The organism is Streptomyces sp. NPDC007971, from assembly GCF_042958635.1.
In the GTDB taxonomy this organism is placed as follows: Bacteria; Actinomycetota; Actinomycetes; order Streptomycetales; family Streptomycetaceae; genus Streptomyces.
Genome location: NZ_JBIBJK010000012.1, coordinates 115,344 through 226,151, shown reverse-complemented (window position 1 = coordinate 226,151; position 110,808 = coordinate 115,344). Strand labels below are relative to the sequence as shown.

107 protein-coding genes, 3 tRNA genes and 1 riboswitch (1 of these 111 cut by a window edge) are annotated in these 110,808 nt (G+C 70.2%); of the genes, 44 read left to right on the top strand and 66 right to left on the bottom strand.

Translation table 11 applies throughout. The features are described from left to right. Positions 1-762, top strand: the 3' portion of a protein-coding gene (locus ACFZCP_RS25940) for an amidase (RefSeq protein ID WP_391430559.1). It extends 615 nt beyond the left edge of the window; the window shows 762 of its 1,377 coding nt (coding positions 616-1,377); the start codon falls outside the window, past its left edge; the stop codon is at positions 760-762. Positions 763-983: 221 nt separating this feature from the next. Here ACFZCP_RS25940 and ACFZCP_RS25935 read toward each other — a convergent pair whose 3' ends face one another. Continuing rightward, positions 984-1,478, bottom strand: a complete 495-nt coding sequence (locus ACFZCP_RS25935; RefSeq protein ID WP_391430555.1) for a DUF3830 family protein — start codon at positions 1,476-1,478, stop codon at positions 984-986. Between the two features lie 46 nt (positions 1,479-1,524). Between ACFZCP_RS25935 and ehuB the strand changes: the two genes are divergently transcribed. From ehuB to ACFZCP_RS25905, 6 genes are all read left to right on the top strand, one after another. Next, positions 1,525-2,451: an ectoine/hydroxyectoine ABC transporter substrate-binding protein EhuB gene (gene ehuB, locus ACFZCP_RS25930; RefSeq protein ID WP_391430550.1), complete on the top strand. Its 927-nt coding sequence runs from the start codon at positions 1,525-1,527 to the stop codon at positions 2,449-2,451. Further along, positions 2,448-3,170 carry an ectoine/hydroxyectoine ABC transporter permease subunit EhuC gene (ehuC, locus tag ACFZCP_RS25925; RefSeq protein WP_391430545.1) on the top strand — a complete coding sequence of 241 codons (723 nt, stop codon included), beginning with the start codon at positions 2,448-2,450 and terminating at the stop codon, positions 3,168-3,170. The genes ehuB and ehuC overlap by 4 nt, the downstream gene beginning before the upstream one ends. Beyond that, a complete protein-coding gene (gene ehuD, locus ACFZCP_RS25920) occupies positions 3,167-3,817 on the top strand; it encodes an ectoine/hydroxyectoine ABC transporter permease subunit EhuD (RefSeq protein WP_391430542.1) in 651 nt (216 codons plus the stop codon). The genes ehuC and ehuD overlap by 4 nt, the downstream gene beginning before the upstream one ends. Beyond that, positions 3,807-4,589, top strand: coding sequence for an ectoine/hydroxyectoine ABC transporter ATP-binding protein EhuA (ehuA, locus tag ACFZCP_RS25915; RefSeq protein ID WP_391430539.1), 783 nt, complete (start codon positions 3,807-3,809; stop codon positions 4,587-4,589). Before ehuD ends, ehuA begins: the two co-directional genes overlap by 11 nt. Positions 4,590-4,889: 300 nt before the next feature. After that, on the top strand, positions 4,890-5,642 hold the full coding sequence (locus tag ACFZCP_RS25910) for an IclR family transcriptional regulator C-terminal domain-containing protein (RefSeq protein ID WP_391430536.1): 753 nt from the start codon (positions 4,890-4,892) through the stop codon (positions 5,640-5,642). An 87-nt stretch (positions 5,643-5,729) separates the two neighbouring features. Next, positions 5,730-5,803, top strand: a tRNA-Lys gene (locus tag ACFZCP_RS25905). Positions 5,804-5,857: 54 nt separating this feature from the next. Here the strand turns inward: ACFZCP_RS25905 and ACFZCP_RS25900 are convergent. The 6 genes from ACFZCP_RS25900 to ACFZCP_RS25875 form a co-directional block, all read right to left on the bottom strand. Further along, a complete protein-coding gene (locus ACFZCP_RS25900) occupies positions 5,858-7,564 on the bottom strand; it encodes an AMP-binding protein (RefSeq protein WP_391430534.1) in 1,707 nt (568 codons plus the stop codon). 84 nt (positions 7,565-7,648) lie between these two features. Next, positions 7,649-8,113 carry a DUF3592 domain-containing protein gene (locus tag ACFZCP_RS25895; RefSeq protein WP_391430529.1) on the bottom strand — a complete coding sequence of 155 codons (465 nt, stop codon included), beginning with the start codon at positions 8,111-8,113 and terminating at the stop codon, positions 7,649-7,651. A 91-nt stretch (positions 8,114-8,204) separates the two neighbouring features. Beyond that, positions 8,205-8,636, bottom strand: coding sequence for a hypothetical protein (locus ACFZCP_RS25890; protein ID WP_391430526.1), 432 nt, complete (start codon positions 8,634-8,636; stop codon positions 8,205-8,207). Positions 8,637-8,738: 102 nt separating this feature from the next. Then, entirely contained in the window at positions 8,739-9,353 is a 615-nt protein-coding gene (locus tag ACFZCP_RS25885; protein ID WP_391430523.1) for a lytic polysaccharide monooxygenase, read from the bottom strand. A 153-nt stretch (positions 9,354-9,506) separates the two neighbouring features. Next, the gene (locus ACFZCP_RS25880; protein ID WP_391430518.1) at positions 9,507-10,742 is read right to left on the bottom strand and encodes an SPFH domain-containing protein; all 1,236 of its coding nucleotides are present in this window, start codon (positions 10,740-10,742) and stop codon (positions 9,507-9,509) included. A gap of 115 nt (positions 10,743-10,857) precedes the next feature. Next, positions 10,858-11,976, bottom strand: coding sequence for a peptidoglycan-binding protein (locus ACFZCP_RS25875; protein WP_391430515.1), 1,119 nt, complete (start codon positions 11,974-11,976; stop codon positions 10,858-10,860). Between the two features lie 186 nt (positions 11,977-12,162). Here ACFZCP_RS25875 and ACFZCP_RS25870 point away from each other — a divergent pair. The 4 genes from ACFZCP_RS25870 (at position 12,163) to ACFZCP_RS25855 (ending at position 17,423) form a co-directional block, all read left to right on the top strand. Then, positions 12,163-12,236 (top strand) — tRNA-Lys (locus ACFZCP_RS25870). Between the two features lie 174 nt (positions 12,237-12,410). Continuing rightward, complete coding sequence (locus ACFZCP_RS25865) at positions 12,411-13,133, top strand: FCD domain-containing protein (protein WP_391430512.1); 723 nt, start codon at positions 12,411-12,413, stop codon at positions 13,131-13,133. 313 nt (positions 13,134-13,446) lie between these two features. Further along, positions 13,447-15,489, top strand: coding sequence for a glycosyltransferase family 2 protein (locus tag ACFZCP_RS25860; protein ID WP_391430508.1), 2,043 nt, complete (start codon positions 13,447-13,449; stop codon positions 15,487-15,489). Then, the gene (locus tag ACFZCP_RS25855; RefSeq protein WP_391430505.1) at positions 15,486-17,423 is read left to right on the top strand and encodes a galactose oxidase-like domain-containing protein; all 1,938 of its coding nucleotides are present in this window, start codon (positions 15,486-15,488) and stop codon (positions 17,421-17,423) included. Before ACFZCP_RS25860 ends, ACFZCP_RS25855 begins: the two co-directional genes overlap by 4 nt. Positions 17,424-17,488: 65 nt before the next feature. On the opposite strand, the gene ACFZCP_RS25850 is transcribed toward ACFZCP_RS25855, so the two are convergent. From ACFZCP_RS25850 to ACFZCP_RS25780, 15 genes are all read right to left on the bottom strand, one after another. Further along, positions 17,489-18,517 carry a glycoside hydrolase family 6 protein gene (locus ACFZCP_RS25850; protein WP_391430500.1) on the bottom strand — a complete coding sequence of 343 codons (1,029 nt, stop codon included), beginning with the start codon at positions 18,515-18,517 and terminating at the stop codon, positions 17,489-17,491. 79 nt (positions 18,518-18,596) lie between these two features. After that, complete coding sequence (locus ACFZCP_RS25845; RefSeq protein ID WP_391430497.1) at positions 18,597-19,259, bottom strand: class F sortase; 663 nt, start codon at positions 19,257-19,259, stop codon at positions 18,597-18,599. A gap of 14 nt (positions 19,260-19,273) precedes the next feature. Then, positions 19,274-19,861, bottom strand: a complete 588-nt coding sequence (locus ACFZCP_RS25840; RefSeq protein WP_391430494.1) for a hypothetical protein — start codon at positions 19,859-19,861, stop codon at positions 19,274-19,276. A 139-nt stretch (positions 19,862-20,000) separates the two neighbouring features. Beyond that, complete coding sequence (locus tag ACFZCP_RS25835) at positions 20,001-20,780, bottom strand: HAD-IIA family hydrolase (RefSeq protein ID WP_391430491.1); 780 nt, start codon at positions 20,778-20,780, stop codon at positions 20,001-20,003. Positions 20,781-20,896: 116 nt separating this feature from the next. Further along, positions 20,897-22,384: an alkaline phosphatase family protein gene (locus ACFZCP_RS25830; protein ID WP_391430488.1), complete on the bottom strand. Its 1,488-nt coding sequence runs from the start codon at positions 22,382-22,384 to the stop codon at positions 20,897-20,899. 196 nt (positions 22,385-22,580) lie between these two features. After that, a complete protein-coding gene (locus ACFZCP_RS25825; protein ID WP_391430483.1) occupies positions 22,581-23,636 on the bottom strand; it encodes a 2-aminoethylphosphonate ABC transporter substrate-binding protein in 1,056 nt (351 codons plus the stop codon). A 78-nt stretch (positions 23,637-23,714) separates the two neighbouring features. Next, on the bottom strand, positions 23,715-24,512 hold the full coding sequence (locus ACFZCP_RS25820) for an ABC transporter permease subunit (RefSeq protein ID WP_391430478.1): 798 nt from the start codon (positions 24,510-24,512) through the stop codon (positions 23,715-23,717). Next, on the bottom strand, positions 24,499-25,395 hold the full coding sequence (locus ACFZCP_RS25815; RefSeq protein ID WP_391430475.1) for a 2-aminoethylphosphonate ABC transporter permease subunit: 897 nt from the start codon (positions 25,393-25,395) through the stop codon (positions 24,499-24,501). Before ACFZCP_RS25815 ends, ACFZCP_RS25820 begins: the two co-directional genes overlap by 14 nt. Beyond that, complete coding sequence (locus ACFZCP_RS25810) at positions 25,388-26,434, bottom strand: ATP-binding cassette domain-containing protein (protein WP_391430472.1); 1,047 nt, start codon at positions 26,432-26,434, stop codon at positions 25,388-25,390. Before ACFZCP_RS25810 ends, ACFZCP_RS25815 begins: the two co-directional genes overlap by 8 nt. A 1-nt stretch (position 26,435) precedes the next feature. After that, positions 26,436-27,182: an HAD family hydrolase gene (locus ACFZCP_RS25805; protein WP_391430468.1), complete on the bottom strand. Its 747-nt coding sequence runs from the start codon at positions 27,180-27,182 to the stop codon at positions 26,436-26,438. A 17-nt stretch (positions 27,183-27,199) separates the two neighbouring features. Beyond that, positions 27,200-28,324, bottom strand: coding sequence for a TIGR03364 family FAD-dependent oxidoreductase (locus ACFZCP_RS25800; RefSeq protein WP_391430465.1), 1,125 nt, complete (start codon positions 28,322-28,324; stop codon positions 27,200-27,202). A gap of 208 nt (positions 28,325-28,532) precedes the next feature. Further along, complete coding sequence (locus ACFZCP_RS25795) at positions 28,533-29,288, bottom strand: UTRA domain-containing protein (RefSeq protein ID WP_391430462.1); 756 nt, start codon at positions 29,286-29,288, stop codon at positions 28,533-28,535. 49 nt (positions 29,289-29,337) lie between these two features. Continuing rightward, positions 29,338-30,249 carry a hypothetical protein gene (locus tag ACFZCP_RS25790; RefSeq protein WP_391430458.1) on the bottom strand — a complete coding sequence of 304 codons (912 nt, stop codon included), beginning with the start codon at positions 30,247-30,249 and terminating at the stop codon, positions 29,338-29,340. A 159-nt stretch (positions 30,250-30,408) separates the two neighbouring features. Beyond that, entirely contained in the window at positions 30,409-30,750 is a 342-nt protein-coding gene (locus tag ACFZCP_RS25785) for a hypothetical protein (RefSeq protein WP_391430455.1), read from the bottom strand. Positions 30,751-31,175: 425 nt separating this feature from the next. Further along, a complete protein-coding gene (locus ACFZCP_RS25780) occupies positions 31,176-32,318 on the bottom strand; it encodes an ROK family protein (protein ID WP_391430452.1) in 1,143 nt (380 codons plus the stop codon). 48 nt (positions 32,319-32,366) lie between these two features. On the opposite strand from ACFZCP_RS25780, the gene ACFZCP_RS25775 reads away from it, so the two are divergent. From ACFZCP_RS25775 to ACFZCP_RS25765, 3 genes are all read left to right on the top strand, one after another. Then, complete coding sequence (locus ACFZCP_RS25775; RefSeq protein WP_391430449.1) at positions 32,367-33,434, top strand: Gfo/Idh/MocA family oxidoreductase; 1,068 nt, start codon at positions 32,367-32,369, stop codon at positions 33,432-33,434. Continuing rightward, positions 33,434-33,934: a heme-degrading domain-containing protein gene (locus ACFZCP_RS25770; protein WP_391430446.1), complete on the top strand. Its 501-nt coding sequence runs from the start codon at positions 33,434-33,436 to the stop codon at positions 33,932-33,934. The genes ACFZCP_RS25775 and ACFZCP_RS25770 overlap by 1 nt, the downstream gene beginning before the upstream one ends. An 84-nt stretch (positions 33,935-34,018) precedes the next feature. Beyond that, a complete protein-coding gene (locus tag ACFZCP_RS25765) occupies positions 34,019-34,897 on the top strand; it encodes a TIGR03620 family F420-dependent LLM class oxidoreductase (protein ID WP_391430443.1) in 879 nt (292 codons plus the stop codon). Positions 34,898-35,022: 125 nt separating this feature from the next. Here the strand turns inward: ACFZCP_RS25765 and ACFZCP_RS25760 are convergent, their stop codons facing one another. The 4 genes from ACFZCP_RS25760 to ACFZCP_RS25745 all read right to left on the bottom strand — a co-directional run bounded on the left by ACFZCP_RS25760 (position 35,023) and on the right by ACFZCP_RS25745 (position 37,788). After that, positions 35,023-35,880, bottom strand: a complete 858-nt coding sequence (locus ACFZCP_RS25760) for a fumarylacetoacetate hydrolase family protein (RefSeq protein ID WP_391430440.1) — start codon at positions 35,878-35,880, stop codon at positions 35,023-35,025. Positions 35,881-36,021: 141 nt separating this feature from the next. Next, positions 36,022-36,738, bottom strand: coding sequence for a membrane protein insertase YidC (locus ACFZCP_RS25755; protein WP_391430435.1), 717 nt, complete (start codon positions 36,736-36,738; stop codon positions 36,022-36,024). 128 nt (positions 36,739-36,866) lie between these two features. Next, positions 36,867-37,193, bottom strand: coding sequence for a DUF6412 domain-containing protein (locus tag ACFZCP_RS25750; protein WP_362693431.1), 327 nt, complete (start codon positions 37,191-37,193; stop codon positions 36,867-36,869). Between the two features lie 67 nt (positions 37,194-37,260). Continuing rightward, complete coding sequence (locus ACFZCP_RS25745; RefSeq protein ID WP_391430431.1) at positions 37,261-37,788, bottom strand: winged helix-turn-helix transcriptional regulator; 528 nt, start codon at positions 37,786-37,788, stop codon at positions 37,261-37,263. A 68-nt stretch (positions 37,789-37,856) separates the two neighbouring features. On the opposite strand from ACFZCP_RS25745, the gene ACFZCP_RS25740 reads away from it, so the two are divergent. Next, entirely contained in the window at positions 37,857-39,263 is a 1,407-nt protein-coding gene (locus ACFZCP_RS25740; protein ID WP_391430427.1) for an MFS transporter, read from the top strand. An 82-nt stretch (positions 39,264-39,345) separates the two neighbouring features. Here ACFZCP_RS25740 and ACFZCP_RS25735 read toward each other — a convergent pair whose 3' ends face one another. From ACFZCP_RS25735 to ACFZCP_RS25715, 5 genes are all read right to left on the bottom strand, one after another. Beyond that, complete coding sequence (locus ACFZCP_RS25735; RefSeq protein WP_391430422.1) at positions 39,346-39,753, bottom strand: Imm50 family immunity protein; 408 nt, start codon at positions 39,751-39,753, stop codon at positions 39,346-39,348. Continuing rightward, entirely contained in the window at positions 39,743-40,246 is a 504-nt protein-coding gene (locus ACFZCP_RS25730; RefSeq protein ID WP_391430419.1) for an Imm50 family immunity protein, read from the bottom strand. The genes ACFZCP_RS25735 and ACFZCP_RS25730 overlap by 11 nt, the downstream gene beginning before the upstream one ends. 94 nt (positions 40,247-40,340) lie before the next feature. Further along, complete coding sequence (locus ACFZCP_RS25725; protein ID WP_391430416.1) at positions 40,341-41,141, bottom strand: class E sortase; 801 nt, start codon at positions 41,139-41,141, stop codon at positions 40,341-40,343. A gap of 212 nt (positions 41,142-41,353) precedes the next feature. Beyond that, positions 41,354-42,169 (bottom strand): TIGR03943 family putative permease subunit, encoded by an 816-nt coding sequence (locus ACFZCP_RS25720; protein WP_391430412.1) that lies wholly within the window; start codon positions 42,167-42,169, stop codon positions 41,354-41,356. Continuing rightward, positions 42,166-43,392, bottom strand: a complete 1,227-nt coding sequence (locus ACFZCP_RS25715) for a permease (RefSeq protein ID WP_391430407.1) — start codon at positions 43,390-43,392, stop codon at positions 42,166-42,168. Before ACFZCP_RS25715 ends, ACFZCP_RS25720 begins: the two co-directional genes overlap by 4 nt. Positions 43,393-43,576: 184 nt before the next feature. Here ACFZCP_RS25715 and ACFZCP_RS25710 point away from each other — a divergent pair, with 184 nt between their 5' ends. The 5 genes from ACFZCP_RS25710 (at position 43,577) to ACFZCP_RS25690 (ending at position 49,271) form a co-directional block, all read left to right on the top strand. Beyond that, complete coding sequence (locus ACFZCP_RS25710; RefSeq protein WP_391430404.1) at positions 43,577-44,587, top strand: hypothetical protein; 1,011 nt, start codon at positions 43,577-43,579, stop codon at positions 44,585-44,587. 80 nt (positions 44,588-44,667) lie between these two features. Continuing rightward, positions 44,668-45,060, top strand: a complete 393-nt coding sequence (locus ACFZCP_RS25705; protein WP_391430401.1) for a DNA mismatch endonuclease Vsr — start codon at positions 44,668-44,670, stop codon at positions 45,058-45,060. 157 nt (positions 45,061-45,217) lie between these two features. Beyond that, positions 45,218-47,332 carry a helix-turn-helix domain-containing protein gene (locus ACFZCP_RS25700; protein ID WP_391430397.1) on the top strand — a complete coding sequence of 705 codons (2,115 nt, stop codon included), beginning with the start codon at positions 45,218-45,220 and terminating at the stop codon, positions 47,330-47,332. A 50-nt stretch (positions 47,333-47,382) separates the two neighbouring features. Next, positions 47,383-48,306, top strand: a complete 924-nt coding sequence (locus ACFZCP_RS25695) for a hypothetical protein (protein ID WP_391430394.1) — start codon at positions 47,383-47,385, stop codon at positions 48,304-48,306. Beyond that, complete coding sequence (locus tag ACFZCP_RS25690) at positions 48,306-49,271, top strand: DUF6339 family protein (protein ID WP_391430391.1); 966 nt, start codon at positions 48,306-48,308, stop codon at positions 49,269-49,271. Before ACFZCP_RS25695 ends, ACFZCP_RS25690 begins: the two co-directional genes overlap by 1 nt. A gap of 19 nt (positions 49,272-49,290) precedes the next feature. On the opposite strand, the gene ACFZCP_RS25685 is transcribed toward ACFZCP_RS25690, so the two are convergent. The 5 genes from ACFZCP_RS25685 to ACFZCP_RS25665 form a co-directional block, all read right to left on the bottom strand. Beyond that, positions 49,291-50,502 (bottom strand): DNA cytosine methyltransferase, encoded by a 1,212-nt coding sequence (locus tag ACFZCP_RS25685; protein ID WP_391430387.1) that lies wholly within the window; start codon positions 50,500-50,502, stop codon positions 49,291-49,293. A gap of 44 nt (positions 50,503-50,546) precedes the next feature. Then, a complete protein-coding gene (locus tag ACFZCP_RS25680) occupies positions 50,547-51,578 on the bottom strand; it encodes a DNA cytosine methyltransferase (protein ID WP_391430384.1) in 1,032 nt (343 codons plus the stop codon). Positions 51,579-51,729: 151 nt separating this feature from the next. Further along, positions 51,730-54,708 carry a Z1 domain-containing protein gene (locus ACFZCP_RS25675; protein ID WP_391430380.1) on the bottom strand — a complete coding sequence of 993 codons (2,979 nt, stop codon included), beginning with the start codon at positions 54,706-54,708 and terminating at the stop codon, positions 51,730-51,732. A 54-nt stretch (positions 54,709-54,762) separates the two neighbouring features. Further along, positions 54,763-55,701, bottom strand: coding sequence for a PD-(D/E)XK motif protein (locus tag ACFZCP_RS25670; RefSeq protein WP_391430377.1), 939 nt, complete (start codon positions 55,699-55,701; stop codon positions 54,763-54,765). 89 nt (positions 55,702-55,790) lie between these two features. After that, positions 55,791-57,320, bottom strand: coding sequence for an ATP-binding protein (locus ACFZCP_RS25665; protein ID WP_391430374.1), 1,530 nt, complete (start codon positions 57,318-57,320; stop codon positions 55,791-55,793). A 307-nt stretch (positions 57,321-57,627) separates the two neighbouring features. Between ACFZCP_RS25665 and ACFZCP_RS25660 the strand changes: the two genes are divergently transcribed. Beyond that, positions 57,628-58,290: an HAD-IA family hydrolase gene (locus ACFZCP_RS25660; RefSeq protein WP_391430370.1), complete on the top strand. Its 663-nt coding sequence runs from the start codon at positions 57,628-57,630 to the stop codon at positions 58,288-58,290. Here ACFZCP_RS25660 and ACFZCP_RS25655 read toward each other — a convergent pair. Next, positions 58,271-59,548, bottom strand: a complete 1,278-nt coding sequence (locus ACFZCP_RS25655; protein WP_391430367.1) for a transcriptional regulator — start codon at positions 59,546-59,548, stop codon at positions 58,271-58,273. The two genes, ACFZCP_RS25660 and ACFZCP_RS25655, sit on opposite strands and share 20 nt — an antisense overlap. A gap of 190 nt (positions 59,549-59,738) precedes the next feature. Between ACFZCP_RS25655 and ACFZCP_RS25650 the strand changes: the two genes are divergently transcribed. After that, positions 59,739-60,230: a hypothetical protein gene (locus tag ACFZCP_RS25650; RefSeq protein WP_391430364.1), complete on the top strand. Its 492-nt coding sequence runs from the start codon at positions 59,739-59,741 to the stop codon at positions 60,228-60,230. A gap of 203 nt (positions 60,231-60,433) precedes the next feature. Here ACFZCP_RS25650 and ACFZCP_RS25645 read toward each other — a convergent pair whose 3' ends face one another. Next, on the bottom strand, positions 60,434-61,837 hold the full coding sequence (locus tag ACFZCP_RS25645; RefSeq protein WP_391430360.1) for an alpha/beta fold hydrolase: 1,404 nt from the start codon (positions 61,835-61,837) through the stop codon (positions 60,434-60,436). 428 nt (positions 61,838-62,265) lie between these two features. Here ACFZCP_RS25645 and ACFZCP_RS25640 point away from each other — a divergent pair, with 428 nt between their 5' ends. Beyond that, positions 62,266-62,502, top strand: a complete 237-nt coding sequence (locus tag ACFZCP_RS25640; RefSeq protein WP_362693389.1) for a hypothetical protein — start codon at positions 62,266-62,268, stop codon at positions 62,500-62,502. Between the two features lie 75 nt (positions 62,503-62,577). On the opposite strand, the gene ACFZCP_RS25635 is transcribed toward ACFZCP_RS25640, so the two are convergent. Further along, entirely contained in the window at positions 62,578-62,829 is a 252-nt protein-coding gene (locus ACFZCP_RS25635) for a chaplin family protein (protein WP_391430355.1), read from the bottom strand. Between the two features lie 198 nt (positions 62,830-63,027). Here ACFZCP_RS25635 and ACFZCP_RS25630 point away from each other — a divergent pair, with 198 nt between their 5' ends. Next, complete coding sequence (locus ACFZCP_RS25630; protein WP_362693386.1) at positions 63,028-63,486, top strand: TIGR03618 family F420-dependent PPOX class oxidoreductase; 459 nt, start codon at positions 63,028-63,030, stop codon at positions 63,484-63,486. A 51-nt stretch (positions 63,487-63,537) separates the two neighbouring features. Here ACFZCP_RS25630 and ACFZCP_RS25625 read toward each other — a convergent pair whose 3' ends face one another. Continuing rightward, entirely contained in the window at positions 63,538-64,368 is an 831-nt protein-coding gene (locus ACFZCP_RS25625; protein ID WP_391430350.1) for an inositol monophosphatase family protein, read from the bottom strand. A 6-nt stretch (positions 64,369-64,374) separates the two neighbouring features. Next, the gene (locus ACFZCP_RS25620; RefSeq protein WP_391430348.1) at positions 64,375-64,947 is read right to left on the bottom strand and encodes a GNAT family N-acetyltransferase; all 573 of its coding nucleotides are present in this window, start codon (positions 64,945-64,947) and stop codon (positions 64,375-64,377) included. A 253-nt stretch (positions 64,948-65,200) separates the two neighbouring features. On the opposite strand from ACFZCP_RS25620, the gene ACFZCP_RS25615 reads away from it, so the two are divergent. After that, positions 65,201-65,503, top strand: coding sequence for a hypothetical protein (locus ACFZCP_RS25615; RefSeq protein WP_362693383.1), 303 nt, complete (start codon positions 65,201-65,203; stop codon positions 65,501-65,503). A 168-nt stretch (positions 65,504-65,671) separates the two neighbouring features. Here the strand turns inward: ACFZCP_RS25615 and ACFZCP_RS25610 are convergent, their stop codons facing one another. Continuing rightward, the gene (locus ACFZCP_RS25610) at positions 65,672-66,646 is read right to left on the bottom strand and encodes a helix-turn-helix domain-containing protein (RefSeq protein WP_391430343.1); all 975 of its coding nucleotides are present in this window, start codon (positions 66,644-66,646) and stop codon (positions 65,672-65,674) included. 367 nt (positions 66,647-67,013) lie between these two features. On the opposite strand from ACFZCP_RS25610, the gene ACFZCP_RS25605 reads away from it, so the two are divergent. Beyond that, positions 67,014-67,463 carry a hypothetical protein gene (locus ACFZCP_RS25605; protein WP_391430339.1) on the top strand — a complete coding sequence of 150 codons (450 nt, stop codon included), beginning with the start codon at positions 67,014-67,016 and terminating at the stop codon, positions 67,461-67,463. A 136-nt stretch (positions 67,464-67,599) separates the two neighbouring features. Here the strand turns inward: ACFZCP_RS25605 and ACFZCP_RS25600 are convergent, their stop codons facing one another. Further along, positions 67,600-68,985 carry a GDSL-type esterase/lipase family protein gene (locus ACFZCP_RS25600; protein WP_391430336.1) on the bottom strand — a complete coding sequence of 462 codons (1,386 nt, stop codon included), beginning with the start codon at positions 68,983-68,985 and terminating at the stop codon, positions 67,600-67,602. A gap of 195 nt (positions 68,986-69,180) precedes the next feature. On the opposite strand from ACFZCP_RS25600, the gene ACFZCP_RS25595 reads away from it, so the two are divergent. The 3 genes from ACFZCP_RS25595 to rdgB all read left to right on the top strand — a co-directional run bounded on the left by ACFZCP_RS25595 (position 69,181) and on the right by rdgB (position 72,706). Continuing rightward, positions 69,181-70,494 carry a DUF445 family protein gene (locus ACFZCP_RS25595; RefSeq protein ID WP_391430333.1) on the top strand — a complete coding sequence of 438 codons (1,314 nt, stop codon included), beginning with the start codon at positions 69,181-69,183 and terminating at the stop codon, positions 70,492-70,494. A gap of 96 nt (positions 70,495-70,590) precedes the next feature. Beyond that, positions 70,591-72,057, top strand: coding sequence for an MFS transporter (locus ACFZCP_RS25590; protein ID WP_391430330.1), 1,467 nt, complete (start codon positions 70,591-70,593; stop codon positions 72,055-72,057). Positions 72,058-72,103: 46 nt separating this feature from the next. Then, entirely contained in the window at positions 72,104-72,706 is a 603-nt protein-coding gene (gene rdgB, locus ACFZCP_RS25585) for an RdgB/HAM1 family non-canonical purine NTP pyrophosphatase (RefSeq protein ID WP_391430327.1), read from the top strand. A 43-nt stretch (positions 72,707-72,749) separates the two neighbouring features. Here rdgB and ACFZCP_RS25580 read toward each other — a convergent pair. The 3 genes from ACFZCP_RS25580 to bcp all read right to left on the bottom strand — a co-directional run bounded on the left by ACFZCP_RS25580 (position 72,750) and on the right by bcp (position 74,559). Next, positions 72,750-72,834 (bottom strand) — tRNA-Leu (locus ACFZCP_RS25580). A 53-nt stretch (positions 72,835-72,887) separates the two neighbouring features. Next, on the bottom strand, positions 72,888-73,898 hold the full coding sequence (locus ACFZCP_RS25575) for an HNH endonuclease (RefSeq protein WP_391430324.1): 1,011 nt from the start codon (positions 73,896-73,898) through the stop codon (positions 72,888-72,890). A 193-nt stretch (positions 73,899-74,091) separates the two neighbouring features. Further along, positions 74,092-74,559, bottom strand: a complete 468-nt coding sequence (gene bcp, locus ACFZCP_RS25570) for a thioredoxin-dependent thiol peroxidase (RefSeq protein WP_391430319.1) — start codon at positions 74,557-74,559, stop codon at positions 74,092-74,094. Between the two features lie 92 nt (positions 74,560-74,651). On the opposite strand from bcp, the gene ACFZCP_RS25565 reads away from it, so the two are divergent. From ACFZCP_RS25565 to ACFZCP_RS25555, 3 genes are all read left to right on the top strand, one after another. Further along, positions 74,652-74,981, top strand: a complete 330-nt coding sequence (locus ACFZCP_RS25565) for a DUF3618 domain-containing protein (RefSeq protein ID WP_391430315.1) — start codon at positions 74,652-74,654, stop codon at positions 74,979-74,981. Between the two features lie 74 nt (positions 74,982-75,055). Further along, complete coding sequence (locus tag ACFZCP_RS25560; RefSeq protein ID WP_362693356.1) at positions 75,056-75,415, top strand: co-chaperone GroES; 360 nt, start codon at positions 75,056-75,058, stop codon at positions 75,413-75,415. A gap of 89 nt (positions 75,416-75,504) precedes the next feature. Beyond that, positions 75,505-75,576: riboswitch (guanidine-III (ykkC-III) riboswitch) on the top strand. Positions 75,577-75,613: 37 nt separating this feature from the next. Next, complete coding sequence (locus tag ACFZCP_RS25555) at positions 75,614-75,934, top strand: SMR family transporter (protein ID WP_362693353.1); 321 nt, start codon at positions 75,614-75,616, stop codon at positions 75,932-75,934. Between the two features lie 21 nt (positions 75,935-75,955). Here ACFZCP_RS25555 and ACFZCP_RS25550 read toward each other — a convergent pair whose 3' ends face one another. After that, positions 75,956-78,673: a transglycosylase domain-containing protein gene (locus ACFZCP_RS25550; RefSeq protein WP_391430827.1), complete on the bottom strand. Its 2,718-nt coding sequence runs from the start codon at positions 78,671-78,673 to the stop codon at positions 75,956-75,958. A 999-nt stretch (positions 78,674-79,672) separates the two neighbouring features. Between ACFZCP_RS25550 and ACFZCP_RS25545 the strand changes: the two genes are divergently transcribed. From ACFZCP_RS25545 to ACFZCP_RS25530, 4 genes are read left to right on the top strand one after another with little or no spacing between them, the layout of a single operon-like run. Then, positions 79,673-80,473, top strand: coding sequence for an ABC-2 family transporter protein (locus ACFZCP_RS25545; protein ID WP_391430310.1), 801 nt, complete (start codon positions 79,673-79,675; stop codon positions 80,471-80,473). A 37-nt stretch (positions 80,474-80,510) separates the two neighbouring features. Next, positions 80,511-81,287: an ABC-2 family transporter protein gene (locus tag ACFZCP_RS25540; RefSeq protein ID WP_391430824.1), complete on the top strand. Its 777-nt coding sequence runs from the start codon at positions 80,511-80,513 to the stop codon at positions 81,285-81,287. A 4-nt stretch (positions 81,288-81,291) separates the two neighbouring features. Next, the gene (locus ACFZCP_RS25535; RefSeq protein WP_362693668.1) at positions 81,292-82,260 is read left to right on the top strand and encodes an ATP-binding cassette domain-containing protein; all 969 of its coding nucleotides are present in this window, start codon (positions 81,292-81,294) and stop codon (positions 82,258-82,260) included. 10 nt (positions 82,261-82,270) lie between these two features. Continuing rightward, a complete protein-coding gene (locus ACFZCP_RS25530) occupies positions 82,271-83,029 on the top strand; it encodes a DUF1707 domain-containing protein (protein ID WP_391430305.1) in 759 nt (252 codons plus the stop codon). 36 nt (positions 83,030-83,065) lie between these two features. Here the strand turns inward: ACFZCP_RS25530 and ACFZCP_RS25525 are convergent, their stop codons facing one another. From ACFZCP_RS25525 to ACFZCP_RS25515, 3 genes are all read right to left on the bottom strand, one after another. Beyond that, complete coding sequence (locus ACFZCP_RS25525) at positions 83,066-83,467, bottom strand: hypothetical protein (RefSeq protein ID WP_391430302.1); 402 nt, start codon at positions 83,465-83,467, stop codon at positions 83,066-83,068. 150 nt (positions 83,468-83,617) lie between these two features. Next, complete coding sequence (rph, locus tag ACFZCP_RS25520) at positions 83,618-84,355, bottom strand: ribonuclease PH (protein WP_362693341.1); 738 nt, start codon at positions 84,353-84,355, stop codon at positions 83,618-83,620. A gap of 87 nt (positions 84,356-84,442) precedes the next feature. Beyond that, positions 84,443-84,676: a glucose PTS transporter subunit EIIB gene (locus ACFZCP_RS25515; RefSeq protein WP_014672981.1), complete on the bottom strand. Its 234-nt coding sequence runs from the start codon at positions 84,674-84,676 to the stop codon at positions 84,443-84,445. Between the two features lie 185 nt (positions 84,677-84,861). On the opposite strand from ACFZCP_RS25515, the gene ACFZCP_RS25510 reads away from it, so the two are divergent. Continuing rightward, positions 84,862-86,154: a PTS transporter subunit EIIC gene (locus tag ACFZCP_RS25510; RefSeq protein ID WP_391430297.1), complete on the top strand. Its 1,293-nt coding sequence runs from the start codon at positions 84,862-84,864 to the stop codon at positions 86,152-86,154. A 429-nt stretch (positions 86,155-86,583) separates the two neighbouring features. Continuing rightward, entirely contained in the window at positions 86,584-87,849 is a 1,266-nt protein-coding gene (locus ACFZCP_RS25505; RefSeq protein WP_391430293.1) for a PTS transporter subunit EIIC, read from the top strand. A gap of 91 nt (positions 87,850-87,940) precedes the next feature. Here ACFZCP_RS25505 and ACFZCP_RS25500 read toward each other — a convergent pair whose 3' ends face one another. Beyond that, a complete protein-coding gene (locus tag ACFZCP_RS25500; protein ID WP_362693331.1) occupies positions 87,941-88,693 on the bottom strand; it encodes an MBL fold metallo-hydrolase in 753 nt (250 codons plus the stop codon). A 240-nt stretch (positions 88,694-88,933) separates the two neighbouring features. Here ACFZCP_RS25500 and ACFZCP_RS25495 point away from each other — a divergent pair, with 240 nt between their 5' ends. After that, positions 88,934-89,395 (top strand): type II toxin-antitoxin system PemK/MazF family toxin, encoded by a 462-nt coding sequence (locus ACFZCP_RS25495; protein WP_362693328.1) that lies wholly within the window; start codon positions 88,934-88,936, stop codon positions 89,393-89,395. A 140-nt stretch (positions 89,396-89,535) separates the two neighbouring features. On the opposite strand, the gene ACFZCP_RS25490 is transcribed toward ACFZCP_RS25495, so the two are convergent. From ACFZCP_RS25490 to clpS, 9 genes are all read right to left on the bottom strand, one after another. Continuing rightward, positions 89,536-90,030, bottom strand: coding sequence for a hypothetical protein (locus tag ACFZCP_RS25490; protein WP_362693325.1), 495 nt, complete (start codon positions 90,028-90,030; stop codon positions 89,536-89,538). 157 nt (positions 90,031-90,187) lie between these two features. After that, positions 90,188-92,254: a putative Ig domain-containing protein gene (locus ACFZCP_RS25485; RefSeq protein WP_391430285.1), complete on the bottom strand. Its 2,067-nt coding sequence runs from the start codon at positions 92,252-92,254 to the stop codon at positions 90,188-90,190. Positions 92,255-92,520: 266 nt separating this feature from the next. Continuing rightward, the gene (locus ACFZCP_RS25480; protein WP_391430282.1) at positions 92,521-93,471 is read right to left on the bottom strand and encodes a cysteine synthase; all 951 of its coding nucleotides are present in this window, start codon (positions 93,469-93,471) and stop codon (positions 92,521-92,523) included. A gap of 17 nt (positions 93,472-93,488) precedes the next feature. Continuing rightward, the gene (locus ACFZCP_RS25475; RefSeq protein ID WP_362693315.1) at positions 93,489-93,767 is read right to left on the bottom strand and encodes a MoaD/ThiS family protein; all 279 of its coding nucleotides are present in this window, start codon (positions 93,765-93,767) and stop codon (positions 93,489-93,491) included. A gap of 116 nt (positions 93,768-93,883) precedes the next feature. Further along, positions 93,884-93,979, bottom strand: a complete 96-nt coding sequence (locus tag ACFZCP_RS25470; protein ID WP_335743766.1) for a putative leader peptide — start codon at positions 93,977-93,979, stop codon at positions 93,884-93,886. A gap of 79 nt (positions 93,980-94,058) precedes the next feature. After that, on the bottom strand, positions 94,059-94,481 hold the full coding sequence (locus ACFZCP_RS25465) for a Mov34/MPN/PAD-1 family protein (protein WP_391430278.1): 423 nt from the start codon (positions 94,479-94,481) through the stop codon (positions 94,059-94,061). 141 nt (positions 94,482-94,622) lie between these two features. Beyond that, positions 94,623-96,041 (bottom strand): amino acid permease, encoded by a 1,419-nt coding sequence (locus tag ACFZCP_RS25460; protein ID WP_362693308.1) that lies wholly within the window; start codon positions 96,039-96,041, stop codon positions 94,623-94,625. A gap of 340 nt (positions 96,042-96,381) precedes the next feature. Continuing rightward, on the bottom strand, positions 96,382-96,987 hold the full coding sequence (locus ACFZCP_RS25455) for a DUF2017 family protein (protein ID WP_391430272.1): 606 nt from the start codon (positions 96,985-96,987) through the stop codon (positions 96,382-96,384). A 13-nt stretch (positions 96,988-97,000) separates the two neighbouring features. Next, a complete protein-coding gene (gene clpS, locus ACFZCP_RS25450) occupies positions 97,001-97,318 on the bottom strand; it encodes an ATP-dependent Clp protease adapter ClpS (protein ID WP_361118760.1) in 318 nt (105 codons plus the stop codon). 137 nt (positions 97,319-97,455) lie between these two features. Here clpS and ACFZCP_RS25445 point away from each other — a divergent pair, with 137 nt between their 5' ends. Both ACFZCP_RS25445 and ACFZCP_RS25440 read left to right on the top strand, forming a co-directional pair. Beyond that, complete coding sequence (locus tag ACFZCP_RS25445; RefSeq protein WP_391430269.1) at positions 97,456-98,784, top strand: nicotinate phosphoribosyltransferase; 1,329 nt, start codon at positions 97,456-97,458, stop codon at positions 98,782-98,784. 131 nt (positions 98,785-98,915) lie between these two features. Further along, the gene (locus ACFZCP_RS25440; protein ID WP_391430262.1) at positions 98,916-99,509 is read left to right on the top strand and encodes an isochorismatase family protein; all 594 of its coding nucleotides are present in this window, start codon (positions 98,916-98,918) and stop codon (positions 99,507-99,509) included. Between the two features lie 212 nt (positions 99,510-99,721). Here ACFZCP_RS25440 and ACFZCP_RS25435 read toward each other — a convergent pair whose 3' ends face one another. Both ACFZCP_RS25435 and ACFZCP_RS25430 read right to left on the bottom strand, forming a co-directional pair. Beyond that, positions 99,722-100,057 carry a hypothetical protein gene (locus tag ACFZCP_RS25435; RefSeq protein WP_391430257.1) on the bottom strand — a complete coding sequence of 112 codons (336 nt, stop codon included), beginning with the start codon at positions 100,055-100,057 and terminating at the stop codon, positions 99,722-99,724. A gap of 120 nt (positions 100,058-100,177) precedes the next feature. Continuing rightward, positions 100,178-102,532 carry an immune inhibitor A domain-containing protein gene (locus tag ACFZCP_RS25430; RefSeq protein ID WP_391430253.1) on the bottom strand — a complete coding sequence of 785 codons (2,355 nt, stop codon included), beginning with the start codon at positions 102,530-102,532 and terminating at the stop codon, positions 100,178-100,180. Positions 102,533-102,898: 366 nt separating this feature from the next. Between ACFZCP_RS25430 and ACFZCP_RS25425 the strand changes: the two genes are divergently transcribed. Then, on the top strand, positions 102,899-103,135 hold the full coding sequence (locus ACFZCP_RS25425) for a hypothetical protein (RefSeq protein ID WP_362693291.1): 237 nt from the start codon (positions 102,899-102,901) through the stop codon (positions 103,133-103,135). Positions 103,136-103,234: 99 nt separating this feature from the next. Here the strand turns inward: ACFZCP_RS25425 and ACFZCP_RS25420 are convergent, their stop codons facing one another. Both ACFZCP_RS25420 and ACFZCP_RS25415 read right to left on the bottom strand, forming a co-directional pair. Then, on the bottom strand, positions 103,235-104,020 hold the full coding sequence (locus tag ACFZCP_RS25420; protein WP_391430248.1) for an RDD family protein: 786 nt from the start codon (positions 104,018-104,020) through the stop codon (positions 103,235-103,237). Between the two features lie 74 nt (positions 104,021-104,094). Further along, positions 104,095-105,606, bottom strand: a complete 1,512-nt coding sequence (locus ACFZCP_RS25415) for an RDD family protein (RefSeq protein WP_391430244.1) — start codon at positions 105,604-105,606, stop codon at positions 104,095-104,097. Between the two features lie 234 nt (positions 105,607-105,840). Here ACFZCP_RS25415 and ACFZCP_RS25410 point away from each other — a divergent pair, with 234 nt between their 5' ends. Further along, positions 105,841-106,254, top strand: a complete 414-nt coding sequence (locus ACFZCP_RS25410; RefSeq protein ID WP_391430241.1) for an SsgA family sporulation/cell division regulator — start codon at positions 105,841-105,843, stop codon at positions 106,252-106,254. Positions 106,255-106,340: 86 nt separating this feature from the next. Here ACFZCP_RS25410 and ACFZCP_RS25405 read toward each other — a convergent pair whose 3' ends face one another. Continuing rightward, positions 106,341-107,747 (bottom strand): FAD-linked oxidase C-terminal domain-containing protein, encoded by a 1,407-nt coding sequence (locus tag ACFZCP_RS25405; RefSeq protein ID WP_391430238.1) that lies wholly within the window; start codon positions 107,745-107,747, stop codon positions 106,341-106,343. A gap of 92 nt (positions 107,748-107,839) precedes the next feature. Between ACFZCP_RS25405 and ACFZCP_RS25400 the strand changes: the two genes are divergently transcribed. Beyond that, positions 107,840-109,330 (top strand): tetratricopeptide repeat protein, encoded by a 1,491-nt coding sequence (locus ACFZCP_RS25400; protein WP_391430235.1) that lies wholly within the window; start codon positions 107,840-107,842, stop codon positions 109,328-109,330. A 216-nt stretch (positions 109,331-109,546) separates the two neighbouring features. Here ACFZCP_RS25400 and hppD read toward each other — a convergent pair whose 3' ends face one another. Further along, positions 109,547-110,695, bottom strand: a complete 1,149-nt coding sequence (hppD, locus tag ACFZCP_RS25395) for a 4-hydroxyphenylpyruvate dioxygenase (RefSeq protein ID WP_391430232.1) — start codon at positions 110,693-110,695, stop codon at positions 109,547-109,549. Between the last annotated feature and the right edge of the window lie 113 nt (positions 110,696-110,808).

Below are 110,808 nucleotides of genomic sequence, written 5' to 3'. Positions count from 1 at the left end.
CCCTTCGGCACGCTGTCGCACGTGGGCCCGATGACCCGCGACGCGGCGGACGCGGCGCTGCTGATGGATGTCATCGCGGCGCCCGACGCCCGCGACTGGTCGGCGCTGCCCCCGGCGCCCGAACCGTTCACGGCGGTGCTGGCCAGGGGCGTGCGGGGGCTGCGGGTGGCGTACTCGCCGTCCCTGGGCGGGCAGGTGGCGGTGCGCCCGGCGGTCGCGGCGGCCGTGCGGCGGGCGGTGGCCTCGCTCGCGGACCTCGGCGCCTACGTCGAGGAGGCCGACCCGGACTTCTGCGACCCGGTGGAGGCCTTCCACGCCCTGTGGTTCAGCGGCGCGGCGCGGCTCACCCAGAGCTTCTCGCCGCACCGGCGGCAGCTGCTCGACCCCGGCCTGCGAGAGATCTGCGCCCGGGGCGCGAGGTCGAGCGCGCTGGACCATCTGGCCGCCGTGGACGTGCGCATGGACCTCGGCCGCCGGATGGGGCGCTTCCACGAGCGGTACGACCTGCTGGTGACGCCCACGCTGCCACTGACGGCGTTCGAGGCGGGCGAGGAGGTGCCCAGGGGGTCCGGCCTGCGGCGCTGGACCGGCTGGACACCGTTCACCTATCCCTTCAACCTCACCCAGCAGCCCGCGGCGTCGGTCCCCGTGGGCACCGACGGCGACGGGTTGCCGGTGGGCCTGCAGATCGTCGCGGCCCGGCACCGGGACGATCTCGTGCTGCGCGCGGCGCATGCGCTGTACGGGGCCGAGGTGGCCTAGGCACAGGCGGCGGGGCGGCTGTTCCAGCGTCCTGGTGAAGCCGGACGGGCTGTTCGGAACCCTCTGCATGGCCGCGATCAAGCCCTTCCGGTACCTCGGGGTGCATCCCGCGCTGATGCGCTCCATCGGCCGCCAGTGGCAGGCGAACGCCGCCGGACGGAGCGCGCATTGACGGGATGCCGGCGAGTGCGGCGGCCCGGCCTCCCCGCCCCCGAGGTCGCTCACGCCCTCCGGAAGACGAGTCTCTCCCCCGCGGCCCCGCTGCGCCACAGGTCGTTGCAGGCCTCGGCCATCGGCTCCAGACCGGACACGACCTGGCCCCAGACGATCCCGGGCACCCAGCCCACGTCCCCGTTGAGCAGCAGGTTGTTGCGTTCGTAGAACAGGGCCAGGTCGACCACGGTGGTGCCGGGGCGCACCTCGTGGTCGTAGCCGTAGGCCTTCGTGCCCAGTTCGGCGCCGGCGAAGGAGAAGTAGCACAGGTCGCCGGGGATCGGGGTGACCGTCGGGTTTTCCAGTGGGGGTTCCGTGGAGGCGAAGGGCGGGAAGAGGGCGTAGATCTCGTTGCGCGCGTACTTGGCGTGGAAGACGTCCCCCGTGAGCGGCAGTGCCTCCCACACCGCCGTGCAGGTCAGGGGCGCGCGGTCGTCCAGCAGTCGTGCCGTGCAGTGCACGTCCCGCTTGTCGAGCGAGACGGTGACGAATCGATCGGCCATGAACCAAGGGTGCATACGACGGGTGCGCTTGGGTAGCCGCGCGGCCATGGCTCCACCACTTGGGAACGACGTAGACACAATACGGTCGGAACACAGACACAGCAGACGCTCGGTGCTCGCGGGAGTCGCGGCACTCGGGGCGGTGGGCGCGCTGGGTGCCACGGGCTGTACCCGGGTGGCCTCGGCGTCCGGCGTCAAGGGCGGCGACCTGCTCGAACGGCTGCGCGCACAGGGTGTCGTACGACTGGGGATCGCCGGTGAGATCCCCTTCGGGTACATCGACAAGGACGGGCACCTCACCGGGGAGGCGCCGGAGCTTGCGAAGGCCGTCTTCAAGCGGCTCGGCGTGCACCGGGTGCAGCCGGTGCCGACCGAGTTCGGCTCGCTGATACCCGGGCTGAACTCCCAGCAGTTCGATGTCGTCGCCGCCGGGATGTACGTCAATCCCGAGCGCTGCGAGCAGGTGATCTTCGCGGATCCGGACTACCAGATGCTCGACTCCTTCATCGTCCGCAAGGGCAATCCGAAGGGGCTGCACTCCTACCGGGACGTCGTGGAGAAGAAGGCGAAGTTCGCCACCGGCACCGGCTATGCCGAGATCCAGTACGCGGTGGAGGCCGGGTACAAGGAGAGCGACATCCTGATCGTCCCGGACCAGGTGGCCGGCCTGAACGCCGTCGAGGCCGGGCGCGTCGACGTCTTCGCCGGTACGGCGCTGACCACCCGCGAGGTGGTGAAGAAGTCCGCCGAGGCGGAGGCCACCAGGCCGTTCGCGCCGCTGGTCAAGGGCAGACCGCACGTCGACGGCGGTGCGTTCGCGTTCCGGTCGGCCGAGACGAGGCTGCGGGACGCCTTCAACGTGGAGCTGCGCAAGCTGAGGAAGAGCGGCGAGCTGTTCCGGATCCTGAGGCCCTTCGGCTTCACGAAGGCCGAGATGACCGGACTCACCGCGAAGGAGCTGTGCGGCGGATGACCCCGGGACTGTGGGAACTCGTACTGAAGGGCGTCTGGACCACCGTCCAGCTTCTGGTGTTCAGCGCGCTGCTGGCCACTGCGGTGTCCTTCGTCGTCGGTGTCGCGCGCACCCACCGGCTGTGGATCGTGCGCTTCGTCGCCGGCTTCTACACCGAGGTGTTCCGCGGCACCTCGGCACTGGTGATGATCTTCTGGGTGTTCTTCGTGCTGCCCATCGCCTTCGGCTGGCAGCTGGTGCCGATGTGGGCGGGCACGCTGGCGCTCGGGCTGACGTACGGCGCCTACGGCTCGGAGATCGTGCGCGGCGCCCTGAACGCGGTGGACCCGGCGCAGAAGGAGGGCGGTGTCGCGCTCAGCTTCACGCCCTGGCAGCGGCTGAGGCTGATCGTGCTGCCGCAGGCGGTGCCGGAGATGATCCCGTCCTTCTGCAACCTGCTGATCGAGCTGCTCAAGGGCACCGCGCTGGTGTCGGTCATGGGCATGGGCGATCTGACGTTCAGCGCCAACCTGGTGCGGCTGGCCCTGCAGCAGAGCGCGGAGATCTACACGTACGTGCTGCTGATCTACTTCGCGATCGCCTTCGTGCTCACGCGGCTGATGCGCGCTCTGGAGAAGCGGATGAAGGCCGGGGTCGGCAAGGAGGCCGGCACGTTCTCGGCGGCGCGTGAGCTCAAGCGCGCACAGACGACCGGCGTCGGCGGGGGTGGTATCGGATGAAGTGGGACTGGAACGCCGTGAGCGACTTCATGCCGGAGTTCTGGCGCGGGCTGCTGGTCACCCTGCAGATCCTGGCTCTCGGCTCCCTGCTGTCGTTCACGCTCGGCCTGGTGTGGACGCTGCTGATGCGGACGCCGAGCCGGCTGGTGCGCTGGCCCGTCGGGGTGGTCACGGAGTTCGTGCGCAACACTCCGCTGCTGGTCCAGCTGTTCTTCCTGTTCTATGTGCTGCCCGAGTGGGGTCTGACCTTCTCGGCGCTGGCCACCGGCGTCTTCGCGATCGGCCTGCACTACTCGACGTACACGATGCAGGTCTACCGGGCCGGCATCGAGGCGGTTCCCGTCGGCCAGTGGGAGGCGGCGACGGCGCTGAACCTGCCCCGGCGGCGGACCTGGACCGCGGTGATCCTGCCGCAGGCGATCCGCCGGGTGATCCCCGCCCTCGGCAACTACGTGATCTCGATGCTGAAGGACACGCCGATGCTGATGGTGATCACCGTGCTGGAGATGCTCGGGCGGGCCCGGCTCTTCTCCCAGCAGCACTTCCAGTTCACCGAGCCCCTGACCGTGATCGGGGTGGCCTTCATCCTCATCTCCTACCTGGCCTCCCTTCTCCTGCGAGCCCTGGAGCGACGCCTTGTCCGTTGAGACCCGTACGAAGTCGTCCGTCACCGACGCCCGGCCGGACGAGCTGATCCGGCTGGCCGGCGTCACCAAGCGCTTCGGCGCGAACACCGTCCTCGACCACCTGGACTTCTCCGTGGAGCCCGGCAAGCACGTGACCCTGATCGGGCCGTCCGGCTCCGGCAAGACCACGATCCTCAGACTGCTGATGACGCTCGCCGAGCCGGACGAGGGCACGATCACCGTCGACGGCGAGCCCCTCTTCCCCGCGTCGCAGAAGCAGGTCCGGGAGGTCCGCAAGAAGATCGGGATGGTGTTCCAGCAGTTCAACCTGTTCCCGAACATGAGCGTGCTGCGCAACATCACCGAAGCGCCGGTGCAGGTGCTCGGCCTGTCCGGGGACGAGGCCGAGGCGCGCGCCCGGGAGCTGCTGGAGCTGGTGGGGCTCTCCGACAAGTGCGACGCGCGGCCCACGCAGCTCTCCGGCGGCCAGCAGCAGCGGGTGGCGATCGCCCGGGCGCTGGCGATGCGGCCGCGCGTGCTGCTGCTGGACGAGGTGACCTCCGCGCTCGACCCCGAGCTGGTCGCGGGCGTCCTCGATCTGCTCCGGGACATCGCGCGCAGCACCGACATCACGATGCTGTGCGTGACCCACGAGATGGGTTTCGCCCGGGACATCTCCGACCAGGTGCTGATGTTCGACTCCGGGCGGATCATCGAGTCGGGACCGCCGGAGAAGATCTTCGGCGAGCCGGAGCAGGACCGCACCCGGGAGTTCCTCGGCGCGGTGCTGTGACGACGGGACACGAGGACGGGAAGAGCCGAGGTCCAGGCGGTGGGTGATGACCATGGCGTATGCCAGAGGGTCTGCACCGCAGTTGGGGAGGGCGCTGCGGGCACCACAATCTCGCCAACCCCCTCTCCCCTACGGGCCTTTGCCCGCTATCGTGATAGGGATCCACGACCGGATCTCGCGGCCGCACACAGGCGAGCGCAGGGGGGAAACCGTGGCGCTGCTGTGCTCTCCCGGGGGACACCCCCCGGACCCCGGGCCGCGCTTGCTCGAACCCGAGGCTTCGAGGCGAGGGGGACTGTCATGAGGATCGAGCCGACCACCCCGTACCACTCCGCCCAGGACGCGCTGCGCATACTGGAGACCGTGGCCCGTCACCCCGCCGGCGTCACGGACACCCAGCTGAGCCGGCGCACCGGCCTGCTCCCCGAGCGGCTGACCACGCTGCTGCGCATGCTGCGCCGCGAGGGATACGTCGAGCAGATCACCGACGGTGCGTACGTCACCGGGGACACCCTGCGCCGCCTCACCTCGGCGCACGACCACGAGCGCGCCCTGAGCGACAAGCTCCAGCACACGCTGGACCGCCTGCGGGACTCGGTCGGCGCCGCCGTCTACATGAGCCGGTACGTGGACGGCGAGGTCAAGGTCACCCAGTACGCCGCCGGACCGGGCACCCCCGCGGTCAACGAATGGGTCGACTTCCGCTGCTCCGCCCACGCCACCGCCGTGGGCAAGAGCCTGCTGACCCAGCTGGACCACAACGGCCGCCGCGACCACCTGTCCCGGCACAAGATGGCCCGCCTCACCTCGCGCACCATCACCAGCGACAAGCTGCTGCTCTCCCGTCTGGAGTCCCAGCCGCCGACGGTGCCCGTCCTGGACCTCCAGGAGTACGCCATCGGCACGGTCTGCGCGGCCGTCCCGATCACCGCGGGCTCCTCGGTCGGCTGTCTGGCCCTGTCCCTCCCGGTGGAGCACGCCCACCGGCTCCGCCAGGCCGCGGACACCCTCAACCGCAGCGCGGCACCGGTGCTGCTGTCCCTGACGATCTAGGCGCCGCCGGGGTGGTCACGAGCACCACCGCGGACCAGGTAGTATTTTCTTCGTCGCCGGCCGCGAAGAGCGGAAGGCGAGAGTCATGCGCCGCTAGCTCAGTTGGTTAGAGCAGCTGACTCTTAATCAGCGGGTCCGGGGTTCGAGTCCCTGGCGGCGCACAACGAGGATGGCGAGCCACGTCCGCACCAAGCGGATCCGGCTCGCCATCTCTGTTATTGCGCGGCTGTGCCGCGCGCGGTGGGGGCTCCGCCACCCGCACCGCCTGCCGAGGGGCCCGTCGCGGATGCGAGGGGCCCCTCGATGTCCTCCGCGGTCAGCCTCCGGTAGGCGTCCTCCCCCGGCGGCCGCCACCACACCGGATCGGCGCACGAAAATCCCTCCCGGCGCAGCAGCGCCCGATGGATCTTGTTCGTCGCGGTCACCGGCATCCGCTCCGCCACCCGCACGAAACGGGGCGCCATCTTCGTCCCGAGGTCGGGCTGCGCCCGCAGGAACGCCGCGAAGCCCTCCGGCTCGAACCGCCCGGCGACGGTCGCCATCACCTGGTCCCCGGTGACCGGATCCGGCACTCCGTACACGGCGACGGCCACCGCGCCCTCGTAGCGGGCGACGATGTTCTCGATCATCGCGGCGGCCAGGTTCTCCCCGTCGACCCGGATGCGGTCGCCGGCCCGGCCCGCGAAGTACAGATACCCCTCGGTGTCCCGGTAGAAGAGATCCCCGGTCCAGTACGCCCCTGCCCGCCGCCGCTCGGCGTCGGCCGCCGGATTGCGCCAGTAGCCCTCGAAGGGGCTCGGCCCCCGGTTCACCAGCTCGCCTATGGCCTGCTCCCCGTTGAGCAGCCGTCCGGACGCGTCGAGGACGGCCGCCGGGCACTCCCGTTCCGTGGCGGGATCCAGCACCACCAGACCGGGCCCCGCCGGCCCTACCGCGCCCGCCGGAGTCCCCGGCGCCCACTGGACGGCCGCCCCGCCCTCGGACGAGCCGTACCCCTCCACCAGCCGCACCCCGAACCGCCGCTCGAAGGCCGCCGCGTCCACCGCCCCGGCCTCCGTCCCGAAGCCCGTCCGCAGCGGGTTGTCCCGGTCGTCGGGCCGTTCCTCGGTGGCGAGGACGTACTGGATCGCCCGCCCGACATAGGTGAAGTACGTCGCCCCGTACCGGCGCACGTCCGCGAGGAACCCGGACGCCGAGAACCGGCGGCGCAACGCCACCCCGGCCCCGGCGGCCAGTGCGGGCGCCCAGTCGGCGATCACCGCGTTGCCGTGGAACATCGGCATGCAGACGTAGTGCACATCCTCCGCCCGCACCCCGAACTGCCCCACCAGCGCATGCCCGGCGGCGGCCAGGCGGCCCTGGGAGCAGATCGCGGCCTTGGGCGCGCCGGTGGAACCGGAGGTGAAGTAGAGCAGCATCCGGTCGCCCGGGGCGGCGTGGGAAGGATCGGGCACGGCGCCGGCGTAGGGGGCGAGGAGGGCGCCGTACTCCGGGGTGTCCGTGACGAGGATCCGCACTCCGCCGCGCCCGGCCCCGCCCGCGCCGGGGGACACCCGGGGCAGCTCCAGCCCGGCCAGCAGCGGCAGATGCGCCCGCTCGGTGACGAGCACACGGCACTCGGTGTGCAGGATGTCCCGGGCCAGTTCGGCGCCCCGGCGCGTGGGGTTGATCCCGGCGACGGCCGCCCCGGCGAGCGCGGCCGCGCCGAGCCACAGCGGGAACTCCTCGGTGTTGTCGAGCAGCACGCCGACGTGCGGGGCGGCACCCGCGGGCAGCAGGTCGCCCAGCAGCGCCGCCCGGGCCGCCGCCCCCGCGGCCACCTCGTGCTGGGTCAGCACCCGCTCCTCGCACCACAGCCCCGGCCGGTGATCCCCCCACCGCGCCGCGACCAGCTCGGCGATCGTGCGCATCGTGGACTCCATGGCGGAGCACCATAATTGACGGACCATCAGAAGTGGAGGGCCCGCGGCTCACCGGTTCGCCCGCGAGCCGCCCCGTCCAGGGAGCTACGGCAGCGGGCTCGTGAACTCGGTGAACATCGCGTGGGCCACGATCATGAAGCCGATGCAGAAGGAGGTGGCCACACCGAGGAAGGCCAGGCCGCACCCCGTGCCGAGCGCGAGCTTGCCGCGGGACGGCGGCAGGGCGGTGGCCCGCTGGGGGCACTCCGGCAGGTAGCGCACGGTCACGAAGTCGCCCTCCAGGACCGTCGCGGGGCCGTTCTCCTCGTCGAAGCGGACCGTACGGCCCTCGCGGGTCGTGAACTCGTAGACGTGGTGGAGCGTGGTGTACACGGACGAGTCCCCGCCGCCCCCACGGGTCGTCGTGTACGCCCGCAGGCAGCGCGCCTGTGCCGTCAGACCCTGCTGCCACGTCCTGCTGATCCGCCGGGCCCTGCGGACCAGCAGGAAGGCGGCGAACCCGAACAAGGTGATCATGAGGAGCGGTACGGCGTAGAAGAGCAGTTCCATGAGGTCCCCCCCGAGGTCGTCGCACCGGCCCCGATCGACCGGTGTGGCGGGAACCTACCCTCGCCATGGGGCGGTTGACCTCAAGCGAAGCTCAGAACCCGGGCAGCGTCGCCCACTCGTAGAGCAGGAAGACCGCCAGCGACGCGAGGATGACCAGCCAGACGGCCGTGCCCGCCGTGTCCCGGCCGGGCTGTGGTGCGGATGCGGTGGCCTTGTCGGGCTCGTGGAGGGCGTAGTGGACGAGGACCGTGTCGCCGGTGACGCGCTCCCGCGGTCCGCCGCTCTCCCGGAAGCGGGCGGCCCGGCCGTCCCGGGTGGTGTAGTCGTACTCGTGCCACTGTGTACGCCGGGCCACGTTGTCGACCATCTGGGTGGTGACCCAGGCGCGCACCGCGCGCGCCTCGGCGGTCAGCCCGCTCGCCCAGGCCGCGCGCCGCTGCTGCGTACGGCGGACCAGCCCCACGGCGCTCAGAACGATGATGGCGAGCATCACCAGCATGCATATGTCGAAGAAGGCGCCCATGGCGCGCGTACCCCCGTGCGTCGGCCTGTCAGGACTCGCGTGCGCCCGAGGCCCGTCCGGAAGCGGTCGCACCGGCGCACGCGGACCCTACCCGAGGGGGGATCAGAAGGTGACGTCCGAGCAGGCGTAGAACGCGTTGCCCGTGTCGGCGATGGTCCACACCGCGAGGATGACGTGGTGACCGCTCAGGCCGGACGGCAGGGTGCCGCTGTGGCTGAGGGTGGCCGGCGGACGCTGGCCGTTGTAGGGCACCGTCAGGAACGGGGTGAGGTTGAGGTCGGCGCGCGTCAGGGCGTGGTTCTGGTTCCAGCCCTGCCTGGTGACGTAGTACTTGAAGTCCGTCGTGGCGTGCATGGCGGTGAACTGCCAGCGGAACGTGTACGACTGACCGCCGGTCACCCTGGTGGTCGGCCAGGCCGCGCCGGACGGTGTGGTGGGCGAGCTGAGCTGGGCGAACCTGCTCAGGCCGCCGTTGCAGATCTGGCCGTCGGCGGGCCCGGCGGCCGGGAAGCCCTTCGGGCCCTCGACGCTCTGCGGCTCCCACTGGATGTCGCCGCAGTTCGCCACGGTGCCGTTCTGGCAGAGCTTCTGCCTGCTGATGGGGAGGTCGGTGTAGCCGTGCCCGCTGGCGCCGCCGGTGGAGAGCACGAAGGCTCCGGCGGTCACCACACCCAGCACGGATGCGGACAACGCGGACAGTCTGGTCTTGGTGCGCATGCTGCCGCTCCTGGAGAACGTGGGGGAGGTTCACTGAGCCGAGCTGTGCGGTAGGTCTAGACCAAGTTCCAGATTATGAGCGTTAGTTGAACATGTCCATACCAATCGCGAGCAGTCCTCACGGGTCCTCGCGCAAGCCGCCCCCCGGGGGGCTCACACGGGCTCCCCGCGCCCCGAGCAGAACGCCACCGTCAGATCCCGGACGAGCACCTTGCGCTCGTAGTCGTCCAGTTCGACAAGACCGCGCATGGTCAGCCGGGTCACCGTGTCCTCCACCGAGTCCACGACCGAGTTGAGCATGCTGGACCGCTGCCGGGCGTCCAGCGCGGCGATCCGGCGCTTGTGCATCGCGGCCGCGACCTCGGGGGCGTACTCCACCCGGACCGGCTGCACCGAGAACACCTCCAGGCCGATCGGCCCCGCGTCCGCTGCGACCAGCCGGGTCAGCGTCTCCCCGGCCGCCGCCCCGCCCCGCGTCCCGCCCGGCGGTTCCACCGGAACGCGGGCCAGCGCCGCCTCCACGCACTCCCGCAGATAGGTCTCGTGGTCTTCGATGCCCAGCACGGCCCGCGCGGTGTCCCGCACCCGCCACACCACCAGCATCACCACCCGCAGCGGCACCCCGCTCGCGTCCGCCGCCGGGATCGCCTCGCTGCGCCAGTGCCGCAGCCGTACGTCGACCCGGCGCCGGCGCAGCAGCGGGTTCACCCACATCAGACCGGTGCGCCGGACGGTCCCCCGGTAGCGCCCGAACAGCCCGAGCAGCCGAGCCTGCCCGGTGCGCCCCCGGGCCAGGCCGCCGAATCCGGTCAGGCCCAGCGCCCCGGCCCCGGCGAACGCCGCCCAGTGCGCGGGCCCGAGACCCGCGCCCGTGCCCGCCGGCAGGCGCAGCGACTCCATCGCCAGGGGCGGCAGCACGCCCGCCCACCACGAGGTGGCCAGGCACCCCACGAAGCCGGCCGTCCCGGCCAGCACCCCGGCCACGCCGGGCAGCACCCCGGCCGGCCGCTCCACCAGTTCCGGGTCGATCTGCGGCAGCGCCCGGCCGCGGGACGGGGCCGGGCGGGTGAGGCGCGGCTGTTCGCCGGTGCCCTGGCGGCGGCCCACCACGGCGGGCTTCAGCGGTACCGGCACCGGCTCCGGTTCGTCGCGGAAGAGCAGGTGGACGGGGATCTCGGTGGTCACCTCGTTCTGGATCAGCCGGCCCGGACGGACGGCCGTGCCCCCGGGGCCCGCCGGGCCCCCGTAAGCCCCGGGGCCCGCCAGACCCGCGGAAACCCCGGAGCCCGCCAGGCCGGCGGAAACCCCGGGGCCGAGCGGGGCCGCCGTGGCCGTCGGCCCGTCGGGCTGTTCCTCGGACTCGGGAGTGTGTGACGTGGTCGTACTCATGCGTGCCTCCAGCCTCCGCGCCAGATGCGTCATGACAGGGGTACCGACAGTGGGAGTGGGATCAGGGGGTCCGGCTGCGCGCGGCGGGGACGGGCCGCGCGCAGCACGGATGCGGCTAGGCGAACAGACGGCGCCAGGTCTCCGGGCCCGGGTAGCCGTCCGCCGCGCCGCCGCGCCAGCCCTGGCTGCGCTGGAAGGCCGCCACGGCCCGCCGGTCCGCTTCGCCCCAGCGCGGACCGGGCCCGGTGGCGTAGAAGCCGCTGAATCCTTTCTCCATCAGCCGCCTGCCCAGCTCGGTGATGTACTCGTTCTCCTGGCCCGGACGGAAGAAGTTCCGGCCGGGATAGCCGGGCACGCCGTGCGAGGCGGGCGTCCGGGACGGGCCGGCCGGCCGCGGTGCCGTGCCCCTGCCGTGCAGGAAGGGACCGGCGTGCACGGCGCCCGCGGAACGCGTCGGCGGCTTGTCGTCGGCGGTGGCCGGCCTCTTGCCCACGGCGCCGGCGGGCACGCCCTTGTAGCGGTAGGGCACGTATTTGTCGGCGTGGGTCCAGTAGGGGTAGGGGGTTGCCTGACTGCGGGTCTGCGGGGGCGTCTGCTCGTAGACCGTGTAGTACGTGTGGGTGTAGTCGGTCCAGCCTCCGAAGATCACGACGTGGGAGCCGTTCTCGGGGTTGTCCGGGTTGTGGAAGAGCAGCATGTCACCGGGCTGGAGTTCCTCCTTGGTGATCTTGACACCGAACTGGTCGAGGCTGCCCGTCCACTCGTTGGTGCCGAGGCCCCAGGCCATGGAGACATAGCCCGAGCAGTCCTGCCGGTAACCGTCGGTCCAGTAGGCGCTCATGCTGTACGGCACCTTCGCGGCGACCCAGACCTTGGCCCGGTTGATGATGTCGGTCCGGGTGGTGGCGGGAGTCGGCACGGCCGGAGGCCTGACCGGTCCGGCCGCGTCCGGGCCGAACAGCGGGGACCTCTTGCCCTGCGGGGTGGCGGGGTCGCCGTCCGCGACAGGGGCGCCGGGACGGTGCGAGGAGTAGGGGGAGGCGAGGGCGGCGGCCGGAAGGGCCGAGCCGAGGGCTGCGGACGCGGCGGCGGCCACGATCACGACTCCTCGGGCCGCCGGACGGCCGCCGAAGCGGGCGGGCAGCGGGCCGGGGCCCGTGCGCCGCGCATGGACGCAGCCGGGGCAGTCACAGTCGCTCACGGGGTCGACGTCCTCGAACACCGGGGTGGTCATGCGATCTGCCTCACATTCGGGGTGGAAATATCCGCAAGTGTCCACGTTGATCAGTTTCACAACTGTGGTCCGGGCGCGCATGTTGACGGTCCGAATGATGTACAGCCCCCGCGGCCGCCCCTCCCGGACACGGACGGGTGGTCGGAAGCACCTCTCCAGGTCGGGTAGAGTTCTCTTTGTCAGCAGGCGCCGCTAGCTCAGTTGGTTAGAGCAGCTGACTCTTAATCAGCGGGTCCGGGGTTCGAGTCCCTGGCGGCGCACAATGACGATGGCGAGCCACGTCCGCAGCAAGCGGATCAGGCTCGCCATCTCTGCTTCTGCGCGACCGTGCCGCGCGCGGCGGGCCTCCGCCGCCCGCACCGTCCGCACCTGTGAAGAAGGTCCCCCGTGCGAGCGGGGGACCTTCTTGCTGTTTGTCCGGATACCCTCTGGCCATGGCAGCTCGTGACCTCCAGGAGCGGATCAAGAGGCTCATCATCGACCGCAGGCTGCCCCCGGGCGCCCCGCTGCCGACCGAGCCCGAGCTGATGGAGTACCTCGGGGCGAGCCGGAACTCGGTGCGGGAGGCACTGAAGGCGCTGCAGGCGATGGGGATCGTGGAGATCCGGCACGGATTCGGGACGTATGTCGGCCCGATGTCGCTCGCCCCGATGATCGAGGGCCTCGCCTTCCGCACGGTCGCGGGTCACTACCGGGGCGAGGACTCCCTGCTCCAGCTGCTGGAGCTGCGCGAGGCGGTCGAGACGGGGCTCGTCTCGCGGCTGGCCGGGCGGCTGCCCCGGGCGGACCTCGTTGAACTGGACGGCCTGGTGAACCGTATGGAACAGGAGGCCGCCGAGGGACGCGGCCTCGCCGAAACGGACCGGGCGTTTCACGCCACCCTCTATCGGGGGCTTGACAACGTCCTGCTCAGCGAGGTGCTGGAGGCGTTCTGGGACGCCTTCCACCGGGTCCAGCGGGACCTGGTGGACGTGCCCCAGGACCCACGGGTGACCTGCCGTCAGCACCGGGAGATCCTGGACGCGGTCCGCTCGGGCGATTCCATACGCGCGGAGGAGGCCATAAGGAACCACTTCGGCAACATCCGCGCCCGCCTCTCCCCCACCGGCGCATCCGAGCCCCCCGAGCCCCACCCGCGCCACAATGAACGGGTTTGACCGGTAAACACGGCGTTTCGCGTCTTGCGATCATGCTGAACGCCGTAGAACTCTGGTTGTTCACACAGCCGCGGATCCGCGGCAGTTGGGGGAGAACGAACCGGTTGCCCACCAACGGGGTAGGGGGCCCCGTTCATGAATCGGTGCCGAGGGGGGCATCATGCAACCGGAAGGTCGCAGTCCTGTGTCTCTGTGGTGTGCAAGGCGTGGTGACGGCGACTCACCACTGGCCTGCCCGTGACGGCCGAGGGGACCCCGAACGGGCGGACGAACCGACGAACACGCGGTGACCTGCGTGTGGGGGGAATGACTCATGACGTCGACGCCGACGGGCGCCCGGCAGAGCCAAGATCAACACCAAGACCAACACAACGACCCGTCACAGACCACCCGTCTGCGGACGCTCACGCACCACACGGGCCAGTTCCGCAGGATCAAGAAGAGCCTTCCGAGATACGACTACGAGCACTACAGCCGGCTTGCGGGTCCCCTCACCCAGCCCGACCCGGGCAAGCCCTACACGGTGCAGTACCGCTCGCTGCTCTCGCAGGAGCCGCACCGCATACGAGCCGCGCTCATGCTGGGCGCCGCCCCGCTGCTGTCGCTGGTCCTGCTGGCCTGGCTGCTGCAGCCCTCACACTGGACCGAACGCGACTACCCGGCCTACGACTTCCTGCCGGCCCTCGACGTCGTCATGCTGGTCTCGATCGGTCTGATCGAGTTCTTCCGCTGCATGAACGTGCTCTCCAACGCGCACGCGACGCTGGTCGCCCGCGACCCGGTCCCGGTCGTGCCCGAGACCGGCACGCGCGTCGCCTTCCTCACCTCCTTCGTGCCCGGCAAGGAACCGCTGGAGATGGTGACGAAGACCCTTGAGGCGGCGGTCAGGCTGCGCCACCGGGGCCTGATGCACGTATGGCTGCTGGACGAGGGCGACGACCCGGCCGTCAAGGAGGTCTGCGCCCGGCTCGGCGTCCACCACTTCACCCGCAAGGGCGTCGCCCGGTGGAACCAGCCCAAGGGCCCGCACCGCGCCAGGACCAAGCACGGCAACTACAACGCCTGGCTGGAGGCGCACGGCGACAACTACGACTTCTTCGCCTCCGTCGACACCGACCACGTTCCGCTGCCCAACTACCTGGAGCGGATGCTCGGTTACTTCCGCGACCCGGACGTCGGCTTCGTCATCGGCCCGCAGGTCTACGGCAACTACGACACGTTCGTCACCAAGGCCGCCGAGTCGCAGCAGTTCCTCTTCCACGCGCTGATCCAGCGCGCCGGCAACCGCTACGGCGCCCCGATGTTCGTCGGCACGTCCAACGCCGTGCGCATCAGCGCCATCAAGCAGATCGGCGGGCTGTACGACTCGATCACCGAGGACATGGCCACCGGGTTCGAGATGCACCGCGCCAAGAACCCGGCGACGGGGCGGAAGTGGAGGTCCGTCTACACCCCGGACGTCCTCGCCGTCGGCGAGGGCCCGAACGCCTGGACCGACTTCTTCACCCAGCAGCTGCGCTGGTCCCGGGGCACCTACGAGACGATCCTCAAGCAGTACTGGAAGGGCTTCTTCTCGCTGCCGCCCGGCAAGCTCTTCAACTACACGATGATGATCATCTTCTACCCGATGTCCGCCCTCAACTGGATCCTCGCGGCGCTGAGCTGCGCGCTCTTTCTGGGCCTGGGCGCCTCGGGCGTGAACATCGACCCGACCGTGTGGCTGATGCTCTACGGCAACGCCTCCGCGCTCCAGATCGGCCTGTACATCTGGAACCGCCGCCACAACGTCTCCCCGCACGAGCCGGAGGGCTCCGGCGGTGTCGCGGGCATGGTGATGTCGGCCCTGTCCGCGCCGATCTACGCCCGCTCGCTGATGGACGCGGTGCTGCGCCGCAAGAGCAAGTTCGTGGTGACCCCGAAGGGCGACTCGGCCAGCCCCGACACGCTGTTCGGGACCTTCCGGGTCCACTGGTTCTTCATCCTGGTCTTCGCCGGCTCGCTCACGGCCGGCTTCGTCCTCGGGCACTCCCACCCGGCGATGATCACGTGGGCGATCTTCGCCCTGCTGATCACCGCGTCGCCGATGTTCGCCTGGCAGTACTCGCTGCGGCAGGAGAAGGGAAGGCCCCGGCCCGCGACGGCTGCCACCGTGGCCCCGCCCGCACCCGCACCGGCGGTGGCGGTGGCGGAGCCGCAGGACGCGGTGCCCGCCCAGTACGCGGCCTACGCCCCGCACGCCCGTCAGCAGCGGCCCACCTGGGCCGCCTCGCCCCGAGGGCCGGGCGGGGGCACCGCGGGGGACGACGACCAGAACATGCAGACCGCCTCGGGTGGGCTTGGGGGACGTAAGGAATGAAGGACCAGGCCGGCCGCCGCCGTGCCCGTCGACTCGCGATAGGCACCGCGGTGGTACTAGCGCTGGCCGGGATGAACGGGCCGTGGCTCTACCGCTTCGGAACCGAGCAGTACCACCAGTACAAGATCAACAAGCCCGAGTACAAGGCCTCCAACGGCCACTGGGACATCGTCGAGTTCCCTCCGGAGTACCGCCAGGACACCATCCACGCGGCGCTCCTGCACACCGGCAAGGTGCTGCTGGTCGCCGGCTCGGGCAACAACCAGGACAACTTCGACAAGAAGAAGTTCGACACCCGCATCTGGGACCCGGTCAAGGGCACCATCAAGAAGATCCCCACGCCCAGCGACCTGTTCTGCACCGGCCACACCCAGCTGGCCAACGGCAACCTGCTGATCGCGGGCGGCACCAAGCGGTACGAGAAGCTCAAGGGTGACGTCACCAAGGCCGGCGGCCTGATGATCGTCCACAACGAGAACCCGGACAAGCCGATCACGCTGCCCGCGGGCACGAAGTTCACCGGCAGGTCCAACGGCAGGACGTTCGTCTCCAAGGACCCGGTGCTGGTGCCGCGCGCGAAGAAGGTCTTCGACCCGGCGACCGGCGCGTTCCTGCGCAACGACCCGGGGCTCGGCCGTATCTACGTCGAGGCGCAGCGAAGCGGCGCCAAGTACGAGACCGGCACCCAGGACAACTACCGGATCCAGGGGCTGTCCGGCCCCGACGCGCGCAACACCTACGGCATCGCGCAGAAGCTCGCCCTCGACAAGAAGGACTTCCAGGGCATCCGCGACGCCTACGAGTTCGACCCGGTCGCCGAGCGGTACATCAAGGTCGACCCGATGAACGAGGCCCGCTGGTACCCGACGCTCACCACGCTCTCGGACGGGAAGATCCTCAGCGTCTCCGGTCTCGACGACATCGGTCAGCTGGTGCCGGGCAAGAACGAGATCTTCGACCCCAGGACCAAGAAGTGGACGTACACCTCGAAGATCCGGCAGTTCCCGACGTATCCGGCGCTGTTCCTGATGCAGAACGGCAAGATCTTCTACTCCGGTTCCAACGCGGGGTACGGACCGGACAACGTGGGGCGTGAGCCCGGCATCTGGGACGTCGGCACCAACCGGTTCACCAAGCTGCCCGGGCTCAGCGATCCCGACAGGATGGAGACGTCCGGGACCGTACTGCTGCCTCCGGCGCAGGACGAGAAGTTCATGGTGATCGGCGGGGGCGGGGTCGGCGAGTCCAAGCTGTCCAGCAAGAAGACGCGGATCATCGGGCTGAAGGCCAGAAGTCCCCGGTTCGTGGACGGGCCCCAGCTGGAGAAGGGGACCCGGTATCCGCAGTCCTCGGTCCTGCCCGACGACACCGTGCTGGTGTCGGGCGGCTCGGAGGACTACCGCGGGCGCGGCGACTCCAACATCCTGCAGGCCCGGCTGTACCACCCCGACAGCAACAGCTTCACCCAGGTCGCCGATCCGCTGGTGGGGCGGAACTACCACTCCGGCTCGATCCTGCTGCCGGACGGGCGGGTCATGTTCTTCGGATCCGACTCGCTGTACGGGGACCGGGCGAACACCAAGCCGGGGAAGTTCGAGCAGCGGATCGAGATCTACACGCCGCCGTACCTGTACCGCGACTCGCGGCCGTCGCTCGGCGGTGGGCCGCAGACGATCGCGCGGGGGGCCTCCGGGACGTTCACGTCACAGCACGCGTCGAGCATCAAGAAGGTGCGGCTGATCCGGCCCAGTGCGTCCACGCACGTCACCGATGTGGATCAGCGGTCCGTCGCCCTGGACTTCAGGACGTCCGGGGACAAGATCACTGTGACGGTGCCGAAGAGCCGGAATCTGGTGCCGTCGGGGTGGTACATGCTGTTCGTGGACGACGATCAGGGGACGCCGAGCAAGGCCCAGTGGGTGAAGGTGCCCTAGCGCTCCCGCGGGTTCGGCCTTCGGGTGCGGGAGCGCTGTGGCCGGTCGCGCAGTTCCCCGCGCCCCTAGGTGGCTGTCCCGTCTGCGAGCTGCAGAGCATAGGTCGGCCACCACTGGCCCGCCTTGGGGCCGCCCTTGCAGGTGCCGTCCGACTCCCCTGGGCGTTTCACCCACAGGTAGGCGTCCACCAGCGGGTCGGACGTCTTCGTCGTCGGGGTCTCTCCCAGGGAGCGGCCGGGAGGGTTGCACCAGCGTTCGGCGGGGTTGCCGGTCCGGTAGGGACCGTTGCCGTTGCGGCTGGTGTCGACGACGAAGTGTTTGTTGCCCACCTTGGCCGAGAGCTGTTTGCCGTAGGCGATGGAGTCCTTGGTGGAGTAGAAGTTGGCGACGTTGACGGCGAAGCCGTCGGCCTGGTCGATGCCGGCCTGTTGGAGGGGCTGGAAGATCTGGTCGGGGTGGCCCCAGCCGGCGTTGCCGGCGTCCAGGTAGACCTTGGTGTTCTTCAGGGACTTGAGCTTGGCGACGGCGCCCTTGAGGAGGTCGAAGCGCTCCTCGTGGAACTGGCCCGGGGTGCAGCCGTCGACGAGGTGGAGCACGGCGTCGGGTTCGAGGACGACGGTGGCGGCGCGGTCGCCGATGCCCCGGGCGACGCCGTCGATCCAGGCGCGGTAGGCGTTGCCGTCGGCGGCGCCGCCCTGTGAGTACTGGCCGCAGTCGCGGTGCGGGATGTTGTAGAGGACGAGCAGGGCGGTGCGGTCGGACTTCTCGGCGGCCTCGGTGAAGCCGCGGGCCTCCTGCTCGGGGTTCTCCGGGCCGATCCACTCCGCCGTCGGCTGTTCGGCGATCCTGCGGATCCGTGCGGCCTCGGTCTTCTTGCCGGCCTTGACGTAGGCCGCGAGCTGGCGGGCCGCGTTGCCGTCCGGATTCACCCAGAACGGGTCGGCGGACCTGGGCTGTTGAGTGATCGGGGCACCCGGGTCGCCGGCCTCGTCCCCGCCGCCGGAGGAGCACCCGGCGAGCAGCAGTGCAGCCCCCAGCACCGCCGCGAACGCCCGTGCCCGGGCCGGGGACCGGACCCCCGTGCTGTCGTACATGCGATTCCCCCCTGGGCGCATTGTTCCGAATGCCCATCGTGGCACACCCGCGGTGCCGGTCACGAGGTCGCAAGAGTGTTCAGGATCCGGTGCCGGTGAGGTACGCGGAGACCACGACGTTGGCCGTGTAGCTGTGGCTCGTGCGGTCGAAGGATCCGCCGCAGGTGATCAGGCGGAGTTCGGCACGGCCCGGTTTGCGGGGGCCGTAGGCCTGCCGGGCGTCGAAGTCCTCGCGGGCCAGGACGCGGACGTCGTCGACGGTGAAGTCGGCGACCTTGCCGTCCGCGCGGACCACCCGGACCGTCCTGCCGGGCTGGAGGGTGCTGAGCTTGTAGAAGACGGCCGGCCGGGTCTGGGTGTCGACGTGTCCCACCAACAGCGCGGTCCCGGCCGCGCCGGGGGTGGTTCCAGAGCGGTACCAGCCGACCACGCCGGCCTGGTCGAAGGGCGGCGGCTCGACGGCGCCCCGGCTGTCCAGGCCGCGGGCCACCACCGGCGCCTGCACGCCCAGTTCGGGGATGTCGATGCGCTGCGGGAGCGCGGCCCCCAGCGGCTTGGCCGCGGGCGGCAGCACGACCGGGCGGCCGAGGCCGGTCACGTCACCGGTGGCGGGTCCGGCCGGGCTCTGCGGTACGCCGGTCACGCTGCGTCCCCACAGCCACAGCCCGAGCAGCAGAAGTGCCCAGGCCAGGAACACGATCAGACGCCCGGCGCCGTTGGCGCGTGCCTGCCCGTCGGCCATGGCGGTGCGCGTCCTCAGTCCCTGCCGCGGCTCCGGCGGGCCCTGAGCAGCCCGACGGCGGCCGCGGCGGTCCCGGCGAGGGCCAGGCCGGTGACCGCCTGGACGGTGTCGGGGCCGGACTCACTGCCGGCCACCGTGGCGAAGTGCGCGGTGCCGCCGCCGCCCGCCTCGACGGGGGCGACGGGAGAGGGGGAGGCGTCGGACCGGCCGAACTGGCCGAACTGGCTGAACTGGCTGAACAGGTCGGTCGCGGCGGACTGCCCGGATCCTTTGGCGGCCACGGTGATCTTCCTGGTGAGCACGGTGCCGGCGCAGGTGATCCGCACGTCGTAGGCGCCGGGGGCCACCGAGGAGCGGACGCGGGTCTCTCCGGACAGGGCGCCCTGGGTGCCGGTCAGGGACGCGTCGGCGACGAACGCGGACGAGGCGGCGGTGCCCTGGGATCCGGTGCAGCCGCGCACGGTGAGGGCCACATCGGTGCCCGGGGCCGGGGAGGCCGGGGTCACGGACAGGCCTTGGCCGTCGTCGGCCGCGTACGCCGCCGGGCCGAGGGCGGCGGCGGCCAGGAATCCCGCACAGAGAGTGAGGCTGAGTGAACCCATCGTGAACCTCCAGATACTGGGAGGCTCCCCCGTGGGGCGCGCCTCCGCATCCTCGGGAGGCGCGCGACTGCTCCATGCGGGTGACGGGGGTTTGGCCGTCCCCGGCCGTCCCCGGTCGTGCCTGGCTGATCGTCCCTGGTCAGACGAGGTCCACCAGGTCCGCGATGGAGTCGACGACCTGGGAGGGGCGGAAGGGGTAGCGGTCGATGTCGTCGGGCTGGGTGACGCCCGAGAGCACCAGGAAGGTGCGCATCCCGGCCTCCAGGCCCGCGAGGACGTCGGTGTCCATACGGTCGCCGATCATCGCGGAGTTCTCCGAGTGCGCGCCGATCGCGTTGAGCCCGGCGCGCATCATGAGCGGGTTGGGCTTGCCGACGAAGTACGGCTTCTTGCGGGTGGCGGCGGTGATCAGGGCGGCGACCGAGCCGGTGGCGGGCAGGTCGCCCTCGGTGGAGGGGCCGACGTTGTCGGGGTTGGTGGCGATGAACCGGGCGCCGTCGTTGATGAGGCGCACGGCCTTGGTCAGCGCCTCGAAGGAGTAGGTGCGGGTCTCGCCGAGGATCACGAAGTCGGGCTCGTGGTCGGTGAGGATGTAACCGATGTCGTGCAGCGCGGTGGTCAGGCCCGCCTCGCCGATGACGTAGGCGCTGCCGCCGGGCCGCTGGTCGTCCAGGAACTGGGCGGTGGCCAGGGCGGAGGTCCAGATGTTTTCCACCGGCACGTCCAGACCCATCCGGCGCAGCCGGGCGTGCAGGTCACGGGCGGTGTACATGGAGTTGTTGGTGAGCACCAGGAAGGGGCGCCCGGAGTCGCGGAGCTTCTTCAGGAACGCGTCGGCGCCCGGTATCGGGACTCCCTCGTGGATGAGGACGCCGTCCATGTCGGTGAGCCACGACTCGATGGGCTTGCGGTCTGCCATGTGCTTGCGTCTCCTGGCGTGCGTTGGTCAAGAAGCGGGGGCGCCGGAACCACGGCGTACCGACGCCCCCAGCCTAATCAGGCGGCCTGATCCTGACCCCGGTCAGGACGGGGCGATCACTGGGTGATCCGCACTCCGTCGACGACCCAGTACCAGTTGTTCCCTCCGGTGTAACGGAAGCGGACGCGGGCGGTGGTCGCCCCGGCCGGGACCTGGAGGGTGACGGTCTCGGTGCGCGAGGGGACGTCGGCGGTGTAGGTGCGCACGGAGACGGGGGCGGCGCCGTCGTAGGAGACGAGGACCTCGCCCTTCTGCGGGGACTCCTGCCGGTAGTAGGTGGTGTAGGCGAGGGTCGCGGTGCGGCCGCCGGTGACCGGGTAGGCGGGGCTGACCAGGGTGGAGTCGAAGGTGCCGGTGAGGGTCTTGTCGTTCCACTCGTCGCCGTCGGCGACCGCGAACACGTTGCGGGCGCGGACGTTGCACTCCCGGTTCTGGTCGCGCTGCGCCTGGGTCCAGAACTCGTCGGTGGTGAAGGACCAGCCGCGCCACTCGGTGACCCCGCCGGTTCCCATCGCGGAGTTGTCCACCGACCAGCCGGCGGGCGGGGTGTGGGTGAAGCCGAGGATGCCCGCCGGGATGCCGGTCTCGTCCACGCGGGACTGCAGCCGGCCGCGCAGGGCGTCGAAGTCGTCCGGGGCGGGCTGCTGGACGGGGCGGCCGTCCAGGTCCCAGGCGGGGTCGATCGCGATGCCGAGGTGGGCGAGCGCGGAGGCGGCGACGTCGGGCATCTTCACGTCGTAGCGGACCGAGCCGGCCGCGAGGGTGGGCCCGGTGGCGATCAGGAAGGTCTGGCGTTCCTGCAGGGTGGAGCCGCCGTGGCCGCCGGGGTCGGTGTGGCCGTGGTCGGCGGTGACCATGATCAGCCAGTCCTCGTCGGCATACGTGGGCCGGGCCTTGACGGCGGCCACGATCTGGCCGACCTGGGCGTCGGCGCCGTGGATGGCGTCCAGGTACTGCTGCGAGGCGGCACCGTAGCTGTGGCCCGCGTGGTCGATGTTGTCGAGGTGGACGAAGACCGCGTCCGGGTTGCCGTCCCTGAGCCCGGCGACGGCGCGGGAGGTGGTGCCGGTGTCGTACTCGGCGCTCGGGGTGGAGACGCGGGTGTCGACCTTCGGGGAGAAGACCGTGTCGGTGATCGGCGCCCAGGAGGCGACGGCGTACGTCACGAGCTGCGGCTTCGCCGTCTCGACACGGGTGAGGAAGTCCGGGTACCGGTCGAACCGGGAACCGGTGAAGCTGTTGTCCTTGACGTTGTGCTTGTCGGGCCAGACACCGGTGATGATCGTGGACCAGCCGGGGCCGGACAGGGTCGGCGCGAGCGGGTTGGCGTAGATGCTGCTGGGCGCGGTGAGCCCCACGGCCATCAGGGCGTCGAGGTTCGGGGCGTCGGCGTCCTTGATGCGCTGGAGCAGGGCGCCGTCCAGGCCGATGACCAGGACCTTGGGGGCCTTGCCGGCGGCGCGGGCGACGGCGGTGAGCGGCCCGGCGGACACGGCGACCGCGGCGGCGGAGACGAGGAAGGCACGACGGGACAGGCTGGGCACGGGTTCCTCCGGAGGAGAGGGTGGACGTGCAGGACGGTGGTCATGACACCGCCCCCGGCGGTACCAGGGGCGGTGCGGAACAGCCAACGGGACGGGCAACTCCCAAAGGGGCGCGGGGAACTGCGCGACCGGCCACGACGGCGGGACGAACGGATACGGCGGGGCGGCAGCAGTTGGGCGGCGACTCCCGAAGGCCTCAGCTGCCGGTGGCGGACTTCCAGTCCTCGACGTACGACGTGAGGTTCTTGTCGATGTCGTTCCAGTACGGCGAGAAGATGTCGACGCCGTTCAACAGCTTGGCGAGCGCGATGGCGTTGGCGTCGACGGCCTTGACGTCCGAGCGGGCGCTGAAGCCGCCGCCGATCTCGCTGACCTCCTGCTGCTGCTTCTGCGCGAGCATGAAGTCGAGGAGCTTCTTGCCGTTCTCGCTGTGCGGGGCCTTGGTGACCAGGCCGGCCGCGTAGGGCAGGGCGAACGTGGTGGGCTTGCCGCCCTGCTTCGCCGGGAACCAGATGCCGAGGTTGGGCATGGTCTTGCCCTGGGCGTAGTTCATCTGCACGTCGCCGTTGGCGACGAGCAGTTCGCCCTTGTCGACCTTGGGGGCGAGCTTGCCGGTGGAGGCGGACGGCCCGACGTTGTTGGCCTGGAGCTTCTTCAGGTAGGCGAGGGCCTGCTCCTTGCCGCCGAAGTCGTGGATCACCTTGATCAGTACCGCGGTTCCGTCGCCGGCGACGCCGGGGGTGGAGTACTGGAGCTTGTTCTTGTACTTGCCGTCGAGCAGCTCGTCCCAGGTGGTGGGGGCCTTCTTCAGCTCCTTCTTGTTGTAGACGAAGCCGAAGTAGTTGTTGACGACGGAGGTCCAGGTGCCGTCGACGGCCTTGTCACCGCCGCTGACCTGGACGGAGTCCTTGGGCTCGTACTTCTCCAGCAGGCCCTTGCTGTCGGCCTGCTGGATGAACGGCGGCAGGGTGACGAGGACGTCGGCCTGCGGGTTGTTCTTCTCGCGGACGGCGCGCTGCACCATCTCGCCGGAGCCGCCCTCGACGTACTTGACCTTGATCCCGGTCTGCTTCGTGAAGTCGGCGAAGACCTTGTCGTACCAGCCGTCGCCGTTCTCGCCCTTGAGACCGTCGGCGCTGTAGACGGTGACGGCCTTCTCGTCGGAGGCGGCGGAGGAGCCGCCGCAGGCGGACAGCAGCGGGGTGGCGAGCAGGGTGACGGCGACGGCGAGTCTGAGGGTGTTTCTGGGCATGGCGGGATGAACTCCTTGCGGCGGAAGGGGTGGAGCGGGAGGAGGCGCTACGGGATCTGCGGAAGAGGCGCTACGGGGTCAGCGGTAGGAGGCTCTGGTGCGGACCCGGGAGACGGCGAACAGGACGAGCAGGGTCGCGGCCATGAGGACCACCGCGACGGCGGACCCCGTGAACAGGGCGCCGCGGTCGGTGGCCGCGTAGATCAGGACGGGAAGCGGGGTCCAGTCGGGCGGATAGAGCATCATCGTGGCGCTCAGCTCACCCATGGACAGGGCGAAGCAGAGGCCCGCGGCGGCGGTCAGCGAGGGCAGCAGGAGCGGCAGCCGCACCCGCCACAGGACGTAGGCGGGCCGGGCCCCGAGGGAGGCGGCGGCCTGTTCGTACGCCGGGTCGAGGCGGGTGATCGCCGCCGACACCGACTGGTGGGCGAAGGCGGTCACCAGCACGGTGTGGGCGAGGATCACGATCCACCGGGTGCCGTTGAGCAGCAGCGGCGGCTTGGAGAAGGCCACCAGGACCGACAGCCCGACCACCACGGACGGGACGGCGACCGGCAGCACGAACAGGGCGTCCAGGACGCGGCGGTGGCGGTTTTTCATGGCTGCTCCGGCCAGCGCGGCCCAGGTGCCGGCAGCCAGGGCGAGCAGGCTCGCGGAGACGGCCGTGACCAGGCTGGTGGTCAGGGCCTGCAGGGCCTCCCCGCGGGTGGCGGACCGGTAGTTGGCCGTCGTCAGGCCCGAGGGCAGGACGCTGGACCAGTGGGTGGCGAAGGAGGCGCCGAGGACGACGAGCAGGGGGAGGGCGAACAGGGGCAGGAAGAGGAGGAGGAACACCGCCCAGACGGCCCACTTGGCCTTGCGGCTATGCACCAGCACGACGGCTCACCACCCGGTAGAGGCCGTACAGCCCCACGGAGATCAGGACGTTGACGACGGCGACCACGCACGCGCCCGGGTAGTCGGACTCGAGGATCGCCTTGCTGTAGACGAGCATCGGCAGGGTCGTGACCCCTTTCGCGCCGGTGAAGAGCACGATCCCGAACTCGTTGAGGCACAGCACCAGGACCAGGCTCCCGCCGGCGGCGAGCGCGGGCAGCGCCTCCGGCAGGATCACCTGCCGCACGATGCGGGGGGCGCGGGCGCCGAGCGAACTGGCCGCCTCCAGCTGAGCGGTGTCGAGCTGGGAGAAGGCGGCGAGCAGCGGCCGCATCACGAACGGTGTGAAGTAGGTGACCTCCGCCAGCAGCACCCCCCAGGGGGTGGTGAGGAACTGGAAGGGTCCGTCCGCCGCACCCGTGACGTCCGTCCACAGGCCGTTGGCCATGCCGACGCTGCCGTAGATGAACAGCAGCGCCAGGGTGATGAGGAAGGACGGGAAGGACAGGAAGACGTCCACGAACCTGGCGACCGCCTTCGCCCCGGGGAACGGGACGAACGCGATGACCAGTGCCAGCAGGAAGCCGAGGACCAGGCATCCGGCGGTGGCGGCCAGGGCCAGCCACACGGTGGTCCACAGCGCGTGCCGGAACGCCTCGGAGGCGAAGACGTCGGCGTACGGCTGCACGGAGGTGCCGCCGCTGTCGGGCTGGAAGGACTGCTGGACGACGAGGGCGAGGGGGTAGAGGAAGAAGAGGGCGAGCAGGGCGAGGGGCGGCAGGGCCGCCAGCCAGGAGCGCAGGGTCGTCCGTGCCGAGCCGCTGCCTGAGCGGGGGCGCGAACGACCGTGCGCCGCCCGCGCCTTCGTGACGGCCTCAGCCATGGCTCACCCCTGCGGGCAGCAGCGTCGCGTCGTCGGGAGCGAAGTGCAGGGCGACCGTGTCTCCGTGCACCGGCGGGTTCCTCAGCTCGCGCAGGTCCGCCATCACCTGCTGCCCGTCGACGTCGACGTAGAGCCGGTGGGTGGAGCCCCGCCACTGGATCTCGCTGACGGTGCCGGTGATCCGGTTGGGTCCGTCGCCGAGGCCGATCAGGTGCGGCCGTACGCACAGGGTGGCCCGTGCGCCCGCGACCGCGCCCGCCGTGTCGACCAGCAGGTCGGCCCCTGCGAAGCCGACGCCGCCGTGGCCGACGGTCACCGGCAGCAGGTTGGCGTTCCCGACGAAGGACGCGGTGAACTCGTCGGCCGGGGCCCGGTACAGCTCCCTCGGCGTCCCGCAGGACTGCAGGCGCGCCTTGTCCATCACCGCGATCCGGTCGGCCAGGGTGAGGGCCTCGACCTGGTCATGGGTGACGTACAGCATGGACACGTCGGGCAGTTCCCGGTGCAGCCGGGCGAGTTCGGCCAGCATTCCGGAGCGCAGCTGGGCGTCGAGCGCGGACAGCGGCTCGTCCAGGAGCAGCACGTCGGGCCGGATGGCGAGCGCGCGGGCGATGGCGACGCGCTGCTGCTGCCCGCCGGACAGCTCCCGCGGGTAGCGGCGGGCGTAGGAGGCCATGCCGGTCATCTCCAGCGCCTCGGCGACCCGCCCGCGTATCTCGCCCCTGGGAGCCTTGCGGGCCTTCAGTCCGAAGGCCACGTTGTCGTCCACCCGCAGGTGCGGGAACAGGGCGTACTGCTGGACGACCATGCCGATGCCGCGCCGGTGGGGCGGCAGGTCCGTCACGTCCCGGTCGCCGAGGAACACGCGCCCGGAGGCGGGCCGCACGAACCCGGCGACCGCCCGCAGCGCGGTGGTCTTGCCGGATCCGGACGGCCCGAGGAGCGCCATGACCTCGCCGGGCTCGACGGTCAGGTCGAGCGAGTCGAGGACGATGTTGCCGTCGTAGGCGACCGTGACGGAGTCGAAGCGGATGCCCATCTCACCGGGCCCCGGTGAGCAGCGCGGGCAGGGCGGCGACGGAGTCGAGGACGTGGGTGGCGCCGGCCGCGCGGAACGCGTCGTCGCCGTGGGCGCCCGTGCGGACGCCGGCGACCAGGCCCGCTCCGGCGCGTACGCCGCTGAGCACGTCGTAGGAGGTGTCGCCGGCGACGGCGATCTGCCGGACGTCCTCGGCGGCCTTGGTCCGCACGAAGGCCTCCAGGACCATGTCCGGGAAGGGCCGCCCGCGCCCGCCGGCGTCGGCCGGGCACAGAGTGAGCGCTGCGAGGTCCTGCCAGCCGAGGGCGGCGAGGATGGCGTCCTGGGTGACGCGGGCGAAGCCGGTGGTCAGGACGACGGTACGGCCGCCTGCGGCGATCTCCTCGATGGCCTCGCGGGCGCCGGGGACGGGGGCGACGAGCCCGGCGTCGACGAGGTCGCCGTACGCCTTCTCGAAGGCGGTGTTGGCGCGCCGGGCGAGGTCCTCGGCCCCGAACAGGTGCCGGAAGACGGAGATCTTGGACTCGCCCATGGTGGCGCGGACGTAGTCCAGCTTCTCGGTGTGGTCGGCCGAGCCGGGCTCGACGCCCAGCTGCGCGGCGGCCGCCTCGAAGGCGCGCTCGACGAGGCCGCCGTCGGCGACGGTGGTGCCGGCCATGTCGAGGACGACGAGACGGATGTCGGGGGCGTCCGTGGTCATGTCTGCGGTCGTCTCCGCGGTCATGTCTGGGGTCATGTCTGTGGTCATGTCTGCGGTCAACTTCCTCACCAGCCGAGTTCGTTCGCGGTCGTTTCGGCTATCGCGGGCGAGCAGGTCATACCGCGCCCGCCGGGCCCGGTGACCAGCCACACTCCGTCGCTCACCTGCTGCCGGTGCACGACCCGGCTCGTGTCGGTGCACTGCGCGTACACGCCGGCCCAGCGTCGCCGGATCTTCGGCAGCGGCCGGCCCAGGAGGGACTCGACGACCCCGACGAGGTGGTCGTAGGGGTCCTCAAGGGTGTCGAAGGCGAAGGGGTGCTCGTACTCGTGGGTGTCGCCGATGGTCAGGCCGCCGTCGGCCCGCTGCACCATGAGCAGCTGCATCTTGTGCTCGGCGGCGGTCCGCGCCTGCGGCCGGCCGGCGTTGAGCTCCTCCAGCGCCGGGGAGGCGTAGGCCGGGTAGTACCGGAAGCTGTCGGCGTCCGCGACCGAGGTGGTGAGCCGCTCGCCCAGTGGGTCGGTCTGCATCATCTGGAGGCGGACGCGGCGCACGGGCAGGCCGGGCCCGGCCAGCTCGCGGACGAGTCCGCCGAGCCAGGCGCCGGTGCACAGGACGACGGCGTCCGCGTGGTGCACGTCGCCGTGGTCGTCGCGGACGGTCCCGGTCCCGACCACCTCGCGCACCTCACGGCCCGGCAGGAAGGTGTAGTTCGGGGACTTCAGCAGCTCTTCGCGCAGGGCGAGCTGGGCCGTGCGCGGCTCGACGGCGGCGTCGCGCTCGCAGTACAGGGCCGCGGTGAAATCGCCGCGCAGGGCGGGGTTGAGCGCCCGGGCCTCGCCGGGCGTCAGGAGCTTGTAGCCGCGGGCCGCGGCGTCCGGGCGGGCCACGGCGGCCTCGGCGACGGCGAGTTCGAGGTCGCCGCGCACCGGGGTCAGCGACCCGTTGGCCCGGAACCCGAGCCGGGGCACCTGTGCGCCGATCCCCTCCCACAGCTCCCGCGCCCGCAGCGCGGTCTCCAGCTCTTCTCCACCGGCACGGCCGCTGACCCAGATCTGTCCGAAGTTGCGCAGCGAGGCGCCGCGCGCCTCCGCCTCACGCTCGATCTGGACGACCTGGTGGCCGCGCTTCACTGCTTGCCAGGCGTGCATGGTGCCCACCACGCCTGCTCCGACGACTGTCACTCTCACGACGGCAACGCTCCTCGGGATCGGGGAACCGGAAGGGTCCGGCTGACAACGAGAGCGTGAACGACCCATCACGTTTGGGCTAGACCCGTTATCTTCTCGTGACATTCAGAGAGGGTGTCGATGGGTTGATTCCGGTCGATATCACCCGCGAGACGGGTGGCGGCCGAACTGCCGGGCGGGCCGGCCGGCCCCCCGGGTACGAGGGGGCTCAGCCCTTGAGGTGGGCGGTGAAGGAGAACCGGTCGCCGCGGTACAGGGTGCGTACGCGCTCCAGCGGACGTCCCTGTGTGTCCCGGGAAACACGGTGGATCAGCAGCATCGGCAGGGCCGGCGGGGTGCCGATGAGCAGGGCCTCGCGAGGGGTGGCCAGCACGGTCTCCAGCCGCTCGTCGGCGTCGCCGAAGTCGATGCCCTGGGCCTTCAGATAGGCGTAGAAGGAGGAGTCGGGATCGAAGTCGGCGTCGAGACGCGGAACCCGTTCGACCGCGACGTAGGTGCTCTCCAGCCCGACCCGCTCGTCGTCGGCGAGCAGCACCCGCTCCAGGTGCCAGACGGGTTCGCCCCGGGTGAGCCCGGCCTCGGCGGCGAGGGGCTCGGGGCAGGGGAAGCGGTCGAGGGTGACGAGGGTACGGCCGGGCGTGCGGCCCTGCCGGCGCACTCCCTCGGTGTAGCTGGCGAGGGACAGTGGCTGGGCCAGCTTGGGCCCGGCCACGACGGTCCCCCGACCGCGCCGCCTCAGGCGCCCCTCCAGCACCAGTTCCCGCACGGCCTGCCGTACGGTTTCGCGGGCGACGTCGTAGCGCTCGGCGAGATCGCGCTCGGTGGGGATGACGCTGTCCTGCCCCAGTTCCTCCAGCAGTCCGGCGATGCGCGCCTTCACCGCGTAGTACTTCGGGATGCGCCCGTGCTCGGGGATGCCGGAGCGGACGGGGGCGCCGGGGGCCTGGTCGTTCGGGTAGTCCACGCAGTGATCGTCGCAGACGGGGGCCTGTCTGTCGCAGGCGGTCGGCAGCTCAGCGGCGCCGCCGGGCGAGCACGAAGGCGCTCCCGCCGACGGCGAGGAGTGCGGCGACGGCCGCGAGCAGTCCGCGCGCGAACCCGGGGCCGGTGCGGGCGAGTTCCCGGGCCCGCTCCCCGGCTTCCTCGGCCTCCGCGGCGAAGGGCAGGGAGGTGCCGTCCGCCTCGGAGCTGCCGTCGGTGGGCTCGGGGGTACCGGCCGGGGTGGCCTGGGCGACCTGGGTCGCCTCCGGATCCGCCGTCCCCTCCGGGCGCGCCGTCCCTTCCGGATCGGCGGTGCTGTCCGGACCGGCCGTCCCCTCGGGGGCGGCCGTCGCGTCCGGATCCGCCGTCCCCGTGGTGTCCACTTCCTGCCCGATCCCGAAGCGGTAGTCGTTGGACTGCCCGACCCAGTCCCCGTCCTCGCCCCGGCGCTGGACGACGGCCGCGTTGGCGGTGACCTGGTCGGAGGCGGCATCCACCGCGACCGCGAGTCTGACCTTGACGGACACGGTCTTTCCCGGCGCCACGGTGAACCCGCCGAACCCCTCGGCGTCCAGCACCCCGACCAGTTCCTGCTCGTCGGTGGTCTCGAAGGTGACGGGGTGGGCACCGGCACCGGCATAGAAGTCCAGCTCCGCCTGGGACGGCTTCAGGGTGCGCTTGCCGTCGACGAGGACGACGACCGGATGGATGGCGGTGCAGGTCCGCGCGGTGGTGTTGGTGAGGTCGATGTACCAGGTGCCGTAGCCGCCGCCCGCCTCGTAGGAGGTGGGTCCGCCACGGATGCGGGTGGCCAGCGGAAAGGTACGGCCGCCGGAGGCCGCGCAGGGGGGATCGGCCGTGTCCGCGTGGGCGGCGTCCGACGACACGGGTACGAGAGCGGCGGCTGCGGCCAGACAGAGGGACAGGGACGTGCACAGTCGCATGAACACATGACCATGCCGGACCGGGGCGGCGGGACCGGGCCGCCGCTCCGGGAGCGAGGGGCGGGTCCGCCCGATCGGCCGAGCGGGACGAGTGCGTGCCGCCGGTTGCCGGAGAACAGCGCGGGCCGTCCGACAGCGAGGAACAGCGCGGGCCGCCCTCTACCGAGGCGCAGCGCCGCCCGCCCTCCATCGATGAGCAGCGCCGCCGGAGGGTGCGAACATCGCGAGCTGACCGGTGACCCAGGAGTCGGCCACCTGCAGCTGGCCGGAGATCCAGGGGTCGGCCGCCTCCAACTGACCCGCGACCCAGGGGTCGGCCGTCGTCAGCTGGTCCGCGACCCAGGAGTCGGGGTGGCTCCCGGCCGCGGCGACCCGGGCGGAGACATGCCCGTCCGCCTGAAGGGGGGTCGCTCCGGCGGAGCCGCCCCCGACGAGAAGAGCACCTCCGGCGAGCGCGGCGGACACGCCCGCGGTCACAAGGCGCCGCATGAGCTTCTGCATCGTGTTTCCTCCTTGCGCGGTCCACCGCCCCCTGCACGGCGAGCGGTGGCACTTGCCACTGCTGTGGCGCTGTTCAAGCTACGACTCCCAAGATAGTTGAACAATGAACTAAAGGGGTGAGACGGGTCACCAGGAGGGATCCGGAACCGCGGCCGGCGCCATGCGACCAGCACCGTGGGACCGACGCCGACAAACGGCCCATCCTCGATGTCGTGCAAGTCTCAACCACCGACCACCGACCACCGAGCTGGAGCGGGCGCCCGGCTGCCCCCACGCGCACAACCCCTGACGAGCGCCTGGGGGCATATCAGCACCACCCGACAGGCACGCCCCACAGCCCACCCGACACCACCCGACAGGCACGCCCCACAGCCCACCCGACACCACCCGACAGGCACGCCCCACAGCCCACCCGACAGGCCCCTTCAGTCGTCCGCCCGGCCGAAGAGGGGAGCCAGGAGGAGTTGTGCGGCGCCCTCCGCCACGGCCCTCTCTCCGCCGGGGGCGAGCCGGACCGGTACCGGCGCCCCGAGGGCCCCCTCGCGCCGGGCCCGGGCGTCGAGCACCTCGGCGACGCCGCCGACGAACGCCTCCGGCGCCGCGGCAACCGTCCGCCCGCCGAGCAGCACCAGATCGATGTCCAGCAGCGCCACCAGGTTGCCGGCTCCCACTCCCAGCACCCGTGCCGCCTCGGCCGGCTCTCCCCGCCTCACGGCCGCCAGGCACAGCGCCTCCACGCACCCCCGGTCCCCGCACTCGCACACCGGCCCGTCCAGCTGGAGGACCTGGTGGCCGAACTCCCCGGCCCCGGTCCGCACGCCCCGGTGCACGCTGCCGCCGATGACCAGCCCGGCTCCCAGGCCCGTACCGAGATGCAGATACGCGAAGGACCCGCCCTCGCCGCCGACCGCAAGGCCGAGCGCGGCGGCGTTGGTGTCCTTGTCGACCACGACCGGCACCCCCAGCCGCTCCGCGAGCGCGTCGCGCAGCGGAAACCCCTCCCACTCCGGGAACCCGGTCACCCGGTGCAGCACCCCGCCCGCATGATCGAGCGGACCGGGGAGAGCCACGCCGACACCGAGCAGCGAGGGGATCTCGCCGAGCCCACGGCCGGGGGTCTCCAGCACCTCCCCCACCAGTTCCTGCACGGCATCGGCCACCTCGCCCAGGACCGCCCCGGCCCCGGCCCCGAGGTCCAGTGCCCTGCGCCGGTCCCCCACCACGGTGCCGTCGAGGTCCACCAGCACCGTGCGCAGCTCGTCCCGGTCCAGCTGCACGCCGACCGCGTGCCCGGCCTCCGGCACCAGCCGCAGCACGGTGCGCGGCTTGCCCCCGGTGGACGCCCGGCGCCCGGCCTCCGCCGCGAGTCCCGCCTCCCGCAGCCGCGCGGTGATCTTGCTGACGGCCTGCGGGGTCAGCCCGGTCCGCTCGGCCAGCTCCAGACGGCTGACGCCCTCGCCCCCGGCCGCCCGCAGCAGATCCAGCACCAAAGCGGTGTTGTGGCTGCGCACAGCGAAGAGATTCGCTCCCACCGGTCCGCCGGTCCTCGTCCTGTTCACGCCATCCATTCTCCCCACCGCTTGCACTTTGGCAACAGCGTTGCGAAAGTAGGACGCATGACTGGTACCCCCCTCCGCGTCGGCCTGATCGGTTACGGCCTCGCAGGCTCCGTCTTCCACGCCCCGCTCGTCGCCGCCACCGAGGGCCTCGTCCTGGACACGGTGGTCACCTCGCACTCCGAGCGGCAGGAGCAGGCACGGTCGGAGTTCCCGGACGTCCGCGTGGCCGCCGCTCCCGATGAACTGTTCGCCCGCGCCGACGAGCTGGACCTGATCGTCGTCGCGTCCCCGAACAGGACGCACGTCCCGCTCGCCACCACCGCCCTGGAGGCGGGCCTGCCGGTCGTGGTCGACAAGCCGCTCGCCGGCACCGCCGCCGAGGCGCGGGAGCTGGCCGGCCTCGCCGAGGAGCGCGGCCTGCTGGTCTCGGTCTTCCAGAACCGCCGCTGGGACAACGACTTCCTGACCCTGAGGGAGCTGCTGGCGAAGGGCGAGCTCGGCGACGTGTGGCGCTTCGAGTCCCGCTTCGAGCGCTGGCGCCCGCAGCCGAAGGGCGGCTGGCGCGAGTCCGGCGACCCGGCAGAGATCGGAGGTCTGCTCTACGACCTCGGCAGCCATGTCGTGGACCAGGCCCTGATGCTCTTCGGCCCGGCCACCGAGGTGTACGCCGAGACGGCCGTCCGCCGCGACGGGGCCGAGACCGACGACGACACCTTCATCGCGCTCACCCACGCGAACGGTGTCCGTTCCCACCTCTACGTCTCCGCCACCACGGCTCAGCTCGGCCCGCGCTTCAGGGTCCTGGGCTCGCAGGGGGGCTATGTGAAGTACGGCCTGGACCCGCAGGAGGCGGCCCTGCGGGAAGGCCTGCGTCCCGGCACCAAGTGGGGAGCGGAGCCCGAGGCCCTGTGGGGCCGCCTGGGCGCGGGCGAGTCCCCGCTGACCGGCGGCGGCCGCCCCGTGCCGACCGTGCCGGGCGACTACCCGGCCTACTACGCGGCCGTGGCGGCCGCCCTGGCCGGCACCGGCCCCAACCCGGTGACCGCGCTGGAGGCGGCCGCGGCCCTCGACGTACTGGAGGCGGCCCGCCGGTCCGCCCGCGACAAGGTGACGGTGACCCTCTGATGCACCACCCGCAGATCACCCCGAAGTTCGTCCCCGAGATCACCCCGAGCGTGGCGGAGCTGGAGGCGCAGGAACGCCGCCTGGTCTTCCGGCAGTTCACGTACGACGACGCCTGGGCCCTCGGCTCCCTCCTGGTCGAGCTGGCCCGGGAGCGCCAGGCTCCGCTCGCCGTCGACATCCACCGCGCCGGCCAGCAGCTCTTCCACGCCGCCCTGCCGGGCTCCACGCCCGACAACGACGCCTGGATCGCCCGCAAGCGCCGGGTGGTGGAGCGCTACGGCGCCTCCTCCTACCTGGTCGGCGCCCGCTTCCGCGCCAAGGGCACGACGTTCGAGGAGTCCTCGCGCCTCGACCCGGACACCTACGCGGCGCACGGCGGCTCGTTCCCGATCAACGTCGAGAACGTCGGCATCATCGGCGCGGTGACCGTCTCCGGCCTCCCCCAGCTGCAGGACCACCGCTTCGTGGTGGAGGCGCTGGAGCAGTTCCTGGAGAGCTGACCGGGGATTACCCGGGGGCATCCTCCGGTTGTCACTGACGTCACACCCGTCACGGCACCGCCCCGACCGGAGGAAATCCAGCTCATGAGCGACAGCCCGAACCTTCTCAAGGAGTCCATCGGCCGGTACGGCATCTGGAGCCACGGTCTGCGCGACGAGGACCCCTCCCTGCGTGCCGAGATCGGCGACGCCGCGGCCGAGCTGGAACAACTCGGCTTCGGCGCCGCCTGGCTGGGCGGCAGCAGCGCCGTCCGGCACGCCCTCCCCCTGCTGGAGTCGACGTCGGCGCTGGTCGTCGGCACCAGCATCCAGAGCATCTGGCAGTACGAGGCCGCCGAGAGCGCCGCGGCCTTCGCCGAGGCCGAGTCGGCCCACCCCGGCCGCTTCGTCCTGGGCCTCGGGGTCAGCCACGCCAAGCTGCACGACCAGTACCGCCGCCCGTACTCGGCCCTGGTCTCCTACCTCGACGCCCTGGACGAGGCGGGGGTGCCCGCGAACCGCCGGGTGCTGGCCGCCCTCGGCCCGAAGACCCTCGATCTCGCGGGCACCCGCGCGGCCGGCGCGATCCCGTACCTGGTCACCCCCGAGCACACGGCCCGGGCCCGGGAGATCCTCGGCGAGAACGCGCTGCTGGCCCCGGAGTTCAAGGTCGTCCTGGAGACGGATCCGGGCAAGGCCCGGGCCGTCGCCCGCGACGTGCTCGCCCTGTACCTCGCTCTCCCCAACTACACCAACACCTGGCTCGGCCTCGGCTTCACCGAGGACGACTTCGAGGACGGCGGCAGCGACCGCCTGATCGACACCTTCTTCGCCTGGGGCGACGAGGACCGGATCCGGGCCCGTATCAACGCGTTCCACGAGGCGGGCGCCGACCACGTCGCCCTCCAGGTGATCGACGCCGGCACCCGTGAGGGCCTGCCGCGCGAGGCCTGGCGCAAGGTGGCTGCCCTTTTGGAGGCGTAGCCGCCCCTCCCCATGGGGGCGCGGGGCCGCATCGATGTGCGGCCCCGCCGCGTGGGCGCGACCAGCCACAAGCGGACCCGCAGCCGCCACACGACCGCAGTTCCCCGGCGCTCCCAGCGGGGCGTCTACGCGTCCTTCAGCTCCTGCCGCTGCCGCCCGAGCCCCTCGATCTCCAGCTCGACCACGTCACCGGCCCGCAGATACGGCTTCGGCTCGGGCTGCCCCATGGCCACGCCCGCCGGCGTCCCGGTGTTGATGACGTCGCCGGGGTAGAGGGTCATGAAGTGGCTGACGTACCGCACGACTTCGCCGACGGGAAAGATCTGCTCGGCGGTGGTCCCGTCCTGCTTCAGCTCGCCGTTCACCCACAGCTTCAGCGGCAGCCGCTGCGGATCGGCCACCTCGTCCGCGGTGACCAGCCACGGCCCGAGCGGGTTGAAGGTCTCGCAGTTCTTCCCCTTGTCCCAGGTCCCGCCCCGCTCGATCTGGAACTCCCGCTCGGACACGTCGTGCGCCACCGTGTAACCGGCGACGTGCGCCAGCGCCTCCTCGGCCGACTCCAGGTAGCGGGCCGTGCGGCCGATGACGACGGCCAGCTCCACCTCCCAGTCGGTCTTGGCGGACCCGCGCGGCACGAGCACGGTGTCGTTCGGCCCGACGACGGTGTCGGCGGCCTTGAAGAAGATCACGGGCTCGGCGGGCGGCTCGGCCCCCGTCTCGCGCGCGTGGTCGTGGTAGTTGAGCCCGATGCACACGATCTTGCCGATCCGGCCGAGCGGGGGCCCGGTCCTCAGGCCCTCCGCGTCCAGCTCGGGCAGCTCGCCGGAGGCGGCCGCCGCCCGTACCCGGCCGAGCGCGCCGTCGTCGGCGAGCAGTGCGCCGTCGATGTCGTCCACGATCCCCGACAGGTCCCGCAGGGTCCCCTCGGCGTCGAGCAGCGCGGGTCGCTCCGCACCGGCCGTACCGACTCGCAGCAGCTTCATGGTCACAATCTCCCTCGATCGCGGGCGCCCGACCGATGGGTGCAGCCATCGGAGGACTGGTCGATCCTCCAACCGGCCCGTCCACTCTGCAAGACCCTGTTCAGGTACTGGACCGTAACCCCGGGCCCTCGGGGCCGCGGCTCAGCGGTACAGCACGGCCCGCTCCACCGCGCTCCACGTCGTACTGGTGATGACGTACAGCGCGGCCGCGAGCGGCACCACCGCCACGGTGACGAGCGTGAAGAAGGACATGAACGGCATGAGCCGGGTGACCGCGCCGAGCCCCGGCACCTGCTCCCCCTCGCCCGCCGGGAGCGGGAGGGGGTTCTTCGCCATCATCGCCCTGGAGCGCCGGTAGTTGAAGACGGCGACGGCCGCGACGAGGACGAAGAGCCCGAGGTAGACGAGTCCGGCCGCGCCGAGGACCCCGCCGTCGGCGAGGGCGTCGGCCCAGCGCCCGCCGAGCGGCGCGGCGAACAGCTCGTGGGAGAGCAGACCGTTGCTCTCGCCGCCGATCGAGGAGCTGGAGAAGAGGTGGTAGAGGAGGAAGAAGGCGGGCAACTGGAGCAGGCTCGGCAGGATGCCGGAGAGCGGGGAGACCTTTTCCTCGGCGTGCAGTTCCAGCACGGCCTTCTGCAGCCGCTGGGGATCCTTCGCATGCTTCTTGCGCAGCTCGGCGATGCGCGGCTGGAGCGCCGTCCGGGCGCGCTGGCCTCTGGCGGCGGCCCGGGACAGCGGGTGCACGAGCAGTCGTACGAGCGCGGTGAACAGGACGATCGCGGCGGCGGCCGCAAAGGCGTGGAAGAGCGGCTGGAGCAGGTCGGCGAGCTGCTGGACCACATGGGCGAAAACGGACATGGATGGACCCTCCGTGACGGGGTGTGTCGTCGTGCCGGTGACGGGACATGGCATGTGACGGGACATGACATGGCGGCATGACGACCCGCGCGGGGGCCGGATGTCGGGTGTCGCTGGTGGCCGGTGCCCTACGCGCAGGTCGTCGCGAGGGCGTGTCCGGGTGCCCGGGGACGGCGGCGCCCCGAGGCGTCGGGGTCGCGCTGCGGCAGGAAGGCCGTGCGCCGGTCCCGGTCGCGTATCGCCGTGCGGACCCGGGTGGGCGGGACGGCGGGCGCGCTGCGGGCGGTGAGCAGCGAGCAGACGGCGAGCGCGGAACCGGCGGCGGTGGTCGCGGCGAGCGCGACGGTGGCGGAGAGGCTGCCGGTGTCGAGGATCGCGGCCTGGAGCAGCAGCAGGTTCACCAGGAGCAGCAGGAGGGCAACGGGGCGCGCGGTGTCGACACGACGGCGGACCATGGCCTCCCCCTTCCCCTGACCTGCGTTTCTGCTCCCTGAACCGTACACCTGTCCAGGGCCGGTCCCGCTACACCGGATCGATGTGCAGGGGCTCCAGCATCCGCTTCGGCCTGAGCAGGGCCCTGCTGACCGGATCCGCCGGGTCGGGATCGAGTCCCGGGCCCGGCACGAGGACAACGTCCGCGACGGGCACGTTGGTTCCACAGGCGGGACATTCGCCGTACGGTCCGAGTTCGGTGCCGCAGCGCGCGTGCTCGAAGGACCGCAGCCGGGTCTCCTGGAAGTGCTCGCGGCCCCACAGGGCGAGGGCCCGCAGCGCCGGCCACAGGGCGATGCCGCGCTCGGTGACGACGTACTCGTCGCGCGGCGGCGACTCCTGGTACCGGCGCTTTTCGAGGATGCCGACCTCAATGAGGGTCTTGAGGCGTGCCGACAGGACGGCGCGCGGGATGCCGAGGTGAACGAGGAAGTCGTTGTATCGCCGTACGCCGTAGAGCGCGTCGCGGACGACGAGGAGCGTCCACCGCTCGCCGACGATCTCCAGCGCGCGGGCGATCGAGCATTCCTGCGTCGCGTAGTCCTTGCCCAGTGCCATGCGGTCCACTGTAACCATTTTCCGTCCGTTGGTTCAGTGACCGAACCTATGGTGTTACGGTATGACCCATGCCAAGGTTCAATGAACGAACCGTCACGCAGAGCCGGTCCACGGCCGTACGACGGGACACCAGCCCCTCAGCCCCCTCGCACCCCCGCGCCACCCTGGCCCTGACCAGCGCCGCGACCGCGGTGGCCCTCATGACCTACACCGCCCCGGTGATCACGCTCCGGGACACCGCGACCGACCTGCACACCCCGCTCTCCGCACAGGCCTGGCTCCTGAACGGCACCCCGCTCGGCCTGGCCGCCCTCCTCCTGGTGGCCGGCAGCCTGGCCGACGACTACGGCCGCCGCCGCGTCTTCCTCGGCGGCACGCTCGCCCTCGGCCTGACCACGGCCCTGGGCGGCCTGACGAACTCCACCCTCCTGTTCACCCTGGCCCGCATCGCCCAGGGCGCGGCGAGCGCGGCGATCCTGGCGAGCAGCCTGGGCCTGCTGGTGACGGCCTTCCCGAGCCCGCGCGGCCGGCTGCACGCCACCGGCGTGTGGGGCGCCTTCGTGAGCGGCGGCATCGCGGCCGGCCCGCTGGTGGCCGGGGCCATGCCCTCCTGGCGGGTGGCGTACGGCGCCCTGGGCGCGGCGGCCCTGCTGGTGGCGGCCCTGGGCATGCGGCCCCTGACGGAGTCGAAGGCGCCGCGGGGCGGCCGCCCCGACATCCTCGGCGCACTGACCTTCGGCTCGGCGCTGGTGGCCCTGGTGGCGGCCCTGACCCTGGGCCGGGACGGCTGGCTGCGGACCCCGGTGGTCCTGCTGCTGGCGGCGACGGTGGCCGCCATGGCCCTGTTCACACTGGTGGAACGCCGGACCCGCACCCCCATGATCGACCTCTCCCTCCTGCGCCACCCCCGCTTCCTGGCCTCCGCGGCCGGCGGTCTGTTCACCGGCCTGACCGTGATCGGCCTGTTCAGCTACCTCCCCGCCCTGCTCCAGCAGACCCTGCACATGTCCGCGATGAACACGGCCTGGCTGTTCCTGCTGTGGTCCGGCCTGTCCTTCGTGGTGGCACTGCAGGCCAAGCGGCTGGCGGGCCGGGTCGGCTCGCGACGGCAGCTCGCCATGGGCTTCCTGCTGCACGCGGTGGGCGCGGTGGCGATGCTGGGCGCGATCGGCTCGGGTTCCTGGGTGCGGATGCTGCCGAGCCTGATCCTCGGCGGCGTGGGCAGCGGCCTGCTGAACGCCGCGCTGCCCCTCGTGGCCGTGGAGTCGGTCCCTCTCGACCGGGCGGCGATGGGCTCCGGGGCCCAGCAGACGTTCCGCTACATCGGCTCCTGCGCGGGCGTGGCCCTGACGATCGCGCTCGTCACGTCGTCCGGCGCCGGCCTGGCGCACGGCGCGGACGTGGCGATGGTGGTCTCGGCGGTCCTGGCCGTCCTCGGGGCGGTGAGCGTGGGGGTGCTGCGGGAGCGGGCGTGAGCGGCAGGACGATCGGTCCGGCGGCCCCTGCCGCATCGCCCCGCCGGGGTTCAGGGGCTGTGCCGCATCGCCCCGCCGGAGTTCAGGGGCTGTCCGAGGCGAGGTAGGCGCGGGGCCCGGCCAGACGGACCGCGGGCGCCCGGAACACGATCCCGGACTCCCCCGACCCCAGTACGACGTCGAAGGCCCCGCCGTCCCGGACGGACAACCGGACCTCCTTCGCCTCGGCGGCACCCCAACCGGTGACCCGAAGCCCCGTCACCCCCGTGAAGACCAGATGGAACTCGAAGGCGTTGAGGCCCTGCTCCGCCCACTCCACGGGCACGTTCACGGGAAGCACCCGGGTGTCGAACCCCAAGGTCACGGAGTCCTGGCGTTCGTCGATGTGCACGGAGAAGAGATCGCAGGCGTCCGGCGCCGGCGGAGCGTCCCCGTACAGCCCGCCCAGGTGGTCGGGGGAGGCGAGCAGCCGCAGCCAGTCACCGCTCATAGAAGACCTTCCGGTGCGTGGCGGGCAGTGAGCCGAACAGCCGGGCGTCCACCTTGTTCCGGAAGAGATGCGGCCCGCCGTCGTCTCCACCGGGCCCGCGCCGGAAGGCGCTCACATGCCGTACGACCACGGACGTACTGCACTCGAACCGCAGGTCCACGCCCGTCCCCGCGACCGACACCCGCATCCGCCGCTCGCTCCCGAACGGCACCGCACACAGATCGGCCACGGCAGGCGGCTCCCACTTCGCGCACAGCAGCGGTTGAACCGCGCAGAACGCGAACTGGCACTGCACGCCGTCCATGCCCGCCTCGGCCCACTCCGGCGGCGGCGACGCCGGAAACCCCGGCAGGTCGACCCGCAGGGTGACCGTGGGCCCACGCCGGTCGAGATGGACGGAACGGACCCGTACGCCCTCCGGGCGAGGGACGTGCCCGTAAAGGGACCGGAGCACTTCCGGGTTCACCAGGAAGCCTTCGACAGAGCCCGACACCCCTGCATCTTCTCATCCGGAACGCCGCTGCCAACGCGGCCGCTGTCACCGGGAACCCGCCTGCCACCGCGGCCGCTCCCACGGAACACCCCTTCTACCGGGGCCGCATGGACACCAGCTTCCCCCACACCGCCATCCGGTACCGCGAGGTGAACTCGGGCGTGCAGGTGGTCAGGGTGATGTAGTAGCCGGGCTCGTCGTACCCGTAGGACGGCCTGACGAGCGAGCGCGGCACGGGCCGTACGACGCCGGAGTCCCGCGACGACGTCTGCGGCAGGATCTTGTCGACGGCGTACGTGTACGTCGCCGTCCCCGTCTCGACCTGGACGGTGTCCCCGCGCCGCAGCCGAGGCAGGTACCGGAAGGGCTCGCCGTGGGTGTTCCGGTGCCCGGCGAGGGCGAAGTTCCCCGCCCGGCCCGGCTGCTGGGTGCCGGGGTAGTGGCCGACGTACCCCTTGTTGAGCACGTCCGGCTTGCTCACCCCTTCGGCGACGGGGACCCGCAGGTGCAGCCGGGGGATGGTGAGGACGGCGTACGCCTGGGAGGGGCGGGGACGCCCGGAGACGACGACGGCGCCGCCGGACCGCTTTCCCGCGCCGCCGGTCGCGCCGGTCGCGCCGGTCGCCGCCGAGGGGGACGGCACCGGCTCGGAGGGCGCCCCGCCCGAGGCCGAGCCACCACCGTCCCCGCCGCCCGTGCCCCACTCCCTCTCCAGGGCCTCCACCTTCCGCTCGGCTCCCTGCCGGGCCTCCCGGTTGGTCCACCACAACTGGTGCACGACGAGCAGCATGAGGACGACCCCGGCGGTGACGAGCACCTCGCCTCCGCCCCACAGCCCCCGCCGCCACTTCGCGCGCCTGCGCCGATCACGGTGCCGTACGACTCGCATCCGCACCCCCACCTCTACGGGACCTCTACGGGAGCCGCCCGCACGATAGGGCGAGGCACGCCAACTCACCAGAGCAGCAGGGATTCCGACTCCGGCTCCGCAGCCCGCCCGCATCCGGGGTCACGGTCCGGCGGGGCGACCGGAGGGGAACGGTCGTCGCCCGGCGGAGCGCCCCAGGGGGACGGAGTCATCGTCGCCGGGGCGGCTGTCGAGGGGGCTCAGGGCAGCGGAAGGGCGTCCTGGTATCCGTTCACGGGCCGGGCGACCTTCCGGACCGTACGGGCGTCGAGCGCGACCGGCGCGGAGCCGGTGCCCAGCTTCCCGCCGGCGTGCCAGGTCCCGGTCACCGTCACCCAGGTGTTGGCGGGCAGCACGGCACCGCCGTAGATCCGCACCTTCACGGACTGGGCGTCCGCCGCGCAGCAGTTGAGGATGATCCGCGTCAGGTCCCAGCTGCCCTTCGGCCCCCCGGGCGTGACGAATCCGGTCATCCGGATGCTGCGCCCGTCGATGGCCCGCGACCGGTCCTGCTGCACCCGGCTGGTGAAGTCGGACAGCGTCATGGGAACGGGCGAGCCCGCGGGCAGCGGATCGAAGTCGCTCCGCTCGGCGACGGCCTTGGGCGGCTGCCGGGAGGCGGTGTAGGCACCGAGCGCGGGCGGGGCGTAGAAGAGCAGGCTGAGCGCGGGAAGGAGGAGCAACCAGGACACCCGGGGCAGCGAGGAATGATCGTGGCCATGCTCGTGGCCGTGGTTGTGCTCGTGCTCGTGCTCGTGGCCGTGGTCGTGCTCGTGGCCGCTGGGCTGTCCCCCCTCCTCCTCTCCCTCCCGTCCCTCCCGCTCCTGGTGCCGTTCGTCCTGTCTGTCGAGGGCGGCGCCGGCGAGGCCCAGCAGGAGCAGGACCACGCCGGAGGCGAGGAGCAGGGGCCGCATCCCCTCCTTGACGTACCGCAGGCACAGGTCGGTGAAGAGGGAGACGTGCAGCAGTCCGAGCCCGCAGAGCACGAGCAGGACCGCCTGGGGGAGTCGCCTCACAGCAGCACCCCGCCGATCACCGAGCTGCACACCACGGCGACGACGACCGTGGCGGCGGAGAACCGTACGGCGAAGGCCCGCCCGAACGTCCCCGCCTGGAGGGCGATGAGCTTCAGGTCGACCATGGGCCCCACCACCATGAACGTGAGCCGCGCAAGGGGCGGGAACCCGGTGAGCGAGGCGGCGAGAAAGGCGTCGGCCTCGGAGCAGACGGCGAGCAGCACGGCGAGCCCGGCCAGGAAGAGCACGGAGAGCCAGGGCGCCCCGGCGAAGGTGTCGAGCACGGACCGGGGAACGACGACATTGAAAGTGGCGGCCGCCATGGCCCCGAGCACGAGAAACCCGCCGGCGTGCAGGAAGTCGTGCTGGAACGCGAGCCGGAACTCGTTCCACCGGCTGCGCCCGTGCTGGTGCCCGCCGTGCCGTACGGCCGGCCGCAACCACTCCGACCGCCCGAACCGCAGCCACAACCACCCCATGACGACAGCGGTGACGAGCGAGGCCACCAGCCGGGCCAGCACCATCGCGGGCTTCCCGGGAAACGCGATGGCGGTGGCGGTGAGCACGACCGGATTGATGGCCGGCGCGGACAGCAGGAAGGCGAAGGCGGCGGCCGGGGCGACCCCGCGCCCGATCAGACTGCTGGCGACCGGCACCGAGGCACACTCGCAGCCGGGCAGAACGGCACCGGCTACACCGGCGACGGGAACGGCGAGCGCGGGCCGCCGCGGCAGCACCCGGCTGAACACCCGCTCCGGCACGAACGCGTTGATCGCCCCGGACAGGGCCGTACCGAGCAGCAGGAAGGGCAGGGCCTGCACGGTGACGGCCAGACACACGGTCCGCCACGCCTCGACGGCGGGGGCGTCGCCCCAGCGCCCGAGGAGAACCACGGCCGTACCGGGCACGACGGCGGCCCCCACCAGGAGCAGCGGCCAGTACCGGGGCGGCTCGATGCGCAGGCCGCCCTCCCGCTCACCGCCCTCGCGCTCACCGGACCCTTCCCCCACACCGGCTACGGCTACGGCACCCTCCGTACCGCCCGCACCATCCGTACCATCTTCACGGCCCGTACCGTCTGTGCCGTTGATACCGCCCGCACCGTCCCCGACCCCCGCGGCCCCGTCCACGGCACCGGCGGCCCCGCCCCTGGCACCCGCCGCCCGGCTCACGGCACCGGCCGCCCCCTGATCCCCGGCGACCAGGGCACCCGTCTTCTTCATGCCGACTCCGCTTGTCGTTGTCCGGGTCGAAGATATCCGTCCCCCTCGGCCGTCCCCCCTCCCCCAAGGACCGGCGCCCGCTTCCCCACCTCCTCTTTCTCAACTCTTTCCCTCCCCTTTGTGCCCCACGTTCCCTCCCCTGGGAGCCTCACGTTTGTCACCGCCCGGCAGTACGGTGTCACCCATGCGCCCCGACACGCCTGCCGAGAACGTCGACCACACCGCCGAAGCTGCACGCCTGGAGCGGACCGCCGGCCTGTATCCCGAGGACGCCGAGGCACTGCTCCTGCGCGCCGCGGCCCACCTGGAACTGGCCGGCGACCGCCCCGCCGCGACGACCCTCTACGACCGCCTGCTGTCCTCGCCCGACAGCCTGGAGGGCCCTGCTCTGGTGCGGGCCCTGAAGGCCTCGAACCTCTGGGAGTACGACCACGAGGCCGAGGCAAGGGCGATCATCGACGGAGTCCGCGCGGCGGCTCCGCGCGACCCGGCGCCCTGGCTGATCGTGGCCGAGGCCCTGGAGGCGCACGACGAGCTGGAGGCGGCGGCGGAGACGTTCACGGAGGCGGCGAGGCTGCTACTGACGGACGGGGCGGAACCGCCGTACGCGACGCGTCCCCTTCTCTTCGGCCGCCACCGCGTGCGCCGCATGCTGGGCCTGGCCCACGACGAGTGGGACACCCTGGCGGACACCCTCCACGCCTCCCCGGTCTCCCTGGACGAACTCCACGACCCGAAGCGCGTGTGGTCCCTGGGCTCGGACAACCCGGCAGAGCTGCAGGCGGAGATCTCCCGCCTCCAGGCCGAACTGGGCGCCTACCGTGAGGCCCTCTCCCGCCCGTTCCCGGTGGCGGTCCTGCACTGGCCGACGTCCGAGCTGGAGGAACTCCTGTCGGCGTACCCCGGCCTTGCCGCGGAGTACCCGTCCCACCCCGAACACCTCACGACCATAGAGTCCGCCCTGCGCGAGCTGGCTTCCTCCGGAACGCCGAACCTGGGCATCGTGACGGGCACCGTGCCGTCATACGAGGCGTTCGCGGCGTCGGAGGGAACGACACCGGGCGACTCGACCCTGCTGCCGCAGTACGCGACGACGCTGGCGGCCCGGGGGCGGGCTGTGGCTTGGCCGCCGCAGCGGGCGGCTGTTTGCTGGTGTGGTGTTGGGCGTGTTTACGCAGAATGTCACGGATCGTAGGTCGGAGCCCATGACGAGGGCTCCACGTGGAATGAAAGACGCGACAAACGGTGGAAACCACCCCTGAGACTCGCACCCGGATGAGCCGGCAGAGGAACCGGAACACGGAAGTCGAGATGGCGTTGCGACGGGCTCTGCACGCGGCTGGTCTGCGGTATCGAGTGCACCGCAGGCCCCTGAAAGGGGTGCGCCGGGAAGCCGATGTCGTGTTCGGGCCGGCGAGGGTCGCGGTGTTCGTGGACGGGTGCTTCTGGCATGGCTGCCCGCTGCACGCGACCTGGCCCAAGCGCAACTCGGACTTCTGGCGGACGAAGATCGAGGGGAACCGTCGACGGGACCGAGACACCGACGAAAGACTGGCATCAGCCGGGTGGCTTTCCGTAAGGGTCTGGGAACACGAGGACCCGATCGAGGCCGCCGCCCGCGTGTTCGCCTTGGTGGTCACACGCCGGGCGAAGACCAATCACGATTGACGATCGAGCTCACGCGTTCCGGACCCCGATGCGATCTACCGCCGAAGCCTGTCAGATCTTCTTTGACATGCCCACACCTGTCAAAAAGCTGCTAGCCTGTGCCGTCGATGCTGACACGCCCTCAGGTTCGCTCTCATGGCAGGAGGCAGGACGTACGATGTCCGATTCGGCACCACTGGCCACGCACGGCGAGGACTTCGGACCGTGGCTGCGGCGTCAGCTCCTGCGAGCCGAGATGTCGCAGGCGGACTTGGCCGCGAAGCTCGACAAGACGCGTGCCGCGGTGTCCGCCTGGATCACCGGTCGCGCTGAACCACGGGATGAGACCAAACGGCGCATCGCCGAGATCCTCGGCACAGACCTCGCTTCCGTCGTGACGCGCACCGTGGATGTGCCGATCGATCGCCCGGTTCACTGGCATCACCGCCGCGCGCACCCCGACGGCGGTCGCGAGTACGGCAACGCCGCCGCGTTCGCCTTCGACGCCGATCTCTCGGTGCTTGCACGCGAGGCAACCCAGAACTCCCTCGACGAACGGTACGACGTCCGCTCACCGGTCCGCGTCCACTACACACTGCACGAGTTGGATGGAGCCCACCTCGACTCCTTCCTCGCCGCGCTGCACTGGGACGAGTTGTTCCCACACTACGAAGCGGCCTCGCGTGGCAACCAGAAGGTCTCCCGAAGCCTCCGCTCCGCATTGAACGATCTCTCACAGGAGCGCCGGCTTCGCCTGCTCCGTATCGATGATTACAACGCGGCGGGCCTCACCGGGCCCGAGTACAGCGACGGCCGATTCGCCGCGGTGGTTCGCCGCCAGCTCGACAGCCACAAGGTCGTGGCGGGACGGGCCGGCGGCTCATACGGGCTGGGCAAGGCCACGCTCTGGGCGACCAGCCGATTCGGCCTCGTACTTATCAACTCGACGCTTTCGGAGCCACATGAGGGACGCACGGCCGGTCGTGTGATCGGGCGCTTGGACCTGCCTTGGCACGAAGTGGACGGCGAAGGCTACGCGGGGCCCGCCTGGCTCGGTGAACCGGACACCGAGCCCGAGCACCAGAAAGTCTCCCGGTCCTGGTGGGCCGATGACGACACGCTGGGCAGGCTCCACTTGCGCCGATCCGGCGACGCCCCCGGGACCTCCTTCCTCATCGTGGGGGCGTACGACGCCTCGGGAGCCGCCGAGACTCTGCAGGAGATGCACGACAAGCTCGTCCAGTCGCTCGCGGACGACTTCTGGGCGGCGATGGTCGGAGGGCGGTCCGCAGGACCCCTGCTCGAAGCGCGCGTCACCACCCTGCGCAACGGAGAGGTCTACCTCCGCGAAGAGCAGGTAGACCCCCATGCCCACCACTCCGCCGTCAGCCGAGCCCTAAGGGCGTACCTCGACGGAGACACTGTCGAGGAGCTGACAGCCGCAGACCAAGTGGTGCGGGCCGATGTCCCTTTGATCGTCACGCCGTTGAGGGACCAGGGACGCCCGCGTGACAAGGGACGCGAACACCTGGCCGTGCTTCTTGTCACGCCGGCCGGTGATCACGACACGCAACTGAACCGGGTGATCTGCATGCGCGGCAATCGCATGACCGTCACCGAACAACGGCCCCGAGACCTGCCCTTGGGCACGCCACCGTTCCAGGCCGTCCTGCTCGCCGGCTATGCGACGGGGCGGGACGGGGAGGATGTGGCGCTCGCCGAAGCCTTCCTCCGCGCCTCCGAACCACCCGAGCACGATCGCTGGGACCGGACCGAGGAACTGACGACGACCTACCAGCGCGGCGCGCTCTCCAGGCTCAAGGACTTCCGATCCGCGATCGACCAGACCGTCCGCTCGCTCCTGGGAAAGCGGGAGATCACCCGCGATGGGGCCCCTGAGGTACTGCGCGAGCTTTTGAGGCTCGACATGGGGGCGGGAGCGGGAGGGCGTCGAGCCCAGTCGTTCCCGACTGTACGCAGCATCGATGCCCGCATAGACGACCGCGGCGCCTGGCATGTCACTGTCCATCTTCGGCTGCCGGACGCCGAGGACCCGTGGGTCTTGGCCCCGGTGGCCAAGTTCGATGTGCGTTCGGGCGGCCGCCCCTCCGTGAATTGGGAGTTGCTTGTCGGATCCGAGACGTGTCGTGCAGAGAACGGCACGATCACCATCGAGCCCGGTGTTCGCGCGGCGGTGTTCAGGGGCGTCACGGATCCGTCCAGCCATCCTGTGCGCGGCGGCTACGCCCGACTGGCGGTGGACGTGCCCAAGGCCCGTGGAGGTGCGGCGTGAAGTCGGTGTTCCCCTACCCGACGCTCCTCGGGGACATCTCGTGTGATGTCGTGTCGGTGACCCTCGACGGCAAGCCTCTGCCGTACAAGCACATCTCGCCCACAGAACGCGTGGTCGCCCTTCACCAGTCTGGACGCACCCGATGGGAAGAAGCCGTACTTGACGTCCGTGCGACCCTTCCGGAGGCCGAGTTGCGGGAGGGCCCCTGGCTGGACGTGACCTGCCTGGCGGTAGTGACCGAGAAGGCCACCAACGGGCGCTCCACCGCACTTCTCAGCCGCGGGGAGGACGGCTCCATGACCGGATCGATCACGCTCTCCCGCACCGCCCACCTCCGGCGCGCGACCTTGTCCCTGCTGGTCGTCGCAACCGTGGATGGAGTCCCAGGCCGCCTCGTGGGTTCCGCGGAAGAGGACTGGTACGTCGATCTCGAAGAAGCCATTCCGGTACGCCAGCGCGAGATCGAGACGGTGTATGTCGACTTCCGTGACGGTCCACACAAGTGGCTGCGCCCCTTCGATGACTCGTCGTGGATCATCGAGACCTCCGGCGACATGCCAACGGTCTACCTCAACACAAGTGCCGTCGAAGGTCTGGTGGAGGTCCTGAGAGGTCGCGGGGGCAGCCCGGCCGAGCGCTTGGTGCGCGAGCTGAGCGCCTCTCAGATCGCCCAGGACGCCTGGACGGCAATGTTCCATACCGCCGCCGCGGACTTGGACACGGACGAGGACGGCACACCCGTGATGCCCACCGGTTGGCGCGAGGCTGTGCTGCGCACGATGCTGCCCGATGTGTTCCCCGGGCGACAGCTCACCGATGCCCTGTACGAGATCAACGAGCGCCGTACGAAGGGCTTCGGCTGGTCGGAGCTGCAGACCGGAATCCAGTACGCGGCCGGCCGCCGCGCTCAGACCACCAAAAAGCTGACCCACGCGGTACGAACCGTCGACCGCGCCGAGAGGAGCGCCGACTGATGTCGCGCCGCGCGCCGTTCGACATTCCGCGAGTACTCGGCCTCCTGCCCGACACGGCCGTGGCCAAGCACCTGAGTCGCGGCTTGCAGTCAGGCCAGGAAAACCCGCCCCAGGTGGCCCTGCGCAAGGTGAGCACCTCTCTCCCGGAAAACGAGGCACGGTGGCAGACCATGCCGATCCGGGAACTCCTCGAACAGGCTATGACGCGCTTCGACGACAAGCGCACGGCCGCCGACGGTTGGCTCGCCCCCAGGCTGCACGCCACTCTGCGCATGACTCGGTCCGAAGCGGGAGATGGCAGGCTGTGGAACCACCTCGCCATGCTGGTGGCTCCCGACTACGTAGTCTGGCGTCACCAGGGGAACGAAGAGTTCGCGCCGAGTTCGCGCTTCTCCGGGCCCCACTACACGCAGTGCTTCGCCCGCCTGTGGTGGGCAGCCGAACTCTTCCGTGACGGGCCCGAGTACCGCCCCGTGGAGATCGCCTGCATCGTGCAGGATGTCCTCAACACCACGCTCCGTCTCGACGTCATCGACCATCGGCCCACCGCTCAGGCCCTGATACGCATCGTCGACAGGCTGTTGTCGGGCGGTACACCCCGCCCTGGTGACCACGTCAACGCGCTCTCTTCTGCCGTCAACACTGCCGGCAGCACGCTCGTCTACGACGTTCTCGCCCCCGACGGCCCCCCGCTGGTGGAGGAACTCCTCGACTGGATCGCCGACTGCGAGGGAGCTTCGCCCGTCCCATGGGATCGCCTGCCGAAAGGGCCCGACGACGGCCGTGTCCCGACCGGCGCCGTGGACGCCCTGATGCCCCTTTTCGACAAGCTCCTGGCCGAGGCTCCGATCCGTCGCCGTGGTCGTATGTCGGAAGACAGTGCGGAGTCCCCACAAGGACCCGCCCTACCTGTACAGCGGCAAGGGGTGAGCCTGGAAAAGGATTTGCCGCCCTGGATGACCTAGCCGGGGCAGACAGCGCGCCTCAGGCCGATGCGCCGGTAGGCGAGGCAGCGGCCTGGTCTGGCGCTCTCGGCTCCCACTGCAGCAGCCTCTCCCGCACTTCGGTCCCGGGGATGCCCAATTCAAGTGCAGCGCTCAGCACGTGCGCACCGAACCACGGTGGAACCGCGTTGCCGATCTGCTGTTGCTGGGCCGGGTCATTGCCCCGCCACGGGTACCGATACGGGAAGGTCTGGAAGACCCCGGCTTCCTGGTTGCTCAGGCGTTCCATCTCCGTCTCGCGGGCGTCCAAGCCCACGATGCGGTTGCGCTTCCACTTGCCGGTGATGGTTGCCGACGGCAAGTCGGATTCCCGGCGGCCTCGGGCCTTGGGGTTGCCACCGCTGCCGTAATTGGAGACGACGCAGAACGGCATGGGGCGTTGCCTGGCCTCGTCGACGTGCTCATAGACCTCGTTGAGGGCATGGGCCATGGAAGTCCAACGCTCTCGGCCACTGAAGAGAGTTTCGGGGGGGCTTACGCCCTTGCGATACTGGTGGTGTGTTGGGGGCAGGAAGTGCTCAGGGAGTTCGGTCCAGCGGGCCACGAGCACGGCCCTGCGACGCGTTTGCGGAACCCCGTACTGCTCGGTGTGGAAGACCTTCGCCTCGGCCTCGTACCCGATGGCACGCAGAACCGTCTCGTACTCGTGCCAGACCTCGATGACCGACGGAACCTGCTCCAGAACGATCACGTCGAACGGTCGAGGCTGCTTTTGTCCGTAGCGAGGGCGGAGCATCGCCTCGAAGATCCATCGGAGCGGCTGGAGGACCAGTCCCGTGCGTTCGTCGTCGAGTTTGTCCAGCTCGCGCTGGATATCCTCCCAGGTCTCGCCCTTCTTCCCCGCCTTCTCACGCTCGTACCAGGCGTGCATGCGCTTGATGAAGCCTGTGACGAGGTCGAATGCCTTGCGACCGGAGCCGCTGCCCGCGATGGAGAACGTCTGGCACGGCGGTCCTCCCGCCAGCACATTGCAGTCCTTGAAATCGGGATGTTCTGGGCCGAAAAGGCGGACGTCACCGTGGACTGTCTTCAGACCCGCGGCAAGCCGGGTCGCCACCGCGTCATCGTCCCACTCAATGCCAATCGACGGAATGTCCAAGATCTCGGCTGCCAGATCCAGTCCACCGGGCCCCGCGAACAGGTCGACGATGTGAAAAGGTCGTCGTGGCCGATCGGGCGGTGCGCTGGTCATGGTGGCGAAGTCTATCGGTCGGTCGGCGACGACCAACCCTACCGTCACCGGCTGCCTCCCGTTGCCGGGTCTTCGTTCTCGGACCGCAGGACCGAGGCAATCGCTTCCCCGACCGCCTGCGCGAGGGGTGGGGGTGTGGCGTTGCCCACCTGCCGGTACCGAGCCGTCTTGCGGCCGGCGATTTGCCATTCGGGCGGAAACCCTTGCAGCAGCGCCACCTGATCGACGGTGAGCGGCACACGGCCGCTCCGCCCGGCACCGGGGTTCCAGACGAAGTCGGCGGCCGGGACCTGATCCGCCACGGTCACACCGTCGACCCCTACGCGCTCCCATTTCCGCTTGGCACCTGTCGGCCCGAGGTCCGCTCCACCACGGTCCCAGGAGCCGCCGACGATGGTGGGAGCGATCACGTCGGCTTGAGCAGCCCACTTGCCGGCATCCGGCCAGCCGCGCGCACCCATGGAATCCCGGAGTGTCTCGCCGACCGTCGGGCACTGCTTCTCGTGTGGCTTCGGCCACACGAAACGGTCGATCAGATCGTCCTTGAAAGCGACGAGCAGGCCGACTTTCCGGGTCTGCGGTACGCCGAAGTCCTTGGCGTTCAGGACCTGCCACCCGAATCGGTAGCCGAGGTGGCCGAGTTCTCCACCGACGGCTGCGCGGATCGGCTCGTACTCGTCCTTCTCGAGGAGGTCCGGCACGTTCTCGAGGAGGACCGCGCGTGGCTGCACACCGTAGATCAAGTCGATGGCGGCCTTGAGCACCGAGAGTTCCGCGTCGTCTCCGCGGGTTCGGGTCGCCGCAGCAGGCGACTTAACCCGGGGCAATCCGCCGGACAGTAGATGAACGTCGTAGACCTTCTGATCGTCGAGAGGGTCGAAGTCGGCCAGGTCGATCTCGCGGACATCCCAGCCACGGCGATTGGTACGCAGTGTCTCGCACGCGATCGAACGGTTGTCGAGGAGCAGCACGGGGTCGAATCCCGCGCGTTCGAGCCCGAGTGCGAGGCCCCCGGCACCCGCGCATATCTCCATCGATACGAATCGACGTGTGGGCACGAGGTGGTCACGATCCATGGCAAACGCCACATTCCCCCCGATCAAGGTGGTGATGCTCTCTGTCGTCCCCCGGTACCGGGCTTCGCGGCCGACCGCCGGCCCTGCCGACCGGCAAGATCGCCCTCACCGAGGGTATGGGGCGGCCAGGCCGGTCGGCAGGGCGTTTCCCTCACTGAGCGTCGATGATCGCCTGGCGCTCCTTCGTGGAGTCGATGGTGGTGAAGCGCACGACGCGGCCGTCGGCGCGGCGGGCCGTGGCGGGGGCGACGAAGGAGAAAGCCATGGTGGTCTTCTCCGGTGCGAGCCGACCGCCTTCCTGAAGTTCGGCCCGGTGCTGCGGCTCGACCACGGGGTAGACGATCACAACCCCCCGACGGGGAGCGACCAGGCCCTCCGTGCCCGGGTCGGACGAGTCGGCGAGGGCTCCCGCGATGCGGTGGGCCACGGCACGGTGCTTGGGCTCGCTGATGGCACCGAAGAGCGGACCACGCCTGCGCTCACGGCCGAACCAGGCAAACGGGCGGTCGCCAGTACCCAGAGTCAGCCTCTGACCGCGCTTGGCGTGCTGCGGCGCGAGCACCAGCCAGTCCTCGACATCCGGCGACGTGCCCTGGTTGATCTCGGCGAGGTAGGCAAGGTGCGGCTCGAACTGGGAAGGTGCCCCCCATCGCAGTTCACGGACCAGCCCCAGGAAATCCGCCGGCGAGAGCCGACCGACGAACGTGTCGTATCGGTGAGTGACGGCGTCGCGCGTGCCCTCGGCCGGGAAGTGGTATGCGAGCGAGGCGACGGTGGAGGACAGCGAGTCCAGCACAGGCGTCCACAGGTTGGTGTTGAACCGCAGGTCGGCGGCTTTGGTCGGAAATGCGGTGGGTTCCTGCCACTGCCCGGGCGAGCGCAGCTCGACCAGGCGCGCGTTGTACATCTTGTTCGGGCTGGTCGGCTTGAGCCACGGCAGATGCTGCGAAACCAGCGGCGGCACCTGATCCGGGGTGACCTGCGCCTTGCCGTCGATCATCATGGCGTACTGCTTCAGCTCGTTACGGAAGGTCTCCTCATCCAGACAGATGGCCTCGAACGCCGCGTACAGATCGATTTCCTTGACGCCCATGGTCTCGGCTCGACCGAGGAACAGTCGTACGAGGTCCCGGTATCCCTCACGGAAGCCGAACCACCGGCCCATTTGCATCAGCGTGGAGGCGTTGCCCGCGCGGCGACGGAAATACGAAACGGTGAGCCCCTCCACGGTGAACCCCCGGGCGAGCTTCTGGCCCCCGATGAGGATCTTCCAGATGGAGCGCTTGTCGAAGTCGGCATCCCCGGTCTCGATGTCCTTGTCGCCGTTGACGACGACAATCGGGTGATCGTCCCCACCGATGCGGGTGACGGCCGGCCCCACGTAAGGGGCGAGAGCGTCGTACGACAGTGGTACCGCATGGCCGTCGGCCCGGACGGCGGACACGGGAGCGATGTCCTTCTCGAAGAGTTCACGCAGGCGCCGATGGCCGCTCGGCCCCATATATCCTGCGTTCCACCATATACCGGTCACCTTGCCGAGGAGTTCGCGGTGCACCTCGGTGCGTACGGACTCGTGGATGAGCATCGTGTGATGCTGGAAGTACCGCTCCCCGAGGCCCCCTTGCTCTTCCCGGTACAGCTTCATGGCCGCCGTGAGGACAAACATGTCCATGGCCTGCTGGAGGCAGAAGTCGTCGTCCCCGTCTTCGCCGTTGACAGTAATGTTGCGCACGTGAGCGAGTTCGTTGGAATTCGCGAACGTGCGCTCCTCCTCCGGAATCGCAGAGTCCAGGTCGTGGAAATCGCGCGCCCCCATGTAGCCCTCGGGGCGCGGCAGGGAGACGATGAAGTCCTTGGGGAAAATATCCTCGGCATCGCTGGGATCAACGAAGACATTGGCGTACGGAGTAGCGGTGTAACCGACGTACTGAGCCCGCGGCAGGAGTTGGAGCAGCTCCGAGATCTTCTGGTTGATTGCGCTGCGCTCGGCATCAGGCTTGGCGAGGTTCGAGGTGTTAACCGACGCCTCGTCTGACTCGTCGTCGATGATCAGCACAGGGATCTCGGAGAGCGGCGTCTTGATCTTCTTGAGATCCTTCACCAGCTTTCCCAGGACCGTCTTGTGCTTCTTGACCACCATCAGGCGGGCCGGAGACCGATGCAGGTTGCGCGGGTCATAGAGAGGCAGCGCAGGCTCCTGCTTCTCGTATTCGAGTGCCGTGATGCCCTGCAGCAGGCTCTTGTAGTCGTCGTCACGTGTGGTGAGTCGCACGATGTCGAACGCGCCTCGGGCGGAAGGGAGATCGCCGAAGCTCGTGAACCGGCCCTGAATCCAAGCGGGGTCGTTGGCGTAGTCGGACTCGTATTCACTCGCTCCTCGCAGGATGTTCTCCCGACCGACCAACTCCATGTCGAGGCGTCGCTGGGTCTGCGCGCGGAGCATGTTGAGAGTGCCACCGAGGACAATGACCAACCGGTAGCCGGCATCGACCGCCTTGGCGATCACACCCGCGAAGTTGGCTGTCTTGCCCGATTGCACGTAACCGACCACCAGTCCCTTCGACTGGTATGCCGCCAGCTGCGTCGGGTCTGCCAGGCGCTCGACCACAGCGTCGGTGGCGACATCGAGCCCGGTCACGGACTCGGGAGCCCACCCCTTGTCCTCCAGATAAGCCCGATACGCAGGCCAGTACCAAGAACGCCCTTGCTGGGACTGCGGCGTATACCAGGGGACGAACTCGTCACTGATGACCACGGGGGCCGCAGCACGCGACACGGGTACCAGGTTGTCCAACAGCTTGCGCGTCTCCTCCGAGAGAGCCAGCAGGCCGTAGACGTCATCGCGGCGGGCCTGAGTGCGTTCCGGGCTTGCCGACCAGGTGGGCTCCGGCAGAAAGTCCCAGTCGGTCAGCTTCCTACGCCACACCTCGACCAGTGGGTCAGTCGGGTGAGAGCGCTCCAGCACTTCTCGTAGTGCGTCCTCGTTCGCCAACTCCTCCGCCTCTGGAGACAGGGTCTCGGCCTGGTAGGCGAGCGCGCGCACCAGCTTCTTGGGGCGGCTGGTGTGCATGTCCGCCAGTGCGGCGTTGAGCAGCTGCAGGAGGAGGCTGTCGGTGGGGCTGCTGGCCATGCTCTTCCTCGGGGTACCTGGATGAAATCAACGAATGACGTGTACAGCGGGCGATCAGGGAAGCGGGAGATCGGAGAGGTCGACGGCCGGGGGGCCTACCGTGGGCGGGAGATCGGAGACGTCCACGACGTAGTTGACACCCTCGATCCGTCCAGTCACCCCATGGGGCAGATCATCGGGCGTGAGGCGTGGCATGTCTGCCGCTTGCAACACCAGAGGGCTGTCGCGTGGCGTCCATCGTTCGTCGTCCGGCTGGTCGGGATCCCACCCCGTAGCAACCAGGAGTCGATCCAGGCGCGCCCGCCGGCCGATGTTTTCAGCGGCCGCAGCATCGCGAGCAGCCTTCACCGAGTCCCTGAGCGTGCGCCCCCCAGTGCCGCCTCGGGTCAGGCGGAACGACGCGAACCAGAGCGGTCGCCCTGGGCTTTCCGTGAGCTGACCGAGACCGTGAATGGTGTGTCTACGACGCTCCGAGGCAGTCGTCTTGATCTCCAGGTCCGCCGCTTCGAGGGCGAAGTCGTGCTCCTCGCCGGTCGGGCCCACCCACGAGTCGAGCGCCGCTTGCCATCCGAGGGTCCTGGCCATTCTCACGAGGACGGCAAGTTCACCGTGGAGCCCAAGCCGCCGTTCGAGCGACAGCCCCCGGGGTCTGCCGAGCAGCGCGCTCCAACCGTGCACCGTGTCGTCGAAGGCCCGGGCCAGGTCCTGCCCCTCAACAACGATGCGGTCCGCCACCGCCAGCACCAGATCATGAAAGTCGCGAAGGAGTTCCGGTTCGGAAGTCGTGAGGCGCGCAAGGCGTCGACCGGCGTGGAGAATGCAGTCTATCCGCACGGCGGCCAGGGGTGAATGCGGTGCGCGGTGAGCCCCCACCAGTTCGACGTGAAGGGCAATGCCTCGGCCGCCATCCGATATCTCATAGGAGACCAGGGGTTTGTCAACCTGCGAGAGTCGATAGCTCGCCCCGAGGCTGCGCCCCAGGTAGTGCTCCACGGTGGTCCACGGCAACTCGATCGTGTGTGGCTCCGTAGAAGTGCGGTCCTGGAAAGCGGCGCCCTCGGCTGCGCCGTCCCGCGTGCCCATCAGTCGGCAATCCGATCGAGTTCGGCGCGTGCGGCGGCGACGAGGACGGCTTGCCACAGCTCGATGTTGTCCTTGAGACGGCTTCCCAAGCGCTCTCGTTGGAATGCGTCCTGCATGAGCAAATACATGAGCGACTTGACCATCGGAGCGTCGTTGAGCGTACCGCTGCGACCACCCAGCAAGGCTGCACGGTATCGCTGGTTCAACAGAAGAACATGGGCCTCCTGATCGACCTCGAAGAACCTGTCATTGGGCAGTCTTTGCCAGCGGAACTGCAGAGGATCGTCTTGAGTCAACAACGGCAGCTCCTCCTCGATTACGTGGCGAACTTGTGGATCTACACCGCGCCCTGGGGGAATCGCAGCCTTGCGGACGACACCGGCACGCTTGCGCGCTTCGCGATAGACGCGTTCGGCATCCGTCAGGTATCCGGCAAAGTTACGCCCTTGGCCGTCAGCAGCGCCTTCAATCGCAGCTACGAACTCGGGGGACGCCTGCACACCCTCCTTCTTCACGGTCAGTCGAAAGACCTTGCCATCTGAATCGTCCGGCAGATCCACAGCCACGCGCGCGAGAGAGAGGTGCTGTTCCGGCTGTCGGAAGTTGTTCCAGCCGCCGGCCTGGACAAGGCGGTCGTGGCGATAGAAATAGAACCCTTCACGTTCAACCACTGCCCCGAATGCTTTGTACTCGTCGAGGGAGGAACGCGGAGGCCAAATGTGGGCACGAAGTCCGACGGTCCCCAAGGTGGGGATGTCGGCGGTGAAGGTACTCGGATAGCCGGCATCGCCGGACACGGGATAACCGAAGGGGTCCAGTGACTCCACACCGTAGTTCGCATACTCGACACCGGTCCGCACATCCTGGACGGAGATCGTAATGTGAAAGTCGCGCCGAGCAAGGAAACGGTGCAGGTGCAATCCCAGGTGCAAACCCAACTTGTTGACCGTCCGGTGCAGATAGCGGTCGGTCTGGCCTCCTCCGCCGTGATTGGGGAAGTCCTTGACTCCATCCCAACGGACGATGGTGCCCTGAAACCCGATCGGACGGCCCTGGTAGAAATCGACGAAGTCCTGGGCGAAGTCCGGATCGATGATATCGCACTCGAATCCCTGCTTGGCGTGCTCCATGAGCCAGCGGCGACCCACGGGGCGGGTCCGCTTGGTACGGCTCACGACCGTGACCGAGTTGGCGTGACTGAGTGATGCGGACTTCAGACCGGTGCCGAACATTCCCAGTGACCTATTGCCGTAGCCTCTGCGACCGCCGACGGTCATGGCCACATCGAGCTGGTCGTCGTCCATACCCTTGCCGTCGTCCACGACGACCAGGCTTACGAGTTGTTCTCCATCACGCAGGAAATGTATGACGACGTTCCCGGCTCCGGCATCGATGGAATTATCCACCAAGTCAGCAATAGCGGCTTCAAAACCGTAACCCTGGCTGCTGAGTGCCTCCATGTAGCGCCCGTCAGGCGGCAGCCGCTTGCTGCCGGCCGTGGGGACCTCGAACTGCCACTCGCTGACCATGCTCTGCCTTTTCGGTTGGACGTCCGCTCGTTCGACACACCGATCGTCATCATCATGCGACGCGGGATCGACCGTAGTCGACAGCGGTGACAGCCGAGGCCGAGCTGTGGTTCCATCCCTGATCGTGAGTTTGCAAAGGCGGGACCGCCGGGTGCCGCGTTCAGCTCCTGCCGGAGACAACGCCCCAGGCCGTGGCCATCGGTGATTACGCATGGCAGGGTCGGAGAGGGCGTGCATCGCCACTCAGGCGACGGAACCAAGGGCGACTACGGTTCGATGACTCGAAACCGCCCGGTAGCGTGCCCCCATGATTCGTGCGGTGGTCTTCGACGTCGGTGAGTGTCTGGTGGACGAGACGCGGGAGTACGGAACCTGGGCCGACTGGTTGGGGGTGCCGAGGCACACGTTCCATGCCATGTTCGGGGCTGTCATCGCCCAAGGACGGGACTACCGGGAGGTCTTCCAGGAGTTCCGGCCGGGATTCGACCTCTATGCGGAGCGGGAGAAGCGGGCCGACGCTGGGCATCCCGAGACCTTCGGTGAAGAGGACCTCTACTCGGACGTCCGACCTGCCCTGGCCAAGTTGCAGGCCGACGGGCTGTGGCTCGGTATCGCCGGGAACCAGACCGTGCGGGCAGGGCGGATCCTGCGGGAGTTGTTCTCGGACGACGTCGATCTGATCGGCACGTCGGACGACTGGGGCGCCAGCAAGCCCGACGTTGAGTTCTTCAAGAGGGTCTCCGAGGCTGTGCCCTTCGGCGTGAACGACATCCTTTATGTCGGTGATCGGTACGACAACGACATCCGACCCGCGCATCTGGCCGGCATGCAGACTGCGCTCGTACATCGCGGTCCGTGGGCCACGATTCACTGGAACACGGACGAGGCCAGGAAGCTGCCAACTTTCCGAGTCGAGAGTCTGTTGGACCTATCGGAGCTGATCCGTCAGGTCAACGCCCAAGGGCACTGATCGTCGTCGCCCAGTCGTACAGTCGGTCATCGAGGTCACGAACGCAGCGCTCATGCTGGTAGGGCGTGAGCGCGCGGCGAACATCTCGCACTCGATCCATGCCGGTGGCGTACCAGGTGGTTGCCAACTGGTCGAGGGCCTGTCCGGCGTAGGCGCACGCCTGCTCCGGATTGCCTGAGGCTGCCTCGACAGCTGCCAGATCGCCGTACACCACCGAACGCTGCTTGTCCTCGGCGGGCGTCATTGAGGCCAAAGCGTGCAGCAAGCTCTCGCGGGCCTGCGGAAGGTGGCCCGCGAGCATCTGGGTGTTGCCTTTGAAGGCCGCCAGACGAGCCGGGGAGAACCAGTCCATCCACTCTGGTGACGAGTGGTCATTGCCGGCCGCCAACACATCCTCGGCGTGGCCGATCAGGTTCAGTGCTGTGCGCGTGTTCCCGCACCTGGTCTCGCACTCGGCCTCCACCGCGTCCAGCCAGGCCAGGAACTCTGCGGAAGCGGGAGCGCGGCGGGCATATGTGCGGGCCGCTGTCATGCGTTCCACAGCTCCGTCGCGGTCCGCTGCCCAGCCCGGGACGAAGGCCATGTGCGCAATGATTGCCGCTCCGAGCAATGGGTCGTCCGCCTCACCCGCGGCTTGCAGGGCCATGAGGAGGGTCTCGTTGGCCTTGCTCGGTTCGCGAAGGTCGAAGAACTCGATCCGACCTGCCAGAAGGTACGTCTCGGCCAAGGCTGCGGCCACCGTTCGACGCGTAGCGTCCCTCGTCGCCGGCAGCAGGGCGCAGCCCAGATTCGCTTGGGCAGAAACGGCAGGATGCAATTGGGTCGGCGTGACGGACCAGTAGAGCCGTCGGTGAGAGCGGGTCACGGCCTGGAAGTCGGCTCCGGCCGTGTCGGGTTGTAGTGCCGCGCCGGCCGTGCCAGGCAGGACTGCCCATCCCAGGGTCGCCGCGCCACCGGCGACCACTGTGCGCCGCGAATGACCGGGCTGCTGCGAGTCGTCGACACCCCACGGAGGCGTGAAACCCAGTGCCTCCATGCCTTGGCCCAGCAGATGGACGAGCACACGCTGGCAGTCCGGCTGCGGCCACGGTGGAGTGTCCGACTCCCATCGCCGGACCTGCCTGACCCCGATCGACAGCCCGCGCATTCCCATGTCCTTGGCATGCCGAGTGAGTGCATCGGCCAGATCTTGTTGCGAGTTGAACCCCGCGGCTACGCGAGCAGCCTTGAGTCGAACGTTGCCGGTGGGCCTGGGCACTGGGGACCTCCTGCTACTGACTTCTCCAACGGTCCCATATCGAGTCCCATGTTGGGCACCCTCCCCCCCCAGAAGGGGAAGCAAGGTCCTTACCAAGTCCCTTCAGAGGCCGTCCTAAGTCCTCGAATGAGTCAACTGATTCGAGAATGCTGTGCGCCGTACCTGATCGGACCCGAGGCAGGAGTTAGACGTGGATACGCAGGAGGCGTTGAACAGGGCCATTACGGCGTGGCTCGCTCGTGCCCATCCCACCCCGGAACGAGCACGAGCCGAGTGGGCCATACAGGGCGTCGCGCTCCTGCCGCTCGGCGATCGGTTCGCCGCAGTGCGTATGCCGGCCGACGTGGTTCATGCCGCTGTGGCTTCACGCGACCCCGACCGGGTCGCGGTATGCCTCGGTGTGATGCTGGGAGGTTCCATCATCTACGACCGTCGCGTCTCGGGTGGGACGTACTACGCCCTGATCCAAGGCCATGCCGGTCTGGTCTGGGCGTACGACGACATCGCCACTTGCCTTGGGCATGGCACCTACCTAGGAGTCCCGCGGCTGGACCTGCAACAACCACCTGGCACCTACTGGGTGATCCCGCCTCGTTACGAGGGTGACCTGTGCGCACCGCGCTCGATCATCCCGCTGGTCGCACTGGGGCGATCCCGGCTGGCCGCTCAGGCCGAACCCTGAGGCCTCCGCCTCTCTGCCCCGTGCACTCCCGCTCTTGACGGCTGTGGAGGGCGGGCATGAGCGAGGGGCCGTCGACCATCAGGTCGACGGCCCCTCGGGCCAGTGACGATCAGCCGAGAATCTCAGCAATCCCGTTCACGGTGTTCTGCCGAGACCGTCAGCAATTGCGCTCACGGTGCCGGGGGCGCCGGGCGCGTGGCCGCTCACGGAGCCGGAGTAGCCGGGCACGTGGTGTCGGCTGTCGGGAGGTGGCCCGTGAGCAGGTAGTGGCTGCCGTGTTTGTCCATGCAGGGGTTGTTGTCGAACAGGTACTGGCCGTGGTTGCCGCCGCCCGCGACGACGAGGCGGGAGCCGGCGAGGACCTGGCGCATGTGCTGCGCGCCCACCAACGGGGTCGCCGGGTCGTCCTTCGCCTGGAGCAGCAGGATCGGCGGCACCTTGGCCGCGCCGATCTTCACGGGCGGGGCCGTCGGCGCCTTCCAGAACGCGCACGGCGCGCTGTACCAGGTGTTCAGCCAGGCGAACAGCGGGGACTTGGGAGCCGCTGCCGCCGTCTCCTTGTGCAGGGTCGCCCAGTCGCGGGGCCAGGCGTCGTCCACGCAGTTGTAGGCGAGCTGGGCCGGGTCCACGCCGCCGAAGGCGAGCTGGTCGGTGGCGCCGAGCAGGTCGCGGGCATCCCCGCGCCGGTAGTCCGAGACGGCCTTGGCCACGTCGCCCCATTGAATGTCGAGGTACATGACGGAGGCGAGCAGATCATCGAGTTCGGCGCTGCCCGCCCTGCCCCCGGCGGGGTGGGCGTCCAGTTGCTTGCGGACGGTGTTCCACGCGGCCGACACCTTCGCCGCGCTGGTGCCCAGGTGATACGTGCTGTCCTTCTTGGCCACCCACGCGAAGAACTGCTCGGCCCGGTGCTGGAGCGCCGGATCCTGCTCGTACTGCGAGGCGTACGTGGTCACGGTCGGATCCACGACACTGTCCAGGATCATGCGGCCGGTGTGGGACGGAAACAGCGTCGCGTAGGTGGCGCCGAGCTTCGTTCCGTACGAGTACCCGAGGTAGTCCAGCTTGTCCTGGTGGAACGCGGTACGGATGCGGTCCATGTCGCGGGCCGCGTTCGCGGTGGTGATGTAGGGCAGCAGGTCCTTGGAGTTGGCCTGGCACTGCTCGGCGATCTTGCCGGCCACGGTGCGTCGCGCCTGCTCCTGCGCCTCCGTCGCGGGCGTGTACGGCACGGCCGGGTGCTTGATCAGCTTCTTGGTGTCCCCGCAGGAGACCGGGGTGCTGGCGCCGACGCCACGCGGGTCGAAACTGACCACGTTGTACTGCGCGCCGACATCCTCGGGCAGCGAGCTCCACACCAACTTCGCCGTGCCGATGCCCGATTGACCCGGACCGCCCGGGTTGACCACGAGGGTGCGCGGGGCGTCGAGAGCGCCGGCTATCGACAGGGTGAGATTGATCTGCCGGCCCTTCGGCTTGGTGTGGTCGAGGGGCACCTTGATGGTGGAGCAGTAGGTACCGCGAGGTGCGTCGGAGCCCGCGGGGCAGGTGGACCAGTGGAGGGCCGCGGGCCCGGTGACCGTACCGGCCGGCGTTGCCTCGGCCACCCGGGGGCCGGCGACGGCGGCGAGCCCGAAAGCGGCAGCGACGGCCGCACTACGTCGTAGGAGGGGAGAGGTCGCGCTGAGCAAGTGTGCCTGCCTTCAGGTCAGTTCTGCTGCTGACGGAAAGCAAGATGAGAGGGACGGCCACACGGTTGTGCTGCCGCCGGGCTGTTCTGGAGCATGGCGAAATCTCACTTGGGAGAGTGCGTTCCATCCACCGCCTTCCGAATCGCTCCCTCTTGGCTCTCGCCCCTCGTGGGGCGGCCACAGGAGCGGGAAATGGCTTTCGGCCGGCGGCCGGATGGCCCGTGAGCGGTGGCCGTATTCCAGAGCCTGTCCGATCGATCGTGTGACTAGTCCATCAGTAGGTACGCCTGAGCATGCGCCGCAGGGAAGCGGGAAGTCATGCCTCGACGCGATCGGAGGCAGTCATGTCAGGTTTTCTCGACCGGGCCAAGGAGCAGGCTCAGAGTGCTCTGCATCAGGGCAAGCAGAAGGTGGACGAGTTGCAGCAGCAGCGTGCCGGTAATGATCTGCTGAAACAGCTGGGTGCGGCGTACTACGCCGAGCAGCGGGGCAGCGGGTCGGCGCAGGCCACGCAAGACGCCCTCACCGCTCTGGAGGCGCACATCGCCGCTCATGGGGACGGATTCCTGCGCGGGGCCTGAGTCGACGGCCTCTCGCCCGGCCTCGCGTGCGCCGGTACGCGGCGACGTGCCGCGTACCGGCCCGGCGGGCGAGTCCTAGTCGTTGACGCAGAGGTTGCCGGCCGCGGGGTTGAGAAGCCCGACGACGTTGATGGTGTTGCCGCACACGTTGACCGGCACTTCCACGGGCACCTGAATCACGTTGCCGCTCACCACTCCGGGCGAATTCACGGCAGCACCTTGGGCCCCGGAGTCGGCTACTGCGGCGCCTGCGCTGCCGAGGACGACGGCGGCAGCGAAAGCGGCGGCAGCGAGAGTGACACGTCCACGCATGGTGTTCTCCTTCATGTGGCGGGCAATCGCTCGATAGATCTCCCGGCGACCGGCGGAAAAACACCGTTACTGGATCAGTCCGGTGAAACCACTCCTTCAGTTGGAAGTGTGAGCACTTCGGTCACAAGCGCGGCCCAACGCCTGGTACGCGCACGGCGGTTGGCCTCATCGTGTCCAGGAAATTGCCGGACGGTCCTGGAGGTTGATCAGGTCATGACTCAAGGACCAGCGCCTCGCCCCCTGTCCGACGACGCCCTCTCCGACCTCCTCGGCAAGCAGCAGTTCGGCACGCTCGCCACCGTCAAACGCAGTGGCCACCCCCACCTGACCACCATGCTGTACAGCTGGGACCCCGAGGCCCGCATCGTGCGGTTCTCGACGACGGCCGAGCGCATCAAGGTCACGCACCTGAAGCGCAACCCACGTGCGGCGTTGCATGTGCAGGGCGGCGACGTGTGGTCGTTCGCCGTCGCCGAGGGCGAGGCCGAGGTCTCCGAGGTCACGACGGTTCCCGGCGACGCGGTCGGCCGGGAACTGCTGGGAATGATCCCGCAGGCCGCGAAGCCTGACGATGAACGTGCGTTTCTGGAGCAGTTGGTCGCCGAGCGCCGCGTGGTCGTCCGGCTGAAGGTGGACCGGCTCTACGGAACGGCGCTCGACATCAACGGCTAGGGCGAGGCAGGGCGCAAAGGGCGCGTGCCGTTCGTAGTCACTCGTCGAGGACTAGGCCTCTCCTGTCCGGATCGTGCGCCACAGCCCGGCCATCTCCTCCGCCACGCCGGGCGCCGCGAGCAGCAACGGCTCGTCGTACGACGGGATGGCAGGCAGGGCCACCGCTCCGGCCTCCGTCGCGATCAGGTAGGCCGGGAGGCCGTCCACCGCGTGGAACTCTCCGATGGCTGCGGCGGTGGCTCGCCCCGCGGCCACCTGGGCCAGGGAGAGCGCCGTCGAGCCCATCACCCGTGTCGTGCAATGGCGTTGCGACAGGGCCGCCAGGAGAGCGTCCAGGCCCGGCCAGTGGGCGTGGGCCGCCCACTCCGTCAGGAAGACGTGGCCCGTGAGGGTGGTGTGGGCGGCCGCTCGGACCGGGGTGCCGTTCAGGTGGGCGCCTCTTCCCCGGATCGCCGTGAAGGTCTCTCCGCGCCAGGGGTCGGCCACCAGGCCGAGCAGCGGTGTGCCGTCGGGGGCCGCCAGGCCCAGCGAGAAGGAGCACCAGCCGATGCCGTGGGCGTAGTTCGTGGTGCCGTCCACCGGGTCCACCACCCAGTACGGGGCGTTCGGGGACGGCGGCTCGTCGGTGCCGTACTCCTCACCCTCGATGCCGTGGGACGGGAAGGCGGCCCGCAGGACCGAGCGGACGTGCGCCTCGATCGTCTCGTCCGTCTGCGTGACGATGTCCGCCGGGCTCGCCTTCTCCCGCACCTCGCCGCCGTGCGGGCGGCGGATCGCCTCCGACGCCCAGGCGGCCAGGTCCGTCGCCACGGCCAGGGCTCGGTCGAGGTCCGGGCCGTCGCCGTTCCGGTCCTGATCGGGCTGGAGGTCGCGGTCGTTCACGGAGCTTCACCGCCGGTCTGGTCGGGACAGGTCCTCGGGTCCGAAGGGGCGAAGCCACTCGCCCTCGGCCCGTACAGCCTTCTCCAGGAGTGTGAACGACTTGGGTGTGCCGCCGGGCTGCGGCTTGGCCGGTTCGTGGCCGACGATCCGGTAGCCGGCGTTCAGGTAGTACCTGCTCAGGCGTGCGTTGTCGGCCAGGCAGTCCAGTCGTACCGCCGTCCGGCCCGCCGCGGCCACACGTTGCTCGGCGGCTCGCAGGAGCCGGAGGCCCGTCCCGGGCGGGGCGCTGTCGCGGTTCACCATGAGGCGGTGGACATAACCGGCCACCGGCGGCTGCGGCCCCCAGGCGTCCTCGTCCTGCCACCACAGCTCCCAGGCGCCGGCCAGGTGGCCGCCGGACTCCGCGAGCCAGACCTCTTGGCTGCGCACGATCCGGCGGAAGTGGTCCTCGTCCAGCTCGCCCGGCTGCCACTGGCCGGTGATGCCCCGCGCCAGCATCCAGCGGGCGGCAGCGTCGCGCAGACGGACGAGGGAAGCAAGGTCGCCTTCCTCGGCGAGGCGGAAGCGTATGTCGTTCACGGCGCGATCTTTGCATGGCGCCCGCGGCCTTTTCAGGGCACCTGCGGCCCGGAGGACCCCTTGCCGTGGAGGTGCCGGACGGGCCCCGGCGGCGCTCGAACGGGGGTGAGAGGCAGAGGAGGTCGGCACCGCACCTCTCACTGTTGATATCGCACGGCTCAACTGTGCGTCGCCCCTCCGCCCGCGGGTTAGCCTCGGCGCAGGCAGAAGGAACAGCCGGACCGAACGGACAACGGCATACGAGGAGGCAGTCATGGCCAGGGTTCCCAGCGCAGTGGTCGCCGCGACCGGGCTCGTCGGCGGGTACGGCGTGGCCCGCTGGACCAGGAAGCGGCAGCTCGGCGGGGCCGTCCTGGCCGTCGCGGGGGTCACCGCCGCGCAGCAGTGGCGCAAGCAGGCGGGCGGGAAGGCCGCCGGTGCACTGACCGCCGCCTATGTCGCCGCGTTCGCCGGCTCCCACCCGCTGGCGAAGAAGGTCGGCGCCTGGCCGTCCGTCCTCGGCGTCGCCGGTGCCGTGGCCCTGGCCTCCTGGGCCGTCGCCGACCGACGGGCCTGAGCCGACCGACGGACCCGAGCCGACCAACGGGTCCGAGCCGACCAACGGACGCGAGCCGGCCGACCAGTCCGAGCCGGCCAACGGACCCGAGCCGAGTAACGGGTCCGAGACGGCCGACGGGTCCGAGACGGCCGACGGGTCCGAGTCGGCCGAGGCAACTGCCTCACGTCACCCGGTGGAGGGGGACGAGTCGTCCGCCGACCGGAACGACCTCCGATACGCCTGCGGGCTCGTCCCCACCACCCGGCGGAAGCGCTCCCTGAAGGCCGTCGGGGACCCGAAGCCCGCCTGCGTCGCGATCCGCTCCACCGGGTACGGCGTCGTCTCCAGCAGGTACTGCGCCCGCCGCACCCGCGCCCGGTGCAGCCACTGCAGCGGTGTCGTGCCGGTCTGTTCGCGGAAGCGGCGGTTGAGGGTGCGGCTGCTCATGCGGGCCTGGGCCGCGATCTCGTCCAGGGTGAGGTCACGGTCGCAGTGCTCCTCCAGCCACGCCAGGAGGGGCTCCAAGGTGGCACCCGAGGGTGCCGGGGGCAGGTCGTGGACGATGAACTGGGCCTGCCCACCCTCCCGTTCCAGCGGCATCACGGACATCCGGGCCGCGTGCGCGGCGACCGCCGAACCGTGGTCCTTGCGGATCATGTGCAGGCACATGTCCATGGCCGCGGCGGCGCCCGCCGAGGTGAGGAACTGGCCGTTGTCGACGTAGAGGACGTTCGGGTCGACGGTGATCCCCGGGTGCCTCGCGGCCAGCTCCGCGGCGGCGCACCAGTGGGTCGTCGCCCGCCACCCGTCCAGCAGACCGGTCGCCGCGAAGACGAACGCGCCCACACAGATCGATGCGATGCGCGTGCCGTTCGCCGCCGCCGCGCGCACCGCCTCCACGACGCCCGGCACCAGCGGCGCGGCCGGGTCGGCGACCCCCGGCAGAACGATCGTGTCCGCTTCCGCGAGCGCCTCCAGGCCGTACGGCGCCCGCACGCTGAAGACGCCCGAGCCCGCGCTCACCTCACCGGCCGGGGAGCAGACCCGTATCCGGTAGGCGGGGCGGCCGTCCGGCAGCCGGGCCCAGCCGAAGGTGTCGATCGGGACGGACAGGTCGAACGGGATCACCTGGTCCAGCGCCAGGACGGCCACGGTGTGCATGGCAGGAACGTAGCCCTACGTCGGACTCGCGCCAAACCGGCCCGGACGGCCCGACCCCCCTGCTGTCCGCAAGAAGCGGGTCGGCCGGAAGCCTGGCAGGAGCTTGGCCGGAAGCCTGGCAGGAGCTTGGCCGGGAGCCCGACGGAAGCTTGGCCGGGAGCCTGACGGAAGCTCGGCCGGAAGCCTGACGGGAACCTGGCCGGAAGGCCGGCGGAAGCTCAGCGGGGAACTGACGGGAAGTCGGCCGGGAGCTGGCGGGTGCTTGCCGGAGCTCGGCCGCGTCGCCGAGGGGGGCTTGGCGAGAATCCGCTGAATGCTGGCAATCACGCCACTTCTCCGAGATCCCTCGCTCCCCTAGCGTCCCCCCGTGACCAAGTTCCTCCTCGCCGTCCACGTCCTCGCCGCGATCGTCGCCATCGGGCCCGTCACCGTCGCCGCCAGCATGTTCCCGCCCGCGGCCCGCCGGGCCCTGGCCGCACCCGACGACGCCCGGGCCACGGAGACGCTCCAGCTGCTGCACCGGATCTGCCGGGTCTACGCCGTCGTCGGCGTCGTCGTCCCGGCCTTCGGGTTCGCCACCGCGAGCACCATGGGCGTACTCGGCAGCGCCTGGCTGATCGCGTCCATCGCGCTCACGGCACTCGCCGCCCTCGTACTCGCCGCGCTGGTGCTGCCGGCCCAGACCGCTCTCGTGGAGGGCGGCGGCACACGCGAGAAGACCATGCGGCTGGCCATGGTCACGGGGGTGTTCAACCTGCTGTGGGCGGCCGTCACGATCCTGATGATCGTCCGGCCGGGATCGACGACCGGAGCCTGAGCCCGAGCCCGTTCCGCCGACGGCCCCGCCCTTCACGCGGTGACGGCAGCCCACCTGCTTCCCGCGCCCTACGGCCCAGCCCCCTACGGCCCCGACCCGACGACAGGCCGACCCGGCGACCCGGCGACCCGGCGCCCTACAGCTCCGCCTGTCCCGCGCCCTTCAGCGCGCCCAGGTCGAAGACGTCGCCCATCCTGGCGAAACCCAGGTCGCTGGGGTGCAGATGGTCGCCGGAGTCGAAGTCGGGACGCAGACGGCGGGGGTCGTAGGGGTCCTTGAGAGCCCTGTCGAAGTCCACCACCGCGTCGAACACCCGCCCGGCCCGAATCTCCGCGTTCACCTGCTGCCGCACCGACTCCCGGGCCGGAGTCCAGCCACGGTGGCCCTTGAACGGCATGAGGGTCGCACCGACCACCGTCAGGCCACGGGCGTGGGCCTGACGGACCAGGGTGCGCAGACCCTCCACGATCCGGTCCGGATCGGCGAGCCTCGGATTGCGCAGGATGTCGTTGACACCCAGGTCGATCACGACGGCCCTGACGCCGGTCCGGGAGAGCACGTCCCGGCCGAAACGGCCGAGGCCGCTCTGGTTCTCCGCCGGCCGGCCCAGACCGTCCGCGAGAACCTGGTTGCCGCTGATGCCCTCGTTGACGACGCCGTAACGGGGCAGCCGCTCGCCGTTCTCGACGGCCGAACGTAGACGGCCCGCGAGCACATCGGTCCAGCGGCGGTTGGCACCCACGGTGGACGTGATGCCGTCCGTGATGGAGTCGCCGAAGACGACCACCGTGCCGGTCGCCTCGTTGCTCAGCACGTCCAGGGCCGTCACATAGCGCCAGTACGGCGTCTGCTCGGTGTACGGGGCACCCGTCGCGTCCTCGGTGCGGTCGCCCTCGGCGACGTACGAGACCTGCCGGGCGTGCGGGTGGTACGTGACCGGGCCGGACGGAGTGGGCGAATAGGTCGTGACCAGGACGTCCGACTGATGCGGGATGGTCAGGCGCACGGCATCGCTGAGCACTTGGCCGCCCGCCGGTATGACCACACCGGTGCCGCCGTTGAAGGTGAGGCGCCGCATCGTTTCTGCGTCGGCAGCGGCCGTACCGTCACCCACCGACAGAGCCAACGACGCATGCGTGATGGTCAACGGCGACTGACCGTAGAGATTCGACAGCGTGATCCGGGCACTCGTACCGCCCGTGCTCGCGTGCACGACGTTGCGCACGGACCGGCCGGCCATGCCACCCGCCTCGGTACCCGGCTCACCGCCCACCGGCGCCGTGGACCACGCACCGACCCACGCACCCGTCGACGCCGGAGCCACAGACGACTCCCGGTGCGGCCGGTCACCACCCGCCGCGGTACGCACCCTGCCGTCACCCGCGGCCACCGTCACGTAGATGACGGCGGACAGCACCACCACCAGCGCGACCAGCGCACTCAGTACCCCACGGTGCTTCGCGGGGGCTCCGGGCACAAGCTGCTCCGCAGCCGGCGCACCCCCCTCATGACGCTCGGCCACGCTTGAGTCGATCTCCTCGGGAAACGGGAGCCCGAGGCTCCGATCAGGTGAGTTCATGATGCGTCACGGGCTCCGCCGACCTGACAGGGCCCTGCCCAAACCCCCACCCACACAGACGCCGGGAACTCCTGACCCGTTCCGGGAGTCGGTCAGGAAGGGACAATTGTGTGCGGGATCACCGAACGGGTGGAGCTGATGGAACGTACGGAGACCGAAACACCGAACCGGACGACCACGTACCGGACCATGACCGCCTTCACCCCCGCCGACGAGGAACGCCGACGCGGGGTACGCCGCATGAAGCTCACAGCAACCGGACTGCTGCTCTTCGTGGCCGTCGTCTACGTACTGGCCAAATGGGGCTCCCAAGCCGGCGCAGGCACCTGGACCGGATACGTCGCCGCCGCCGCCGAAGCCGGCATGGTCGGCGCACTCGCCGACTGGTTCGCCGTCACCGCCCTCTTCCGGCACCCCCTCGGCCTGCCCATCCCCCACACCGCCATCATCCCGACCAAGAAGGACCAGCTCGGCGTCTCACTCGGCGAATTCGTCGGCGAGAACTTCCTCTCCCAGGACGTCGTACGACAACGACTGCGCGCCGTCGGCATCGGCAGCCGCCTCGGCACCTGGCTCGCCGAACCCGCACACGCCGACCGCGTCACCACAGAACTCGCCACCGCACTCCAAGGCGCCCTCACCGTACTGCGCGACTCCGACGTACAAGCCGTCGTCACAGAAGCCGTCACCCGCCGCGCCAACGCACAGGAGATCGCACCCGGCATCGGCAAAATGCTCGAGAAAATCGTCGCCGACGGCGGACACGGACGCGTCGTCGACCTCGTCGTCACCCGCGCACACGACTGGCTCGTACTCCACCGCGACGACGTCATGATCGCCGTCGAAGGCGGCGCACCCGGCTGGACCCCCCGCTTCGTCGACAAAAAAGTCGGCGAACGCGTCTACAAAGAACTCCTGCGCTTCGCCACCGAAATGCGCGACATGCCCTCCCACCCCGCACGCGGCGCCCTCGACCGCTTCCTCACCGACTTCGCCTCCGACCTCCAGTCCGACACCGACACCCGCACCCGCGTCGAACGGCTCAAAGCCGAAGTCCTCGGCCGCGCAGAAGTACAGGACCTCATCGCATCCGCCTGGACCGCCGTCCGCTCCATGCTCGTCGCGGCAGCCGACGACGAACGCAGCGAACTCAGAATGCGCGTACGAGCCGCCCTGCTCTCCCTCGGCACCCGCATGGCGAACGAACCCAAGGTGCAGGACAAGGTCGACAGCTGGGTCGAAGGCATCGCCGTCCACATCGTGACCACCTACCGCAAGGAGATCACCTCCCTGATCACCGACACCGTCGCCGGCTGGGACGCCGAACACACCACCCGCAAGATCGAAGCCCACATCGGCCGCGACCTGCAGTTCATCCGCATCAACGGCACCGTCGTCGGCTCCCTCGCCGGCCTGCTCATCTACATCGTCACCCAAACACTCGGCGCCTGAATCCACCCCGCACGGGCACTCGGCACCCATGCCCGACGAGGAACAAAGCCCCGAGCGGCGAAGAAGCGGAGCCCCGAGCGACGAGGAGCCGAACGCATGAGCACAGCCCAGGCCGCCACCGGCCGGACCATCACCACCGACATCCCCGCCCGCCTCGACCGCCTGCCCTGGTCCCGCTGGCACTGGACCGTCGTGATCGGACTCGGCACCGTATGGATCCTGGACGGACTCGAAGTCACCGTCGTCGGCAACATCGCAGGCCGCCTGTCCGAGCCGGACAGCGGCCTGGCGATCTCCTCCGCCCAGATCACCGGCACCGCGGCCGCACTGTACGTCGCCGGCGCCTGCTCGGGCGCCCTGTTCTGGGGCCGGCTGACCGACCGGTTCGGCCGCAAGAAGCTCTTCATGATCACCCTGGTGGTCTACCTCGCCGCAACCGCACTGACCGCGGTCTCCTTCGCACCCTGGTGGTTCTTCCTCTTCCGCTTCCTCACCGGCTTCGGCATCGGCGGCGAATACGCGGCCATCAACTCCGCCATCGACGAACTCATCCCCGCCGAATACCGCGGACGCGTCGACCTCATCATCAACGGCAGCTTCTGGCTCGGCGCCGTCGGCGGCTCCCTGCTCTCCATCCTCGCCCTCAACACCGACCTGCTCCCCGCCGACATCGGCTGGCGCCTCACCTTCGCCCTCGGCGCCGTCCTCGCCCTCGTCATCCTCCTCGTACGACGACACGTCCCCGAAAGCCCACGCTGGCTGCTCATCCACGGCCGGGAACAGGAAGCCGAGGAGATCGTCTCCGACATCGAACGGAAGATCGAAGCAGAGAACGACGAGCCCCTCACCGCGCCACAGGGGCGACTGGAGATCCACCAGCGCACCAGCATCACGTTCCGCGAGATCGCCCGCACCGTCTTCGGCCAGTACCGCAAACGCGCCGTACTCGGCTTCTCCCTCTTCATCGGCCAGGCATTCCTGTACAACGCCATCACCTTCGGCTTCGGCGCCATCCTCACCCGGTTCTTCGACGTCCCCACCGACCACACCGGCTACTACTTCGCCGTCATCGCCATCGGCAACTTCTGCGGCCCCCTGCTCCTCGGCAAACTCTTCGACACCGTCGGCCGCCGCATCATGATCTCCACCACCTACCTCCTCTCCGGCCTCCTCCTCTTCGGCACCGCCTGGCTCTTCGGCCGCGGCACCCTCGACGCCACCACCCTCACCGCCTGCTGGTGCGCCGTCCTCTTCTTCGCCTCCGCCGGCGCCTCCAGCGCCTACCTCACCGTCTCCGAGATCTTCCCCATGGAGACCCGCGCCATGGCCATCGCCTTCTTCTACGCCCTCGGCACCGCCGCCGGCGGCATCAGCGGCCCCCTCCTCTTCGCCGACCTCACCAGCACCGGCAACGTCAGCGACACCGTCCTCGCCTTCCAGATCGGCGCGGCCCTCATGTGCGCCGCAGGCCTCGTCGCCGCCTTCCTCGCGGTCAACGCCGAACGCCGCTCCCTGGAGGACATCGCCCGCCCGCTCACCGCAACGGCGGCCGGCAAGGCGTGAGGACCGGGACACCCGGGGCCCGAACCCGCCAGGGATACTGAACCCCATGACCCGCCTGATCCTCGCCACCCGCAACGCCGGAAAGATCACCGAGCTGAGGGCCATCCTCGCCGAAGCCGGACTCCCCCACGAACTCGTCGGCGCGGAGGCCTTCCCCGAGATCCCCGACATCAAGGAAACCGGCGTCACCTTCGCCGAGAACGCCCTCCTCAAGGCCCACGCCCTCGCCCGGGCCACGGGCCTCCCGGCGGTCGCCGACGACTCCGGCCTCTGCGTCGACGTCCTGAACGGCGCCCCCGGCATCTTCTCCGCCCGCTGGGCAGGCCGCCACGGCGACGACAAGGCCAACCTGGACCTCCTCCTCGCCCAGCTCTCCGACATCGCGGAGGAACACCGCGGCGCCCACTTCGCCTGCGCGGCCGCGCTCGCCCTCCCGGACGGCACGGAACGCGTGGTCGAGGGACAGCTGCGGGGCACCCTGCGGCACACCCCCACCGGCACGAACGGCTTCGGCTACGACCCGGTCCTCCAGCCGGACGGCGAGAAGCGGACGTGCGCCGAGCTGAGCCCCGAGGAGAAGAACGCGATCAGCCACCGGGGGAAGGCGTTCCGAGCACTGGTGCCGGTGGTTCGGGAGCTGTTGGGCTGAGACGCAGGAGAGGGGCCACCCTGCCAGGTAGCCCCTCTGAACGTGCGGCCGGTGGGACTCGAACCCACACGGGTGTTAACCCACTGGGACCTAAACCCAGCATGACTGCCAAATTCCATCACGGCCGCTCAAAAACGGTCATCGCATCTGACCGGAGACGTTCAGTGTACGGGGGAACAGGTCACCCTGCGAGAGCCCTCCCCTTTTGGCGGCACCACGTCTCCGTCAGGGCATGGCAGTTGGGACACAGGTACCGCAGGTTCTCGCGACGGTTGTCGCGCCAGTCTCCGTTGATGTGGTCGATCTGCAACGTGATGGGCTGCCGCAGCCATTCACCGGTGTTGCCGCATTTTTCACATGCGTACGGCACTCCGATCTCGGCCAAGGCGCGATGAAGCCGCGTCCTGTTGGCTCGGCCTACATGGTCGGGCAGGACAACCAGTACGCGGTGAGCGGTGGGTTCGGGCGCCGGGCGCTCCGGCCGTCCCCAGCTACGGCGCCTGAAGTGGCTCGTGTCGAGGCCGAGGCGGGCTGCCGCACGCCGAACGCTTCGATGATTGGTGTCGTTCACGTCCAGACCGAGCCCGCGCACCACGTCGGCGTAGCTCACGGAGTCCCGTACGAGATCTCGCAGCCTCCCCTCCGGAATCGGAATCCGCCGGTGAGAGAAATGCCCCACGTCGATGCCCCGTGCGTGAAGCATCCGGCCAAGCGTCGCACGTGAGCGGCTGTCGTCCGGCACACCCAGGGTACGAGCCACTCCGCGCATGCTGGTCGCTGCCGCCGCGGCTTCCCTCAGTTCCTCGGTCGTGAAGGGCAGATCCAACTCGGCTCGATCCATACCGGGAAAGTGACTGATGTCGATGCCGATCGCATCGATGCGTCGCCGGAGGTGCGAGAGAGTTCCGGTGGCAGGGGTAGCACCCAGTTTCAGCGCCACTTCGCGCATTGACGATGCCGAGGCCGCTGCCTCGGCGATGGCAGCATCCGGGTACTTGCGCCACGGGCTGCGCTTCACGAAGTGACTGGTATCCAGGGCGTGTCCGGCGACCTTCTCCTGAAGTACGCGCCGCCGGCCACCACTCGCCTCAAGGCCGAGCCGTCGCATCAGGCCTGCCCAGTTGCGGGCTTCGGGGATGACCGAGGCCAGCCGTTCCCTGCTGTACGGATCCGTCGGATCCTGCTGCACCATCCCATGCTCACGCGTGGTCTCCTGCCGCAGTTCCGATGTCCGCCTCGTACTCATGCAGCCCTCCCGTTGCGTTCACCCGTTCGCGACCTCGTACGAACTAACGAACCGCTCATCGGACAGTCACGCCCGGAATGCGAAACGGCCCGCACCAGGTCATCCCGGTGCGGGCCGTCGGTGGCGGGGAGGGGGCTTCTCAGATCCCCAGGTCCTTGATGATCTTGGCTACGTGGCCGGTGGCGCGGACGTTGTAGAGGGCCCGTTCGACCTTGCCCTCTTCGTCGACGATCACCGTGGAGCGGATGACGCCCATGTACGTCTTGCCGTAGTTCTTCTTCTCGCCGAAGGCGCCGTAGGCGTCGAGGGCCTTCTTGTCGGGGTCGGCGAGGAGGGTGACCTCCAGGGACTCCTGGTCGCGGAACTTGGCCAGTTTCTCGGGCTTGTCGGGGGAGATGCCGATGACGTCGTAGCCGGCCTGGGCCAGGACCTGCAGGTTGTCCGTGAAGTCGCAGGCCTGCTTGGTGCAGCCGGGGGTCAGGGCCGCGGGGTAGAAGTAGACGATGACCTTGCGGCCCTTGTGGTCCGACAAGGACACCTCGTTGCCGTCGGCGTCGGGGAGGGTGAAGGCGGGGGCCACGTCCCCGGGCTGGAGTCGCTCGCTCATCGGTCCAGCGTAACGGGGGGCGTTGCGGCGCGGTGGGGCATGGAGCTGACAGACTGTCCGGGACAGCATCAGGAGACTTCGGAGGCCGTACGGTGGCGGACACGTCGGACACCAGAACCCCGGCGCAGATCGAGGCGGACATCAAGCGTCGTCGTGAAGTGCTGGCCGAGACGCTCGACGAGATCGGGGTGCGGGTGCATCCGAAGACGATCGTCGGGGATGCGAAGGCCAAGGCCGTCGCCCATGTCGATCACACGGTGGGGCGGGCTTATGTCCAGGTCAACCGGGTGGTGAGCGAGGTGCGGGCGCAGTTCGTGGATGAGGACGGCGCCCCGCGTCTGGAGCGGATCGTGCCGGTGGCGCTGGTGACGGTCGGGATCGTGGGGCTGCTTGCCGTGGGTTCGCGGCGGCGTAGGGGCTGACGCGGGACGGTGTCGCTGGGACGAGCTGCGGTCCGGAGTCGTACGGGCCGGTGCGAGGCAGGTAGGTTCGTGGCGTGAGCGCCAAGAGAAGTGAGCAGAGCAACCCACAGCACGACAAGCTGCCCATTCGGATGCTGCATGACCGGGTGCTGGTCAAGCAGGAGACGGGTGAGGGCGAGCGGCGGTCGGGCGGCGGCATCCTGATTCCCGCGACGGCGGCGGTCGGGCGGCGGCTGGCCTGGGCGGAGGTCGTTGCGGTCGGCCAGAACGTGCGGACGGTGGAGCCGGGCGACCGTGTCCTGTACGACCCGGAGGACCGGGCCGAGGTCGAGGTGCGGGGCGTGGCGTATGTGCTCATGCGGGAGCGGGATCTGCACGCCGTGGCAGCGGACCGTTTCGAGGGGTCGGAGGACTCTACGGGTCTGTATCTGTGATTCATGGGTCTTGATCTGTGAATCACGGGTTCTTGCCTGTGATTCGTTGGCCGAAGGGGGCCGGTGACTGTTGTCACCGGCCCCCTTTTGCGTTTCTTTGCTATGTTCGGAGGAGCCCGACGAGACGCGCCGTACCGGGATGCAGGCAAGGACGACGCACCGAAGAGGAGTCGTCCGTTCGTCTCGGAGGTGTTGGTCGTGGCCTGGGTGTTGCTGGTGGTCGCCGGCCTGCTGGAAGTGGGCTGGTCGATCGGGATGAAGTACACCGATGGGTTCACCCGGCTCGTGCCCAGTGTGTTCACGGGTGCCGGGATCGTCGCGAGCATGGTGTTGCTGTCGTATGCCGCCAGGTCCTTGCCGATCGGTACGGCGTACGGCGTGTGGGTGGGGATCGGTGCGGCGGGGGCGGCGGTGCTCGGCATGGTGGTGCTGGGTGAGCCGGTCACCGCCGCCCGGGTGTTCTTCGTGTGTCTGCTGCTGGTCGCCGTGGTGGGGCTGAAGGCGACCGGCGGGCACTGACGGCCGGTCGCCTTCAGCCGGTCACTGTGGCTGTCCTGCGACTGCGCCGCCGTCGGTGGTGCCGACGTCGGTGCCGCCGTCGGTGGTGGCGCCGCCGTCGGTGCCTCCGGGTGCGCCGCCGCCGGTGGTGGTCGGGTCGCCGCCCGTGGTGCCGCCGTCGGTGGTGGTGCCTCCGTCGGTGGTGCCGCCGCCGTCGGGGCCTCCGGGTGTGCCGCCGCCGGTGGGGGTGCCGCCGTCGGTGGGGGTGCCGGTGGTGTTGCCGCCGTCGGTCGTGCCGCTGGTCGGGGTGCCGCCCTGGGACGGGGTGCCGGTGGTGCCGCCGTTGTTCTGGTTTCCGGTGGTGCCGGGGGTGGACGGGGCCTGCGAGGCGGGTGCCTGGACGTCGGCGCCCTGCTGGAGTTCGAGGTCGAAGTCGCTGACCGGCTTGCCCTTGAGTGCGTTGCGGGTGAACTGGGCCCAGATCTGGGTGGGTGCGCCGCCGCCGTTGATGCGGGGCAGGCCCATCGCGCCGTAGAGCGATTTGTGGCCGGCGGTGACGGGGTCCTGGCCCATGACGGAGACGACGGTGGCGAGGTCGGGGGTGTAGCCCGCGAACCAGGCTGCGGTGTCCTCCTCGGCGGTGCCGGTCTTGCCCGCGGCGGGGCGGCCGGCGGCCTGGGCCGCGGTGGCGGTGCCGCTGTCGACCACGCTCTGCAGGATGGAGGTGGTGGTGTCGGCGGCCTCGCGGCTGACGGCCTGCTTGACCGGCTGGTCGGGCAGCTTGATCTCTTCGGTGTTGTCCTTGGTGACCTTCTCGATCATGGTGTAGCCGGCCTGCTTGCCGTGGTTGGCGAGGGTGGCGTAGGCCTCGGCCATGTCGAGGACGCTGGCGGTGGCGGTGCCGAGGGCGATGGACGGGTAGGGCTGGAGGTCCTTGGTGTCGGAGGGGATGCCGAGGTCGACGGCGGTCTGCTTGACCTTGGTGGGGCCGACGTCGACGGCCATCTGGGCGTAGACGGCGTTGACCGACAGGTCCGTGGCCTTGCGGACGGTGATGTCGCCGTAGGACTTGGAGTCCTCGTTCTCGGGGGCGTAGGCGCCGCCGCTCCAGCCCTGTACGGGGCGCTTGTTGGTGCCGTCGTAGTAGGTGTTGGGGCTGATGGGCTGGCCGTCCTGGGTGGCCGAGCCGTTCTGGACCGCGGAGGTGAACACGAAGGGCTTGAAGGTGGAGCCGACCTGGAAGTCACCGCGGGTGGCGCCGTTGGTGTACTGCTTCACGTAGTCGATGCCGCCGTACAGGGCGACGACCTTGCCGGTCTTGGGGTCGACGGAGGCTCCGCCGGCGCGGACGCTCTTGTCGACCTTGTTGTTCTTCTTGTCCAGCTTGGACATCAGCTGGTCGTTGACGGCCTTGACGAAGGCGTTCTGCTTGTTCTTCTGGAAGGTCGTGGTGATGCGGTAGCCGCCTGCGGCGAGCTGGTCGGGGTCGATGATGTTGTTGGTGATCAGGTAGTGCTTGACCGCTTCGACGAGGTAGCCGCGCTGGCCGGACAGGCCGGTGGAGACGGTCTGCTGCTTGGGCATGGGGAACTTCATGCCGGTGCGCTTGGCCTCGCTGAGCCAGCCCTTGGTGACCATGCCGTCCAGGACGTAGTTCCAGCGGGCGAGGGCCGCGGCCTTGTTCTCGGGGTGGGCGACGACGTCGTACTCGCTCGGCGCGTTGACGAGGGCGGCCAGGTAGGCGGCGCGGGCCGGGTCGAGGGAGGTGGCGTCCATGCCGTAGTAGGCCTGGGCCGCGGCCTGGATGCCGTAGGCGTTGCGGCCGAAGTAGCTGGTGTTGAGGTAGCCCTCGAGGATCTGGTCCTTGGTCTTGTTCCGGTCCAGCTTGATGGAGATGAAGAACTCTTTGGCCTTGCGGGTGACGGTCTGTTCCTGGGCCAGGTAGTAGTTCTTGACGTACTGCTGGGTGATGGTGGAGCCGGACTGCTTGCCCTTGCCGGTGGCGGTGTTCCAGCCGGCGCGGATCATGGCCTTGGGGTCGACGGCGGACTCGGTGTAGAAGTCGCGGTCCTCGGCGGCCAGGACGGCGTGCTGGGCGTCCTTGGAGATCTGGGCGAGGGTGACGTTCTCGCGGTTGATCTGGCCGTCGCGGGCGAGCTGGGAGCCGTCGGCGTAGAGGTAGACGTTGCCCTGCATGGTGGCGAGGGCGTTGGCCGGCGGGATCTTCACGAGGGAGTAGCCGAGGAAGAAGAGGCCGACGATCAGCAGGACGCCGGTCACGAAGGTGCCGAGCACCATGCGCCAGGTGGGGATGATCCGCCGCCATCCGGTGCGCTTGGGCCGCTTGGGCTTCTTGCCGCCGTTGCTGTTGTTCGCGTTGCCGCCGTTGCCCGCGTTGCCGTTGCCGTCCTGGCCGGAGGCCGCGAGGGCGGTGGTTTCGCCGGCGGGGCCGTTGGGGGTGCGGGGGGTGGAGGCGGGGCCGGGGGTGCGGGTGGGTGCACCGGCCTGAGCTGCCTTGACGGCGGCGCCGGCCGTGGCTGCCTTGGCCGCACCGGCTGTGGCACCCGCCTGGGCGGCGCCTGCCGCGGCGCCCGCTGCGGCGGTCCGGGCCGACCCGGTGGCTCCGGGGGCCTTGACGCGGCGGAGGACCTGGGTGGTCTCGGGTGCGGAGGTGCCCTTGGCCGTCTGCGGGGCGGCGGTCGTCCTGTCGGCGCCTGACGCGGCCTGGGCCGCGGCGCCGGCTTCCGCGGCGGGCTTGATGCGCCGCAGGACCTGGGTGCTCTCGGCGGGGTTCTGCTGCTGGGACTCGTGCGGCTTCGCGGCGCCGCGGGTGTCCCCGGGCTTGTCGGGGGTCCGGGGTGCGCCGGAGGGCTGCTCCGACGGGCCCTGCGGCTTCCCGGAGGCCTCGGAGCCGCCGGGCCGCTGGGGGGCCGTGGAGTCCTGGGGCTTTCCGGACGGCGGGGGCGCGGGCGTGCTCTTCGGGCTCTGCGAGCTCTGCGCGCCCTGCGTGTTCTCGGATGCCTTGGCCGCCGGGGATGCCTCGCCCGTGCGGCCTTGCGTGTCGGTCGTCCGGCCCGCGCGGCCGACCTGGGCGGCGAGTGCCGCGCGGCGTGCCCGTGCCGCCTGCACCGAACCGGTGCCCGCGGACGTCCGGTCCGCGGCGGCCTTGTCCGTCCGGTCCGTCGCGTCCGGCTGTTCCTGGGCAGCCCGGGCCGGCCGGGCGGCCGGACCCTGCTGGTCCCGGCCCTCCTGGCTCCGGTTCTGCCGGCCCGGCCCGTCCTGGCTCCGGCCGTCCCGGGTTTCGGGCGCGCGGCCCTGGCCCTGGCGCTCCTGGCCCTGGCGCTCCTGGCCCTGGCTCCGGCCGGGCCGCTCCTGGGCGGCCCGCTCGGCAGCCGCGCCGGGGCGGGTGTCCGGCCCGGGGGACGGGTTCTCGCGTTCCCGGCTGCGGGCACCCCCCTCTGCGGGGCGGCCCCCCTGTTGCCCGGGCCCTTCAGCCGGCAGCGGCTTCTTCGGCGCGCCGCCCTCGTTCTGCTGCGGCTGCGGCTCGTCGCTCATGTCGTGCACGGACTCCTGTTTCGCGTCGTACGTTCCGGTACGCCTCGTACGCCTTCTGCGCCCCCTGTTTGAAGACTCTCGCACCTGGCGTTCCGTTCCCGGATTCCGGCACGGTTCCGGCACGGATAATGCGTGGCCGGCCACCGGGCCTGAGGACTAGGCTCCTGCGCTTCGGTGTCGAGCAGTCCAGGGAGGTCGACTGGCGTGGGCGCGGGACGGTTGTACGGAGCCGTCGCGGCGGGGGGATTCAGACGGTACGCGACGTATCGGGCCGCGACTGCGGCAGGGGTGTTCACGAACACGGCCTTCGGGTTGATTCTCGTGTACACCTACCGCGCGCTGTGGGACGTGAAGCCGCACCTCGGGGGGTACGACCAGGCGCAGGTCGTGACGTATGTGTGGCTGGGCCAGGCGTTCTTGTCGACGCTCGCGATCGGGGGCGGAGGCGTCGAGAACGAGTTGATGGAACGCATCCGTACGGGGGATGTCGCGATCGATCTGTACCGGCCTGCCGATCTTCAGCTGTGGTGGCTGGCCGCCGATCTGGGCCGGGCGTTCTTCCAGCTGCTGGGCCGGGGGCTGGTTCCGTTCGCCTTCGGTGCGCTGTGTTTTCCGGTCTATCTGCCCACGGACGCGGGCACCTGGGTGGCGTTCCTCGTCGCGGTGGTGCTGGCGATGGTGGTCAGCTTCGGGATCCGTTTCCTGGTGGCGCTGAGCACGTTCTGGCTGCTGGACGGGACGGGTGTGGGGCAGATGGCGTGGCTGGCGGGGTTCTTCTGCAGCGGGATGCTGATGCCGCTGAACGTGTTCCCGGGGGTGCTCGGGGAGGTCGTACGGGTCCTGCCGTGGTCGTCGCTGCTGCAGGCGCCGGCGGACATTCTGCTGGGGCATGCCGATCCGCTGGGGACCTATCTGTTCCAGGGGGCGTGGGCGGTGGCGCTGCTGGGCGTGGGCCGGCTGGTGCAGTCGGTGGCGACGCGGCGGGTGGTGGTCCAGGGTGGGTGAGGGCAGCCGGCTGGTGGCGGGTGTGCGGACGTACCGGATGATCGCGGCGATGTGGGTGCGGTCCACGATGGCCTACCGGGCGTCGTTCGTGATGACCACGCTCGGGAGCTTCGCGACGACGTTCTTCGATTTCGTCGCGATCATGCTGATGTTCTCGCGGGTGGATGCGCTGGGTGGGTATGCGCTGCCCGAGACGGCGTTCCTGTACGGGTTGTCGGCCGTGTCGTTCGGGCTGGCCGACCTGGTGATCGGGTCGATGGAGCGGCTGGGGCAGCGGGTGCGGGACGGCACGCTGGACACGCTGCTGGTGCGGCCGGCGCCGGTGCTGGCGCAGGTGGCGGCGGACCGGTTCGCGCTCAGGCGGCTGGGCCGGGTGTTGCAGGGGCTGCTGGTGCTGGGGTGGTCGCTGTCGCGGGTGGAGATCGACTGGACGGCGGCGAAGCTGCTGCTGATGCCGGTGATGGTGGTGAGCGGGTTCGGGATCTTCTGCTCGGTGTTCGTGGCGGGGGCGGCGTTCCAGTTCCTGGCGCAGGACGCGTCGGAGGTGCAGAACGCGTTCACGTACGGCGGGACGACGCTGTTGCAGTATCCGCCGACGGTGTTCGCGAAGGAGCTGGTGCGCGGGGTGACGTTCGTGCTGCCGCTGGCCTTCGTGAACTGGGTGCCCGCGGCGTATGTGCTGGGGCGGCCGTATCCGCTGGGCCTGCCGGGCTGGGTCGCGTTCTGCTCGCCGCTGGTGGCGGTGGGGTGCTGTGCGCTGGCCGCTCTGGCGTGGCGGGCGGGGCTTCGTTCGTATCGGAGTACAGGGAGCTAGCGCTGTGGCGGACAGTGACTTCATCGCACTGGAGAAGGTCGAGAAGGTCTTCGAGGTGCGCAGGAAGGCCGGGTTCCTGAAGCGGGAGCGGCGGCTGGTGCGGGCGGTGGACTCGATCTCGTTCACCGTGGCGCGTGGCGAGATGGTCGGTTACATCGGTCCGAACGGGGCCGGGAAGTCGACGACGATCAAGATGCTGACCGGGATCCTGACGCCGAGCGCGGGCCGGGTGCGGGTGGCGGGGATCGATCCGTCGCGGGAGCGGACGCGGCTGGCGCATCGTATCGGTGTGGTGTTCGGGCAGCGGACGACGTTGTGGTGGGATCTGCCGCTGATCGACTCCTACCGGCTGGCGCACCGGATGTACCGGATCCCGGACGGCCGGTACCGGGAGAACCTGGAGCGGTGTGTCGAGCTTCTGGAACTGGGCGATCTGCTGGATGTGCCGGTGCGGCAGCTGTCCTTGGGGCAGCGGATGCGCGGGGACATCGCGGCGGCGCTGCTGCACGATCCGGAGGTGCTGTATCTGGACGAGCCGACGATCGGTCTGGATGTGGTGTCGAAGGCGAAGGTGCGGGGTTTTCTGAAGGAGTTGAACGCGGGGCGGGCGACGACGGTGCTGCTGACGACGCACGATCTGCAGGACATCGAGCAGTTGTGCTCGCGGGTGATGGTGATCGACCACGGGCGGCTGATGTACGACGGGGCGCTGGCGGGGCTGCAGGAGGCGGCGGACGGGGAGCGGACGCTGGTGGTGGATCTGGAGCGGGAGTTGCCGCCGATCGAGGTGGCGTCGTGCCGGGTGGTGCGGGTGGAGGGACCGCGGCAATGGCTGGCGTTTGCGGCGGGGCAGTCGGCGGCGCCGTTGGTGGCGGCGATCGCGGCCGAGTATCCGCTGGTGGACCTGTCGGTGCGGGAGCCGGACATCGAGGCCGTCATCGCGAAGATGTACGCCGAGAGGGCTCTCTCGTAGGCTTTCCGGCATGACCGACGACGCAGTCCCGGAACTCCGCGCATCCGATGCCGACCGTGAGCAGGTCGCCGAGGTGCTGCGGGACGCCCTGGCCGAGGGACGCCTGGACATGGGGGAGTTCGAGGAGCGGCTGGAGGCGGCGTACAAGGCACGTACGTATGCCGAGCTGGCGCCGATCACCCGTGATCTGCCGGCGTCCGGGGCGGTGGCGCCCCCTCCCGTGTCCTTCACCAAGGAGCCGGTGGACAGCGGGGGTTGGGCGGGCCGGATCGTCGGGGGCCAGGAGTCGGCGACCGCGATCGCGGTCATGTCCGGGTTCGAGCGCAAGGGCCGCTGGACGGTGCCCAGGCGGTTCAACTGCTTCGCCTTCTGGGGCGGTGGTGAGCTGGATCTGCGGGAGGCGGACTTCGCGGACCGGGAGGTGGAGATCAGCTGTGTGGCGATCATGGGCGGGGTGCAGGTGATCGTGCCGCCGGGGGTCGAGGTCGTGGTCCGCGGGATCGGTGTCATGGGCGGCTTCGAGCACCCGCGGGACGACGAGCGGCCCGATCCGGGTGCGCCGCGGGTGGTGATCAGCGGGTTCGCGTTCTGGGGCGGGGTCGGTGTGGAGCGCAAGGTGACCCGGGCCGAGCGGCAGCGGCTGAAGGAGCAGCGCCGGCAGGAGAAGGTGGAGCGCAGTCAGGCCCGGCACGAGTTGCAGCGGGCCCGGCGCGAGGAGCGCTGGGAGGAGCGGCGGGAGCGCCAGCGGCGCCGGCACGGGGAGTACTGAGGCACTGCCCCGGCCCGGTCGTCGTCGTGGCCGTCGTTACGGCGTGCAGACCTTGGTCAGTTCGCCGGCCGCGTCGGTGACGGGGCTGACGTCGGGGGTGTTGTCGCCGTCCTTGATGGCGGTGCGGACGTTCCCGACGGCCTTCTTCAGGTTGTCGACGGCCTTGTTGACGTCGGTGTTGTCGGTCTTGTCGCCGATCTTGTCGAGGTTCTTCTCGATGGCGTCGAGGGAGGCGTCGGCCTGGGTCGGGTCGTTGGCGGCGTTCTCGACGGCCTGCTGGAGGTCGGTGACGCTGTCGGCGATGGAGTCGGCGGTCTGCACGCAGTCCAGGGCTTTGCCGACGGCGTCGCAGCCGGTGGTCAGGCCCGCGGTGAGTGCGACGGTCGCGACGGCGGCGGCGACGGCGGCGAGGCGGCCTCGGCGTCGGGTGGCGGCCATGGTGGTGTGTTCCCTCCCTGGTACGGCGGTCCGGGCGCACGGTGTTGGTTCCGTGCACCCGTATCCATAGGACGCCGGGGAGGGGGACGGGGGTTGCCCGCCGTACACCCCTTGTTTGGTGTTCTCTTTACTGTTCGTGCGGCTTTGGGGCTACTTCTCCAGGGTGCGGGCCAGTGCGGTCTGCTGGATCGCGGTCAGTTCGGTGCAGCCGGTGACGGCGAGGTCGAGCAGGGCGTTCAGTTCCTCGCGGGCGAAGGGCTGGGCCTCGGCGGTGCCCTGGACCTCGACGAAGCGGCCGTCGCCGGTGCAGACGACGTTCATGTCGGTCTCGGCGCGCACGTCCTCCTCGTAGCAGAGGTCGAGGAGGGGGACGCCGGCGACGATGCCGACCGAGACGGCGCTCACGGTTCCGGTGAGCGGCTGGCGTCCTGCCTTGATCAGCTTCTTGCCCTGGGCCCAGGAGACCGCGTCGGCGAGGGCGACGTAGGCGCCGGTGATGGCGGCGGTGCGGGTGCCGCCGTCGGCCTGGAGGACGTCGCAGTCGAGGACGATGGTGTTCTCGCCGAGCGCCTTGTAGTCGATGACGGCGCGCAGGGAGCGGCCGATGAGCCGGGAGATCTCGTGGGTGCGGCCGCCGATCTTGCCCTTGACGGACTCGCGGTCGCCGCGGGTGTTGGTGGCGCGGGGCAGCATGGAGTACTCCGCGGTGACCCAGCCCTCGCCGCTGCCCTTGCGCCAGCGCGGGACTCCTTCGGTGACGGAGGCGGTGCAGAAGACCTTGGTGTCGCCGAAGGAGACGAGGACGGAGCCCTCGGCGTGCTTGCTCCAGCCGCGTTCGATGGTGACCGGGCGGAGCTGTTCGGGGGTGCGGCCGTCGATTCGAGACATGGGGCCGAGCCTATCCGGAGTGCCGCAAGGGGCTCCTCCCGCGGTAGGAGGAGCCCCTTTCAGGTGAACCCGGGTGATCCCGAGGGCTCACATCATGTCTTCGATCTCCGCGGCGATCGGGTCGGCGTCGGTGCCGATGACGACCTGGATGGCGGTGCCCATCTTGACGACGCCGTGGGCGCCCGCGGCCTTCAGGGCGGCCTCGTCGACCAGAGCGGGGTCGGACACCTCGGTGCGCAGCCGGGTGATGCAGCCCTCGATCTCCTCGATGTTGTCGATCCCGCCGAGGCCGGCGACGATCTTCTCAGCCTTGCTGGCCATGTTCCTTCTCCCTGATCCGAACCGCTTTGTCGCAGTAACCCACAGTTGGCCCATCTTTGCGAGCGGTCATGCCGTACGTGCCGAATGATGGCGATCACGACAGCGGAACCGTCCGCCGACTGGTCTACACCACCCGGGGGACGGTCGCCAAACCGCGCCGGGTGAAGCGGTCAGGGAGGACGCCGATGAGCGCCGACAGCACGGCCGGCCCCGCGCCCGCCCGCCGGCACAAGCTCTTCCAGGGCCTGCAGAAGATGGGCCGCAGCCTGCAGTTGCCGATCGCGGTGCTGCCGGCCGCGGGCCTGCTGATCGGCCTCGGCCAGCCCGGCGTCGTCGGGGCCGAGGGCCTGGGCTGGACGACGGTCGCCCAGGTGATGCAGGGAGCGGGCGGCGCCCTGCTCGACGGCTCGCTGGGCCTGCCCCTGCTGTTCTGCGTGGGCGTGGCGATCGGCATGGCCAAGAAGTCCGACGGTTCGACGGCGCTCGCGGCGGTGGCGGGCTTCCTCGTCTACTACGGCGTGCTGCACCAGTTCCCCGAGGACTGTCCCGGCGGCTCCAGGGCCGTCCCGCAGGTCGGCTGCCAGGTGATCAGCGGCGGCTCGGTGTCCCCCTTCACGTTCCAGAACCCCGGTGTCTTCGGCGGCATCGTCATGGGTCTGCTGGCGGCCTTCTTCTGGGCCCGCTTCCATCGCACCCGGCTGGTCGACTGGCTGGGGTTCTTCAACGGCCGGCGGCTCGTCCCCATCATGATGGCGTTCGTCGCCATCGTCTTCGCGGTGCTGTGCCTGTGGGTCTGGCCGCCGATCGGCAGCGGCCTGGAGAGCTTCAGCGGCTGGCTGCGGGACGCCGGGGCGTGGGGCGCGGGCGTGTTCGGCGTCGCCAACCGGGCGCTGCTCGTGGTCGGCCTGCACCAGTTCCTGAACGTGCCCATCTGGTTCCAGTTCGGCAGCTACACCAAGCCGGACGGGACGGTGGTGCACGGCGACATCAACATGTTCCTGGCGGGCGACCCGCACGCCGGGCAGTTCACCTCGGGCTTCTACCCGATCATGATGTTCGCGCTGCCGGCGGCCGCGCTGGCGATCACGCACTGCGCCAGGCCGCACCGCCGCAAGGAGGTCGGCGGGCTGATGCTCTCCGTGGCGCTGACCTCGTTCGTCACCGGCATCACCGAGCCGATCGAGTACTCCTTCCTCTTCATCGCGCCGCTGCTGTACGCGGTGCACGCGGTGCTCACCGGTGTCTCGATGGCGGCGACCTGGGGGCTCGGGGTGCACGACGGGTTCAGTTTCTCGGCGGGCCTGATCGACTACGTCATCAACTGGAACCTGGCCACCAGGCCGTGGCTGATCATCCCGATCGGCCTCGGCTTCGCCGTCGTCTACTACGTCGTCTTCCGGTTCGCGATCACGGTCTTCGACCTGAAGACTCCGGGCCGGGAGCCGGAGGAGGACGTCGAGGACGTCACCAAGCTCTGACGGCGCCTGCACCGCCCCTGGCGTCGCCATCTGACGCCGGCGGCACCGCCCCTGCGTCGCCACCGGCAGCACCTCCTGCGTCCCACCCCCGCAACCGGCCGCCTGTCGCGGCCTGCGTCGCCGCCCCGGGACTGCCCTTCATCACGGCACCCGTCGCCGCTCCAGGACCACTCCCCCGTCGCCGCCCCGCCGCCGGTGTTCGGCGTCGCAGAGGTCGGGCGGAGCTCCACCCGAGTGGCCCTCCGGCCAGCACGGCGCGTAGCGCTGCGACAGCGGATTCGCGGGTTCCTTATCCCGCCTTCATCGTGCTACAACAGGTCTACACCACTGAGTGGTGTAGACCAGAGACGCCGCCGTCCCTTCCATGGTTCCCGGGCGGCGCCCTGCCCTCCCCCGGCCGAAGGCCAGGGGTATCCCCAGGAGGAACTTGTGACCACGGCCACCGCCGCTCCCGCGGCCGCAAAGAAGAAGGGCGCCGGGGCGATGGCTGTGCTCCAGCGTATCGGCCGCAGCCTGATGCTGCCGGTGGCGGTGCTGCCCGCAGCCGCCCTGCTGGTGCGCCTCGGCAACACCGACATGCTCGGCCGTCCCGAGTTCCCCGCCTTCCTCACGAAAATAGCCTCCTTCATGGCGGCCGGCGGCAACGCGATCCTCGACAACATGCCGCTGCTGTTCGCCGTGGGCATCGCGATCGGTTTCGCGAAGAAGTCGGACGGCTCGACGGCGCTCGCCGCGGTCGTCGGCTACCTGGTCTTCAAGAACGTGCTCGGCACGTTCACCGACAAGAACCTGCCGAAGGTGGCGACCGCCGTCGACGGCAAGGTCGTCATGATGGACGCCCCGGCGGACGCCAAGGTCCTCGGCGGCGTGGTGATGGGCCTCGCGGTCGCACTCCTCTACCAGCGCTTCTACCGCACCAAGCTGCCCGACTGGGCGGGCTTCTTCGGCGGCCGCCGGCTGGTGCCGATCCTGTCGGCCCTCGCCGGCCTGGTCCTCGGCATCGTCTTCGGCTACATCTGGCCGGTCCTCGGCAGCGGTCTGCACAACTTCGGTGAGTGGCTGGTGGGTTCGGGCGCCGTCGGCGCCGGCATCTTCGGTGTCGCCAACCGTGCGCTGATCCCGATCGGCATGCACCACCTGCTGAACTCGTTCCCCTGGCTGCAGGCGGGCGACTACCACGGCAAGAGCGGCGACATCGCGCGCTTCCTGGCCGGCGACCCGGCCGCCGGCCAGTTCATGACCGGCTTCTTCCCGATCATGATGTTCGGCCTCCCGGCCGCCTGCCTCGCCATCGTGCACTGCGCCCGCCCGGAGCGCCGCAAGGTGGTCGGCGGCATGATGTTCTCGCTCGCACTGACCAGCTTCGTCACCGGTGTGACCGAGCCGATCGAGTTCACCTTCATGTTCATCGCGCCGGTCCTGTACGCGATCCACGCGGTCCTCACCGGCATCTCCATGGCGCTGACCTGGTCGCTGGGCATGCGTGACGGCTTCGGCTTCTCGGCCGGTGTGATCGACTGGGGCCTGAACCTGGGCATCGCGAGCAACCCGTGGGGTCTGCTGCTGGTGGGCCTGTGCTTCGGAGCCGTCTACTACGTCGTCTTCCGCTTCGCCATCACCAGGTTCAACCTGCCCACCCCGGGCCGGGAATCGGACGAGGAACTGGCGGAACTCCAGAAGGCCGAAGCCAAGTAGGCCACTGCGCAAGCTCGACCGAAAACGAATTCCCCGGCCGCTTCCCGGCCGGGGAATTCGTTTTGGGGCACCGGCCTGCGGGCCGGGCGCCTCAGATGTCGTAGACCAGGCGGGGAGCGGCCAGTTCCACCGGACCGTCGAACACCTCGCGCGCGTCCGCCAGATTGACCTGGGGGTCGGTCCACGGCGGAATGTGGGTGAGGACCAGACGGCGGGCACCCGCGCGGGCCGCTGACTCGCCTGCCTCGCGGCCGTTGAGGTGCAGGTCGGGAATGTTCTCCTTGCCGTGCGTGAACGCGGCCTCGCACAGGAACAGGTCGGTGTCCCGGGCCAGCTCGTCCAGCACCTCGGTGACGCCCGTGTCGCCGGAGTACGTCAGGGACACCCCGCCGTGCTCGATGCGGATGGCGTACGCCTCGACAGGATGGCGGACCCGCTCGGTGTGCACCGTGAACGGGCCGATCTCGAACGTCGACGGCTTGACCGTGTGGAAGTCGAAGACCTCGCTCATCGAGGAGGCGGAGGGGGTGTCGGCGTAGGCCGTGGTCAGGCGGTGCTCGGTGCCCTCGGGTCCGTAGACCGGGAGCGGGTCGCAGCGGCCGCCCTCGTGGCGGTAGTAGCGCGCGACGAAGTACGCGAGCATGTCGATGCAGTGGTCGGCGTGCAGATGGCTCAGGAAGATCGCGTCGAGGTCGTAGAGACCGCAGTGGCGCTGCAGCTCACCGAGGGCGCCATTGCCCATGTCGAGGAGCAGCCGGAAGCCGTCGGCCTCGACGAGGTAGCTCGAGCAGGCCGATTCCGCGGACGGGAACGACCCCGAGCAGCCGACGACGGTGAGCTTCATGAAGCAGAAACCTCCGTACGCGGAAATCCGGTGGGCGGGGAGCTGGCAAGCGGGGCGGGAAAGGGGCAGGCGGGGGTCGTGCGGTTTGTCGAGCGTAAGGCGCAAAAGGACCGGTCGCTCCTCTGCCAGGGGCCGTTGTGGGCGAACTCACCTGTGCTGTCACCGGTTCGGCTGGACGCGGGGCGCACGGAGATTACAGAGGGCGCGCAATGACGGGCATGCGCCGGTAACGTCGTCGTTATGGACACGTCCTGGTGGCTCGCGCTCGCGGCGGTGGTGCTGCTCGCGCTGATCGCCGCGCTCGTCGACGGCTGGGGCCGCGGCCATCGGCCCGGTGGGCGCCGGCTGCGGCCGCCCGGGCGCCCCGAGCGCCGGGACCGGGCCAGGGCGGCGCATCCGCACCCGGGCGACATCTGGTGGGCGAACGTGCCCTACGAGGACCGGGCCGACGCCAAGGACCGGCCCTGTCTGGTGCTGGCCGTGCGCGGGAACCGGGCCACCGTCGCGAAGATCACCAGCAAGTACCACGACGAGCGCTCCGGGGTGATCCCGCTGCCGCCCGGAGCGGTCGGCGACGCCCACGGACGGCCCAGCTTCCTGCAGACCGACGAGCTGCGCGAGGTGCCGGTGTGGGACTTCCGGCGGCGGGTGGGCGTGGTCGACCCGGTCCTGTGGGACCAGGTCAGACACCTCGCCGGGTAGGGCCTCTCCTTCGGGTCCTGCCGGGGCCGCACGCACCGGGCCCCGTTCGGTCCGCCGTGACGCGCCATGACCCGAAGCCGGCCCGATCCGGAAGCCAGGTCCCGAAGAGGGACCCTGGCTCTCCGGGCCGCCCGCTGCGCCTATTTCACCGTCACGGTGACCGTCCACTCCTGGATGCCCTTGCAGGAGACCTGGCCGGGGCCGCTGGGTTCGGCGCACAGCGGGCGGGAGGACGTGAGTTTCACGGTGCCGGGCGCCACTGCCCGGTAGGCCGCCGTGGCGTCGCCCGGCTGGATGACGAAGCCCGTGTTGATCGGCTGCAGCGCCTTGCCGTTCGCGGCGACCGGCTTCCAGGGACGGGCCTTGGTCCCGTCGAGGGTCAGCCGCAGCTCACCGCCCTTGGCCAGGCAGACGGTACGGCCGCTGTCGGCCGCCTTCAGCTCCGCCTGCGGGGCGCACCCGCCGCCGGAGGGCGGGGCGGAGGCGGACGCCGAGTCGGAGGGGGTTGCGGGAGCGGAAGCGGAGGCGGACGGGGACACCTTGTCCTTGCTGCCGGTGTCCTTTCCGCTCTGGGAGCCGCAGCCTGCCAGGAGCAGCGCTGTGGCCGCGAGGACGACGGGCGTCGTACGGCGCATGGGGGGGACCGCCTTTCTGCGTGGCCGGCCGACCGGCCTCTTGGTGCAGATGTGACGTACCACCGGCACGGACGGATCCCGCACCGGAACGGATCCCCCACACGGACGGGTCCCGCACACGGACGGCTTCCGTGTGCGGGACCCGGTGTCGTACGGCTCAGCTGGTCGTCAGGGCGGTGTCGTCCACGACGAAGCTGGTCTGGAGGGAGGAGTCCTCCACTCCGCTGAACTTCAGGGTGACCGTCTGGCCCGCGAAGGAGGACAGGTCGAAGGTCTTCTGCGCGTACCCGGAGGCGGCGTTGACGTTGGAGTACGTCGCCAGGGTGGTCGAACCGGCGGTCACGGTCAGCTTGTCGTACGCGGTGCTGCCGCTCTCGTCGGAGTCGATGTGCAGGTAGAAGGTGTAGCTGGCCTTGCAGCCGGACGGGATGGTCACCGACTGGGACAGCGTGTCGGTGTGCGAGGAGCCGTAGCCGTCGAGCCAGGCCTTGTAGGAGCCGCTGTGCGCCGCCTCACCGCTGTTGGTGGTGATGACGCCGCTGCTCGCGGTCCAGCCGGTGCTGCCCGACTCGAAGCCCGGGTTGGCCAGCAGCTGGGCGCCGGTGCAGGTGCCGCCGGAGGAGCCGACCGTCCAGGTGAAGGAGGTCGCGCCGGAGGCACCGGTGGAGTCCTTCGCCGTGACGGTGACCTGGTAGGTGCCCGCGGTGGACGCCGTGCCGGAGATCAGGCCGGTGGAGCTGTTGATGGACAGGCCGGTCGGCAGGCCGGAGGCGCTGTAGGTCAGGGCCGCACCCGCGCTGTCGGTGGCGTGGATCTGCAGGCTGGCCGAGCCGCCGGTGGTGGTGGACTGGCTGCCCGGGTTGGTGACGGTCACCGTGTTGCCGCTGCTGGTGCCGGCGGTGAAGGCGGTGGTGCCGTTCGGGGTGCCCCAGCCGGTCGGACCGTCGTAGCCGGCGGTCGCGGTGCAGAAGTACGACGGGGAGCAGGAGCCGTTGTTGCCGCTGGTCACGTCGTACAGGTTGCCGGTGTGCTGGTAGGGGTACTTCGACGGGTAGTCGCCGGAGCCCGGGGTGCCCGCGAGGGCGTAGACGCCTGCGACGATCGGGGCGGAGGCGCTGGTGCCGCCGTAGACCGCCCAGCCGGAGCCGCCGTAGGTGTCGTAGACCGCGACGCCGGTGGCCGGGTCGGCGACGGCGGAGACGTCGGCCTCCATGCGCTTGGAGCAGCCGGTGTCGGTCTGCCAGCTCGGCTTCGGGTCGTAGGCGGAGCAGCCGGAGCCGGTGCCCTCGGTGGAGTTGGTGTGCCACACCGACTCGCTCCAGCCGCGGGAGCCGGAGGAGGTGGTGAGCGCGGTGCCGCCGACGGCGGTCACGTACTGGGAGGTCGCCGGGTACTCGGCGCCGTAGGCGGAGTCGCCCGAGGAGACGGTGATGGCGACGCCGGGGTGCTTGAAGTACTGGGTGTCCTCGCCGGTCTGGGAGGAGGACTCGCTGCCGCCCCAGCTGTTGGAGACGACCTTGGCACCCAGCGTGACGGCCTCGTTCTCGGCGATGCCGAGGTCGGTGTCGTTCGCGGAGTTCGCCTCGACCAGGTCGATGCTGCAGTTCGGGCAGACCGCGCTGACCATGTCGATGTCGAGCGCCTCTTCACCGGCCCAGCCGCTGTCGTTGGTCGGCAGCGAGGTGGTGGACCCGGTCTGGCTGAGCTGCTTGAAGCAGCCGTTGGCCTTGGTGCAGGCGGACAGGCCGTAGGTGGAGCGGTAAGTGGCCAGGTCCGACTCGGCGTTGGGGTCGTTGTAGGCGTCGACGATGGCGACGGTCATGCCGGAGCCGCCGGTCGAGGGCAGGTTGTAGGCGCTGTGCAGGTTGGCCGGGGACAGGCCGGAGGGGGCCGCGGCGGCGAGCGCCGAGGCGAGCCGCTGCTTGATGTCGTTGCGCCGCTGGGCGAAGCAGGACGCGTGGCCCGGCTCGGCGGTGGCGCACAGGTGGGTCGTGGGGACCTTCTGCCCGGCCTTGCCGGTGGAGTGGAAGGTCTGCCGCTCGGGGGCGGTGAGGGCCTTGGAGTTCTGCGCGGCCCGGGAGGTGTGGGGCGTGGGGGCGGCGGCCTGGGCGCCGGCCGTGGGTGCCGCGGCCAGTCCGGCGACGGTCAGGGCGAGGGCGGGCAGGGCGACGGAGACGAGTCTTCGCAGGTTCCGTCTCGGTCCGCTCGGGCGTGACTCACGCATGGGGTACTGCCTCCATGGGGAAGTGGGGTGTCTCGCACTGGTGGGGCAGGCCCGTGACGCGCGTAGCGGCGGCAGACGCAGTCATGAGCATGACATTCATTGCCACCCTGATGTCGAGTGAGCGTGACATGACAGGGTGCGCGAGGAACGTAGACCCGACCGGAGGACGACCGGCAGTACCGGACGGAATCCTTTGCCTCTCCGTAGGATGGGTTTAGCCCCCTCATGGGAGGGGGCTGGCGCGTGCTTGATGCGGCCGGCGGAGGCTACGCCCAGAGCTGGCCCTGCAGCGTCTCGATGGCCTCTTCGGTGGTGGCAGCCGTGTAGACGCCGGTGGAAAGGTACTTCCAGCCCCCGTCGGCCACGATGAAGACGATGTCGGCGCTCTCCCCCGCCTTGACCGCCTTGTGGCCGACACCGATCGCCGCGTGCAGGGCGGCGCCGGTGGAGACGCCGGCGAAGATGCCCTCCTGCTGCAGGAGTTCACGGGTGCGGGTGACCGCGTCGGCGGAGCCGACCGAGAAGCGGGTGGTGAGCACGGAGGCGTCGTACAGCTCGGGCACGAAGCCCTCGTCGAGGTTGCGCAGACCGTAGACCAGGTCGTCGTAGCGCGGTTCGGCGGCGACGATCCTCACGTCCGGCTTGTGCTCGCGCAGATAGCGGCCGACGCCCATCAGGGTGCCGGTGGTGCCGAGGCCCGCGACGAAGTGCGTGATCGACGGCAGGTCCGCAAGGATCTCCGGGCCCGTCGTCGCGTAGTGGGCACCCGCGTTGTCCGGGTTGCCGTACTGGTAGAGCATCACCCAGTCCGGGTGCTCGGCCGCCAGCTCCTTGGCCACCCGCACGGCGGTGTTGGAGCCGCCGGCGGCCGGGGAGGAGATGATCTCGGCGCCCCACATGCCCAGCAGGTCCCGGCGCTCCTGCGAGGTGTTCTCCGGCATCACGCACACCATGCGGTAGCCCTTGAGCTTGGCGGCCATCGCCAGGGAGATGCCGGTGTTGCCGGAGGTCGGCTCCAGGATCGTGCAGCCCGGGGTGAGGCGGCCGTCCTTCTCCGCCTGCTCGATCATGTGCAGGGCGGGGCGGTCCTTGACCGAGCCGGTCGGGTTGCGGTCCTCCAGCTTGGCCCAGATCCGGACGTCGTCGGACGGCGACAACCGCGGCAGGCGCACCAGAGGGGTGTTGCCCACCGCGGCCAGCGGGGAGTCGTAGCGCATGGGTGCTCAGCGACCGATCAGTGCATGCCGCCGGCCACGGCCGGCAGGATCGTCACGGTGTCGCCGTCGGACAGCTTGGTGTCGATGCCGTCGACGAAGCGGACGTCCTCGTCGTTCAGGTACACGTTGACGAAGCGGCGCAGCTTGCCGTCGTCCACGATGCGGGCGTGGATGCCCGTGTGCCGGGTCTCGAGGTCGGCGAACAGCTCGGCGAGGGTCTCACCGCTGCCCTCCACCGCCTTCTGACCGTCGGTGTACTGGCGGAGGATGGTGGGGATGCGGACCTCGATGGCCATGGTTGCGGTCTCCTGTCGGAAAGAGTCATCGGTTCGGTGTGCGCGCGATGGGGGTCCCCCCTGGCTCGCGCACTGAGGGAGCGCCGCGGCTCACGGCCGTACGGCGGTGGGGAACGTCAACAGATGGCGCTGTTCAGCCTGCACAGGTCGACGTGCAGCCGCGCCACGAGCAGCGTGCTCGGCGCCTTCTCGCTCACGTCGTTCAGAACCATGGGCTCATCGTATCGATTCCCGGTCCGGGTTCTGGAAGGCAATCCCACATACCGGACCGATCTCAACCAAGGACTGAGATCAGTACGCCTCCACGACCCTGACCTCCTCCTCGGTGACCTCTCCGTCGAGGATCCGGAAGGAGCGGAACTGGAAGTCGCCGAGGCCGTCGGTGTCGGCGGTGGAGACCAGGACGTAGTGGGCACCGGGCTCGTTGGCGTAGCCGATGTCGGTCCGGGAGGGCCGGGCCTCGGTCGCGGTGTGGGAGTGGTAGATGATCACCGGCTCCTCGTCGCGGTCGTCCATCTCGCGGTAGAGCTTGAGCAGGTCCTGCGAGTCGAACTCGTAGAAGGTGGGCGATCGGGCCGCGTTCAGCATCGGGATGAAGCGCTCGGGGCGGCCGGAGCCCGCCGGGCCGGCGACGACGCCGCACGCCTCGTCGGGGTGGTCCTCGCGCGCGTGGGCGACGATCTGGTCGTACAGGGCCTGGGTGAGGGTCAGCATGAGGGTCAGGATAAGCATGCGGGCCGTCCCGTACCGAGGTGTGGTACGGGACGGCCCACATGATGGACGTCCTGAGCGGCAGCCGCCGGGGGTGCCACGAGTACTCCCGGCGGCCGGACGTCCGGGGATGGTCCTGCGCGGTCAGCCGACCTTCTCGAAGGTCGGCTCGGTGCGGTCGGCGATCTGCGGCGTACGGGCCTTCAGGACCATCCAGCCGACGCCGAGCGCGGCCGCCCAGACGGCCATCACGTACAGGCAGACCCGGGAGTCGGCGTCGTAGGCGATCAGGCCGGTGACGAAGAGCAGGAACGCGATGGCGATGTACGAGCACACCGCGCCGCCCGGCGCCGGGAAGGACGAGGCGGGCAGCCGGCCCGCGACGACCGCACGGCGGTAGAGGACGTGGCTGACCAGGATCATCAGCCAGGTCCAGATGCCGGCCGCGGTGGCCACGGAGGTGACGTAGCCGAAGGCCTTCTCCGGGACGATGTAGTTGAGGATCACGCCGATGCCCATGAAGGCCACCGAGACGGTGATGCCGAGCGCCGGGGTCTTGGTCGACGACAGCTTGGAGAAGACGCGCGGCGCCTCGCCGTTGTCCGCGAGGGTGCGCAGCATGCGGCCCGTGGAGTACATGCCCGAGTTGCAGGACGACAGGGCCGCGGTGAGCACCACGAAGTTGACGATGCCGGCGCCGGCCGGGATGCCGATCATGGCGAACGCCTTCACGAAGGGGCTGACGCCCGCCGCGAACTGGGTCCACTTGACCACGCACAGGATGACCGTGAGGGCACCGATGTAGAACAGGGCGATACGCCAGGGCAGCGTGTTGATCGCCTTCGGGAGGGTCTTCTCCGGGTTCTCGGACTCGCCCGCGGTGACGCCGACCAGCTCGACGGCGAGGTAGGCGAACATCACGCCCTGCAGGGTCATCAGGGAGGAGCCGACGCCCTTGGGGAAGAAGCCGTCGAACTGCCACAGGTTCGAGACGGACGCGGTGTCACCGGCGGCGCTGAAGCCGAAGGTGAGCACGCCGAGGCCGATCACGATCATGCCGACCAGGGCGGTGACCTTGACCATGGAGAACCAGAACTCGATCTCGCCGAACAGCTTCACCGAGATCAGGTTGGCCACGAACAGGACCACCAGGAAGACCAGCGCCGTCACCCACCGCGGGACGTCCGGGAACCAGTAGTTGACGTAGATCGCGGCGGCCGTCAGCTCGGCCATGCCGGTCACGACCCACATCAGCCAGTACGTCCAGCCGGTGAAGTAGCCGAAGAACGGGCCGAGGAACTCCCGGGAGTACTCCGCGAAGGAACCGGAAACCGGGCGGTAGAGGAGCAGCTCGCCCAGTGCCCGCATGATGAAGAAGATGATCACGCCCGCGAGGGCGTACATCAGGATGAGGCTGGGACCGGCCTTGGCGATGTTCGCCCCGGCTCCCAGGAACAGGCCGACGCCGATCGCTCCGCCGATCGCGATCATCTGGACCTGCCGGCTGCCGAGCCCGCGCTCGTAACCCTCTTCAGGGGCTTCGGTGACCTTCTCAGAGGTCATGTGTGGTGCGCCTTTCTCCATGCCGAACCGGGCCTTTCGTCGGCCTCGGATCGGGTTTCGATCCCCCCGGATTGATGGAGCTGGGCGGGTTTTGCGAGCCCGCCCGTGCCTGGCCGGCGGTCGCCGGCTCGGTGGCGCACCCGGCCGAACATGGGTGGTGTTCGCCGGGCGGTCGTGAAGATTTATCACGGCCGCAACAATGATCACAGGGGGGTGCTGTGGCGCACCCCACAGGAAGAACCGGACAAAGAGCGCACTATTGCACCAAAACAGGCCGCAACGGTGACAGGATCGTTATCCGGATTTGAGCGTCCTCTGAGCGAACACCAAACGGGGACGATCAGGGCATCAGGGTCGTCACGAGCGTCTCCTGGAGGCCGCCCAGCCACAGGTAGGCCATCACCATCGGCTTGCGCGGGTCCTCGTCCGGGAGCCGGTAGAGCAGATCGGTGTCGTCCTCCTCGGTGATCTCCAGCCGGGCGCCGATCGCCAGACGCAGATCGTTGAGGGCGCTGAGCCAGCACCGCGACTCCTCCGGGGACAGCTTGAGCACCGCCCCGCCGTCGTCCACCGGCGACAGCGCGTCCAGGGTGTGGATCACCGCGAGGGCGTTGTCCCGCTTGCCGGCCCTGAGGTCGTTCTCGGTGTAGCGGCGGAACTCGGCGGAGTGCGCCTCGCGCTCCTCGGCCTCGGCCGGGGAGGCGGGCGCCTGCTCGGGGTCGCTGTAGGCGTCCGGGAAGAGCCTCCTGAGCACCGGGTCGGCGGGCGGCTCGCTCGGGCCCTCGGCGAACAGCTCGGCGAGCGGGTCGGCGGAGGCGTCCTCGGCGGGGCCGGGGCCGATCAGCTCCAGGAGCTGGACGGCCAGCGACCGGATGATGGAGATCTCGACCTCGTCGAGCGCGACGGCAGCGCCGCCGCCGGGAATCGGTTCGAAGTGTCCGGGCATCGAAATGGGTTCGCTACTTCCGGTCCTGCTGGAGGGTGGCCCACAGACCGTAGCCGTGCATCGCCTGCACGTCGCGCTCCATCTCCTCGCGGGAACCGCTGGAGACGACCGCCCGGCCCTTGTGGTGGACGTCGAGCATGAGCTTGGTGGCCTTGTCCTTGGTGTAGCCGAAGTACGTCTGGAAGACGTACGTCACGTAGCTCATGAGGTTGACCGGGTCATTGTGGACGATCGTGACCCAGGGGACGTCGGGCTCGGGTACGGCGAAGACCTCCTCCGCCGACTCGGTGCGTTCGATCTCTACGGGCGCGGGTGACGTCACAGAGCCCATGCTGCCACGCGCGCGATAAATCGTCACACTGACGAAATGGGGTGTACGATTACCCGCCAAGCGACACACACCGGGGGACAGCCCCGGACCCCTGGCCACGCCTGGGGAACCCGGAGATTAGGGGTCAGGTGAGTTTGGTGGACGTGGCGGACCTTGGGCTGCCGGTGGACGTTCCCTCGACGGCGCTCTTCACGGACCAGTACGAGCTGACGATGCTGCAGGCCGCCCTGAAGGCCGGTACGGCCGAGCGGCGCAGCGTGTTCGAGGTCTTCACGCGCAGGCTGCCGGAGGGGCGCCGCTACGGCGTGGTGGCGGGCACCGGACGCGTCCTGGACGCGGTCGAGAACTTCCGCTTCGACGAGGGCGTCCTCGGCTTCCTGCGCGAGCGGAAGATCGTGGACGAGGAGACCCTGGACTGGCTCGCCGGCTACCGCTTCGGCGGTGACATCTGGGGCTACCCCGAGGGCGAGGTGTATTTCCCGGGCTCGCCGGTCCTGCGGGTCGAGGGCAGCTTCGCCGAGTGCGTGCTCCTGGAGACCGTGATCCTGTCCATCCTCAACCACGACTCGGCGATCGCGGCCGCCGCCTCCCGGATGGCCTCCGCCGCGGTCGGCCGGCCGCTGATCGAGATGGGCGCCCGCCGCACCCACGAGCTGGCCGCCGTGGCCGCCTCCCGGGCCGCCTACATCGGCGGCTTCGCGACCACCTCCGACCTCGCGGCCGGCTTCCGCTACGGCATCCCGACCGTCGGCACCTCCGCGCACGCCTTCACCCTGCTGCACGACAACGAGCGGGACGCCTTCCGGGCCCAGGTGCACTCGCTCGGCAGGAACACGACCCTCCTGGTCGACACCTACGACGTCACCCAGGCCGTCCGTACGGCGGTGGAGGTGGCCGGGCCCGAGCTGGGCGCGGTGCGCATCGACTCCGGGGACCTGCTGCTGGTCGCCCACCGGGTGCGGCACCAGCTGGACGAGCTGGGCGCCACCGCCACGAAGATCATCGTGACCTCGGACCTGGACGAGTACGCCATCGCCTCGCTCGCGGCGGCGCCCGTGGACGCGTACGGCGTCGGCACCCAGCTGGTGACCGGCTCCGGGCATCCGACCTGCTCGATGGTGTACAAGCTGGTCGCGCGGGCCGAGTCCGCCGATCCGGCGGCGCCGCTGGTGCCGGTCGCGAAGAAGTCCACCGGGGGCAAGACCTCCATCGGCGGGCGCAAGTGGGCGGCGCGGCGGCTGGACGAGGAGGGCGTGGCCGAGGCCGAGGTGATCGGGACCGGGCCGGTGCCGGCCGCACTGGCCGACCGGCAGCTGCTGGTGGAGCTGGTCAAGGGCGGCGACGTCGTCGCGCGCGAGCCGCTCGACGTGACCCGCGACCGGCACATCGCGGCCCGCGCCAACCTGCCGCTGTCCGCGACACAGCTCTCCCGCGGGGAACCCGTCCTTGCGACGGAGTACGTCTAGGGACGCCACACCCAGGGGCGCTCGGGCAAGTGACGCGCGCCCCTTGTCCGCCCCCGTTCAAGCCCCCTCCCGGACAGGGCCGGGAATCTCTAGGCTCAGATACTCAACCCGACAGTCGAAGGACACCCATCATGCGCCGCGCCTTGATCGTCGTAGATGTGCAGAACGACTTCTGCGAGGGGGGCAGCCTCGCGGTCGCCGGAGGCGCGGATGTCGCCGCCGCGATCACCGAGCTGATCGGCCAGGCGGCGGGCACCGGATACCGCCACGTGGTCGCCACGCGCGACCACCACATCGCGCCCGGCGGCCACTTCGCGGACAACCCCGACTACGTCCGCAGCTGGCCCGCGCACTGCGTCGCGGGCACCGAGGGCGTCGGCTTCCACCCGAACTTCGCGCCGGCCGTCGCCTCCGGGGCGGTGGACGCGGTGTTCGAGAAGGGTTCGTACTCGGCGGCGTACAGCGGCTTCGAGGGCACCGACGAGAACGGGATCCCCCTGGCCGAGTGGCTGCGCTCGCGCCACATCGAGGAGGTCGACGTGGTCGGCATAGCCACGGACCACTGCGTGCGCGCCACCGCACTGGACGCCGCCCGGGAGGGCTTCCGCACCCAGGTCCTCCTGGACCTGACCGCGGGAGTGGCCCCGGAGACCACCGACCGCGCCCTGGAGGAGCTGCGCGAGGCAGGCGTGGAACTGACCGGCAAGCCCGTGGTCAGCGGCTAGAAACCCGCCCGACGGCGACTTCCGGCAGGCCGGGCCCCGCAGGCCCGCACCACCGCGGCCGATCACCGTCGCGGCGGGAGGAACAGCCGGCCCCAAGGGGCGCGGGGAACTGCGCGACCAGCCACAACACACCCGCACCCGCCCACGGCGCGGGCTCACGGCGACCCCGGCACCGCCGCCCGCACCGCCCGCTGCATGCCGCCTCGGCCCCCTCAGCCCTGCACCACCGCCGGCCTGCGAAGCAGCGCCCGGATCGGACGCCACAGCTCCATCACGGTGACGTCGTTGTCAGGCGCCGTCCGCCATATGAGCCCGTCCGGGTGGTGCAGGACCGCGGTGATCTCGTCCGGCGTCGGAGGAGCCGCGTTCCCCCGGAGGTAGATCGCGCGCAGACCCAGGTTGCGCAGACGCGTCAGGGCGCGGGCGCGGTTCTGGGCGTGCACCAGCACCCGCACCCCGCCGGAGCCCCCGGCAGGGGTCGGACTGGGCAGGTTCAACGCCACCACCACCGTGCCGTTCGGCAGTTTGCAGAAGCCTCCTGCGGCCATGCGGTCACATCCCCGTTTCGGTCGGTGTCAATAAGCGGACCACAGGACGCACCTAAACACGATCGGCGGCGACCCGCCAGGGGTCACCGCCGATACGCTTTTGACCTGCGGAAATAACCGCTACTTCACCGCGGGGCCAACTTCCAGCTCGATCGTCGAGCCATTTCCGGCCTGCTTCGTGATCTTGATCTTGGTGTTGGTGTCAGTGACCTTGACACCGCCGGCCGGGTTCGACGCGTCGTAGTAGGAGCTGGTGTGGTCGTTGAAGACCGACACCCCCTTCTGCGACTTGATCTTGGTCGCCACGTCCGCCTTGTGCAGCGTGAAGCCGTCCGTGCGGTCCAGGCCGAACGGGGAGTCGTAGGCCTGGATCCGGTTGCGCAGCAGCGTGCCGTCGGAGTACTTCAGCGCCTTCCAGTGCGCGTCCACCGGCAGGATCAGACCGGTGCCCGGGTGGTCCTTGGCGTTGGTGTTGTTGTCCGCCTGGGAGGTGTCCCACTTCCAGATCAACAGGCCGTTCTGGTACGGGTAGTGCTCCACCCAGCCCGGGCGCTCGGCCGAACCGAAGTTGTACGGGCCGACCTTCAGGGTCTTGTCGTACGACACGTACTGGCGGTTCTCGGCGATGTAGTACTGCTTGTAGTCCTTGGTGAAGGACGCGCCGATACGGGAGAAGCCGGTGGCGGTCCAACCGGCGTCCGCGCTCTCCGCGTTGTCGGAGAACACCGGCGTGCCGTCGGCCGTCAGCGTGATCTCGTCGGCCGCGAAGCCCTTCTGCGCCACCCCGCCGTCGGTCAGGTAGCGGAAGCGGACGTCGATCTTCTTGCCCGCGTAGGCGTCCAGCGAGTACGACAGCTTCTTGTAGCCGTCGACCGTGCCGGTCAGGGCGGGCTTGCCGGAGGCGTCGCGCGGGATGGCCTTGCCGTCCACCGTGCCGTCCACGGCGGTCCAGTTGGCGCCGCCGTCGGTCGACACCTCGGTGTAGAGGTAGTCGAAGCCGTTCTCGATGTCGTACCAGCCGTCCAGGCTCAGCGCGGCCGAGGACTTGCCGGTCAGGTCGACGGAACGGGTCAGGGAGTTCTTGAGGTTGTCACCGCTGCCGCTCCACCACTGGGCCGCACCCTGCGCGGGGGTGACGATCTCGGTCTTGACCGCCTTGTCCGGCAGCGAGACGACGAGCGCCTGGCGGTACTTGGTGTTGTACTCGGCGAGGCCCAGCTTGTGCCAGGAGGAGACACCGGCCTTGCCGCTGTCGTAGTTCAGCCAGCCCAGCTGCAGCTTGTCCCAGGCGTTCATGTCGCCGGGCAGGTCGCCGATGGACTCCTTGCCGGTGCCGAGCCAGGAACCGGAGGACATCAGGGTCCAGAAGCCGGTGGAGTTGTCGCCGCCGTTGGTGTCGTACTCGTCCGGCAGGCCCAGGTCGTGGCCGTACTCGTGGGCGAAGACGCCGAGGCCGCCGTTCTCCGGCTGGATGGTGTAGTCGCCGACCCAGACGCCGGTGTCACCGATCTGCGCGCCGCCGAGCTTGTTGCCCTGGGGGCCGGTGGCGCCGGTGTCGGTGCCGAAGGCGTACCAGCGGTGCGCCCAGATGGCGTCCTTGCCCTGGGCGCCGCCGCCCGCGGACTCGTCCTCACCGGCGTGCACGAGCTGGAAGTGGTCGATGTAGCCGTCGGGCTCGTTGAAGTTGCCGTCGCCGTCGTAGTCGTAGCGGTCCCACTGGTCGTACTTGGCCAGGTCGGCCTTGACGGCGGCGTCGGACTTGCCGGCCTTCTTCTGGTCGGCGACCCAGGCGTTGACGCCGTCGCTGACGGCGTTCCACACGCTCGGGCAGTTGGTCTGGCCGCACGCGTTGTTGCCGTACCGGGCCTCGTTGTAGGGGACCTTGACCCAGTCCGAGACCTCGCCGTCGACCGAGTAGCGGCCCGAGGACTGCTTCTCGTAGTACTTCTTCAGCGACTCGGTCTTCTTGCCGGTGCCGAAGTAGAGGTCCTGGTAGTGCTTCTGGTTGTAGTCCTTCTGCCAGGCCGTGCTGTTGTCCTTCTTGCGGTCCGGCGCGGCGATCTTGTTGTGCAGCGGTCCGGGGGTGCCGCCGTACTTGGGGTCCGTCTGGTCGCCGAACTCCACCAGGATCGTGAAGATCTTGTCGGTCTTCTCGCGGCTCAGCTCGACGTACTTGCTGTCGCCCTTCTTGCCCTTGAGCTGGACGACCTTCGAGCCGTTGCGCTCCTGAGCCTTGGCCTTGCCCGATATGAGCTGGTTCAGGGCCTCCTGACGCTGAGCCCTCTGCGTCTTGCTCATGGGGCCGTCGAGGTCGTGCTTCTGCTGCTTCACCGGGGCCGGGTCGTGCCGGTTCTCGGCAGCCGGCCGGGCCGTGGTGCTCGCCTCGGCGACGGCGAACGTCGCGAAACCGGCGGATGCCGCGGCGAGCGCCACACCTATGGCGGCGACTCTGAACGTCCAGGGTCTGCTGGTCACTTGAGTTCCTCCCCCGCGCCGCGCCCACGGACAGGGGGGTCCTAGGTCATGGAAGGGTCCGTGCGCGCACGATCAACGCGTGTAATCAAGTGACGACATTTGACTAGAGGTTTAGAAGAAAAGACAGACCTTGACTTGGACAGAACAAGTGCACTATGCGGAGCCGACGTTCGCTTTACGAACAGCTGAACTTGTCGGTCAGCGGTCGCGCGGACCCGTCCACCTGCCGGACGCCATGACTCCGTGCGCCCCCTGTGCACCGGCACCGTGGGTTAGGTCACGCTTACCAGGCGTCCCGTTCGGGCATGCACGCGAATAGAGTCCAAGGCGCGCTCCCCATCTTCATCTTCCGAGGACACGATTGCCATGCCTCGTCCGACTGCCGCACAGCTCGTCTACGGTTCGTGCACCGTGATCTTCTCGACGCTCGCCATGCTGCTGCTGTCCCAGACGAGTTCGGGCCTCGGGATCACGGTCATCGCCCTGGCCGCGCTCGCACTGGGGCTGCTCGTGGCGATGACGGTGCCCCTGCCCGGGCCCCGCACGGTTGCTTCGCCCGCCGAGACCGCACCCGAGGAGGAGCCGGTGACCACCGCGCTCTGAACGGCCGCACACGTGAGCGGCGGCCCCGTGACTACTCCCACGGTCCCGCCGCTCTCGTATGGGCACCCATAACGGCTGCGCACCGGCACCCGGGCCGGCTCAACCGAGGGCGACCACGACCGTCTTGGCCGCCTTGTCGTGCAGTCCCTGTTTGTACGGCTTGTCGAAGTAGCTCCAGCCGCCGCAGATCGCCGTCCAGATGCAGGCGCAGCAGAAGGCGAACGGCAGCCAGAGCACACAGGCCCGGATCAGCGAGGTCTGTGTGCCGGGTGTGGACCCGTCGTTCAGGTTCGCCACCCGCATGTTGAACCACTTCTTGCCGAGGGTCTGGCCCCACTTGGCGGTCAGCACGGTGTCGTAGGCGACGTAGAGGACGGCGGCCACGACGGACTGCCACAGGCCCCGGCCGACCTCCACCCTGTCGCCGTTCACGTTGTACCCCTCGACCCCGAGGGGCAGGGTGACCAGCCAGACGACGATGCCCACGAGGATCATGTCGATGATCCGCGCGAGGGTCCGCTTGCCGCTGTCGGCGAGCGGGGGCATACCGGCGAGCGGATCGGCGGGGTAGCCGGGGCCGCCGGCGCCGTACGGAGCGCCGCCGTAGGGCCCACCGCCGTAGGAAGGTTGTCCTGGGTGGGGAGGCTGCCCGCCGTACGGGGGCGGCTGCCGGCCGCCGTCGTGGGGCGGAGGCTGCTGCCCTCCCCAGGGCGGGGGCTGCCCGCCCGGCGGGGGTGGCGGCTGGCCTCCTGGCGGCGGGGGCTGCTGGGCGCCGTACGGAGTGTCGTACGGCGAGCCCGCCCCCTGGTCCGACGGGGGCCGCTTCTTGAACGGGTCGTCCTCGGGGGGCTGCTCTCCGGAGCCGGGGGGCGGTTCGCTGCTCATGGCCCGAGTGCACCGCGAACGCCCCGGCTCCGCATCCGACGGGCGGCCGTACGGAGTACGGCCGCTTCACCCGGTCAGCCCGCGACGAAGGTGTGGGCCGCCTTGTCGTGCCAGCACTGGCGCCAGGGCCGGTCGAACAGGCACCACAGCACGCCGACGATCCCGATGCCGAGCAGCCCGGGGATGCTGTAGACCAGCCAGCGGCGCAGGGCCGCGCCGAACGCCGGGGGCTCGTGCCCCTCGATGTCCCGGACCTCCAGCCCGCACAGCTTCTTGCCCAGCGTGCGGCCCCACTTGGCGGTCGGCAGCACCTCGTACAGCACGCCGAAGACCAGGAGCACGGCGAGGACGATGCCGAGCGCGGTGCCGGTCGTGCCGTCGAGCAGCCAGACGGTGACCGTACGGCCGGACAGCCTCGCCTCGTCGATCTTGCGCTGGATGTGGTCGGCCACCTGGGCGCCGAACGGGACCGCCGCGGCGGCGGTGACGGCGCCGACGACCAGATTGTCGATCAGGCGGGCGGCGAGGCGCTTGCCGAGGCCGGCCGGGCGGGCCGCGGCCTGACGGCGGGCCGCCGCCTGGAACAGGTCCTCCACGGGCGGCTTCCACGGCCCCACCGGCTGCTCGTCGCCGCCCCCGGCCAGCTGGTGCACCTGCTGCGCCCAGGAGGCCTGGCCGCCGCCGGGGCCCGAGGTCATGGGGGTGGCGGGGGCGGCGGCCTGCTGCGGAGCGCCCTGCTGGGGTACGCCTTGCTGGGGTACGCCCTGCTGCGGCACAGCCTGCTGCGGTACCGAGGGAGCCGCGGAAGCCTGCGGGGTGCGGGGGGCCTGGGACGCCTGTGCGGCCGCGGCGCGGGCGGCGGCCTTGCCGGCGCCGAAGCCGGGGCCCGCGGCCGGGGCGGACTGCGCCGGTGCGGACTGCGCCGGGGGTGCCCCGACCGGTCCCTGCACACCGGGTCCGGGGGCACCCGGAGCGCCGAGTCCGCTCGCGGCACCACCGGGACCACTCGCCCCGCCCGGTCCCGCCTGGGGCGCCCCGACGGGTCCCTGTGCTCCGAAGCCGGGGGTGCCGGACGTGCCCGGGGTGCCCGACGGCGCCGGGCCGGAGGCTCCGGGCTGCAGGCCCGGGCCCTGGCCCGGTACCGGACGGAACGTCATCGTGCCCTCGTCCTGGACCGCCGCCGGGCCGGGGACCGGACGGCGGAAGATGAACGTGCCGCCGGAGTCGGGGGCGTCGTCCTGCGCCGGCGGGATCGATGCCGTGCCGTCGGCGCGGCCGGCCGGCGCGGACGGACGGTCCGCGGGGATCCTCGGGTCGGTGCCCCAGGCGGGCATCCGCTCCTGCCCCGGGGAGCCCGGCTGCGGTTCCTCGTCGAAGAAGTGCGGGCCCGTCTCCTCGACGGACGGGGCCGCCGGGCGGGCGCCGGGCGGCGAGGCGAGCGATTCGCCGTCCTTCGGCGCCGGCCGGCTGGTGCCCGGCACCCAGGAGGCGCCGTTCCAGTACCGGACGTAGCCGGGGATGGACGGGTCCGGGTAGTAGCCCTCGCGGGGCCTGTCGTCACCGGGGGCCGGGGTTGGGGCGCTCATGTCCGCTCGTCCCGTATCTGCTCGGGGGTGGGATGGGGGCCTCCACATCTATCAGACCCGGGCATGCCACACCGCCAGTCCGGCCGGACCCACCCCTTTCCGGGCAACGGCGTGCACGGGTCCCACACCCGCGCCGAAAAATTTCCCGGAACCCGCGTAATGGCCGCGCCCCTGCCCCCTCTCCCCTGTGCACGGGCCGGTCGAAGCGGCCCCGGCAGAGAGGAAGCGCAGGTCATGCATCACAACGTGGTGGAGCGGGAGCTGGAGATGAAGCTCATCCTGTCCCCCGAGCGGAGCGTCCCGGTCCCGGCGCGGCTCACCTACCGCTGTGACGATCCCTACGCGATCCACATCGGTTTCCACATCAACTCCGAGCACCCCGTCAACTGGACGTTCGCCCGGGAGCTTCTGGTGGAGGGGGTGTTCCGGCCGTGCGGACAGGGCGACGTGCGGGTGTGGCCGACGAAGGCCGACGGGCGCAGCGTCGTGCTGATGGGGCTCAGTTCGCCGGACGGGGACGCCCTGCTGGAGGCGCCCGCCGCACAGGTGTCCGCCTGGCTGGAGCGGACCCTGCGGGCGGTGGCTCCGGGGACCGAGGGCGGGCAGCTGGGCATCGACGACGCGCTCGACCAGCTGCTCGCCCGGTGAGTGCCGTACGGGAGGGGCCGGCCGGCGGAAGGTCGTACGGGCGATGGTCCGGGAGGTGCTGCGGGAGGTGCTGCGGGAGCGGTCGATCAGAACAGCTTGCCGGGGTTGAGGATGCCGAGCGGGTCGAAGACCTGCTTGACCGCCCGCTGCATCTCCACGCCGACCGGGCCGATCTCCCGGGCCAGCCACTCCTTCTTCAGGACGCCCACGCCGTGCTCGCCGGTGATGGTGCCGCCGAGTTCCAGGCCGAGGGCCATGATCTCGTCGAAGGACTCGCGGGCCCGCCGGGACTCGTCGGCGTCCTGGGCGTCGAAGCAGACGGTGGGGTGCGTGTTGCCGTCCCCGGCGTGGGCGCAGACGCCGATGGTGAGCCCGTACTTGTCGGCGATCCGCTCGACGCCCTCCAGCATCGCGCCGAGCTTGGAGCGGGGCACGCACACGTCGTCGATCATCGTCGTGCCCTTGACCGCCTCCAGCGCGGTCAGCGAGAGCCGCCGGGCCTTGAGGAGGAGTTCGGACTCGGCGGCGTCCTCGGCCGGGACGACCTCGGTGGCGCCGGCGGCCTCGCACAGCGCCCCGACGGCGGCGAGGTCGGCGGTGGGGTCCGGGGTGTCGAAGGCGGCCAGCAGCAGCGCCTCGGTGGTCTCCGGGAGACCCATGTGAGCGAGGTCGTTGACCGCCTTGACGGTCGTACGGTCCATCAGTTCGAGGAGGGACGGGACGTGACCGCCCTCCATGATCCGGCACACGGCCTCGCAGGCGGCGGCCGTGGAGGCGAACTCGGCGGCCAGGACCAACTGCTGGGGCGGCTTGGGCCGAAGGCCCAGGACCGCGCGGACGACGATGCCGAGGGAGCCCTCGGAGCCGACGAAGAGGCGGGTGAGGTCGTAGCCGGCCACCCCCTTCGCGGTACGGCGCCCCGTGGACATCAGGCGGCCGTCGGCGAGGACGACCTCCAGGCCGAGCACGTACTCGGCGGTGACGCCGTACTTCACACAGCACAGGCCGCCGGACGCCGTGCCGATGTTCCCGCCGATGGTGCACATCTCCCAGCTGGAGGGGTCCGGCGGGTAGTACAGGCCGTGTTCCTCGACCGCGTGGGAGAGGGCGGCGTTGACCACGCCCGGTTCGACCACGGCGATCCGGTCGACGGGGCTGATCTCCAGGATGCGGTCCATCTTGGTGAGGGACAGCACGATGCAGCCGTCGGTGGCGTTGGCGCCGCCGGACAGGCCGGTGCGGGCGCCCTGCGGGACGACCGGGACGCGCAGTTCGGTGGCGGTGCGCATGACGTGCTGCACCTGCTCGACCGTGCGCGGCAGCACGACCACGGCCGGGGCGCCGGCCGGGCAGAAGCTCGCCATGTCGTTGGCGTAGGACGTGGTGACGTCGGGGTCGGTCAGGACGGCCTCGGCGGGCAGGCCGGCCAGGAGCCGGTCGGTGAGGTCACCGGTTGCGTCGTCGCGAGGGGCTTCGATACGGCTCATGATCACAGCGTCGCACTCGGGGCCATCGGTGTGAACCCCGTCCGTGCCTTCCTTGGGCCACCCGGGCACGCTCGCCGTATTGACGCACAGTGAGCGGCATGAAGATCCGACAGTACGGCCGCTCCGCCCCCGGTCCGTCCCCGGTGGCCGGGCAGCCCCCGCCGCGCCGCCGCCGGCGGTGGCCTCGGCGCGTGCTGGTGACCGCGCTGGCGGGCGGGACCGTGGCGGGCGCCGTGCTGATGCTGCGGCCGGAGCCGCCGCACCGCCGGGCGCTGCCGCCCGCGCCGGGCCCGCAGGCGCACGTACCGGCGCAGGCGCTGACGGCGGTCACCTCCGGACTGCCGGCCGCGCTGCCCGACCTGGCGGTGCTCATCGGGCAGCAGGAGAGCAGGGTGCGGGCGCGGCCGCAGGACGCGCAGGCATGGGCGGTGCTGGGGGCCGCGTACCTGGAACGGGGCCGGCAGAGCGCCGACACGGCGAACTACCCGAAGGCCGAACGGGCCCTGCGGACCGCGCTTCAGGTGCGGGGCGAGGGGCACCCGCAGAACGCGGTGGCGCTGGACGGGCTGGCCTCCCTGGCCAACGCGCGGCGGGACTTCCCGGAGGCGAAGCGGTACGGCGAGCAGGCGCTGAAGCTGGCGCCGAAGCAGTGGACGGCGTATCCGCCGCTGATCGATGCCTACACCGGGCTCGGCGACTACAAGGCGGCGCGCAGCACCCTGGACAAGCTGACGGCACTGCACGCCGGGGCGGCCGCGCGGCCCGCGGTGATGGCCGAGGCGTCGGCCGTGTACCGGGACCGGGGCTGGCGCGAGGACGCGACGGCCCAGCTCACGGACGCGGCGGCGGCCGCCCGCACACCCGCCGAGCAGGCCGCCCGTCTGACCGGGATCGGGCAGCTGTCCTGGGAGCGGGGCGACCGGGAGGACGCGCTCAGGCACTTCGAGGCGGCCCTCAGGCTCGTCCCCGGCGGGCGGGCGGCGCTGGCGGGCAGGGGCCGGGCGCTGGCGGCACTGGGCCGTGACGGCGAGGCCCTGGCCGCGTACCGGGCGGCCCTCGCCGGGCAGCCGGATCCGCGCGACGCGCTGGAGCTGGGAGAGCTGTACGAGTCGCTGGGGATGTTCCCGTCCGCGCAGGCGCAGTACGACCTGATGACGAGGCGTGCGGAGGAGGCGGCGGCCGGCGGGGTCGACGAGGAACTGCTGATCGGGCAGTTCGAGGCGGACCACGGGGATGCCCGGGAGGCCGTGGAGCGGTTGGAGGAGGAGTGGCTGCGCCAGCCCGGCATCGAGGTGGCCGACGCCCTCGGCTGGGCGCTGCACCGGGCCGGCGACGACACGCAGGCGCTGGAGTACGCCTCGAAGGCCACGGACAAGACGAAGGGCGGCGCGGTGCGCAGTGCGCCGTACGTATTCCACCTGGGCATGATCGAGCGGGAGCTGGGGGAGGACGGGCCGGCCAGGCGGCACCTGGAGGAGGCGCTGCGGATCAACCCGTACTTCTCGCCGCTCGGGGCTCCGGCCGCGCGGTCGGCGCTGCACGAGCTGGGCGAGGTACCCGACGAGCCCCTGCCCGCCGAACTGCCCTAGGACCGGTCGGCGAACCGCCCCCGGAAGCTGCCCGGCGTGCTGCCGCAGGACCTGCCCGGCGCGCAGCATCCAGGACCTGCCCGGCGCTCTGCCGCCTGCCCGGCGTGCTGCCGCAGGACCGCCGGGCCGCGGCGGGGGCCTGGCTGCGCCGGGGGCCCGTCAGGCGGCTCGTGCCGGACGGGCCCCCGGCCCTGGACGCGGACTGCCGTGCCGCGGCTACAGGTTGCCGCGCTTCTCCTGCTCGCGCTCGATCGCCTCGAACAGGGCCTTGAAGTTGCCCTTGCCGAAGCCCATCGAGCCGTGCCGCTCGATGATCTCGAAGAAGACGGTCGGGCGGTCCTGGACCGGCTTGGTGAAGATCTGCAGCAGGTAGCCGTCCTCGTCGCGGTCGGCGAGGATCTTCAGTTCGCGCAGGGTCTCGATCGGCACGCGGGTGTCCCCGACCCACTCGCCGAGGGTGTCGTAGTAGGAGTCCGGGGTGTTGAGGAACTGGACACCGGCGGCGCGCATGGTGCGGACCGTCTGCACGATGTCGTTGGTGTTCAGCGCGATGTGCTGGACGCCGGCCCCGCCGTAGAACTCCAGGTACTCGTCGATCTGGGACTTCTTCTTGGCGATCGCGGGCTCGTTGATCGGGAACTTGACCTTGAGCGTGCCGTCGGCGACGACCTTCGACATCAGCGCGCTGTACTCGGTCGCGATGTCGTCGCCCACGAACTCCTTCATGTTCGTGAAGCCCATGACCTTGTTGTAGAACGCCACCCACTCGTTCATCCGGCCGAGTTCGACGTTGCCGACGCAGTGGTCGATGGCCTGGAAGGTGCGCTGGGCGGGCGGCTCGACGATCGGGGAGGCGGTGACGAACCCGGGCAGGTACGGGCCGTCGTAGCCGGTGCGCTCGACGAGGGTGTGGCGGGTCTCGCCGTAGGTGGCGATCGCGGCGAGGACGACGGTGCCGTGCTCGTCCCTCACCTCGTACGGCTCGGTGACGGAGCGGGCGCCGTGCTCGATCGCGTAGTCGTAGGCGCGGCGTGCGTCCGGGACCTCGATGGCCAGGTCGATGACGCCGTCGCCGTGCTCGGCCACGTGCCTGTCGAGGAAGCGGCCCCAGTCGGTGCTCGCCTTGACGACCGACGTGAACACGAACCGGGCGGAACCGTTCTCCAGCACGTAGCTCGCGGTCTCGCGGCTGCCGTTCTCCGGTCCGGAGTAGGCGACCAGCCGCATGCCGAAGGCGGTGGAGTAGTAGTGCGCGGCCTGCTTGGCGTTGCCCACGGCGAAGACGACCGCGTCCATTCCCTTGACCGGGAAGGGGTCGGCCTGCCCGGCCGTCGTGGCGGGAGTGTGGTGTGTGGTCTGCGTCATAGCGGAAGGGTGGCCCCGGTCTGCAAGGTGCGCAATAGTTCGCGTAATCACTGAACAATCTGCTCAGTGATACGACGGTGACGGCGGGCTTTCTGTACAGGATGACCATCCGG

What these genes read in the sequence shown, in the direction of transcription:
- ACFZCP_RS25935 (WP_391430555.1), bottom strand. Translation starts at nt 1,478, where the DNA reads ATGGCCGATCGATTCGTCACCGTCTCGCTCGACAAGCGGGACGTGCAC.
- ehuB (WP_391430550.1), top strand. Translation starts at nt 1,525, where the DNA reads ATGGCTCCACCACTTGGGAACGACGTAGACACAATACGGTCGGAACAC.
- ehuC (WP_391430545.1), top strand. Translation starts at nt 2,448, where the DNA reads ATGACCCCGGGACTGTGGGAACTCGTACTGAAGGGCGTCTGGACCACC.
- ehuD (WP_391430542.1), top strand. Translation starts at nt 3,167, where the DNA reads ATGAAGTGGGACTGGAACGCCGTGAGCGACTTCATGCCGGAGTTCTGG.
- ACFZCP_RS25910 (WP_391430536.1), top strand. Translation starts at nt 4,890, where the DNA reads ATGAGGATCGAGCCGACCACCCCGTACCACTCCGCCCAGGACGCGCTG.
- ACFZCP_RS25900 (WP_391430534.1), bottom strand. Translation starts at nt 7,564, where the DNA reads ATGGAGTCCACGATGCGCACGATCGCCGAGCTGGTCGCGGCGCGGTGG.
- ACFZCP_RS25895 (WP_391430529.1), bottom strand. Translation starts at nt 8,113, where the DNA reads ATGGAACTGCTCTTCTACGCCGTACCGCTCCTCATGATCACCTTGTTC.
- ACFZCP_RS25890 (WP_391430526.1), bottom strand. Translation starts at nt 8,636, where the DNA reads ATGGGCGCCTTCTTCGACATATGCATGCTGGTGATGCTCGCCATCATC.
- ACFZCP_RS25885 (WP_391430523.1), bottom strand. Translation starts at nt 9,353, where the DNA reads ATGCGCACCAAGACCAGACTGTCCGCGTTGTCCGCATCCGTGCTGGGT.
- ACFZCP_RS25880 (WP_391430518.1), bottom strand. Translation starts at nt 10,742, where the DNA reads ATGAGTACGACCACGTCACACACTCCCGAGTCCGAGGAACAGCCCGAC.
- ACFZCP_RS25875 (WP_391430515.1), bottom strand. Translation starts at nt 11,976, where the DNA reads ATGACCACCCCGGTGTTCGAGGACGTCGACCCCGTGAGCGACTGTGAC.
- ACFZCP_RS25865 (WP_391430512.1), top strand. Translation starts at nt 12,411, where the DNA reads ATGGCAGCTCGTGACCTCCAGGAGCGGATCAAGAGGCTCATCATCGAC.
- ACFZCP_RS25860 (WP_391430508.1), top strand. Translation starts at nt 13,447, where the DNA reads ATGACGTCGACGCCGACGGGCGCCCGGCAGAGCCAAGATCAACACCAA.
- ACFZCP_RS25855 (WP_391430505.1), top strand. Translation starts at nt 15,486, where the DNA reads ATGAAGGACCAGGCCGGCCGCCGCCGTGCCCGTCGACTCGCGATAGGC.
- ACFZCP_RS25850 (WP_391430500.1), bottom strand. Translation starts at nt 18,517, where the DNA reads ATGTACGACAGCACGGGGGTCCGGTCCCCGGCCCGGGCACGGGCGTTC.
- ACFZCP_RS25845 (WP_391430497.1), bottom strand. Translation starts at nt 19,259, where the DNA reads ATGGCCGACGGGCAGGCACGCGCCAACGGCGCCGGGCGTCTGATCGTG.
- ACFZCP_RS25840 (WP_391430494.1), bottom strand. Translation starts at nt 19,861, where the DNA reads ATGGGTTCACTCAGCCTCACTCTCTGTGCGGGATTCCTGGCCGCCGCC.
- ACFZCP_RS25835 (WP_391430491.1), bottom strand. Translation starts at nt 20,780, where the DNA reads ATGGCAGACCGCAAGCCCATCGAGTCGTGGCTCACCGACATGGACGGC.
- ACFZCP_RS25825 (WP_391430483.1), bottom strand. Translation starts at nt 23,636, where the DNA reads ATGCCCAGAAACACCCTCAGACTCGCCGTCGCCGTCACCCTGCTCGCC.
- ACFZCP_RS25815 (WP_391430475.1), bottom strand. Translation starts at nt 25,395, where the DNA reads ATGGCTGAGGCCGTCACGAAGGCGCGGGCGGCGCACGGTCGTTCGCGC.
- ACFZCP_RS25810 (WP_391430472.1), bottom strand. Translation starts at nt 26,434, where the DNA reads ATGGGCATCCGCTTCGACTCCGTCACGGTCGCCTACGACGGCAACATC.
- ACFZCP_RS25805 (WP_391430468.1), bottom strand. Translation starts at nt 27,182, where the DNA reads ATGACCACAGACATGACCCCAGACATGACCGCGGAGACGACCGCAGAC.
- ACFZCP_RS25790 (WP_391430458.1), bottom strand. Translation starts at nt 30,249, where the DNA reads ATGCGACTGTGCACGTCCCTGTCCCTCTGTCTGGCCGCAGCCGCCGCT.
- ACFZCP_RS25785 (WP_391430455.1), bottom strand. Translation starts at nt 30,750, where the DNA reads ATGCAGAAGCTCATGCGGCGCCTTGTGACCGCGGGCGTGTCCGCCGCG.
- ACFZCP_RS25780 (WP_391430452.1), bottom strand. Translation starts at nt 32,318, where the DNA reads ATGGATGGCGTGAACAGGACGAGGACCGGCGGACCGGTGGGAGCGAAT.
- ACFZCP_RS25775 (WP_391430449.1), top strand. Translation starts at nt 32,367, where the DNA reads ATGACTGGTACCCCCCTCCGCGTCGGCCTGATCGGTTACGGCCTCGCA.
- ACFZCP_RS25770 (WP_391430446.1), top strand. Translation starts at nt 33,434, where the DNA reads ATGCACCACCCGCAGATCACCCCGAAGTTCGTCCCCGAGATCACCCCG.
- ACFZCP_RS25765 (WP_391430443.1), top strand. Translation starts at nt 34,019, where the DNA reads ATGAGCGACAGCCCGAACCTTCTCAAGGAGTCCATCGGCCGGTACGGC.
- ACFZCP_RS25760 (WP_391430440.1), bottom strand. Translation starts at nt 35,880, where the DNA reads ATGAAGCTGCTGCGAGTCGGTACGGCCGGTGCGGAGCGACCCGCGCTG.
- ACFZCP_RS25755 (WP_391430435.1), bottom strand. Translation starts at nt 36,738, where the DNA reads ATGTCCGTTTTCGCCCATGTGGTCCAGCAGCTCGCCGACCTGCTCCAG.
- ACFZCP_RS25750 (WP_362693431.1), bottom strand. Translation starts at nt 37,193, where the DNA reads ATGGTCCGCCGTCGTGTCGACACCGCGCGCCCCGTTGCCCTCCTGCTG.
- ACFZCP_RS25745 (WP_391430431.1), bottom strand. Translation starts at nt 37,788, where the DNA reads ATGGCACTGGGCAAGGACTACGCGACGCAGGAATGCTCGATCGCCCGC.
- ACFZCP_RS25740 (WP_391430427.1), top strand. Translation starts at nt 37,857, where the DNA reads ATGCCAAGGTTCAATGAACGAACCGTCACGCAGAGCCGGTCCACGGCC.
- ACFZCP_RS25735 (WP_391430422.1), bottom strand. Translation starts at nt 39,753, where the DNA reads ATGAGCGGTGACTGGCTGCGGCTGCTCGCCTCCCCCGACCACCTGGGC.
- ACFZCP_RS25715 (WP_391430407.1), bottom strand. Translation starts at nt 43,392, where the DNA reads ATGAAGAAGACGGGTGCCCTGGTCGCCGGGGATCAGGGGGCGGCCGGT.
- ACFZCP_RS25710 (WP_391430404.1), top strand. Translation starts at nt 43,577, where the DNA reads ATGCGCCCCGACACGCCTGCCGAGAACGTCGACCACACCGCCGAAGCT.
- ACFZCP_RS25705 (WP_391430401.1), top strand. Translation starts at nt 44,668, where the DNA reads ATGAGCCGGCAGAGGAACCGGAACACGGAAGTCGAGATGGCGTTGCGA.
- ACFZCP_RS25700 (WP_391430397.1), top strand. Translation starts at nt 45,218, where the DNA reads ATGTCCGATTCGGCACCACTGGCCACGCACGGCGAGGACTTCGGACCG.
- ACFZCP_RS25690 (WP_391430391.1), top strand. Translation starts at nt 48,306, where the DNA reads ATGTCGCGCCGCGCGCCGTTCGACATTCCGCGAGTACTCGGCCTCCTG.
- ACFZCP_RS25685 (WP_391430387.1), bottom strand. Translation starts at nt 50,502, where the DNA reads ATGACCAGCGCACCGCCCGATCGGCCACGACGACCTTTTCACATCGTC.
- ACFZCP_RS25680 (WP_391430384.1), bottom strand. Translation starts at nt 51,578, where the DNA reads ATGGATCGTGACCACCTCGTGCCCACACGTCGATTCGTATCGATGGAG.
- ACFZCP_RS25675 (WP_391430380.1), bottom strand. Translation starts at nt 54,708, where the DNA reads ATGGCCAGCAGCCCCACCGACAGCCTCCTCCTGCAGCTGCTCAACGCC.
- ACFZCP_RS25665 (WP_391430374.1), bottom strand. Translation starts at nt 57,320, where the DNA reads ATGGTCAGCGAGTGGCAGTTCGAGGTCCCCACGGCCGGCAGCAAGCGG.
- ACFZCP_RS25660 (WP_391430370.1), top strand. Translation starts at nt 57,628, where the DNA reads ATGATTCGTGCGGTGGTCTTCGACGTCGGTGAGTGTCTGGTGGACGAG.
- ACFZCP_RS25640 (WP_362693389.1), top strand. Translation starts at nt 62,266, where the DNA reads ATGTCAGGTTTTCTCGACCGGGCCAAGGAGCAGGCTCAGAGTGCTCTG.
- ACFZCP_RS25635 (WP_391430355.1), bottom strand. Translation starts at nt 62,829, where the DNA reads ATGAAGGAGAACACCATGCGTGGACGTGTCACTCTCGCTGCCGCCGCT.
- ACFZCP_RS25630 (WP_362693386.1), top strand. Translation starts at nt 63,028, where the DNA reads ATGACTCAAGGACCAGCGCCTCGCCCCCTGTCCGACGACGCCCTCTCC.
- ACFZCP_RS25615 (WP_362693383.1), top strand. Translation starts at nt 65,201, where the DNA reads ATGGCCAGGGTTCCCAGCGCAGTGGTCGCCGCGACCGGGCTCGTCGGC.
- ACFZCP_RS25610 (WP_391430343.1), bottom strand. Translation starts at nt 66,646, where the DNA reads ATGCACACCGTGGCCGTCCTGGCGCTGGACCAGGTGATCCCGTTCGAC.
- ACFZCP_RS25595 (WP_391430333.1), top strand. Translation starts at nt 69,181, where the DNA reads ATGGAACGTACGGAGACCGAAACACCGAACCGGACGACCACGTACCGG.
- ACFZCP_RS25590 (WP_391430330.1), top strand. Translation starts at nt 70,591, where the DNA reads ATGAGCACAGCCCAGGCCGCCACCGGCCGGACCATCACCACCGACATC.
- rdgB (WP_391430327.1), top strand. Translation starts at nt 72,104, where the DNA reads ATGACCCGCCTGATCCTCGCCACCCGCAACGCCGGAAAGATCACCGAG.
- ACFZCP_RS25575 (WP_391430324.1), bottom strand. Translation starts at nt 73,898, where the DNA reads ATGGTGCAGCAGGATCCGACGGATCCGTACAGCAGGGAACGGCTGGCC.
- bcp (WP_391430319.1), bottom strand. Translation starts at nt 74,559, where the DNA reads ATGAGCGAGCGACTCCAGCCCGGGGACGTGGCCCCCGCCTTCACCCTC.
- ACFZCP_RS25540 (WP_391430824.1), top strand. Translation starts at nt 80,511, where the DNA reads ATGATCGCGGCGATGTGGGTGCGGTCCACGATGGCCTACCGGGCGTCG.
- ACFZCP_RS25530 (WP_391430305.1), top strand. Translation starts at nt 82,271, where the DNA reads ATGACCGACGACGCAGTCCCGGAACTCCGCGCATCCGATGCCGACCGT.
- ACFZCP_RS25525 (WP_391430302.1), bottom strand. Translation starts at nt 83,467, where the DNA reads ATGGCCGCCACCCGACGCCGAGGCCGCCTCGCCGCCGTCGCCGCCGCC.
- rph (WP_362693341.1), bottom strand. Translation starts at nt 84,355, where the DNA reads ATGTCTCGAATCGACGGCCGCACCCCCGAACAGCTCCGCCCGGTCACC.
- ACFZCP_RS25515 (WP_014672981.1), bottom strand. Translation starts at nt 84,676, where the DNA reads ATGGCCAGCAAGGCTGAGAAGATCGTCGCCGGCCTCGGCGGGATCGAC.
- ACFZCP_RS25510 (WP_391430297.1), top strand. Translation starts at nt 84,862, where the DNA reads ATGAGCGCCGACAGCACGGCCGGCCCCGCGCCCGCCCGCCGGCACAAG.
- ACFZCP_RS25500 (WP_362693331.1), bottom strand. Translation starts at nt 88,693, where the DNA reads ATGAAGCTCACCGTCGTCGGCTGCTCGGGGTCGTTCCCGTCCGCGGAA.
- ACFZCP_RS25495 (WP_362693328.1), top strand. Translation starts at nt 88,934, where the DNA reads ATGGACACGTCCTGGTGGCTCGCGCTCGCGGCGGTGGTGCTGCTCGCG.
- ACFZCP_RS25490 (WP_362693325.1), bottom strand. Translation starts at nt 90,030, where the DNA reads ATGCGCCGTACGACGCCCGTCGTCCTCGCGGCCACAGCGCTGCTCCTG.
- ACFZCP_RS25485 (WP_391430285.1), bottom strand. Translation starts at nt 92,254, where the DNA reads ATGCGTGAGTCACGCCCGAGCGGACCGAGACGGAACCTGCGAAGACTC.
- ACFZCP_RS25480 (WP_391430282.1), bottom strand. Translation starts at nt 93,471, where the DNA reads ATGCGCTACGACTCCCCGCTGGCCGCGGTGGGCAACACCCCTCTGGTG.
- ACFZCP_RS25475 (WP_362693315.1), bottom strand. Translation starts at nt 93,767, where the DNA reads ATGGCCATCGAGGTCCGCATCCCCACCATCCTCCGCCAGTACACCGAC.
- ACFZCP_RS25470 (WP_335743766.1), bottom strand. Translation starts at nt 93,979, where the DNA reads ATGGTTCTGAACGACGTGAGCGAGAAGGCGCCGAGCACGCTGCTCGTG.
- ACFZCP_RS25465 (WP_391430278.1), bottom strand. Translation starts at nt 94,481, where the DNA reads ATGCTGACCCTCACCCAGGCCCTGTACGACCAGATCGTCGCCCACGCG.
- ACFZCP_RS25460 (WP_362693308.1), bottom strand. Translation starts at nt 96,041, where the DNA reads ATGACCTCTGAGAAGGTCACCGAAGCCCCTGAAGAGGGTTACGAGCGC.
- ACFZCP_RS25455 (WP_391430272.1), bottom strand. Translation starts at nt 96,987, where the DNA reads ATGCCCGGACACTTCGAACCGATTCCCGGCGGCGGCGCTGCCGTCGCG.
- clpS (WP_361118760.1), bottom strand. Translation starts at nt 97,318, where the DNA reads ATGGGCTCTGTGACGTCACCCGCGCCCGTAGAGATCGAACGCACCGAG.
- ACFZCP_RS25440 (WP_391430262.1), top strand. Translation starts at nt 98,916, where the DNA reads ATGCGCCGCGCCTTGATCGTCGTAGATGTGCAGAACGACTTCTGCGAG.
- ACFZCP_RS25435 (WP_391430257.1), bottom strand. Translation starts at nt 100,057, where the DNA reads ATGGCCGCAGGAGGCTTCTGCAAACTGCCGAACGGCACGGTGGTGGTG.
- ACFZCP_RS25425 (WP_362693291.1), top strand. Translation starts at nt 102,899, where the DNA reads ATGCCTCGTCCGACTGCCGCACAGCTCGTCTACGGTTCGTGCACCGTG.
- ACFZCP_RS25420 (WP_391430248.1), bottom strand. Translation starts at nt 104,020, where the DNA reads ATGAGCAGCGAACCGCCCCCCGGCTCCGGAGAGCAGCCCCCCGAGGAC.
- ACFZCP_RS25415 (WP_391430244.1), bottom strand. Translation starts at nt 105,606, where the DNA reads ATGAGCGCCCCAACCCCGGCCCCCGGTGACGACAGGCCCCGCGAGGGC.
- ACFZCP_RS25410 (WP_391430241.1), top strand. Translation starts at nt 105,841, where the DNA reads ATGCATCACAACGTGGTGGAGCGGGAGCTGGAGATGAAGCTCATCCTG.
- ACFZCP_RS25400 (WP_391430235.1), top strand. Translation starts at nt 107,840, where the DNA reads ATGAAGATCCGACAGTACGGCCGCTCCGCCCCCGGTCCGTCCCCGGTG.
- hppD (WP_391430232.1), bottom strand. Translation starts at nt 110,695, where the DNA reads ATGACGCAGACCACACACCACACTCCCGCCACGACGGCCGGGCAGGCC.